Annotated in this window: 110 protein-coding genes (2 of these 110 cut by a window edge); 34 read left to right on the top strand and 76 right to left on the bottom strand. The window is 68.5% G+C overall.

Features of this window, described 5'->3' with window-relative positions; all coding sequences use genetic code 11:
- From trpB to KXD97_RS21640, 4 genes are all read right to left on the bottom strand, one after another.
- Positions 1-173: the beginning of a tryptophan synthase subunit beta gene (gene trpB / locus KXD97_RS21655; protein ID WP_260752282.1), read on the bottom strand. 1,090 nt of this gene lie to the left of the window's left edge; the window shows 173 of its 1,263 coding nt (coding positions 1-173); its start codon is at positions 171-173; its stop codon lies off the left edge, out of view.
- Entirely contained in the window at positions 174-992 is an 819-nt protein-coding gene (trpC, locus tag KXD97_RS21650; RefSeq protein ID WP_260752281.1) for an indole-3-glycerol phosphate synthase TrpC, read from the bottom strand.
- Between the two features lie 72 nt (positions 993-1,064).
- Positions 1,065-1,643 carry a TIGR02234 family membrane protein gene (locus tag KXD97_RS21645; protein WP_260752279.1) on the bottom strand — a complete coding sequence of 193 codons (579 nt, stop codon included), beginning with the start codon at positions 1,641-1,643 and terminating at the stop codon, positions 1,065-1,067.
- A complete protein-coding gene (locus tag KXD97_RS21640; RefSeq protein ID WP_260752277.1) occupies positions 1,640-3,166 on the bottom strand; it encodes an anthranilate synthase component I in 1,527 nt (508 codons plus the stop codon). The genes KXD97_RS21645 and KXD97_RS21640 overlap by 4 nt, the downstream gene beginning before the upstream one ends.
- A gap of 32 nt (positions 3,167-3,198) precedes the next feature.
- On the opposite strand from KXD97_RS21640, the gene KXD97_RS21635 reads away from it, so the two are divergent.
- Both KXD97_RS21635 and KXD97_RS21630 read left to right on the top strand, forming a co-directional pair.
- The gene (locus KXD97_RS21635; protein WP_260752276.1) at positions 3,199-3,666 is read left to right on the top strand and encodes a peroxiredoxin; all 468 of its coding nucleotides are present in this window, start codon (positions 3,199-3,201) and stop codon (positions 3,664-3,666) included.
- Complete coding sequence (locus KXD97_RS21630) at positions 3,663-4,457, top strand: ABC transporter ATP-binding protein (RefSeq protein WP_260752273.1); 795 nt, start codon at positions 3,663-3,665, stop codon at positions 4,455-4,457. Before KXD97_RS21635 ends, KXD97_RS21630 begins: the two co-directional genes overlap by 4 nt.
- Here KXD97_RS21630 and hisI read toward each other — a convergent pair.
- Genes hisI through hisD form a run of 8 tightly spaced genes read right to left on the bottom strand, consistent with a single transcriptional unit; the run spans position 4,454 to position 10,916 of the window.
- The gene (gene hisI / locus KXD97_RS21625; protein ID WP_260752272.1) at positions 4,454-4,804 is read right to left on the bottom strand and encodes a phosphoribosyl-AMP cyclohydrolase; all 351 of its coding nucleotides are present in this window, start codon (positions 4,802-4,804) and stop codon (positions 4,454-4,456) included. The genes KXD97_RS21630 and hisI overlap by 4 nt on opposite strands.
- Positions 4,805-4,832: 28 nt before the next feature.
- Positions 4,833-5,627 (bottom strand): imidazole glycerol phosphate synthase subunit HisF, encoded by a 795-nt coding sequence (gene hisF / locus KXD97_RS21620; RefSeq protein ID WP_260752271.1) that lies wholly within the window; start codon positions 5,625-5,627, stop codon positions 4,833-4,835.
- Positions 5,624-6,442 carry an inositol monophosphatase family protein gene (locus tag KXD97_RS21615; RefSeq protein ID WP_260752270.1) on the bottom strand — a complete coding sequence of 273 codons (819 nt, stop codon included), beginning with the start codon at positions 6,440-6,442 and terminating at the stop codon, positions 5,624-5,626. Before KXD97_RS21615 ends, hisF begins: the two co-directional genes overlap by 4 nt.
- Positions 6,439-7,167, bottom strand: coding sequence for a bifunctional 1-(5-phosphoribosyl)-5-((5-phosphoribosylamino)methylideneamino)imidazole-4-carboxamide isomerase/phosphoribosylanthranilate isomerase PriA (gene priA, locus KXD97_RS21610; RefSeq protein ID WP_260758098.1), 729 nt, complete (start codon positions 7,165-7,167; stop codon positions 6,439-6,441). The genes KXD97_RS21615 and priA overlap by 4 nt, the downstream gene beginning before the upstream one ends.
- A gap of 38 nt (positions 7,168-7,205) precedes the next feature.
- Complete coding sequence (gene hisH / locus KXD97_RS21605; protein WP_260752269.1) at positions 7,206-7,826, bottom strand: imidazole glycerol phosphate synthase subunit HisH; 621 nt, start codon at positions 7,824-7,826, stop codon at positions 7,206-7,208.
- Entirely contained in the window at positions 7,823-8,449 is a 627-nt protein-coding gene (hisB, locus tag KXD97_RS21600) for an imidazoleglycerol-phosphate dehydratase HisB (protein ID WP_260752268.1), read from the bottom strand. Before hisB ends, hisH begins: the two co-directional genes overlap by 4 nt.
- Positions 8,446-9,561 (bottom strand): histidinol-phosphate transaminase, encoded by a 1,116-nt coding sequence (locus tag KXD97_RS21595; RefSeq protein WP_396884538.1) that lies wholly within the window; start codon positions 9,559-9,561, stop codon positions 8,446-8,448. Before KXD97_RS21595 ends, hisB begins: the two co-directional genes overlap by 4 nt.
- Positions 9,558-10,916, bottom strand: coding sequence for a histidinol dehydrogenase (gene hisD / locus KXD97_RS21590; protein WP_260752267.1), 1,359 nt, complete (start codon positions 10,914-10,916; stop codon positions 9,558-9,560). Before hisD ends, KXD97_RS21595 begins: the two co-directional genes overlap by 4 nt.
- A 36-nt stretch (positions 10,917-10,952) precedes the next feature.
- Between hisD and KXD97_RS21585 the strand changes: the two genes are divergently transcribed.
- On the top strand, positions 10,953-11,375 hold the full coding sequence (locus tag KXD97_RS21585) for a nitroreductase family deazaflavin-dependent oxidoreductase (RefSeq protein WP_260752266.1): 423 nt from the start codon (positions 10,953-10,955) through the stop codon (positions 11,373-11,375).
- A 23-nt stretch (positions 11,376-11,398) separates the two neighbouring features.
- Positions 11,399-12,037 (top strand): LysE family transporter, encoded by a 639-nt coding sequence (locus tag KXD97_RS21580; protein ID WP_260752265.1) that lies wholly within the window; start codon positions 11,399-11,401, stop codon positions 12,035-12,037.
- Positions 12,038-12,040: 3 nt separating this feature from the next.
- On the opposite strand, the gene KXD97_RS21575 is transcribed toward KXD97_RS21580, so the two are convergent.
- The 4 genes from KXD97_RS21575 to nadA are packed head-to-tail and all read right to left on the bottom strand — an operon-like array spanning position 12,041 to position 15,968.
- Complete coding sequence (locus tag KXD97_RS21575; protein ID WP_260752264.1) at positions 12,041-12,499, bottom strand: hypothetical protein; 459 nt, start codon at positions 12,497-12,499, stop codon at positions 12,041-12,043.
- A gap of 3 nt (positions 12,500-12,502) precedes the next feature.
- Positions 12,503-13,360 (bottom strand): carboxylating nicotinate-nucleotide diphosphorylase, encoded by an 858-nt coding sequence (nadC, locus tag KXD97_RS21570; RefSeq protein WP_260752263.1) that lies wholly within the window; start codon positions 13,358-13,360, stop codon positions 12,503-12,505.
- Positions 13,357-14,928, bottom strand: coding sequence for an L-aspartate oxidase (locus tag KXD97_RS21565; RefSeq protein WP_260752262.1), 1,572 nt, complete (start codon positions 14,926-14,928; stop codon positions 13,357-13,359). Before KXD97_RS21565 ends, nadC begins: the two co-directional genes overlap by 4 nt.
- Positions 14,925-15,968, bottom strand: coding sequence for a quinolinate synthase NadA (gene nadA / locus KXD97_RS21560; protein ID WP_260752261.1), 1,044 nt, complete (start codon positions 15,966-15,968; stop codon positions 14,925-14,927). The genes KXD97_RS21565 and nadA overlap by 4 nt, the downstream gene beginning before the upstream one ends.
- A 47-nt stretch (positions 15,969-16,015) precedes the next feature.
- On the opposite strand from nadA, the gene KXD97_RS21555 reads away from it, so the two are divergent.
- Both KXD97_RS21555 and KXD97_RS21550 read left to right on the top strand, forming a co-directional pair.
- A complete protein-coding gene (locus KXD97_RS21555) occupies positions 16,016-16,720 on the top strand; it encodes an NUDIX hydrolase (protein WP_260752260.1) in 705 nt (234 codons plus the stop codon).
- 42 nt (positions 16,721-16,762) lie between these two features.
- Positions 16,763-18,115, top strand: coding sequence for a lipase family protein (locus KXD97_RS21550; protein ID WP_260752259.1), 1,353 nt, complete (start codon positions 16,763-16,765; stop codon positions 18,113-18,115).
- Here the strand turns inward: KXD97_RS21550 and KXD97_RS21545 are convergent.
- The 3 genes from KXD97_RS21545 to bioB are packed head-to-tail and all read right to left on the bottom strand — an operon-like array spanning position 18,051 to position 19,965.
- Positions 18,051-18,662, bottom strand: a complete 612-nt coding sequence (locus KXD97_RS21545; protein WP_260758096.1) for a DUF2567 domain-containing protein — start codon at positions 18,660-18,662, stop codon at positions 18,051-18,053. The two genes, KXD97_RS21550 and KXD97_RS21545, sit on opposite strands and share 65 nt — an antisense overlap.
- Positions 18,663-18,703: 41 nt before the next feature.
- Entirely contained in the window at positions 18,704-18,940 is a 237-nt protein-coding gene (locus KXD97_RS21540; protein WP_260758095.1) for a hypothetical protein, read from the bottom strand.
- Positions 18,941-18,969: 29 nt separating this feature from the next.
- The gene (gene bioB / locus KXD97_RS21535) at positions 18,970-19,965 is read right to left on the bottom strand and encodes a biotin synthase BioB (RefSeq protein ID WP_260752257.1); all 996 of its coding nucleotides are present in this window, start codon (positions 19,963-19,965) and stop codon (positions 18,970-18,972) included.
- Positions 19,966-20,065: 100 nt separating this feature from the next.
- Between bioB and KXD97_RS21530 the strand changes: the two genes are divergently transcribed.
- Positions 20,066-20,671 carry a TetR/AcrR family transcriptional regulator C-terminal domain-containing protein gene (locus KXD97_RS21530; protein WP_260752256.1) on the top strand — a complete coding sequence of 202 codons (606 nt, stop codon included), beginning with the start codon at positions 20,066-20,068 and terminating at the stop codon, positions 20,669-20,671.
- 70 nt (positions 20,672-20,741) lie between these two features.
- On the opposite strand, the gene KXD97_RS21525 is transcribed toward KXD97_RS21530, so the two are convergent.
- From KXD97_RS21525 to KXD97_RS21510, 4 genes are read right to left on the bottom strand one after another with little or no spacing between them, the layout of a single operon-like run.
- Positions 20,742-21,263, bottom strand: coding sequence for a 2'-5' RNA ligase family protein (locus tag KXD97_RS21525; protein ID WP_260752255.1), 522 nt, complete (start codon positions 21,261-21,263; stop codon positions 20,742-20,744).
- Entirely contained in the window at positions 21,263-21,943 is a 681-nt protein-coding gene (gene bioD / locus KXD97_RS21520; protein ID WP_260752254.1) for a dethiobiotin synthase, read from the bottom strand. The genes KXD97_RS21525 and bioD overlap by 1 nt, the downstream gene beginning before the upstream one ends.
- A complete protein-coding gene (locus tag KXD97_RS21515) occupies positions 21,940-23,082 on the bottom strand; it encodes an 8-amino-7-oxononanoate synthase (RefSeq protein ID WP_260752253.1) in 1,143 nt (380 codons plus the stop codon). Before KXD97_RS21515 ends, bioD begins: the two co-directional genes overlap by 4 nt.
- A gap of 58 nt (positions 23,083-23,140) precedes the next feature.
- Positions 23,141-24,442 (bottom strand): adenosylmethionine--8-amino-7-oxononanoate transaminase, encoded by a 1,302-nt coding sequence (locus tag KXD97_RS21510; RefSeq protein WP_260752252.1) that lies wholly within the window; start codon positions 24,440-24,442, stop codon positions 23,141-23,143.
- 23 nt (positions 24,443-24,465) lie between these two features.
- Between KXD97_RS21510 and KXD97_RS21505 the strand changes: the two genes are divergently transcribed.
- Genes KXD97_RS21505 through treZ form a run of 4 tightly spaced genes read left to right on the top strand, consistent with a single transcriptional unit; the run spans position 24,466 to position 32,830 of the window.
- Positions 24,466-26,661: an acyltransferase family protein gene (locus KXD97_RS21505; protein WP_260752251.1), complete on the top strand. Its 2,196-nt coding sequence runs from the start codon at positions 24,466-24,468 to the stop codon at positions 26,659-26,661.
- Positions 26,646-28,808, top strand: coding sequence for a glycogen debranching protein GlgX (gene glgX / locus KXD97_RS21500; RefSeq protein WP_260752250.1), 2,163 nt, complete (start codon positions 26,646-26,648; stop codon positions 28,806-28,808). Before KXD97_RS21505 ends, glgX begins: the two co-directional genes overlap by 16 nt.
- A gap of 1 nt (position 28,809) precedes the next feature.
- The gene (treY, locus tag KXD97_RS21495; RefSeq protein ID WP_260752249.1) at positions 28,810-31,101 is read left to right on the top strand and encodes a malto-oligosyltrehalose synthase; all 2,292 of its coding nucleotides are present in this window, start codon (positions 28,810-28,812) and stop codon (positions 31,099-31,101) included.
- Positions 31,094-32,830, top strand: coding sequence for a malto-oligosyltrehalose trehalohydrolase (treZ, locus tag KXD97_RS21490; RefSeq protein ID WP_260752248.1), 1,737 nt, complete (start codon positions 31,094-31,096; stop codon positions 32,828-32,830). Before treY ends, treZ begins: the two co-directional genes overlap by 8 nt.
- Here treZ and ilvA read toward each other — a convergent pair.
- Complete coding sequence (gene ilvA, locus KXD97_RS21485) at positions 32,818-34,107, bottom strand: threonine ammonia-lyase IlvA (protein ID WP_260752247.1); 1,290 nt, start codon at positions 34,105-34,107, stop codon at positions 32,818-32,820. The genes treZ and ilvA overlap by 13 nt on opposite strands.
- Positions 34,108-34,243: 136 nt before the next feature.
- On the opposite strand from ilvA, the gene KXD97_RS21480 reads away from it, so the two are divergent.
- Positions 34,244-34,474: a hypothetical protein gene (locus KXD97_RS21480; protein ID WP_260752245.1), complete on the top strand. Its 231-nt coding sequence runs from the start codon at positions 34,244-34,246 to the stop codon at positions 34,472-34,474.
- 109 nt (positions 34,475-34,583) lie between these two features.
- Positions 34,584-35,477, top strand: coding sequence for a manganese catalase family protein (locus KXD97_RS21475; protein WP_260752244.1), 894 nt, complete (start codon positions 34,584-34,586; stop codon positions 35,475-35,477).
- Between the two features lie 53 nt (positions 35,478-35,530).
- Here KXD97_RS21475 and KXD97_RS21470 read toward each other — a convergent pair whose 3' ends face one another.
- From KXD97_RS21470 to lspA, 6 genes are all read right to left on the bottom strand, one after another.
- A complete protein-coding gene (locus KXD97_RS21470) occupies positions 35,531-36,118 on the bottom strand; it encodes a hemerythrin domain-containing protein (RefSeq protein ID WP_260752243.1) in 588 nt (195 codons plus the stop codon).
- A gap of 77 nt (positions 36,119-36,195) precedes the next feature.
- On the bottom strand, positions 36,196-39,732 hold the full coding sequence (gene dnaE, locus KXD97_RS21465; RefSeq protein ID WP_260752242.1) for a DNA polymerase III subunit alpha: 3,537 nt from the start codon (positions 39,730-39,732) through the stop codon (positions 36,196-36,198).
- 71 nt (positions 39,733-39,803) lie between these two features.
- Positions 39,804-40,478: a TetR/AcrR family transcriptional regulator gene (locus tag KXD97_RS21460; RefSeq protein ID WP_260752241.1), complete on the bottom strand. Its 675-nt coding sequence runs from the start codon at positions 40,476-40,478 to the stop codon at positions 39,804-39,806.
- A 53-nt stretch (positions 40,479-40,531) separates the two neighbouring features.
- Positions 40,532-41,422 carry an EamA family transporter RarD gene (rarD, locus tag KXD97_RS21455; protein ID WP_260752240.1) on the bottom strand — a complete coding sequence of 297 codons (891 nt, stop codon included), beginning with the start codon at positions 41,420-41,422 and terminating at the stop codon, positions 40,532-40,534.
- Positions 41,419-42,348 (bottom strand): RluA family pseudouridine synthase, encoded by a 930-nt coding sequence (locus tag KXD97_RS21450; protein ID WP_260752239.1) that lies wholly within the window; start codon positions 42,346-42,348, stop codon positions 41,419-41,421. The genes rarD and KXD97_RS21450 overlap by 4 nt, the downstream gene beginning before the upstream one ends.
- Entirely contained in the window at positions 42,345-42,953 is a 609-nt protein-coding gene (lspA, locus tag KXD97_RS21445; RefSeq protein WP_260752238.1) for a signal peptidase II, read from the bottom strand. Before lspA ends, KXD97_RS21450 begins: the two co-directional genes overlap by 4 nt.
- Positions 42,954-42,995: 42 nt before the next feature.
- Here lspA and KXD97_RS21440 point away from each other — a divergent pair, with 42 nt between their 5' ends.
- Positions 42,996-43,895 carry an asparaginase gene (locus KXD97_RS21440; RefSeq protein ID WP_260752237.1) on the top strand — a complete coding sequence of 300 codons (900 nt, stop codon included), beginning with the start codon at positions 42,996-42,998 and terminating at the stop codon, positions 43,893-43,895.
- Positions 43,896-43,898: 3 nt separating this feature from the next.
- Here the strand turns inward: KXD97_RS21440 and KXD97_RS21435 are convergent, their stop codons facing one another.
- A complete protein-coding gene (locus KXD97_RS21435) occupies positions 43,899-45,263 on the bottom strand; it encodes a DNA polymerase IV (protein WP_260752236.1) in 1,365 nt (454 codons plus the stop codon).
- A 38-nt stretch (positions 45,264-45,301) separates the two neighbouring features.
- On the opposite strand from KXD97_RS21435, the gene KXD97_RS21430 reads away from it, so the two are divergent.
- A complete protein-coding gene (locus KXD97_RS21430; protein WP_260752235.1) occupies positions 45,302-45,535 on the top strand; it encodes an RNA-binding S4 domain-containing protein in 234 nt (77 codons plus the stop codon).
- Positions 45,536-45,564: 29 nt separating this feature from the next.
- Here KXD97_RS21430 and ileS read toward each other — a convergent pair whose 3' ends face one another.
- Both ileS and KXD97_RS21420 read right to left on the bottom strand, forming a co-directional pair.
- A complete protein-coding gene (gene ileS / locus KXD97_RS21425; RefSeq protein ID WP_260752234.1) occupies positions 45,565-48,708 on the bottom strand; it encodes an isoleucine--tRNA ligase in 3,144 nt (1,047 codons plus the stop codon).
- Between the two features lie 241 nt (positions 48,709-48,949).
- Positions 48,950-49,555, bottom strand: coding sequence for a hypothetical protein (locus tag KXD97_RS21420; RefSeq protein ID WP_260752233.1), 606 nt, complete (start codon positions 49,553-49,555; stop codon positions 48,950-48,952).
- 136 nt (positions 49,556-49,691) lie between these two features.
- Here KXD97_RS21420 and KXD97_RS21415 point away from each other — a divergent pair, with 136 nt between their 5' ends.
- Complete coding sequence (locus tag KXD97_RS21415; protein WP_260752231.1) at positions 49,692-50,066, top strand: XRE family transcriptional regulator; 375 nt, start codon at positions 49,692-49,694, stop codon at positions 50,064-50,066.
- A 53-nt stretch (positions 50,067-50,119) separates the two neighbouring features.
- Complete coding sequence (locus KXD97_RS21410) at positions 50,120-50,854, top strand: hypothetical protein (RefSeq protein ID WP_260752230.1); 735 nt, start codon at positions 50,120-50,122, stop codon at positions 50,852-50,854.
- Between the two features lie 9 nt (positions 50,855-50,863).
- On the opposite strand, the gene KXD97_RS21405 is transcribed toward KXD97_RS21410, so the two are convergent.
- The 4 genes from KXD97_RS21405 to mutA are packed head-to-tail and all read right to left on the bottom strand — an operon-like array spanning position 50,864 to position 57,381.
- Positions 50,864-52,156 carry a serine hydrolase domain-containing protein gene (locus KXD97_RS21405; protein ID WP_260752229.1) on the bottom strand — a complete coding sequence of 431 codons (1,293 nt, stop codon included), beginning with the start codon at positions 52,154-52,156 and terminating at the stop codon, positions 50,864-50,866.
- A gap of 52 nt (positions 52,157-52,208) precedes the next feature.
- Entirely contained in the window at positions 52,209-53,213 is a 1,005-nt protein-coding gene (meaB, locus tag KXD97_RS21400; protein WP_260752228.1) for a methylmalonyl Co-A mutase-associated GTPase MeaB, read from the bottom strand.
- Entirely contained in the window at positions 53,214-55,499 is a 2,286-nt protein-coding gene (gene scpA / locus KXD97_RS21395; RefSeq protein ID WP_260752227.1) for a methylmalonyl-CoA mutase, read from the bottom strand.
- A gap of 1 nt (position 55,500) precedes the next feature.
- The gene (gene mutA, locus KXD97_RS21390; RefSeq protein WP_260752226.1) at positions 55,501-57,381 is read right to left on the bottom strand and encodes a methylmalonyl-CoA mutase small subunit; all 1,881 of its coding nucleotides are present in this window, start codon (positions 57,379-57,381) and stop codon (positions 55,501-55,503) included.
- Positions 57,382-57,480: 99 nt separating this feature from the next.
- On the opposite strand from mutA, the gene KXD97_RS21385 reads away from it, so the two are divergent.
- Positions 57,481-58,194 carry a TVP38/TMEM64 family protein gene (locus tag KXD97_RS21385; RefSeq protein WP_260752225.1) on the top strand — a complete coding sequence of 238 codons (714 nt, stop codon included), beginning with the start codon at positions 57,481-57,483 and terminating at the stop codon, positions 58,192-58,194.
- On the opposite strand, the gene KXD97_RS21380 is transcribed toward KXD97_RS21385, so the two are convergent.
- Genes KXD97_RS21380 through KXD97_RS21370 form a run of 3 tightly spaced genes read right to left on the bottom strand, consistent with a single transcriptional unit; the run spans position 58,181 to position 60,164 of the window.
- Positions 58,181-58,543: a DoxX family protein gene (locus KXD97_RS21380; protein WP_260752224.1), complete on the bottom strand. Its 363-nt coding sequence runs from the start codon at positions 58,541-58,543 to the stop codon at positions 58,181-58,183. The genes KXD97_RS21385 and KXD97_RS21380 overlap by 14 nt on opposite strands.
- On the bottom strand, positions 58,540-59,715 hold the full coding sequence (locus tag KXD97_RS21375) for an SPFH domain-containing protein (RefSeq protein WP_260752223.1): 1,176 nt from the start codon (positions 59,713-59,715) through the stop codon (positions 58,540-58,542). Before KXD97_RS21375 ends, KXD97_RS21380 begins: the two co-directional genes overlap by 4 nt.
- A 14-nt stretch (positions 59,716-59,729) precedes the next feature.
- On the bottom strand, positions 59,730-60,164 hold the full coding sequence (locus tag KXD97_RS21370; protein ID WP_260752222.1) for an NfeD family protein: 435 nt from the start codon (positions 60,162-60,164) through the stop codon (positions 59,730-59,732).
- Between the two features lie 60 nt (positions 60,165-60,224).
- Between KXD97_RS21370 and KXD97_RS21365 the strand changes: the two genes are divergently transcribed.
- The 3 genes from KXD97_RS21365 (at position 60,225) to cynS (ending at position 62,720) form a co-directional block, all read left to right on the top strand.
- Entirely contained in the window at positions 60,225-61,088 is an 864-nt protein-coding gene (locus tag KXD97_RS21365) for a hypothetical protein (protein ID WP_260752221.1), read from the top strand.
- A 313-nt stretch (positions 61,089-61,401) separates the two neighbouring features.
- A complete protein-coding gene (locus KXD97_RS21360; RefSeq protein ID WP_260752220.1) occupies positions 61,402-62,256 on the top strand; it encodes a formate/nitrite transporter family protein in 855 nt (284 codons plus the stop codon).
- A complete protein-coding gene (gene cynS, locus KXD97_RS21355) occupies positions 62,253-62,720 on the top strand; it encodes a cyanase (RefSeq protein ID WP_260752219.1) in 468 nt (155 codons plus the stop codon). Before KXD97_RS21360 ends, cynS begins: the two co-directional genes overlap by 4 nt.
- A 21-nt stretch (positions 62,721-62,741) precedes the next feature.
- On the opposite strand, the gene KXD97_RS21350 is transcribed toward cynS, so the two are convergent.
- From KXD97_RS21350 to KXD97_RS21310, 9 genes are all read right to left on the bottom strand, one after another.
- On the bottom strand, positions 62,742-63,761 hold the full coding sequence (locus tag KXD97_RS21350) for a ferrochelatase (protein ID WP_260752218.1): 1,020 nt from the start codon (positions 63,759-63,761) through the stop codon (positions 62,742-62,744).
- Positions 63,762-63,767: 6 nt separating this feature from the next.
- Positions 63,768-64,577, bottom strand: coding sequence for an NADH-dependent enoyl-ACP reductase InhA (gene inhA, locus KXD97_RS21345; protein WP_260752216.1), 810 nt, complete (start codon positions 64,575-64,577; stop codon positions 63,768-63,770).
- 69 nt (positions 64,578-64,646) lie between these two features.
- On the bottom strand, positions 64,647-65,414 hold the full coding sequence (gene fabG1, locus KXD97_RS21340; RefSeq protein ID WP_260752215.1) for a 3-oxoacyl-ACP reductase FabG1: 768 nt from the start codon (positions 65,412-65,414) through the stop codon (positions 64,647-64,649).
- A 47-nt stretch (positions 65,415-65,461) separates the two neighbouring features.
- Positions 65,462-66,469: a VWA domain-containing protein gene (locus KXD97_RS21335; protein WP_260752213.1), complete on the bottom strand. Its 1,008-nt coding sequence runs from the start codon at positions 66,467-66,469 to the stop codon at positions 65,462-65,464.
- A gap of 56 nt (positions 66,470-66,525) precedes the next feature.
- Positions 66,526-67,434 carry a DUF58 domain-containing protein gene (locus KXD97_RS21330; RefSeq protein WP_260758094.1) on the bottom strand — a complete coding sequence of 303 codons (909 nt, stop codon included), beginning with the start codon at positions 67,432-67,434 and terminating at the stop codon, positions 66,526-66,528.
- 40 nt (positions 67,435-67,474) lie between these two features.
- Positions 67,475-68,620, bottom strand: a complete 1,146-nt coding sequence (locus KXD97_RS21325; protein WP_260752212.1) for a MoxR family ATPase — start codon at positions 68,618-68,620, stop codon at positions 67,475-67,477.
- A gap of 154 nt (positions 68,621-68,774) precedes the next feature.
- A complete protein-coding gene (ripB, locus tag KXD97_RS21320) occupies positions 68,775-69,455 on the bottom strand; it encodes an NlpC/P60 family peptidoglycan endopeptidase RipB (RefSeq protein WP_260758093.1) in 681 nt (226 codons plus the stop codon).
- A complete protein-coding gene (gene ripA / locus KXD97_RS21315; protein WP_260752209.1) occupies positions 69,455-70,891 on the bottom strand; it encodes an NlpC/P60 family peptidoglycan endopeptidase RipA in 1,437 nt (478 codons plus the stop codon). Before ripA ends, ripB begins: the two co-directional genes overlap by 1 nt.
- A gap of 219 nt (positions 70,892-71,110) precedes the next feature.
- Entirely contained in the window at positions 71,111-71,698 is a 588-nt protein-coding gene (locus tag KXD97_RS21310) for a DUF6676 family protein (protein ID WP_260752207.1), read from the bottom strand.
- A gap of 205 nt (positions 71,699-71,903) precedes the next feature.
- Between KXD97_RS21310 and acnA the strand changes: the two genes are divergently transcribed.
- Both acnA and KXD97_RS21300 read left to right on the top strand, forming a co-directional pair.
- Complete coding sequence (acnA, locus tag KXD97_RS21305) at positions 71,904-74,714, top strand: aconitate hydratase AcnA (RefSeq protein ID WP_260752206.1); 2,811 nt, start codon at positions 71,904-71,906, stop codon at positions 74,712-74,714.
- Positions 74,715-74,723: 9 nt separating this feature from the next.
- Positions 74,724-75,287 (top strand): TetR/AcrR family transcriptional regulator, encoded by a 564-nt coding sequence (locus KXD97_RS21300; RefSeq protein WP_260752205.1) that lies wholly within the window; start codon positions 74,724-74,726, stop codon positions 75,285-75,287.
- Here KXD97_RS21300 and KXD97_RS21295 read toward each other — a convergent pair whose 3' ends face one another.
- From KXD97_RS21295 to KXD97_RS21235, 13 genes are all read right to left on the bottom strand, one after another.
- On the bottom strand, positions 75,288-75,482 hold the full coding sequence (locus tag KXD97_RS21295) for a helix-turn-helix domain-containing protein (RefSeq protein WP_260752201.1): 195 nt from the start codon (positions 75,480-75,482) through the stop codon (positions 75,288-75,290).
- A gap of 86 nt (positions 75,483-75,568) precedes the next feature.
- Positions 75,569-77,197, bottom strand: coding sequence for an ABC-F family ATP-binding cassette domain-containing protein (locus KXD97_RS21290; RefSeq protein ID WP_260752200.1), 1,629 nt, complete (start codon positions 77,195-77,197; stop codon positions 75,569-75,571).
- A 107-nt stretch (positions 77,198-77,304) separates the two neighbouring features.
- The gene (locus tag KXD97_RS21285) at positions 77,305-78,135 is read right to left on the bottom strand and encodes an enoyl-CoA hydratase (RefSeq protein WP_260752199.1); all 831 of its coding nucleotides are present in this window, start codon (positions 78,133-78,135) and stop codon (positions 77,305-77,307) included.
- A 16-nt stretch (positions 78,136-78,151) separates the two neighbouring features.
- Complete coding sequence (gene trxA / locus KXD97_RS21280; RefSeq protein WP_260752198.1) at positions 78,152-78,514, bottom strand: thioredoxin; 363 nt, start codon at positions 78,512-78,514, stop codon at positions 78,152-78,154.
- A 55-nt stretch (positions 78,515-78,569) separates the two neighbouring features.
- A complete protein-coding gene (locus KXD97_RS21275; RefSeq protein WP_260752197.1) occupies positions 78,570-80,024 on the bottom strand; it encodes a glycoside hydrolase family 16 protein in 1,455 nt (484 codons plus the stop codon).
- A 599-nt stretch (positions 80,025-80,623) separates the two neighbouring features.
- Positions 80,624-81,181: a hypothetical protein gene (locus tag KXD97_RS21270; RefSeq protein ID WP_260752196.1), complete on the bottom strand. Its 558-nt coding sequence runs from the start codon at positions 81,179-81,181 to the stop codon at positions 80,624-80,626.
- 35 nt (positions 81,182-81,216) lie between these two features.
- Positions 81,217-81,561 (bottom strand): metal-sulfur cluster assembly factor, encoded by a 345-nt coding sequence (locus KXD97_RS21265; RefSeq protein ID WP_260752195.1) that lies wholly within the window; start codon positions 81,559-81,561, stop codon positions 81,217-81,219.
- On the bottom strand, positions 81,558-82,022 hold the full coding sequence (gene sufU, locus KXD97_RS21260; protein WP_260752190.1) for a Fe-S cluster assembly sulfur transfer protein SufU: 465 nt from the start codon (positions 82,020-82,022) through the stop codon (positions 81,558-81,560). Before sufU ends, KXD97_RS21265 begins: the two co-directional genes overlap by 4 nt.
- Positions 82,023-82,033: 11 nt before the next feature.
- Entirely contained in the window at positions 82,034-83,314 is a 1,281-nt protein-coding gene (locus KXD97_RS21255; RefSeq protein ID WP_260752189.1) for a cysteine desulfurase, read from the bottom strand.
- Between the two features lies 1 nt (position 83,315).
- The gene (gene sufC / locus KXD97_RS21250) at positions 83,316-84,086 is read right to left on the bottom strand and encodes a Fe-S cluster assembly ATPase SufC (RefSeq protein WP_260752186.1); all 771 of its coding nucleotides are present in this window, start codon (positions 84,084-84,086) and stop codon (positions 83,316-83,318) included.
- A gap of 2 nt (positions 84,087-84,088) precedes the next feature.
- Positions 84,089-85,273: a Fe-S cluster assembly protein SufD gene (sufD, locus tag KXD97_RS21245; protein WP_260752185.1), complete on the bottom strand. Its 1,185-nt coding sequence runs from the start codon at positions 85,271-85,273 to the stop codon at positions 84,089-84,091.
- A 2-nt stretch (positions 85,274-85,275) separates the two neighbouring features.
- The gene (gene sufB, locus KXD97_RS21240) at positions 85,276-86,724 is read right to left on the bottom strand and encodes a Fe-S cluster assembly protein SufB (protein WP_260752184.1); all 1,449 of its coding nucleotides are present in this window, start codon (positions 86,722-86,724) and stop codon (positions 85,276-85,278) included.
- A gap of 91 nt (positions 86,725-86,815) precedes the next feature.
- Complete coding sequence (locus KXD97_RS21235) at positions 86,816-87,598, bottom strand: metalloregulator ArsR/SmtB family transcription factor (RefSeq protein WP_260752182.1); 783 nt, start codon at positions 87,596-87,598, stop codon at positions 86,816-86,818.
- Between the two features lie 47 nt (positions 87,599-87,645).
- On the opposite strand from KXD97_RS21235, the gene mptB reads away from it, so the two are divergent.
- The 4 genes from mptB (at position 87,646) to KXD97_RS21215 (ending at position 92,069) form a co-directional block, all read left to right on the top strand.
- The gene (gene mptB, locus KXD97_RS21230; protein ID WP_260752180.1) at positions 87,646-89,334 is read left to right on the top strand and encodes a polyprenol phosphomannose-dependent alpha 1,6 mannosyltransferase MptB; all 1,689 of its coding nucleotides are present in this window, start codon (positions 87,646-87,648) and stop codon (positions 89,332-89,334) included.
- Entirely contained in the window at positions 89,331-90,263 is a 933-nt protein-coding gene (locus tag KXD97_RS21225; RefSeq protein WP_260752179.1) for an ABC transporter ATP-binding protein, read from the top strand. The genes mptB and KXD97_RS21225 overlap by 4 nt, the downstream gene beginning before the upstream one ends.
- Positions 90,260-91,039, top strand: coding sequence for an ABC transporter permease (locus KXD97_RS21220; RefSeq protein WP_260752178.1), 780 nt, complete (start codon positions 90,260-90,262; stop codon positions 91,037-91,039). The genes KXD97_RS21225 and KXD97_RS21220 overlap by 4 nt, the downstream gene beginning before the upstream one ends.
- A 100-nt stretch (positions 91,040-91,139) precedes the next feature.
- Positions 91,140-92,069: a heme A synthase gene (locus tag KXD97_RS21215; RefSeq protein WP_260758092.1), complete on the top strand. Its 930-nt coding sequence runs from the start codon at positions 91,140-91,142 to the stop codon at positions 92,067-92,069.
- Here the strand turns inward: KXD97_RS21215 and KXD97_RS21210 are convergent.
- Positions 92,019-92,957, bottom strand: coding sequence for a RimK family alpha-L-glutamate ligase (locus KXD97_RS21210; protein ID WP_260752176.1), 939 nt, complete (start codon positions 92,955-92,957; stop codon positions 92,019-92,021). The genes KXD97_RS21215 and KXD97_RS21210 overlap by 51 nt on opposite strands.
- A gap of 21 nt (positions 92,958-92,978) precedes the next feature.
- Here KXD97_RS21210 and KXD97_RS21205 point away from each other — a divergent pair, with 21 nt between their 5' ends.
- The gene (locus KXD97_RS21205; protein ID WP_260752175.1) at positions 92,979-93,953 is read left to right on the top strand and encodes a quinone oxidoreductase; all 975 of its coding nucleotides are present in this window, start codon (positions 92,979-92,981) and stop codon (positions 93,951-93,953) included.
- On the opposite strand, the gene KXD97_RS21200 is transcribed toward KXD97_RS21205, so the two are convergent.
- Positions 93,950-94,909, bottom strand: a complete 960-nt coding sequence (locus KXD97_RS21200) for a DUF1214 domain-containing protein (protein ID WP_260752174.1) — start codon at positions 94,907-94,909, stop codon at positions 93,950-93,952. The two genes, KXD97_RS21205 and KXD97_RS21200, sit on opposite strands and share 4 nt — an antisense overlap.
- A 2-nt stretch (positions 94,910-94,911) precedes the next feature.
- Positions 94,912-95,805, bottom strand: a complete 894-nt coding sequence (locus tag KXD97_RS21195) for a heme o synthase (protein WP_260758091.1) — start codon at positions 95,803-95,805, stop codon at positions 94,912-94,914.
- Positions 95,806-96,050: 245 nt separating this feature from the next.
- Between KXD97_RS21195 and tkt the strand changes: the two genes are divergently transcribed.
- From tkt to pgl, 5 genes are all read left to right on the top strand, one after another.
- Positions 96,051-98,141: a transketolase gene (gene tkt, locus KXD97_RS21190; RefSeq protein ID WP_260752172.1), complete on the top strand. Its 2,091-nt coding sequence runs from the start codon at positions 96,051-96,053 to the stop codon at positions 98,139-98,141.
- A gap of 66 nt (positions 98,142-98,207) precedes the next feature.
- Complete coding sequence (tal, locus tag KXD97_RS21185) at positions 98,208-99,326, top strand: transaldolase (RefSeq protein ID WP_260752171.1); 1,119 nt, start codon at positions 98,208-98,210, stop codon at positions 99,324-99,326.
- Between the two features lie 7 nt (positions 99,327-99,333).
- Positions 99,334-100,875, top strand: a complete 1,542-nt coding sequence (gene zwf / locus KXD97_RS21180) for a glucose-6-phosphate dehydrogenase (protein WP_260752170.1) — start codon at positions 99,334-99,336, stop codon at positions 100,873-100,875.
- Between the two features lie 2 nt (positions 100,876-100,877).
- A complete protein-coding gene (opcA, locus tag KXD97_RS21175; protein ID WP_260752169.1) occupies positions 100,878-101,783 on the top strand; it encodes a glucose-6-phosphate dehydrogenase assembly protein OpcA in 906 nt (301 codons plus the stop codon).
- Positions 101,780-102,514: a 6-phosphogluconolactonase gene (pgl, locus tag KXD97_RS21170; protein ID WP_260752168.1), complete on the top strand. Its 735-nt coding sequence runs from the start codon at positions 101,780-101,782 to the stop codon at positions 102,512-102,514. The genes opcA and pgl overlap by 4 nt, the downstream gene beginning before the upstream one ends.
- Here pgl and KXD97_RS21165 read toward each other — a convergent pair.
- Positions 102,482-102,886, bottom strand: a complete 405-nt coding sequence (locus KXD97_RS21165; RefSeq protein WP_260752167.1) for a DUF6632 domain-containing protein — start codon at positions 102,884-102,886, stop codon at positions 102,482-102,484. The two genes, pgl and KXD97_RS21165, sit on opposite strands and share 33 nt — an antisense overlap.
- 190 nt (positions 102,887-103,076) lie before the next feature.
- Here KXD97_RS21165 and KXD97_RS21160 point away from each other — a divergent pair, with 190 nt between their 5' ends.
- Positions 103,077-103,448 (top strand): ATPase, encoded by a 372-nt coding sequence (locus KXD97_RS21160; protein WP_260752166.1) that lies wholly within the window; start codon positions 103,077-103,079, stop codon positions 103,446-103,448.
- A 4-nt stretch (positions 103,449-103,452) separates the two neighbouring features.
- Here KXD97_RS21160 and ppc read toward each other — a convergent pair whose 3' ends face one another.
- The 10 genes from ppc to uvrC form a co-directional block, all read right to left on the bottom strand.
- On the bottom strand, positions 103,453-106,266 hold the full coding sequence (ppc, locus tag KXD97_RS21155) for a phosphoenolpyruvate carboxylase (protein ID WP_260752165.1): 2,814 nt from the start codon (positions 106,264-106,266) through the stop codon (positions 103,453-103,455).
- 50 nt (positions 106,267-106,316) lie between these two features.
- Positions 106,317-106,550, bottom strand: a complete 234-nt coding sequence (secG, locus tag KXD97_RS21150; protein WP_003932081.1) for a preprotein translocase subunit SecG — start codon at positions 106,548-106,550, stop codon at positions 106,317-106,319.
- A 30-nt stretch (positions 106,551-106,580) separates the two neighbouring features.
- Entirely contained in the window at positions 106,581-107,366 is a 786-nt protein-coding gene (gene tpiA / locus KXD97_RS21145; protein ID WP_260752164.1) for a triose-phosphate isomerase, read from the bottom strand.
- Positions 107,367-107,375: 9 nt separating this feature from the next.
- Positions 107,376-108,605 (bottom strand): phosphoglycerate kinase, encoded by a 1,230-nt coding sequence (locus KXD97_RS21140; RefSeq protein ID WP_260752163.1) that lies wholly within the window; start codon positions 108,603-108,605, stop codon positions 107,376-107,378.
- Positions 108,606-108,607: 2 nt separating this feature from the next.
- Positions 108,608-109,630, bottom strand: coding sequence for a type I glyceraldehyde-3-phosphate dehydrogenase (gap, locus tag KXD97_RS21135; protein ID WP_260752162.1), 1,023 nt, complete (start codon positions 109,628-109,630; stop codon positions 108,608-108,610).
- A gap of 107 nt (positions 109,631-109,737) precedes the next feature.
- Entirely contained in the window at positions 109,738-110,454 is a 717-nt protein-coding gene (locus tag KXD97_RS21130) for an ABC transporter substrate-binding protein (RefSeq protein ID WP_260752161.1), read from the bottom strand.
- A gap of 3 nt (positions 110,455-110,457) precedes the next feature.
- On the bottom strand, positions 110,458-111,435 hold the full coding sequence (gene whiA / locus KXD97_RS21125; protein WP_260758090.1) for a DNA-binding protein WhiA: 978 nt from the start codon (positions 111,433-111,435) through the stop codon (positions 110,458-110,460).
- Positions 111,432-112,466 carry a uridine diphosphate-N-acetylglucosamine-binding protein YvcK gene (gene yvcK, locus KXD97_RS21120; protein WP_260752160.1) on the bottom strand — a complete coding sequence of 345 codons (1,035 nt, stop codon included), beginning with the start codon at positions 112,464-112,466 and terminating at the stop codon, positions 111,432-111,434. The genes whiA and yvcK overlap by 4 nt, the downstream gene beginning before the upstream one ends.
- Positions 112,467-112,498: 32 nt before the next feature.
- Positions 112,499-113,458: an RNase adapter RapZ gene (rapZ, locus tag KXD97_RS21115; protein ID WP_260752159.1), complete on the bottom strand. Its 960-nt coding sequence runs from the start codon at positions 113,456-113,458 to the stop codon at positions 112,499-112,501.
- A protein-coding gene (gene uvrC / locus KXD97_RS21110) for an excinuclease ABC subunit UvrC (RefSeq protein WP_260752158.1) crosses the window boundary here: on the bottom strand, positions 113,455-115,343 show its 3' portion. It continues 187 nt past the right edge of the window; the window shows 1,889 of its 2,076 coding nt (coding positions 188-2,076); its start codon lies beyond the right edge, outside the window; the stop codon is at positions 113,455-113,457. Before uvrC ends, rapZ begins: the two co-directional genes overlap by 4 nt.

Genomic DNA, 115,343 nt, shown 5'->3' with positions numbered 1-115,343 from the left:
CCGCGGGCCTTCTCGTAGGCGGCGGTCACCTCCTCGATGACGGCCATCAGTGCCTCAGGAACGTACCTGCCGCCATAGACACCGAAGTGCCCTCGTTCGTCGGGGTCGTGGGACGTGGGCTCGGCGACCGCGGCGCTGGCGCGCGGCAGTTCCGGCCCGGCGAAATCAACCACTTAACGCGCTGGCTTCGGGCACGACGGATGGGTACCGGCAGTCACCAGGTCGGCAACAGCACTGCGCGGATCCCCGCTGGTGACCAGGCCCTCCCCGACCAGCACCGCGTCGGCGCCGGCACCGGCGTAGGCGAGCAGGTCGGCGGTGCCCCGCACTCCCGACTCGGCGACGCGGATCACCTTGCTCGGCAATCCAGGGGCGATCCGGGCAAAGCAGTCCCGGTCGACCTCCAGGGTCTTGAGGTTGCGGGCGTTCACCCCGATCACCGAGGCCCCGGCCTGCAGCGCGCGGTCGGCCTCCTCCTCGGTGTGCACCTCCACCAGGGCGGTCATGCCCAGGGACTCGGTGCGCTCCAGGAGCGACTCCAGCACAGGTTGCTCCAGCGCCGCGACGATCAACAGCAACATGTCCGCACCGTGGGCCCGGGCCTCGTGGATCTGGTAGGGACGGACGATAAAGTCCTTGCGCAGTACGGGAATCGACACCGCGGCCCGCACCGCGTCGAGGTCGTCGAGCGACCCGTTGAAGCGCCGCTGCTCGGTCAGCACGCTGATGACCCGCGCACCGCCGTCCTCGTAGGCGCGGGCGAGTTCGGCGGGATCGCCGATCTGGGCCAGCTCGCCGCGCGACGGGCTGGCACGTTTGACCTCTGCGATCACCGCGATACCGGGGGAACGCAGCGCCGCCATCACGTCAAGCGGAGCCGGAGCGCGCTGGGCTCGCTCCTTCACCTCGTCCAAGCTGACGACGGCTTCGCGAGCGGCAACGTCAGCGCGCACCCCCTCGATGATGGAGTCGAGCACGGTCGCCGAACCCATAGGCGTCGTTTCCCTTCCCCTGACGGCCGTTCGATTCGTTATGAAGGGTAGTCGCAACCGAGCCATGCTTCGTCACCGCCCCTGGTTGTCCGGATTGGTCGGGTCGCGGCCCTCGTCGAGCGCGTCCCACATCATCCGCTCCGACATGTCCGCGTCACCATCCTCGGGCTGGGCCGGGCGGCGTGAGTAGCGCACCGCCTCGGCGCGCCGGTGGGTCGCCGAGCGCATCAGCAGCACCGCGCCGGACAGCGACAGCACCGCGGCGACCAGCGTGATCACGGCGCCGGTGTAGTGCCGCTCGGTATCGAGCAGGTCGGCCACCGGCACCTCGGCCAGCCGCGCCGCCCGCGCCGCGTCGTCGGCCATGACCCACAGGCTGATCGCCAGGTATCCCATTCCCGCGCTCGCTGCCGCCACCAGCACGGCCAGCACCCTCAGCGCCCAGCCGCGTACGGCGAGCGCCGCGACGGCAGCGGCGAGCACCAGCAGGGCCAGCGGGATCAGCGCCGTCGACCACGTCGACCCGGCCAGGTCGGTGGCCTTCGGCTGCCCCAAGCCGTCGAAGGAGGTGATCTGCACCCATGTCAGCCGGGACGCCCCCCACAGGCCCGCCGCGGCGAGCACCAGGAGCAACTGCGCGATGCGCGTCACGGCTCGCTCAACGTCTCGGCCGCCGCGATCGCCGCCAGCACCGCACGGGCCTTGTTGGAGGCCTCGTTGTACTCGTAGGGCCCGTTGGAGTCGGCGACGACGCCACCACCGGCCTGCACGTAGGCGGTGCCGCCGCGCATCAGCGCGGTGCGGATCGCGATCGCGAAGTCGGCGTTGCCGGCGAAGTCGAGGTAGCCGAGCACCCCGCCGTACAGGCCGCGCCGGGTCTTCTCGACCTCCTCGATGAGCTCCATCGCCCGTACCTTGGGTGCGCCGGACAGCGTCCCGGCCGGGAAGCAGGCGGTCACCGCGTCCAGCGCGGTCTTGCCGTCGGCCAGTAACCCGGTGACCGTCGAGACCAGGTGCATGACGTGGCTGTAGCGCTCGATGTGGCTGTAATCCTCCACCTTGACCGTGCCCGGCAGGCAGACCCGCCCCAGATCGTTGCGGCCGAGATCGACGAGCATCAGGTGCTCGGAGCGCTCCTTGTCGTCGGAGAGCAGCTCCTTCTCCAGCAGGAGGTCTTCCTCCTCGGTGTCGCCGCGCCAGCGTGTGCCGGCGATCGGGTGAGTGGTGGCGCGGCCGTCCTTGACGGTGACCAGCGCTTCCGGACTCGACCCCACGATCGAAAAGTCCAGTCCCCCAAGCTCATCGGGAACGTTGAGCAGATACATGTACGGGCTGGGATTGGTGACCCGCAGCATCCGGTACACGTCGAGGGGGTCGGCGGAGGTGTCCATCTCGAACCGCTGCGACGGCACCACCTGGAACGCCTCGCCGGCCTCGATGTCGCCGACGAGCTTGTCGACGATCGCGGTGTATTCCTCGACGGTGCGCTGGGCCCGGTGCACGGGCGCCGGCCGGCCGAAGGTCGCGACGGTCGACGACAGGGGTTCGGCCAGTGCCGCGGTCATCACGTCCAGCCGGGTCACGGCGTCGTCATAGGCCCAGTCGACGCGTTCGTCGGTGCCGTTCCAGTTCACCGCATTGGCCACCAGCGTGATCGTGCCCTCATGATGATCCACCGCGGCGATGTCGGTAGCCAGCAGCAGCATCATGTCGGGCAGCCCGAGGTCGTCGACGGTCAACTCCGGCAGCCGCTCCAGACGGCGCACCATGTCATAAGCGAAGAACCCGACCAGGCCCGACGACAGCGGCGGCAGACCCGGCAGCGGCGCGGTCTCCAGCAGTGTCAGCGTCGCGCGCAGCGCCTGCAGCGGGTCACCGCCCGACGGCGCGTCCTGCGGGACGGCGCCCAGCCACACGGCCTCGCCGTCGCGGACCGTCAGCGCCGACGGCGCACCGGCGCCGATGAACGACCACCGCGACCACGACCGCCCGTTCTCGGCGGACTCGAGGAGGAACGTGCCGGGCCGGTTGGCGGCGAGTTTGCGGTACGCCGAAAGCGGCGTCTCGCTGTCGGCGAGCACCTTGCGGGTCACCGGGACCACCCGGTGCTCGGCGGCCAGCGCCCGGAAGTCCTCACGCGTGGTCGTCGCGCTCAGGGTGGCGGTCGTCTGCACGCAGAGATTGTCCCAGAAGTACGGTTGAGAACATGAATCCCCTCAAACCGGGCGATCGGGTCGACGACTTCGAGCTGCCCGACCAGACCGGCGCGCCGAGAACGCTGAGCGGGCTGCTCGCCGACGGTCCGGTGGTGCTGTTCTTCTACCCGGCCGCGATGACACCGGGATGCACCAAGGAGGCGTGCCACTTTCGGGATCTGGCAGCCGAGTTCGCCGCCGTCGGCGCCAGCCGGGTGGGCATCAGCGCCGACCCGGTCGCCAAGCAGGCCGCGTTCGCCGAGCAGCAGAAGTTCGACTACCCGCTGCTGTCGGACGACGACGGCGCCGTCGCCACACGGTTCGGCGTCAAGCGCGGGCTGCTCGGCAAGTTCATGCCGGTCAAGCGCACCACGTTCGTGATCGACACCGACCGTACCGTGCTGGAAGTCATCGCCAGCGAGTTCAGCATGGACACCCACGCCGACAAGGCCCTCGAGGCGCTGCGCAACCGGTCATGACACCGGTGCTGGAGCTCGTCGATGTGACCTTCCGGCGCAACGGCAAGCAGATCCTCGACGGCATCTCGCTGACCGTGAACACCGGTGAGCACTGGGCGCTGCTGGGACCCAACGGCGCCGGCAAGAGCACGCTGCTGGGTTTCTCTGCGGCCGTGACGTTTCCGACGTCGGGGACGGTGCGCATTCTCGGTGACCAGATGGGCCGGGTGGATCTGGCCCAGCTGCGTCACCACATCGGACATGTGAACCCGCGCCATCAGCTGCAGTACTCGCTGACCGTCCGCGAGGTGGTGATGACCGGCATCACCGCCACGATCGACACCCCGATGCGGTGGAGTCCGACGGTGAAGGAGAACGCCCGCGCGGAGGCGATGATCTCGTCGGTCGGGTTGTCCCACAAAGCCGATGACGTGTGGCCCACCCTGTCCCAGGGGGAACGGGGCCGCACGCTGATCGCCCGGGCGCTGATCGCCGAACCGCGGTTGCTGCTGCTCGACGAACCCTCCACCGGGCTCGACGTCGCCGCGCGCGAACAGCTGCTGGAAACCCTCGACGCGCTCGACCAGACCCACCCCGAGGTCGCGTCGATCCTCGTCACACACCATCTCGAGGAGCTCCCCACCACGACCACGCATGCGCTGTTGATCGCGGAGGGACGCGCGGTGGCCCGTGGGCCCGCCCGCCAGACCATCACCACCGACACCGTGTCGGAGGCGTTCGCCCATCCTGTGTCGGTCGGCTACGACGAGGGCCGCTGGACCGCCAGAGCGAAAGCGACCCGGATCCTCTAGGCCTCAGGTGCCAGCAGCAGGTCTGCGTCGAAGCAGGTGTGATCACCGGTGTGGCACGCCGAGCCGACCTGATCGACTTCGAGCAGCACGGTGTCGCCGTCGCAGTCCAGTCGCACCGAATGCACGTGCTGGGTGTGCCCGGAGGTCAGGCCCTTCACCCACTGCTCACCACGCGAACGCGAGAAGTACGTCGCCTCACGGGTTTCCAACGTCCGGGCCAACGCGTCGTCGTTCATCCAGGCGACCATCAGCACCTGCCCGGTCGCGCGTTCCTGCACCACCGCGGTGAACAGCCCGTCGGCGTTTCGCTTGAGCCGCGACGCGATGGAGGGGTCCAGAGCGCTCATCGCGGCCCTCGGCTCTTCGCGCAAGCGCTCATCGCACGGTGATCCCTTCGGCTTTCATCGCCGCCTTCACCTCACCGATGGTCAGATCCCGGAAGTGGAACACGCTCGCGGCCAGCACCGCGTCGGCGCCGGCGAACACCGCAGGAGCGAAATGCTCCACGGCACCGGCCCCGCCGCTGGCGATGACCGGCACCGTGACGGCCCCGCGTACCGCGCGCAGCATCTTCAGATCGAACCCGGCCTTGGTGCCGTCGGCGTCCATCGAATTGAGCAGGATCTCTCCCACGCCGAGTTCGGCCCCGAGCGCGGCCCATTCAACGGCGTCGAGGCCGGTGCCGCGCCTGCCGCCGTGTGTGGTGACCTCCCAGCCCGACGGTGTGGGCACACTCCCTTCCTGCCCCTCCGGCACGGTGCGCGCGTCGACCGACAGCACGATGCACTGCGATCCGAACTGCCGCGACAGCTCCGAGAGCAGCTCGGGACGGGCGATCGCCGCGGTGTTCACCGACACCTTGTCGGCGCCGGCGCGCAACAGCACGTCGACATCGGCGACCGAACGCACGCCGCCGCCGACGGTGAGCGGGATGAACACCTGCTCGGCGGTGCGCCGCACCACATCGAGCATCGTCGAACGTCCCGACGACGACGCGGTGACATCGAGGAACGTCAACTCATCGGCGCCTTCGGCGTCGTAGGCGGCGGCGAGTTCGACCGGGTCGCCGGCGTCACGCAGGTTGGCGAAGTTGACGCCCTTGACCACCCGGCCGTCGTCGACGTCCAGGCACGGGATCACCCGGGTCGCGACGTCGCTTGCCGGCTTCACAGGTAGTCCTGCGGGTCGCCGGCGGCGCGGACGAGCGCCAGGATCTCTTCGTGCACACCCGGCGCGGCGGCCAGCGCCGACGGCGAGGACGCCGTCCATTCCTCCCCCGTCAGATCGGTCACGATGCCGCCCGCGGCGCGCACCAGCGCGACGCCGGCCGCGTGGTCCCAGATGTGGTGACCGAAACTGACCGCACCACCGAGGATTCCAGTGGCGACATAAGCGAAGTCGACGCCGGTGGCGCCGTGCATCCGCATCCGGGAACACTCCCGGCTCAAATTCTCCAGCACCTTGATCCGGTAGCGGCCCGGGTAGCGTCCGCGCGAGTCGATATTGAAAGTTCCTGTGCCCACCATCGATTCGGCCAGCGCAACCGGTACGAGCCGGTCCAGCGCATCGCCGTTGCAGTGCACGGGCTGACCGGCGATGGCGGTGTAGCGCTGACCCATGAACGGCAGCCACGTCAGGCCGAGCACAGGCTCGCCCTTTGACAGCAGGCTCAACAGGATGGCAGCCATCGGGGATCCAGCCGCGTAGTTGAAGGTGCCGTCGACCGGGTCGAGCACCCACACGGATTCGGCCTCCACCGACTCGCCGCCGAATTCCTCGCCGTGCACCCCGATCCCGGTGAGCCGGGTGAGCTCGGCGACCACTCGGCGCTCGATCGCCAGGTCGATCTCGGTGGCGAAGTCGTTGCCCTTCTTGGCCACCGCCGAATCGGCGCGGTGCCCGGCAACGAACTGGGCCGAGGCGGCGTCGAGCACGCCAGCGGCGGTGTCCAGTAGGTCAGCGAGCTGCTGTGGCCCGGGGCTCACGCGCGGACCGTGTCGAGAGCCTGTGGCAGCGTGAATCGCCCGGCGTAGAGCGCCTTTCCGACGATCGCGCCTTCGACGCCCCGGTCTGCCAACGTCGCGATGGCGCGCAGGTCGTCCAGGCTGGACACCCCGCCGGACGCGATCACCGGCGCGTCGGTGCGTTCGCAGACCTGGGCCAGCAGCTCCAGGTTGGGCCCGTTGAGGGTGCCGTCCTTGGTTACGTCGGTGACGACGAAGCGGGAGCACCCCTGGAGGTCAAGACGTTCCAGCACCGTCCACAAGTCACCGCCGTCGGTCTCCCAACCGCGGCCGCGCAGCCGGTACTGACCGTTGTCGATCTTGACGTCGAGGCCGACCGCGACCTTCTCGCCGTGCTCGGCGACCACCTTCGCGCACCACTGCGGGTTCTCCAGCGCGGCGGTGCCCAGGTTGACCCGGGCACAGCCGGTGGCCAACGCGGCGGCGAGGGAGTCGTCGTCGCGGATCCCGCCGGACAATTCCACGGCGACATCGAGCTGACCGACCACCTCGGCGAGCAGTTCGCGGTTGGAGCCGCGGCCGAACGCCGCATCGAGATCGACCAGATGGATCCACTCAGCGCCGTCGCGCTGCCACGTCAGCGCCGCATCGAGCGCCGAGCCGTACTCGGTCTCGCTGCCGGCCTGCCCCTGCACCAACCGGACAGCGCGGCCCTCGACCACGTCGACGGCGGGCAGCAGGATCAGTCGAGCGGAGGAATTCGCCCCGGCGCTTTTCACGACGGTCAACTTAGCGCCCCGACCCAGTTCGACAGTAATTCGGCGCCGGCGTCCCCGCTCTTCTCCGGGTGGAACTGCGTAGCAGAGAGCGGACCGTCCTCGACCGCGGCCAGGAACGGCACATGGTGGGTGGCCCAGGTCACCAGCGCGCTGGGATCGCCCTCCCACTGCTGGGCGGCATAGGAGTGCACGAAGTAGAAGCGCGTGTCGGCGTCCATGCCCTTGAACAGCACGCTGCCCGCGGGGGCGTCGACGACGTTCCAGCCCATGTGCGGGATCACCGGCGCGTCCAGCCGGATCACCGAGCCGGGCCACTGCCCGCACCCGCGCGACTCCACTCCGAACTCCACACCGCGGGCGAACAGGATCTGCATGCCCACGCACACCCCGAGCACCGGACGACCGGCCGACACCCGGTCGGCGATGATCTTCTCGCCGCCGATCCCGCGCAGCCCCGTCATGCATGCCCCGAACGCGCCGACGCCGGGCACCACCAGGCCGTCGGCGTTGGCGGCCGCGTCGGGATCAGCGGTGACCTCAACCTGCGCGCCGACCCGTTCCAACGCGCGCTGCGCGGAGCGCAAATTGCCCGAACCGTAGTCCAGGACGACGAGGTTCTTTGTCACAGGCTGCCTTTGGTTGACGGCACGCCGGTGACACGCGGGTCGTACTCGACAGCCTGACGAAGTGCGCGGGCAACGGCCTTGTACTCGGCCTCGGTGATGTGGTGCGGGTCGCGGCCGTAGAGGGTGCGCACGTGCAGCGCGATGCGGGCGTTGTAGGCCAGCGATTCGAAGACGTGCCGGTTCACCACCGTGTGGTACGGCGCGGCCGAACCGGCGATGGTGAACTGCACCATGTAGTCGGGCTCACCGGTGTGCACGAAGTACGGGCGGCCCGACACGTCGACCGCCGCGTGGGCCAGGCATTCATCCATCGGAATGAACGCATCACCGAAGCGGCGGATGCCCCTCTTGTCGCCCAGCGCCTGCGCGAGCGCCTGACCGAGCACGATCGCGGTGTCCTCGATGGTGTGGTGGCCCTCGATCTCGATGTCGCCGACCGCCTTGATCGTCAGGTCGAAGCTGGCGTGGCTGCCCAGTGAGGTGAGCATATGGTCGAAGAACGGGACGCCGGTGTCGACGCTGACCTGCCCGGTGCCGTCGAGGTCGAGCTCGACGACGATGTCGGACTCTTTGGTCTTGCGCTCGACTCTTGCGCGTCGGGCGGGACGAATCGGTTCGCTCACGGTGCTCCTATTCGGGCGCTGACGGCCAGCAGCGCATCGTTTTCTTCGGCCAGGCCGATGGTGGTGCGCAGGTATCCGGGGATGCCGACGTCGCGGATCAGTACGCCGTCATCCAGATACCGCTGCCAGGTGGCATGGGTGTCGGCGAACTCACCGAAGAGCACGAAGTTCGCGTCGCTGGGAATCACCCGGAAACCCATGCCCGTCAACGCCTCGGACACCCGTTCGCGTTCCGCGATCAGCGCCGCGACACTGCCCAGGGTGTCGTCGGCGTGGCGCAGCGCTGCGCGCGCGGCGGCCTGGGTGATCGACGACAGATGATACGGCAGGCGCACCAGCAGCATCGCGTCGATCACGGCCGGGGCGGCCACCAGGTAGCCGAGCCGGCCGCCGGCGAACGCGAACGCCTTGCTCATGGTGCGGCTGACGACAAGCTTGGTCGGATAGGACTCGATCAGCCGGATCGCGCTGGGCTGCGAGGAGAATTCGCCGTAGGCCTCGTCGACGATCATGATGCCGCCGGTCATCTCGTCGAGTAACAGCACCAGGTCCTCGAGCGAAACACTCTGTCCAGACGGGTTGTTGGGGCTGGTGACGAACACGACGTCGGGGTGGTGCTCCTTGATCGCGGTCGCGGCGGTCGCGGCGTCGAGGCCGAAGTCATCGCCGCGGTGGGCCACCAGCCACCGGGTTTGGGTGCCGTCGGAGATGATCGGGTGCATCGAGTACGACGGCACGAAACCGATCGCGCTGCGGCCCGGCCCACCGAAGGCCTGCAGCAGCTGCTGCAGGATCTCGTTGGAACCATTTGCGGCCCAAACGTTCTCGACGCCGACCGGGTTGCCGGTCTTGGCGGTCAGGTAGGCGGCGAGGTCGGTGCGCAGGGCGAGGGCGTCGCGGTCGGGATAGCGGTGCAGTTCGGCTGCCACCGCCCGCACCGACTCGGCCACGTCGTCGACCAGGGCCTGCGTCGGCGGGTGCGGGTTCTCGTTGGTGTTCAGCCGCACCGGAACCGCCAGTTGCGGAGCGCCGTAGGGCGACTTCCCGCGCAGGTCGTCGCGCAGCGGCAGATCGTCGAGGGAGATCGCTGCGCCGGGGACCGGATTCGTCACCGTTCGAACCTCCGCCGCACGGCTTCGCCGTGGCTCGGCAGGTTCTCAGCCTGCGCCAGCGTGATCACGTGACCGGACACGTCTTTGAGCGCCGCCTCGGTGTAGTCCACGACGTGGATGCCGCGCAGGAACGTCTGCACCGACAGTCCGCTGGAATGCCGCGCGCAGCCGGCGGTGGGCAGCACATGGTTCGACCCGGCGCAGTAGTCACCCAGACTTACCGGTGCGTACGGCCCGACGAAGATCGCGCCGGCAGAACGGATTCTGCTTGCGACGCCGGCGGCCTCGACGGTCTGGATCTCGAGGTGCTCGGCGGCGTAGGCGTTCACGGCGCGCACCCCGGCGTCGAGGTCGTCGACCAACACGATCGCCGACTGCTGCCCGCTCAGCGCCGCGGTGACCCGTCGGCGGTGCACGGTGGTCTCCAGCTGCACCGCCAACTCACGGTCGGTGGCATCGGCCAGCCCAGTGCTGTCGGTGACCAGCACGCTGGCGGCCATCTCGTCGTGTTCGGCCTGGCTGATCAGGTCCGCCGCAACGTGCACCGGATCGGCGGTGTGATCGGCCAGGATCGCGATCTCGGTGGGGCCGGCTTCGGCGTCGATACCGACCTGTGAACGGCAGATGCGCTTGGCGGCGGTGACGTAGATGTTGCCGGGCCCGGTGATCATGTCCACCGGCGCCAGTTCGGTCTGCCCGTCGGTGTCCGTGCCGCCGTAGGCCAGCAGCGCGACGGCCTGGGCGCCGCCGACGGCCCACACCTCCTCGACGCCGAGCAGCGCGGCCGCTGCCAGGATCGTCGGGTGCGGCAGCCCCGTGAACGGCTCGGTGTTCCCCGCCTGGGGTGGGCTCGCGATCACCAGGGAGTCCACCCCCGCGGTCTGCGCCGGGACGACGTTCATCACTACGCTGGACGGATAGACGGCGTTGCCGCCGGGCACGTAGAGCCCGACCCGTTCGACCGGTACCCAGCGCTCGGTCACGGTGGCGCCCGGGGCGAGTGTGGTCGTGGTGTCGGTGCGGCGCTGATCGGCGTGCACGGCGCGGGCCCGCTCGATCGCGACCTCCAGCGCGGCACGGACATCGGAATCGAGCACGGCGAGCGCCGTGGCGAGTTTGTCCTGCGGCACCCGCACCCGATCGGGACGGACGCCGTCGAAGGAGGCGCCGTATTCGAGTGCGGCGTCGGTTCCGCGCGCGGCGACCGCGTCGACGATGGGCCTGACCTTGGGGACGACGGTGTCGACGTCGACACCGCCGCGCGGCAGTGCCGAGCGCAGGCGGGCCGCCGACAATGTCGTGCCGCGCAGATCGATGCGCCGCAGGAGCCCTGGCGATACATTCACGCTGACCATTGTCCCAGAGCTGCACAAATCGGTATCGGAGGCGTCATGTCCGAGCGGACACCCAGGAACACCCACCCGAACAACGCGCCCGGCGTGCCGATGATCTTCCCGCCGTGGTTCGAGAAACTGCAGATCAAGTACATCAACCCGTTGTTGCGGCCGCTGTCGAAGAGGATGCCGGGACTCGGTGTGATCAAGCACCGAGGCCGCACCTCGGGTACGGACTACGAGACGATCGTCACGCCGTACCGCAAGGGCTCGGTGCTCGCGATCGGGCTGGCGCACGGCAAGACGAACTGGGTCAAAAACGTGCTGGCTGCCGGCGAGGCCGACATCCAGATCGGCCGCAGCACACTGCACCTGGTCCGGCCGCGGGTGTTGCCGGCCGGCACCGAGGATCCGTCGCTGCCGCGGGTGGCGCAGATGCTGGCGAAACGGTCGGGGGTTTTCGTCGCCGATATCGCTTGACCGGACCTGCCACACTCGATCCCATGACGTGGCAGATGTGGCTGGCGTTCGTCGGCGCGGCGGTCGCGATCGCAGTGTCGCCGGGTGCCGGGGCTGTTCAGTCGATGGCCACCGGCATGGCGCACGGCGTCAAGCGGGGCTATTGGAGCATCGCCGGCCTCGAGGTGGGCCTGATGCTGCAGCTGACCCTGGTCGCGATCGGCCTCGGCGCGGCGGTGGCCAACTCGGTCCTCGCCTTCACCGTCATCAAGTGGATCGGGGTCGCATACCTGATCTATCTGGCGGTGCGGCAGTGGCGCAGTGCGGCCGTCGACCTGAGCGCGCAGGTGGACCGAGCGGTCCCGGGCGGACGCAGGTCGCTGCTGGTGCGGGGCTTTTTGGTCAACGCGACCAACCCGAAGGGTCTGCTGTTCTTTCTCGCCGTCATGCCGCAGTTTGTGGTGCCGACCGCGCCGCTGCTGCCGCAGTACATCGCGATCGGCGTGACGATGGTCGCCGTCGACATGGTGGTGATGGGCCTCTACAGCGGACTGGCCGTGCGCCTGCTGGCCTGGCTGCGCACCCCGCGTCAGCAGACCCTGCTCAACCGGTTGTTCTCCGGGCTGTTCGCCGGCGCCGCCGTGGTGCTGTCGCTGCTGCGGCGCGGGCCGGCGCCGGCCTGACCGCTATCGGCAGCGGCCGCTGATCGCGGTGCTGGCCGCCTCGGCGTCCTGCAGCCGCGCCGCCTGCGCCGGATCGTCGTTCGGCACACCTGCGGTGGCCGCGGCGCCGATGTCCATCAACTGGTCGGCGAACCGGCGCACCTCCCCAGCCAGGTCACCGGGGGTCGCCGGGTCCAGCCGCGCCAGCAGGTACTGCCCGCCGTCGAACAGCGACACCCGGGCGTTGGCCGCGGCCGCCAGCGCACCGGCGATGTCGTCCGGCGCTTCGACGTTGGTGTTGGTCGCGACGCCGGTACGCACGGTGTGGAACGCCGCGCAGATCCCCGCCGTGGCCTCGGCGCGCTGCTGGTCGGTGTAGTCGGGACCGGAGTCGACGGTGCGCAGCAGTGCCCACACCGCGACCCCCAGAGCCAGCACCGCAGTGGTGAGTGCGAACATCGCGACGGCCGGCGACACCTTCATGGTCTACAGATCCAACCCGAGATCGAGCACCCGCACCGAGTGGGTCAGCGCGCCGACCGCCAGATAATCCACGCCGGTGCCGGCGTAGTCGGCGGCGTTCTCCAAGGCCAGACCGCCCGAGGACTCCAGCTTGGTGCGCGGTGAGCGTGCGTCACGGCGCTGCACCGCGATCTGTGTCTGCCACACCGGGAAATTGTCGAGCAGCACCAGTTCCACATCCTCGGCGAGCACCTCGTCGAGCTGCTCCAGCGAGTCCACCTCCACCTCACACGGCAGATCCGGTGCCGCCGAACGTACTTGGCGCAGCGCAGCGACGACCGAACCGGCGGCGGCGACGTGATTGTCCTTGATCAACGCGGCGTCCCCCAGGCCCAGCCGGTGATTGGTGCCGCCGCCCACCCGTACCGCATACTTCTGCAGCGCCCGCAGGCCGGGCAGCGTCTTGCGGGTGTCGCGGATCTGCGCTCTGGTGCCGGACACCGCCTCGACCCAGGCCGCCGTGGCGGTCGCGACGCCGGACAGATGGCACACCAGGTTCAGCATCGTGCGCTCCGCTGTGAGCAGGCCCTGCGTGGGCCCCTCCACGGCGAGCGCGACCTCGCCGGAGTCCAGCCGGGTGCCGTCGGTGACCCGGTGTTTTACCTGGTACCCGCCGGCGCCGAGCACTTCGTCGAGCACCAGCAGCGCCAGGTCGAGGCCGGCAACCACACCAGGTTCGCGGGGCACCATCGACGCGGTGGTGCGCGCCTCGCCGGGCACGGTGGCCAGTGTCGTCACGTCGGGTCCGTAGCGCAGGTCCTCGTCGAGCGCGCGCACGATCACGGCGCGAGCCTCGGTGAGCTCGGTGTCGGTGAGCGTCATCGGCATCCCACCGCCACCGCGGCCCGGGCCGCCCCGCCTACCGAGGCGACCGCCTCCGGATCCGGGTCGGGGAAGTCCGAACGGTGGTGGCAGCCAAGGGTTTCGGCGCGCGCCAGGGCCGAGGCCGCCACCGCGCCGGCGACCGCGGTCAACGCCGCGTCCTCGAAGTCCGCCCGCGACCGAAGCGCGCGCGGCGTCGCCGTATCGAGCCGGCGGATCAGCTCCCTCAGCCCGTCACCGTGGCGCACCACCGACGCGTGCCGGGTCATCACCCGCTGCAGCTCGGCGCGCGCCAGGACGGGCCGGATGGCCGGGGCGGGATCCATCACCCGGCTGGGCCCGACCGCCTCGGCGTGGGTGGCCGCCGCCTGACCGGCGCGCCCGCCGACGACCAACCCCTCCAGCAGGCTGTTGGAGGCGAGCCGATTGGCGCCGTGCATGCCGGTGCGAGCGACCTCGCCGGCGGCGAAGAGCCCTGGGAGTTGCGTGCGCCCCTGCACGTCGGTGACCACGCCGCCGCAGCTGTAATGGGCACCGGGCACCACCGGGATCGGCTGCCGGACCGGATCGACTCCCGCCTGCAGGCACGCCCGGTAGACGGTCGGGAACCGCGTCGTGACATCGGCCACCTCCCGCGCGTCGAGATAGACACACGGATTTCCAGTCTCGGACAACCGCGCCTCGATTGCCGCCGTCACCACGTCACGCGGCGCCAGGTCCCCCATCGGGTGCACCCCTGCTGTCACTGAACGCCCCCGGGCGTCAATCAGTTTCGCCCCTTCGCCGCGCAGGGCCTCGGTGATCAGCGGACGCCGACCACCGCCCGGGCCGGTGTAGAGCATGGTCGGATGGAACTGGATGAACTCGAGGTCGGCGACCGGCACGCCGGCCCACAGGGCGAGCGCGACGCCGTCACCGGTCGAGCCGTCGGGGTTCGTGGTGGCCGAGTACAGGTGCCCCAGACCGCCCGTCGCAAGAATCACCGACGGCGCGTACACGACGCCGAACCCGTCGGGGCTGAGCACCGACACCCCGGCCACCGCGTTGTCGTCGACCACCAGGTCCAACGCGACGTGGTTGCGACGGATGTCCAGTGTCGAGGCCGCGTAGTCGAGCGCACGCTGCACCTCGGCACCCGTGGCGTCGCCTCCCGAGTGGATGATGCGCCGCCGGGTGTGGCCGCCCTCGCGGGTCAGCGCCCACCGCCCGGGGGTCGTCTCGTCGAAACGGGCGCCGGCATCCACCAGGTCGGAGACCGCGCGAGAGCCGTCGGCGACGATCGAGCGGACCGTTTCGGGATCACACAGCCCGGCGCCGGCGGCCAGCGTGTCGGCCACGTGGGCGTCGACCGAGTCGCCGTCTGCCCGCAGGGCGTCGGGGAGGACGACCGCGATCCCGCCCTGGGCGTAGAAGGTGGCTGTCTCACCGGCCTTGCTCAGGAGCACAACCTTGCGGCCGCGGCGGTGCGCCGCCAGTGCGGCGGCGAGCCCGGCAACCCCGGTGCCGACGATGACGACGTCGGCGCGCTGGCGCCACACGCCTGCCCCGCCGCACCCCGGCGCGGTCATTCCCCGCCGCCGGGCTGCCCGATCTCGATCATCCGTTGCACACTGGCGCGCGCCAGCCGGGCGGTGTCGAGATCGACATGGACCTCGTCGGCCCCCTCGACCAGGCAGCGCAGCATCGCAGCGGGGGTGATCATCTTCATGTACCGGCACGACGCACGGTCGTTGACGGCCTTGAAGTCGACGTCGGGTGCGGCGCGCCGCAACTGGTGCAGCATGCCGACCTCGGTGGCCACCAGCACCTGGCGGGCCCCGGTCTCGCGGGCGGCGTCGAGCATGCCACCGGTGGACAGGATCTTGACCCGATCCTCGGGGAAGGCGCCCTCGCCGGCGAGGTAGAGAGCCGAAGTGGCGCAACCACATTCAGGATGGACGAACAGCTCGGCATCGGGATGGCTGCGCGCCTGGTCGGCGAGTTCGTCACCGTTGATACCGGCGTGCACATGGCATTCGCCGGCCCACACGTGCAGGTTCTTGCGGCCGGTCATCCGCCGGACGTGCGCGCCGAGGAACTGGTCGGGGCAGAACAGCACCTCGCGCTCCTCGGGAATCGAGGCCACGACCTCTACGGCGTTCGAAGACGTGCAGCAGATGTCGGTCTCGGCCTTCACCGCGGCGGTGGTGTTGACGTAGGACACCACCACCGCACCGGGGTGCTCGGCCTTCCACGCCCGCAGTTCCTCGGCGGTGATCGAGTCGGCCAGCGAGCACCCGGCCCGCTGATCCGGGATCAAGACCGTCTTCTCCGGCGAGAGGATCTTGGCCGTCTCGGCCATGAAATGGACGCCGGCGAACACGATGGTGTCCTCGGGGGCCTCCGCGGCGATCCGCGACAGCGCGAGCGAATCGCCCACGTGGTCGGCGACGTCCTGGATTGCGGGCAGCTGGTAGTTGTGCGCCAGCAGCGTCGCGCCCCGCAGATCGAGGAGACGGCGCACTTCGGCGGCCCACGCCTCGTCCCCGTCGACGCCCGAGAAACCGTCCGGGCCGTCCACGATGCGGTCCGTCAGTTCCGCGTCAAGCCTTCCAGCGAGCACCGTCATCGCTGACTCCTTCACGTCATCGAGGTTTTCGACTTACAATCGAAAACATGGCTCATACTAGCACCGAGCACGAGGTACTCGCCGCGGTGTTCCAGGTGCGGCAAGGTCAATCACCGGCCACCAGCGGTAAACCCGCACTTCACGTGCTGCTGTGGGAACGTGGCCTGGGTCCGGAGAAGGGCCGCTGGGCGTTACCCGGTGGCCGCCTCGGCCCGGACGAGGACCTGACGAGTTCGGTTCGGCGTCAGCTCGCCGAGAAGGTGGATCTGCGTGAGCTGGCCCACCTGGAGCAGCTGGCCGTCTTCTCCGAACCGCAGCGCGTCCCCGGGCCGCGCACCATCGCCTCGACGTTCCTCGGCCTCGTACCCTCCCCCGCCACACCTGAGCTACCGCCGGACACCCGCTGGCACCCGGTCAGCGATCTGCCCGCAACGGCGTTCGACCACGGTCCGATGGTGGCCCACGCACACAACCGGCTGATCGCCAAGCTGTCCTACACGAACATCGGATTCGCCTTGGCGCCAGCGGAGTTCGCGTTGTCGACGCTCCGTGACATCTACAGCGCGGCACTCGGGCACCCGGTCGACGCGACAAACTTGCAACGCGTGCTGGAGCGCCGCCAGGTGATCACCCGCACCGGCACCACGGCCCGCTCCGGGCGCAGCGGCGGTCGCCCGGCCTCCCTCTACCGGTTCACCGACTCGCGATACCGCGTCACCGACGAGTTCGCCGCGTTGCGTCCGCCCGGGTGAGTCGACTGGCTTCTTAAGGCCTTCTTAAGTAAGAATGCCTAAATGGACGTGGGCAATGTGGCACGGTCGACCGACGCTGAATGGATCGGCCAACCGATTCATGAACCACTCCAGCCCAGGTCCCGGCCGACGATCCCGGCCGAGGATCCTTTCTACGAACCCCCGCAGGGCTTCGAACACGCCCGGCCCGGCACAGTGCTGCGTTCCCGCGACGTCGAGCTCGCGTTTCTCGGGGTGATACCTCAGAAATTCCACGCCACCCAGCTGCTCTACCGCACCACCGACCTCAACGGCGAGCCGCAGGCCACGGTGACGACCGTGGTGGCCCCGGCCGAGCGGACCTCCGAACGCCCCATGCCTATCGTGTCCTACCAGTGCGCCATCGACGCCGTGGCGGGACGATGTTTCCCGTCCTACGCGCTGCGGCGCGGCGCCAAGGCCATCGGCTCCGTCGCGCAGTTCGAGTTCCTGCTCGTCGCCGCCGCACTCGCCGAGGGGTGGGCGGTGTCGGTTCCCGACCACGAGGGCACCGCCGGCATGTGGGGCGCCCCGTTCGAGCCCGGCTACCACGTGCTCGACGGGGTCCGCGCGGCCGTCAACCACGCGCCGTTGGGGCTGTCCCAGGACGCCCCTGTGGGCCTGTGGGGCTACTCCGGTGGCGGACTGGCGTCGGCGTGGGCCGCCGAGGTCCAGGACAGCTACGCCCCCGACCTCAACGTGGTCGGCGCCGTCCTGGGCTCACCGGTCGGAGACCTCGGACACGCGTTCCGCCGCCTCAACGGCAGCATCTACTCGGGGCTGCCGGCCATGGTGGTGGCCGCGCTCACCCACATCTATCCCGACCTGAACCGCATTATCCAGCAGCACGCCACCGAGGACGGCAAGGCGATGCTCGCCCGCATCGAGAAGATGACCACCGCCCACGCCATGCTCAGCCTCGCCGGCAAGGACATGGCCCACATGATCGACCGTCCGCTCGAGGAGATCCTCCTCTCGCCCGAAGTCCAGCACGTGTTCGACAGCATCAAACTCGGCACCGCGGCGCCGAAGGTCCCGGTGCTGATCGTTCAGGCCGTCCACGACCGGATCATCTCGGTCGACGACATCGACGAGCTGACCGAGACCTACACCAGGGGCGGCGCGAGCGTCACCTACCATCGCGACGCACTCAGCGAACACCTGCTGCTGCACCCGATGTCGGCGCCGATGACTCTGCGCTGGTTGCGTGATCGCTTCGCCGGGCGGCCGTTGCGCACGCACATCTCGCGCACCAAGTGGCCGACGCTGCTGAACCCGTCGACCTACCGCGGCATGCTGACCCTCGGCAAGATCACGGCGCAGGTGATGTTGGGACGACGGGTGGAACGTCAGCCCCTGTCCCGGTTCGACCAGTAGTTCCGACGGGATATTCGACCGGCGGCCACGCTCCGAGATCGTCGCGCGGGGTGGCCACCGCGGCCAGCAGGTACACGATCGCGGCGACCGCCGCGGGATAGAGCAGCGTCACCGCGATCTGCAGCGGTGAGTGGCCGAAGAACACCGCCGGAGCTTCGGTGATGTAGTGCACCCGCTGCTGCTCGGAGACCGGCGCGGCGGCGAGGTCGATGCCGCCGTAGCGCAGATGCGCGAGCAGCGCGCCGACGCCGGTGGTGGTCGCCGCCGCGGCGACAGCACCGACCGCCAGGGCCGCGACCATGGCCGGTCCGCGATGCGCCCGCCACTGCCACACCAGCACCGCCGCCACGACGGCGAGCACCGAGAGCATGCCGACCACGAGGGCGGCCGAGGTGAACCAGTGGTCGGACTCGGCACCGAGCGCGGCCTTGATCCGGTCGCCGCTGCGGGTCAACGCGATCACCCCGTGGATCGGCGGTGCCAGCCAGGCCCACAGCGCGCCGACGACGATCCCGGACGCGGCGAGCCCCGCCACGACGGTCAGCATCGCCCGGGTACGGGAGACCGCCGGCGCGGCGGCCTGACCGGTCACCGGTACCGGTCCAGGTCGGTGGAGTCCACCAGCCCGTGCCGCGAGCATTTGGCCCACCAGCCGTCGGGGCGAACCTGAACGATCATCCGGCGGCCGCACGCGGCGCAGAACCGCGGCGGCTCCAGGCCCAGCTGGGCCGCGGTGGGGACCGCGCTGCCCGCCTGGGCGCCGGTGTAGACGTTGAACACGCCCGCGCCGACCGGCGCGGGGAGCTCTGTGCTGTCGGTGACCATCACCTGATCGGTTCTACCGTGCCGTCGGACTACAGCGTCGCGTTGAGCGCCTTGATCGGCATCTGCAGGTCGTCGAGCAGCTGGAGATCGGCCTCGGCGGGCCGGCCGAGCGTGGTCAGGTAATTGCCGACGATGACGGCGTTGATGCCGCCCAGGATGCCCTGCTTGGCGCCGAGGTCGCCCAGGGTGATCTCGCGACCACCGGCGAACCGCAGCATGGTGCGCGGCAGCGCCAGCCGGAACGCCGCGACGGCCTTGAGCGCCTCGGTGGCAGGCAGCACCTCGAGGTCACCGAACGGGGTGCCCGGCCGCGGGTTGAGGAAGTTCAGCGGGACCTCGTGCGGGTCGAGCTCGGCCAGGTTGGCGGCGAACTCGGCGCGCTGTTCGAGGGTCTCCCCCATGCCGAGGATGCCGCCGCAGCACACCTCCATGCCGGCTTCACGCACCATTTGCAGTGTGTCCCAACGCTCTTCCCAGGAGTGGGTGGTCACCACGTTGGTGAAGAACGACCGCGCGGTCTCGAGGTTGTGGTTGTAGCGGTGCACGCCCATTGCCGAGAGCCGCTCGACCTGGTCCTGAGTGAGCATGCCCAGCGAGCACGCGATCTGGATGTCGACCTCGTTGCGGATCGCCTCGATGCCGGCGGCGACCTGAGCGAGCAGCCGCTCATCGGGACCGCGGACGGCGGCGACAATGCAGAACTCGGTGGCCCCGGTCTTGGCGGTCTGCTTGGCGGCTTCGACCAGGCTCGGGATGTCGAGCCAGGCGCTGCGCACCGGCGAGGCGAAAAGGCCCGACTGCGAACAGAAGTGGCAGTCCTCGGGGCAGCCGCCGGTCTTGAGGCTGATGATGCCCTCGACCTCGACGTCGGGGCCGCACCACGCCATCCGCACCTCGTGGGCCAAAGCCAGTAAGTCGTCGAGTCGGTCATCCGGCAGCTGGAGCACCTGCAGCGTCTGGTCCTGATCGAGGCCTTCGCCGCGCTCCAGGACCTGCTCACGTGCCACTGCCAGAATGTCGGTCACCGAAAGCCCTCCGTCTGAATGGTGAACACGTCGGCCGGGCCGACAGTTGAACACGTCGGCCGGGCCGACAGTTGAACACCGTTCAGGTTAGGGTATCGCCGTGCAGCTCCACAAACGGGACGTGGTCGACGCGGCGACGTCACTGCTGGACGACTACGGGATCGCCGACCTGTCGATGCGGCGGCTGGCCCGTGAGCTCAATGTCTCCCCCGGCGCGCTCTACTGGCACTTCGCCGACAAGCAGCAGCTTCTCGGCGCGGTGGCCGACCGGATCCTGCAGCCTGTCGGCGAGGTCGGCGGTGACTGGCGCACCCGCGTCAGCACCGCCTGCGCAGCGCTGCGCGACGCCCTGCTCTCTCACACCGACGGGGCGGAGCTGGTGTCGGCCAGCTTCGCGGCCGGCCGGTCCGATGCCATGACGCACCTGCTGGGCCGTCTGGCCGAGGCGACGGCCGAGGCGGGCGTGGGCGCCGACCACGCCGAGCTGGCCGCCCGCACGGTCCTCTACTACGTGCTCGGCTTCACCGTCGACGAGCAGTCGCGCCTGCAGTGGGATGCCGCCGGGGCCGATGTGGTCGAGACCGTGTGGACCGAGGATCCCAGCGCCCGATTCAGGTTCGGCCTGCACCTGCTCCTCGACGGCATCGAGATGAATACCGCCGCGGGAACGGGTCTGACGCGGTACGACGCGGACCCGCCTTCCTGACTCACCGACACGTGTCGCTCTGCGTCATCGCAACCCGATCTCGACGCCGCTGCTGCCGCCCGGCCCTCGCTCAGATGCGATGCTCCACGCGGTCGTCACCGTTCCAGTGCCGCAGCCCGACCGCGGTCGCCTCGATGTCCCGGAAGAGACGGCGCAGCGCGAAGACTGTGGGTAGCCTCTCGACGGGTACCCGACGCGCCAGCGTGACGTGGGGTGTCCACCGGCCCGGATCGGAATGCGGCAGTGCACCTTCGGAGATGTGCGGCAGGCATACCCGGTAAACCTCGGCGTGCAGGCCGAGTAGTTCCCGGCTCGGCACCAGCAGGCGCACCAGCGTGACGGAGCGTCCGCCGCCGAAGACCATCGGCGCACCGATCACACAGCTCAGCGGGAACTGCTGGAGCAGCGGGCGCAGCGCATCGTCGGCGCCGGCGTCGATCTTGGTGGCGACGGTCAGTGTCACATGTGGCCGGTTCGTCGGCGAGCGGTGCCCGGACAAGCTGCGAACCCCGTTGCGGCCCAGTTCATCCCAGACTTCGCGCACCGCGACCTCGGTCCCGGCGTCGAACAGCAGCTCGACGGAGTGCACCATCAGGCCACCAGGCTCTGGACCCAGCTCCGGTCGAATGCGTCCGCGCTCAGACGCTCGAAATCCGCGGGTCCGAGCGACCCGGCACCGGCGGGCAAGGCCGCGCGGACAGGGCCCAGACGGGCCAGCGCGTCGCGGTTGTCGATCTCGGCGACACCGGGTTGGGCCGGCCACGCGCCGATCACCAGGCCGGCGCTCGGAATCTGCCGGTGCGCCAAGGCTTCCAGTGTCAGGACGGTGTGGTTCAGCGTGCCCAGACCCGGCGCCACGACGGTCAGCACCGGTGCGCCGAGGTCGGCGGCGACGTCGCGCAGCGTCGTGCCGTCGGCACCGATCTCCACCAGCAGTCCGCCCGCGCCCTCGACCAGGGTGAGCCGGCCCGGACCGTCCGCGGCGGCGACGAGGTCCAGGATCTGAGAGCGGGTGGGCAGTTCGGCGCCGACCCGCTGCGCGGCGGCCAGCGGCGCGAGAGGTTCGGGGAACTTCGCCAGTGGATACAGTTCACCGATCCCGGCGAGTCGAGCCACCTCGGCGAGGTCGTCGTCGCCGTCCTGGGTGCCGGTCTGCACCGGTTTACACACCGCGACCTCGACACCGGCCAGGCGCGCATGACACGCCAACGCAGCGGTGGCGACCGTCTTGCCGATGCCGGTCCCGGTTCCGGTGACGACCAGGACGCTCACCGGGCGCCCAGCACATGGGTGAGGACGTCGCGAGCCAGGGTCATCTCGTCGTCGGTCAGCGATGCGCGCGCGGTCAACCGCAGCCGGGAGGTACCCGCGGGCACCGTCGGGGGGCGGAAGCAACCGACACGTACCCCGTGTTCGAGACAGGCCGCGGCCGCGCCGAAGGCGACCTCTGGCTCGCCGAGGATCACCGACACCACGGCCGAGGTGGGCACCTCCGGCACGCCACAGAGTGTGGCGAGCGTCGCGGCGTGGTCGAGGACGCGTTGGGCCCGCCAGGGTTCCTCGATCAGCACCTGCAGCGCGGCGTGGGCGGCGCCGACCGCGGCGGGTGCCAGACCGGTGTCGAAGATGAAGGGACGGGCCGCGTCGACGAGATGTGCGCGCACCGCGGCGGGCCCCAGCACCACCCCGCCCTGACTGCCCAGCGCCTTCGACAGCGTGGTGGTCATCACGATATCGGGCGCACCTGCCAATCCGACCTCGTCGATCAGTCCGCGACCGCCCGCCCCGCGCACACCGAGCCCGTGCGCCTCGTCCACGATGAGCAGCGCGCCGTACCGGCGGCAGGCGGCGTGCAGGGCGCGCAGCGGCGCGAGGTCGCCGTCGGCGGAGAACACCGAGTCGGTGACCACGACGGCGCGCTCCTCGGAGCGGTCGGCCAGCGCCTGCTCGACGGCGGCGGCGTCGTTGTGCGGTGTGACCACGACGCGGGCCCGTGAGAGCCGGCAGGCGTCCACCAGTGAGGCGTGCGTCAACGCGTCGGACACGAGCAGCGAGCCGGGACCCGACAGGGCGACGACGGCACCCAGGTTGGCGGTGTACCCGGCCGAGAACACCAGCGCGGACTCGGCGCCGACGAACCTCGCGAGCGCGTCCTCGAACTCCTCGTGTAGCTCGGTGTTGCCGGTCACCAGGCGGGAGCCGGTCGAACCGGCGCCCCAGGTGCGCAACGCCGCGACACCGCCGTCGATGACGCGGGGGTGCTGGGAGAGACCGAGGTAGTCGTTGGAGGCCAGGTCCAGTTCGGCGCCCACCGGCGCGCGGGTGCGAAGGGAGCGCCGCAGTCCGGCGGCACGCCGCTGCGCCTCGACCTCGTCGAGCCAGGCCAACGGCGAAAGGTCTACGCGCGTCACGGTGCTCCTCGGCGGGCCGGCAGTTGAACACGCCGGCGGGCCGGCAGTTGAACACCGTTCAGGTTAGTGCACGCGCGACCTCGACCATCGCCGAGGTGATCTGCGCGATCTCCGCGGGGGTGCAGATGTAGGGCGGCATCACGTAGATCAGGTTGCGGAACGGCCGGAGCCAGACTCCGTGCTCGATCGCCACCGGGGTGGCTACCGCCAGGTCCACCGGCCGGTCGAGCTCGATCACGCCGATCGCGCCGAGTACGCGGACGCCGGCGACGTTGGCAAGCGCCGCCGCCGGCGCCAGACCTTCGCGCAGTCCTTCCTCTATACCGCGCACCTGCGCCTGCCAGTCCGTGGACAGCAACAACTCCACCGACGCCACGCTCACCGCGCAGGCCAGCGCGTTCGCCATGAACGTCGGGCCGTGCATCAGCGCCCCCGGCGGGTTGGTGCTGATGGTCTCGGCGACGTCGCGGGTGCACAGGGTGGCGGCCAGCGTCAGGTATCCGCCGGTCAGAGCCTTGCCCACGCACATGATGTCCGGGCACACCCCCGCGTGATCGGCGGCGAACATCGCGCCGGTCCTGCCGAAGCCGGTGGCGATCTCGTCGAAGATCAGCAGTACGCCGTGCTCATCGCACAGGCGGCGCAGCTCCGCCAGGTAGCGGGGGTCGTGGAACCGCATCCCACCGGCGCCCTGCACGACGGGTTCGACGATGACCGCCGCGAGCTCGTGCGCGTGGGCGGCGAGCTGCGCGGCGAACGCGTCGACGTAGTCGGGGTCGTAGCCGGCGGGCACCGGCGGAGCGAACACCTGGTCGGCGAGCAGCGAGTTCTGCCCCGTCCACAGCTCGTGCATGCCGCCCTGCGGGTCACACACACTCATCGGAGTGAAGGTGTCACCGTGATAGCCGCCGCGCCAGGTCATCAACCGGCTCTTGCCGACGTGGCCGGTACTGCGCCAGTACTGCAGCGCCATCTTGACCGCCACCTCGACCGACACCGACCCGGAGTCGCTGAAGAAGACGGTCTCCAGGGCCGCCGGGGTGATGTCGACCAGCAGTTGGGCCAGCCGCGCAGCGGGTTCGTGGGTCAATCCCCCGAACATCACGTGATTCATCGTCGCGAGTTGCCGGGTGATCGCCGCATCCAGCACGGGGTGGCCGTGCCCGTGCACCGCCGTCCACCACGAGGCCATCGCGTCGAGAACCCGGACCTCACGGCCCTGATGGACCAGCGTCAACCACGCTCCGCGGGCGCCTACCGCGACCACCGGTGCGAGCGCGTCGGCGCCGATGGGGCTGTACGGATGCCAGATGTGAGCGGCGTCAATGGCGCTGATCTCGATAGGCGTCAACGCAGGCACCTTCGGTAGATTAGCCGTCGACCATGATGACCCTCGCCCCCGCCCGGCCGGCGCCCCCCACCGCCCCGGGCCCGAATCAGGCTGCGCGCACGGCGCGCGGCTCCGGCATGGGCACCCGCAACTCAGGCTTCTACCGGCACGACCTGGACGGTCTGCGCGGGGTCGCCATCGCCCTGGTGGCGGTGTTCCACGTGTGGTTCGGACGGGTCTCAGGCGGCGTCGACGTGTTCCTCGTCTTGTCCGGCTTCTTCTTCGGTGGCCGGCTGCTACGCGGAGCGCTGACGCCGGGGGTGTCGCTGCGTCCGGTGCCCGAGGTCACCCGGCTGGTCCGGCGGTTGCTGCCCGCCCTGGTCGTGGTGCTGGCGGTGTCGGCGGTGCTGACCATCCTGATCCAGCCCTCCACCCGGTGGGAGACCTTCGCCGACCAGAGCCTGGCCAGCCTCGGCTACTACCAGAACTGGGAGCTGGCCCGCACGGCCTCGGACTACCTGCGCGCCGGCGAGACGGTCAGCCCGCTGCAGCACATCTGGTCGATGTCTGTGCAGGGCCAGTTCTACATCGCGTTCCTTGCGCTGATCATGGTGTCGGCGTGGGTGTTTCGGCGGCTGTTCGGCCGGCACGCGCGGGCCGCGTTCGTCGTGCTGCTCATCGCGCTGACCGTCGCGTCGTTCGTCTACGCGATCCACGCGCACACCGCCGACCAGGCCACGGCCTATTACGACAGCTTCGCGCGCGCCTGGGAACTGCTACTCGGGGCGCTGATCGGTGCGGTGGTGCCCTACGTGCGCTGCCCGATGTGGCTGCGCACGCTGCTGGCGGTCGTCGCCCTCGGCGCGATCCTGTCCTGCGGCGCGCTGATCGACGGGGTACGCGAATTCCCTGGGCCGTGGGCGCTGGTGCCGGTCGGGGCGACCGTGCTGTTCATCCTCACCGCCGCCAACCGGTACGCCGATCCGCACACCAAGGGCCGTATCCCGGCGCCGAACCGACTACTGGCCTCGAAACCGTTCGTGGCACTGGGCGCGATGGCCTACTCGCTGTACCTGTGGCACTGGCCGCTGCTGATCTTCTACCTGGCCCAGACGGGCGGTACGCGGGTCACCTTCCTTGAGGGTGCAGGCATCCTGGCGGTCTCGGGTGTGCTCGCGTGGCTGACCACCCGCTTCGTCGAGGAGCCCCTGCGCGCCCGCGGTACGGCGGCGGCCACCGCGCCGATCACCAAGGTTCCGCTCACGGCGCGGCTGCGCCGCCCGACGATCGTGCTGGGCTCCACCGTCGCACTGCTCGGCGTGGCTCTGACGGCGACGTCGTTCACCTGGCGTGAGCACGTCACGGTGTTACGCGCCCACGGCGAGGAACTGGCCGCGCTGCCGCTGCGGGACTACCCGGGAGCACTGGCGCTGGTCAACAACGCCCGCGTGCCGACCCTGCCGATGCGTCCGACGGCACTGGAGGCCAAAAACGACATCCCGCAATCCACCCTGGACGGGTGCATCAGCGACTTCGACAACGTCGGCGTCATCAACTGCACCTACGGTGACCCGTCGGCCTCCCGGACCATCGCGTTGGCCGGCGGCTCGCACGCCGAGCACTGGATCACCGCGCTGGACCTGCTGGGGCGTACCCACCACTTCAAGGTCGTCACCTACTTGAAGATGGGCTGCCCGCTGACGACAGAGGAAATGCCCCTGGTGATGGGCAACAACGATCCCTATCCCAAGTGCCGCCAGTGGAACGACCGGGTGCTGCCGAAGATCATCGCCAACAAGCCGGATTTCGTGTTCACCACGTCCACCCGGCCGTGGAACATCAAACCGGGCGACGTGATGCCATCGAGCTATCTCGGTATCTGGAAAGCGTTCTCGCAACACAAGATTCCGGTTCTGGCCATGCGTGACACCCCGTGGATGGTGCGGGACGGTGAACCGTTCTTCCCGTCGGACTGCCTCGCCGACGGCGGCGACGCCGTGTCGTGCGGCATCGAGCGCTCCGAAGTACTGTCGGATCGCAACCCGACGCTGGACTATGTCAAACGCTTTCCGCTGCTCAAGCCGCTCGACATGAGCGATGCGGTGTGTCGCGCCGACTACTGCCGGGCTGTGGAGGGCAACGTCTTGCTGTATCACGACGCGCACCACATCTCGTCGACGTACATGCGCACGATGACCGCCGAACTCGGCCGCCAGATCGCCGCCGCCACCGGATGGTGGTCCGACTGATGGCCTCGGCCGAGGGTTCGTCTGTCTACGCGGTCTGGCCCGGAAGCCCGTACCCGCTCGGCGCCACCTACGACGGTGCCGGAACCAACTTCTCGCTGTTCTCGGAAGTCGCCGAACGGGTCGAACTGTGCCTGATCGGCAAGGACGGCAGCGAAGAGCGGGTGAACCTCGACGAGGTCGACGGGTACGTCTGGCACTGCTACCTGCCCACCATCACCCCGGGCCAGCGGTACGGGTTCCGGGTATACGGCCCGTGGGATCCCGGCGCCGGACACCGGTGCGATCCGAGCAAGCTGCTGCTTGACCCGTACGGCAAGTCGTTCCACGGCGACTTCCGGTTCTCGCAGGCGCTGTACTCGTTCGATCTGGAGGCCGACGACCCAGCCAGCGGCGGAGTCCCCCCGCGCATCGACTCACTCGGTCACACCATGACCAGCGTGGTGATCAACCCGTTCTTCCAGTGGGGTTCGGACCGGCCGCCGCGCACCCCCTACCACGAGACCGTGATCTACGAAGCGCACGTCAAGGGGATGACGCAAACACATCCCGGGGTTCCCGACGAACTGCGCGGCACCTACGCCGGCCTCGCCCACCCGGCGATCATCGACCACCTGAAGTCACTGAACGTCACCGCGATCGAACTGATGCCGGTGCACCAGTTCATGCATGACCACCGACTGCTCGATCTCGGACTGCGAAACTACTGGGGTTACAACACCTTCGGGTTCTTCGCCCCGCACAACCAGTACGCCGCCACCCGCAGCGCCGGCGGTGCGGTAGCCGAGTTCAAGACCATGGTGCGCGCGTTCCACGAAGCCGGGATCGAGGTGATCCTCGACGTGGTCTACAACCACACCGCCGAAGGCAATCATCTCGGGCCGACGGTCAACTTCCGCGGAATCGACAATGCCGCGTACTACCGTCTGCTCGACGGCGACCTGCGCTACTACAAGGACTTCACCGGCACCGGTAACAGCCTCAACGCCCGGCACCCGCACACCCTGCAGTTGATCATGGATTCCCTGCGGTACTGGGTGCTGGACATGCACGTCGACGGGTTCCGCTTCGACCTGGCCTCCACGCTCGCCCGCGAATTCTACGACGTCGACCGCCTCTCGGCGTTCTTCGACATCATCCAGCAGGACCCGGTGATCAGTCAGGTCAAGTTGATCGCCGAGCCGTGGGACGTCGGCGAAGGCGGCTATCAGGTCGGTAATTTCCCAGGTTTGTGGACCGAATGGAACGGGAAGTATCGCGACACTGTGCGTGATTACTGGCGGGGAGAGCCCGCAACCCTAGGAGAGTTCGCGTCCCGGCTGACCGGGTCGTCAGACCTGTACGAGGCCACCGGCCGACGGCCAAGTGCCAGCATCAATTTCGTCACCTGCCACGACGGGTTCACCCTCAACGACCTCGTGTCCTACAACGAGAAGCACAACGAGGCCAACGGTGAGGACAACCGCGACGGGGAGAGCCACAACCGCTCGTGGAACTGCGGAGTCGAAGGCCCGACCGACGACCCGGAGATCCTCGCGCTGCGCGGTAAGCAGATGCGCAACATCCTGGCCACGCTGATGTTGTCGCAGGGCACCCCGATGCTCGCGCACGGCGACGAGATGGGCCGCACCCAGCAGGGCAACAACAATGTGTACTGCCAGGACTCCGAGCTGTCCTGGATGGACTGGTCGCTGTGTGAGAAGAACGCCGACCTGCTGGAATTCACCCGCAAGGTGATCAAGTTCCGCACCGACCACCCGGTGTTCCGCCGCCGCCGGTTCTTCGAGGGCAAACCGCTGCGCACCGGGGAACAGATCCGCGACATTGCGTGGCTGAACCCGTCGGGCTCCGAGATGACCCAGCAAGACTGGGGCTCGGGCTTCCAGTGCGTGTCGGTGTTCCTCAACGGCGACGCGATCCCGGCGCCCGACGAGCGTGGCGAGCGGGTCGCCGACGATTCATTCCTGCTGTGCTTCAACGCCCACGACCAGGCGCTGGAGTTCGTGGTACCCGGCGGCGACTACGCCAACGAGTGGGCCGGCGCGATCGACACCGCCGACCCGCAGGGCGTGAGCACGCTGGAAGTGGTTGCCGGGCAGACGGTCTCGGTGGAACCGCGCTCGCTTCTCGTCCTGCGTAAGACGGCCTGACATGGCCGTGCTCTCGACCTACCGGCTGCAGATGCGCGGACCGGCCAGCGGCGAGGCGTTCACCTTCGCCGACGCCGAGAACCTCATCGACTACCTTGCCGACCTCGGGGTCTCCCACCTGTACCTGTCACCGATCCTGACGGCCGGAGAAGGCTCCACCCACGGATACGACGTGACCGACCCGACGACGATCTCCGCCGAACTCGGTGGCGCCGAAGGGTTCGAACGCCTGGTGCAGCGGGCGCGTGCGGCAGGGCTCGGGGTCGTGGTTGACATCGTGCCCAACCACGTCGGCGTGGAGGTACCCGAGCAGAACGCGTGGTGGTGGGATCTGCTGACCCACGGCCGCGAATCGCAGTACAGCTCCTACTTCGACATCGACTGGACCTTGGACCCCGACGGCCGAATCGTGTTGCCGGTGCTCGGATCCGACGACGACGTCGCGGATCTGACCGTCGACGGCGGCGTGCTGCGCCTCGGTGACCGGACCTGGCCGATCGCACCGGGCACCGGCAACGGCACGGGTGCGCAGGTACACGACCGGCAGCACTACAAGCTGACCGGCTGGCGCAACAACGTGTGCGGCTACCGTCGGTTCTTCTCGATCACCTCGCTGGCCGGACTGCGCCAGGAGGACCGTGCGGTCTTCGACGCCACGCACGCCGAGGTCAAGCGGTGGTTCGATGAAGGCGTGGTCGACGGAATCCGTATCGATCATCCGGATGGATTGTCCGATCCCGCAGGTTATCTCGACTGGCTACGGGAGCTGGCCGGACCGCAGGCATGGATCGTGATCGAGAAGATCCTCGCGGTCGACGAGGCGCTGGACACTGGGCTGCCCGTCGCGGGGACCACCGGCTACGACGCATTGCGCGAGAGCGGCGGGGTGTTCATCGACCCGTCCGGGGCGCAGGCGCTGACCGAACTGGTCGAGTCTGCGGGGGTGGACCACGCCGCGGCTCACGCACACGCGCGTGCACTGAAGGTGCAGGCCGTCACGGTCACGCTCGCCAGTGAGCTCGCCCGGCTGCGCCGGACCGTCGCCGCCGCCGTGGGCCGCGACCACGACCGCCTGCCCGAGTCGATCGCCGCGCTGCTCAGCCACGTCGGCGTCTACCGGTCCGACTACCGGGCGCTGTCGGGCGTGCTGCCGCTGGCCATCGCCGAAACCGCCTCCGCCCAACCAGATCTGGCCGAGCCGCTGGCGCTGCTCGCCACCGCACTGCCCCATCGCGAGGTCGAGGTGCGGCTGCAGCAGCTCTGCGGCGCCGCCACCGCGAAGTCGATGGAGGACTGCTTGTTCTACCGCGACGCCCGGCTGGTGTCGCTCAACGAGGTCGGCGGCGAGCCGGACCGTTTCGGGGTCAGTGTCGCCGAGTTCCACCAGCGCGCCTCGGTGCGCGCCGCGCTGTGGCCGCAGGCCATGACGACGCTGACCACCCACGACACCAAACGCGGCGAAGACGTCCGCGCCCGCATCGGGGTGCTGTCCCAGGTGCCGTCGCTGTGGTCCGAACTCGTGCAGGGCTGGCAGCGCAGTGCTCCCCCGCCGGACCCGGTGACCGGCCTTTTCCTGTGGCAGAACGTCTTCGGAGTCTGGCCCGCCGACGGCAACGTCACGGACTCGTTGCGGCAACGCCTGCACGGTTACACGGAGAAGGCGATCCGCGAGGCAGCGCTGCACACGTCGTGGAACGATCCCGACGAATCGTTCGAACGTGCCGTACACGACTGGTTGGACACCGTCATCGACGGTCCGATCGGGCTCGAGATGAGTGCACTGGTGGCCCGCCTCGACATCCACGGCCGCAACGACGCCCTGGGCCAGAAGCTGATCGCGCTGACCGCCCCCGGCATCCCGGACGTCTATCAGGGCACCGAGCTGTGGGAGGACAGCCTCGTCGACCCGGACAACCGGCGTCCGGTGGACTATGACGCCCGGCGTCAGGCGCTGGCCGCCGGAGACCATCCGAAGATCCGGGTGGTGCGCGCGGCCCTGCGCCTGCGCCGCGAACGCCCCGAAACGTTCCTGTCCGGCCGGTACCGCCCGTTGCTCGCCGACGGCGGCGCCGCAGAGCACGTCGTCTCCTTCCAGCGCGGCGACGACGTCGTGGTTGCGGCCGGCCGCTGGACGGCACGCCTGGAGGAGACCGGTTGGGGCGACACCGCCCTGACACTTCCCGACGGGACCTGGACCGACCGCCTGACCGGCGCAACGCACCGGGGCTCAGTGCCCGCCGCGACGTTGTTCACCGCCCTTCCCGTGGCTCTGCTGGTGCGTGACGATGCCTGACCACGAATTCCGCGTGTGGGCGCCGCGTCCCGAACGGGTGCAGCTCGACGTCGACGGCACGCTGCACCCGATGCGCCGCGGCGAGGACGGTTGGTGGCGCGCCGTCGTCGACGCCGCCCAGGATGCGCGGTACGGCTTCGTGCTCGACGACGACCCCAAGGTGCTGCCCGATCCTCGCTCCCCCCGGCAACCCGACGGGGTGCACGAACGCTCACAGCTGTGGCGGTCCGCTCCCGACGCGCCCAGCGATGCCGGATGGCAGGGCCGCGCGATCGAAGGCGCGGTGATCTACGAGTTGCACGTCGGCACCTTCACCCCCGAAGGCACCTTCGACTCGGCGATCAGCAGACTGGACCACCTGGTCGATCTCGGTGTCGACTTCGTCGAGCTCATGCCGGTCAACGCTTTCGGCGGCACCCACGGCTGGGGCTACGACGGCGTGCTGTGGTACGCGGTGCACGAGCCCTACGGCGGTCCTGACGGCCTGATCCGCTTCATCGACGCCTGCCATGCCCGCGGGCTGGGGGTGCTGATCGACGCGGTGTTCAACCATCTCGGCCCCTCCGGCAACTACCTGCCGAAATTCGGGCCATACCTGTCGAGCGGCTCCAACCCGTGGGGCGAGTCGATCAACATCGCCGACGCCGGGGCCGACGAGGTGAGGCGCTACATTCTGGACTGCGCGCTGCGCTGGATGCGCGAATTCCACGCCGACGGACTGCGGCTGGACGCCGTGCACGCGCTCGTCGACACCACCGCGATCCACATCCTCGAGGAGCTGTCAGCCGAAACCGACGCTCTGGCAGCTGAACTCGGCCGGCCGCTGTCGCTGGTGGCCGAGAGCGACATGAACGACCCGCGGTTGATCACCCCGCGTGACCGGGGCGGCCTGGGCATGACCGCGCAGTGGGACGACGACATCCACCACGCGATCCACACCGCGGTGTCCGGCGAGCGTCAGGGCTACTACGGTGACTTCGGCAGCCTGAAGACACTGGCCCAGACGCTGCGGCACGGGTATTTCCACGCCGGCACCTTCTCGTCGTTCCGCCGTCGCCGGCACGGCCGGCCGCTCGACACCTCCGAGATCCCGGCCACCCGCCTGCTGGCCTACACACTCACCCACGACCAGGTGGGCAACCGGGCGATCGGCGACCGGCCGTCGCAGAACCTGACCACCGGACAGCTGGCCGTCAAGGCTGCCCTCGCGCTGGGATCCCCCTACACCGCAATGCTTTTCATGGGCGAGGAGTGGGGGTCTTCGTCACCGTTCCAGTTCTTCAGCTCGCATCCCGAGCCCGAGCTGGCGCGGGCGACCGCCGAGGGCCGCAAGCGGGAGTTCGCCGAACACGGTTGGGACGCCGACGAAATCCCGGATCCTCAGGATCCGGCGACCTTCGAGCGGTCGAAGCTGAAGTGGGACGAGCGCGGCACCGGCGAGCACGCGCGCCTGCTGGAGTTCTACCGCGGACTGATCGCGCTGCGGCACCGTGAACCCGACATGGCCGACCCGTGGCTGGACCATCTGGATATCGACTATGACGAGGCCGCCCGCTGGTTCGTGATGCATCGCGGAGCGCTCGCGGTGGTGTGCAACCTCGGAGCGGACCCCGTCGAGGTCCCGGTGGCGGGCGAGGTCGTGCTGGCCTGGGAGGAACCCGCGGTCGAGGACGGCCGCACCCGTATCGGGGGGCACTCGGTCGCAGTGCTCCGGCGTCAGGTCAGGTAACGGTAGGTCGGCGACCCCGGTTCCAGGAGTTCGACGTGGCATTCCGAGGCGTTCATCCGCGCCAGCAGACCCTCCAGGTCTGATGCCGAGGCCATCTCGATGCCGACCAGCGCCTCACCGGTCTCGCGGTTGTTGCGCTTGACGTACTCGAACAGGGTGATGTCGTCGTTCGGTCCGAGCACCTCGTCGAGGAACCTGCGCAGCGCGCCCGGTTCCTGCGGGAAGTCGACCAGGAAGTAGTGCTTCAGACCGAGATGAACCAGCGAGCGTTCCAGCACCTCGCCGTAGCGGGACACGTCGTTGTTGCCGCCGGAGATCAGGCACACCACCGTGGACCCCGGCTGAATGTCGGCATCCATCAGCGCGGCCACCGACAGCGCGCCGGCGGGTTCGGCGATGATCCCCTCGTTCTGGTACAGATCGAGCATGGCGGTGCACACCGCACCCTCGTCGACCGTGGTGATCGAGACCATGTCGCCGGCGGCTGACAGCGCCTGGAAGGGTCGGGCGCCGATCCGCGCGACGGCCGCGCCGTCGACGAACTGGTCGACCTCCGGCAGCGTGACCGGTTCACCCTTGGCCAGCGCAGCGACCAGCGACGCCGCTCCGGCGGGTTCGACACCGAGAACCGACGTCGTCGCGGTGCACTCGGCCAGATAGGTGGTGATGCCGCCGATGCAGCCACCGCCGCCGACCGGCACGACCACCAGATCCGGTTCGGCGCCGAGCTGATCGAGGATCTCCACCGCGATCGTGCCCTGACCGGCCATCGTGCGTAGATCGTCGTACGGCGGCACCAGCGTGGCGCCGGTACGCGCGACGTCGTCGAGGGCCGCCTGGGCGGCGAGATCGTAGGTCTTGCCGCCGACGATCAACTCGATGAACTCGCCGCCGTGGTAGAGGATCCGGTTGCGTTTCTGCTTCGGGGTCTTGGCGGGGACGTACACGCGGCCGCGCACCCCCATCGACCGGCAGGCCAGCGCGAAGCCCTGCGCGTGGTTGCCGGCCGAGGAACACACCACACCGGCGGCCTTCTCTTCGGCGCTCAGCTGCATGAGCAGGTTGTAGGCACCGCGCAGCTTGTAGGAGCGGACCGCCTGCAGGTCCTCGCGCTTGAGGTACACCTGCGCCCCGGTCAGCGCCGACAGTCGGTCACTGAGCTGCAGCGGCGTCTGGGACACGACGCCCGAAATTCGCTTGGCGGCCTCGTCGATGTCCACGGCGCGCAACGGCGCGGCGGGATCGATACGGGGACTGCTGCTCAGCTCTGCGGACACCGGATAATGGTGCCACCGCACCCCGTCCCGGGGAAAATGCGCCGCGTCGATCCGCTAGCCGAGCTAACAAAATAAGCCGCTCCTCAACCAGCGTTTCGGGTGGCCGAAACTTCTGATACGAGCTATCGTCAATCGTATGACGACCGCCGAACACTTCCGAGCCGTCGTGGCCCGTCCGGCCGCGTCGTTCTCGATCGCCGGCGTCGCGTGGCCCGCGTACAAGGTGCTCGCCCTGCTGCTCGGACTGCTGACGTTCGTCGTCGTCGGCGGGGTCACGTTGTCCGCCGGTCCCGCAGTGCTCAGCGGCGCCGGCGTCGCCACCGTGCTGTGGCTGACTCTGGGCCTGGCCTGCTCGCTGCGACACTAGGCACGGTCCCGAGCGGATCGCCTCGCTGCGGCCGGGTGTGATCTGTTTAACACCCGCCCTCTCGGGTACTCGGCGCCGATCTGTCAATCGATCAGCGCGGGAGTCTTTTATGTTCATTCACAACAAGGACCTTCAGTTCGAGGTACGCGTCGAGAAGCCGGATCCCCGCTTCGCCACACTGTTGCAGGAGCAATTCGGCGGCGCGAACGGCGAACTGAAAGCCGCGATGCAGTACTTCACGCAGGCCTTCGTCCTCCGGCAGAAGAACCCGAAGATGTACGACCTGTTCATGGACATCGCCACCGAAGAGTTCAGCCATCTGGAGATGGTCGGATCGATGATCACCATGCTCCTCGACGGGCTCAACGACGACCTGAAGATGGCCAACGAGCGCTGCGACTGGATGCCGGCAATGGCCAGCCGTGACGGTCGCGACGACATCATCCACAGCGTCGCGGTCAACCCGCTGTACTTCACGCTCACCGGCGGCGGGCCCGACGTCAGGGACTCCGCCGGCGTCCCCTGGCAGGGCACATTCGTCAACGCCAATGGTGACCCGACCGTCGACCTGCGCAGCAACCTGGCTGCGGAGTCGCGGGCGAAGATCGTCTACGAATACCTCAAGCAGTTCACCGACGATCCGGGAGTGCAGGACACGTTGACCTTCCTCATGACCAGGGAGGTCACCCACTACCAGCAATTCACCGCCGCGCTCAACGAGTTGCCGGTCAACTTCCCACCGGGCCAACTGCCCGGCGACGACCGCTTCCAGAACGTCGCCTTCAACATGTCCAACGGCCAGGGATCGGTGCGCGGGCCGTGGAACGAAGGTCAGGGGCCGTGGCCACAAGGCATGGAATGGAAGTACGTCGAGAACCCGGCCGAGCAGTGGCTCGGCGGGGAGACACGCAAGAACAAGGGCGCGCAACGGAGTCCGCAGGGCCAGCCCGCCGTGCGCAGCGAGAAGCCCTTCACCCATGAACAACACAGTCCGGCAACCTGATTCATGAGCAAGGTCGGCGCCGTGCAATAGCGGCGCCGGCCTTCGCTGCGAGGTCAGTGCGTCTGTGGGTCGGGTGGGTTCTCGGTGTCACGGCCACTGACCGCGTCGCGCACGTGGTCCACGACCGCGGCGCCGAGACCCATCGTCTTCTGCGCGGTGGAGCTGCCCGGGGTGTCAGGGTGTGGCCGTGTCGGCGCGATCTTCTTCGCTGCCTCCAGCTTCTCGCCCAGCGTCTCGAGGTCCTCGCGGCTGACCGCCGCCCGGAACCTCGGCCACACCACGTCCTGCTCGTACCTGATGTGCTCACGGCCGGCCTTGACGAACTCCTGCAGGGCTTCGTGGTAGTCATGCTCGCCGGGCGCGCCGTCTTCGAGTCGCTGCAGCAGGTTCTTTCCCGCCTGTTCCTGCTCGATCGCACGGTCGGCAAGTTCCTCGCCGTCGTTCCCGAGCACATCGCGGACGACCGGCCAGAAGAACTGCTGCTCGATCGCCTCGTGCTGCGACTCGGAGATGACAAGGTTCTTCACCATGGTTTTCAGCCCGCTCATCTGGGCCGCGGATCCCGAGGACGCGCCGTCGAGCACCTCCAGCATGCCCAGCACGCTCTTGTGATCCGCGCGGAGGAAGGTCAATGCGTCCATACTCGTAGCCTTTCCGGTCGGCAATCCGCCGCGAATACCCCGGGGCCACGAGTTGAAACGGCGCGCCGCCGGCGGGCTTACCCCCCGAGGCAGCCCGGGCCCAACAGTTCCTTGAGGTCGCCCATCAGAGCCGAGGACGGTGTGACCCGCAGCGACTGGTCCAGTTCCAGCGTGGTGATGCGCTCCCCGCTGATCAGCCGCAAGTGAACCTGCGCGGTGCCGGGATGCCGCGCCAGCACCTGCTTGAGCGCCGACACCTTGTCGACGGTGCACTGGCGCGTCGGCAGACTCACCGCGACCGGACGGTTGACCTGCGCGCTGGAGAAGTCCGGCACCACAAGCTCATTGGCGATCAGCGAGATGCGGTCGTCGCGGATCGCGACCTTGGCCCCGACGAGCACCACCACGTCGTCGGCGATCTCGGCGCCGAACATCGAGTAGGTCTGCGGGAAGAACAGCACCTCGATCCCGCCGGTGAGATCTTCCAACTGCGCCGACGCCCAGGGCAGGCCGTTCTTGTTGACCCGGCGGTTCACCGAGGCGAGGATGCCGCCGACCCGGACCTGGGTGTCGTTGGCGACGTCGCCGTCGAGGATGGCCGGGATCTGGGTGTCGACCTGCGCGGCCAGCAGATGTGCGATCCCGTTGAGCGGGTGGCCGGACACGTACAGGCCGAGCATCTCCCGCTCGAGGGCGAGCTTGTGCTTGTCCTCCCACTCCTCGTCGGGCACCTTGATGGTGAACACCGCGTCGGAGCCGGTGCCGCCGTCGCCGCCGCCGAACAGGTCGAACTGACCCATGGCCTCGGCTTTCTTGGTGCCGAGCACCGAGTCCACCGCGTCGGTGTGCACCAGGAACAGACCTTTGCGCGGATGGCCCAGCGAATCGAACGCGCCGGCCTTGATCAGCGATTCCGTCACCTTCTTGTTGCAGGCGGCGATGTCGATCTTGTTCAGGTAGTCCGAGAAGTCGGTGTACTTACCCTTCTCGTCGCGCGTGTGGACAAGGGACGCAACGACGTTCGCGCCGACGTTGCGAACCGCGCCGAGGCCGAAACGGATGTCGTCGCCGACGGAGGCGAAGTTCTGCACCGACTCGTTGACGTCCGGCGGCAGCACGGTGATGCCCAGCCGGCGGCAGTCCGCGAGGTAGACCGCGGCCTTGTCCTTATCGTCGCCGACGGAGGTGAGCAGGCCCGCCATGTACTCGGCCGGGTAGTTGGCCTTCAGATAGGCCGTCCAGTAGGACACCAGGCCGTACCCCGCGGCGTGCGACTTGTTGAACGCGTAGCCGGCGAACGGAAGGATGGTGTCCCACAGCGCCTTGACTGCGCCCTCGCTGAAACCGTTGGCGGTCATGCCCTCACGGAATCCCTTGTACTCGGCTTCGAGCACTTCGAGTTTCTTCTTACCCATCGCTTTTCGCAGCGCGTCGGCCTTACCCATGGTGTAGGAGGCGACCTTCTGGGCGATGAACATGATCTGCTCTTGGTAGACGATCAGGCCGTAGGTCTCGGCCAGGATCTCTTTGAGCGGTTCCTCGAGTTCGGGATGGATCGGCTTGATGGGCTGGCGGCCGTTCTTGCGGTCGGCGTAATCGTTGTGGGCGTTCATGCCCATCGGGCCGGGGCGGTACAGCGCCAGCACCGCGACGATGTCGTTGAACTCGGTGGGCTGCATGCGGCGCAGCAGGTCGCGCATCGGTCCGCCGTCGAGCTGGAAGACCCCGAGCGTGTCGCCGCGGCCGAGCAGTTCGTAGGCCTTCGGGTCGTCGAGGGCCAGCGACTCCAGGTCGACATCGGTACCGCGGTTGGCCTTGATGTTCTCGATGCAGTCACCGATGATCGTCAGGTTTCGCAGCCCGAGGAAGTCCATCTTGAGCAGGCCGATGGCCTCGCAGGACGGGTAGTCCCAGCCGGTGATGACCGCGCCGTCCTGCGGGCGGCGCCACAGCGGGATCGCGTCGATGAGCGGTTCGGAGCTCATGATCACCGCGCAGGCGTGCACGCCCGCGTTGCGGACCAGCCCCTCCAGCCCGCGCGCGGTCTCGTAGATGGTCCGCACGTCCGGGTCGGTGTCGATCAGGCTGCGGACCTCGGCGGCTTCCTTGTACCGCTCGTGGGTCGGGTCGGTGATACCCGACAGCGGGATGTCCTTGGCCATGATCGGCGGTGGCAGCGCCTTGGTGATCCGGTCGGCGATCGCGAAGCCCGGCTGGCCGTAGTTGACGCGCGCTGAATCCTTCAGTGCAGCTTTGGTTTTGATGGTGCCGAAGGTGATGACCTGGGCGACGCGGTCACTGCCCCACTTGTTCGCCGCGTAGCGCAGCATCTCACCGCGCCGCCGGTCGTCGAAGTCGATGTCGATGTCGGGGGCAGACGGGCGTTCCGGGTTCAGGAAGCGCTCGAACAGCAGCCCGTGCGGGATCGGGTCGATGTTGGTGATGCCCAGCGCGTAGGCCACCAGGGACCCGGCCGCCGAACCGCGGCCCGGTCCGACCCGGATGTCGACCGAGCGCGCATAGTTGATCAGGTCGGCGACGATCAGGAAGTACGACGGGAAGCCCTTGTCGCAGATGACCTTGATCTCGTACTCGGCGCGGTCGATGTACTCCTGGCCCACCGCCTCCGGGAAGCGCCGTTCCAGGCCGGCCATCACCTCGTGGTGCAGCCAGGACGCCTGATCGTGCCCCTCGGGCACCGGGAAGATCGGCATCCGGTCGCGCGGCGTCCACACGTCGGCGTAGGACTGCACCCTCTCGGCGATCAGCAGTGTCGAGTCGCACGCGCCGGGCACCTGGTCGTCCCACAGCGCCCGCATCTCCGCCGCGGACTTGAGGAAGTAGCCGTCGCCGTCGAACTTGAACCGCGTCGGGTCCGACAGCGTCTTGCCGGTCTGCACGCACAGCAGGGCTTCGTGGTTGCGCGACGCTTCGCGGGTGACGTAGTGGCAGTCGTTGGTGGCCAGCGGCGGGATGCCGAGCTTCTGCCCGATCTCCAGCAGGCCGTCGCGAACCCGCCGTTCAATCTCCAGACCGTGATCCATCAGCTCGAGGAAGAAGTTCTCCGGGCCGAAGATCTCCCGCCACTTGGCGGCCGCCTCCAGCGCCTCCTGCCGGTGCCCCAGCCGCAGCCGGGTCTGGACCTCGCCGGACGGGCAGCCGGTGGTGGCGATGATGCCCTCGGCGTGCTCGGCGATGATCTCGGCGTCCATGCGCGACCACTTGCCCAGCTGCCCCTCGAACGAGGCCAACGACGACAGTTTGAACAGGTTGCGCAGCCCGGTGGCGTTCTCGGCGACCATCGTCATGTGCGTGTACGAGCCGCTGCCCGACACGTCGTCGCTCTTCTGGCTGGGGTCACCCCACAGCACCCGCTTGGTGTCGAACCTCGACGCCGGGGCGATGTAGGCCTCCACACCGATGATCGGCTTGATGCCGGCGTCGGTGGCGGCGTTGTAGAACTCGCTGGCGCCGAACATGTTTCCGTGGTCGGTCATGCCGATCGCCGGCATTTCCAGCCGCTGGGCCTCGGCGAGCATCGGCTTGACCTTCGCGGCGCCGTCGAGCATCGAGTACTCGGTGTGGTTGTGCAGATGCACGAATGAGCCGCTCATAGGCAAGCCAGTCTAGGACCGCCCGCCGACAGCGCCCGGCGTGTCGGGCTGCGTGTCTCGCGTTCTTCCGATCACGCGTCGACGGCTGCCGCCCTCTGCGGATTCAGCAATCCGCAGCCAAGCACGAGAAACAATTGCCTGGCAATCTGATCGGCGTCCTGTGCGCCGTAGGCGTCTGCGACGAACCCCGCATGGAAGGCCAGCCCCCAGAACAGCGCGCCGAGCATGTCGGCGACCGCATGCGCGTCGGTGTCGGGGGGCAGCTCGCCGCGGCGCACCGCGTCGACGACCACAGCGTCGTAGAACGCGTGCGAGGCCGTGACGACAGCGGTCGCGGCGTCGTGGCGGTGCGTGCCGCGGTGATGGTCGATCCTGGCGGTGATCACCATCTTGACCAGTGCCGGCTGGGCGGCGCCCAGTCGCTGCATTCCCGCGGTGAACGCCGCCAGCTGCGGGAGGAGCGAGACCTCCCGCATCGCGTCGGCGGCGCAGCGCTCCAGCTGCTCGCGTGCGTCGGCCAGCAGCACCTCGTAGAGCTCTTCGCGGGTGGAGAAGTAGTAGTGCAGCGTCGGCCTGCTGACCCCGGCCCGTGCCGCGATCTGCTGGAACGTCGCAGCGTGGTAGCCCCGGTCGGCGATCAGGTCGCGGGCTGCGCGCACGATCGAGCGGCGGGTCTGCTCGGAATCGGCACCCACTGGGCGGCCGCGCTTGCGAACCGCAGGCGCCGCCGGGGTGTCGTCCTCCACGGGCAAACGCTATGACATAGCTGAGAGACGGTCAACGGCAAAATGTGCAAAGTTCACACCGGGGCGGGCTGAGACGACCGCCGCTCGGCGCGGGTACGGCGAACCGCGTCGGCGGTGAACACCACCAGCGCCAACCAGATCAGGGCGAAACCCACCCACCGCATCGGCGGCATCGGCTCGCCCCCGACCAGCACTCCCCATGACAGCTGCATCGCCGGCGTCACATAGAACAGCAGCCCCAGCGTCACCATCGCCAGACGCTGTGCCGCCGCCGCGAACAGCAGCAACGGCAGCGCGGTCAGCACTCCGGACAGGATCAACAGTGCGACGTGGCCGGCGCCGTGGCCGGTGAGCGTGCCGTTCTCGCCGCTCTGCAACACCACCAGGTACGCAACGGCGAACGGTGTCGCGATCGCGGCCTCCAGGCCGACGCTCACCCGCGGATCGGTGCGCACCGACTTCTTGACCGCGCCGTACAGCGCGAACGACAGCGCCAGACCGAGGCCCACCAGCGGCGGTTGCCCCACCTGCACCGTCAGGATCACCACCGCGACCACCGCGACCGCCAGCGCGGCGACCTGCCAGCGGTTGAGCTTCTCGCGAAAGATCACCATCCCGAGCGCGATGGCCACCAGCGGGTTGATGAAATAGCCGAGGGCCGCGTCCACGACATGCCCGTTGTTCACCGCGTACACGTAGATCAGCCAGTTCGCCGAGATCAGCCCGGCCGCCGCGATCAGCAGAAGCCAGGTGCGGCGGTCGATCTGTTTCAGGTCGCCGAGCCGTCGCACCACCGCGACGACGACGACCATCAGCGCGAAGCTCCAGATGATGCGGTGCGCGAGGATCTCCACTGCTCCGGCCGGTTTGAGCAGCGGGAAGAACGCCGGGAACAGACCCCACATCATGTAGGCCCCCGCGCCGAAGAGCAGACCCGACCTCACCGGTGTTGACCGCGTAGCACGTCGAGCGCGTGCTGCAGGTCGGCCGGATAGGGACTGGCGATCTCGACCCGTCTGCCGTCGGCCGGATGCGCGAACGCCAGCGACCGGGCGTGTAGCCACTGACGTTCCAGCCCAAGCCTTTTCGCCAGCGTCGGGTCGGCGCCGTAGGTCACGTCGCCGCAGCAGGGGTGATGCAGCGCGGCGAAGTGCACCCGGATCTGATGGGTGCGCCCGGTCTCCAGCTCGATGTCGAGCAGACTGGCCGCCTGGTGGGCTTCCAGTGTGTCGTAATGGGTGACGCTGTGCCGGCCGTCCTCGACGACCGCGAACTTCCAGTCGTGGCCCCGGTGCCGGCCGATCGGCGCGTCGATGGTGCCGCTGGACGGATCCGGGTGGCCCTGCACCAGCGCGTGGTAACGCTTCTCGACGGTGCGCTGCTTGAATGCGCGCTTGAGCACGGTGTACGCCCGCTCGGACAGCGCCACCACCATGACGCCGGAGGTGCCGACATCCAGACGGTGCACGATGCCCTGCCGCTCGTGAATGCCCGAGGTGCTGATCCGGAAGCCGGCGGCGGCGAGCCCGCCGAGCACGGTGGGGCCGTGCCAGCCGACGGTGGCATGCGCGGCGACCCCCGGCGGTTTGTCGACCGCGACGATGTCGTCGTCGGCGTACAGGATCTCCATGCCTTCGATATCGACCGGGGTGTTCTCCACCGGCGCGGGCGCCTCGGGCAGGGTGACCTCGAGCCAGGCACCCGCGGTCAGCTTGTCGGACTTGGCGGCCCGCGCTCCGTCGAGTTCGACGCCGCCCTCCTCGGCGATCGCGGCGGCCGCCGTCCGGGACAACCCGAGCAGGCGCGCCAGCCCGGCGTCCACCCGCATGCCCGCCAGCCCCTCGGGAACCGGCATCGATCGCGTCGTCATCCGTTCTCGTCGCCGCCCTCCGGCGGGCGCGGCCCCACGGTGCCGTCGCCGCCGTCCGGCCGGCGCCGTCCGATGGTGTCGAAATCGAAGCCGAACAGCGACAACACCACCAGCAGGATCGCGCCGCCGACCACCGACGGGTCGGCGACGTTGAACACCGGCCACCACCCGATGGACAGGAAGTCCACGACGTGGCCGCGCAGCGGTCCGGGCGAGCGGAAGAAGCGGTCGACCAGGTTGCCCATCGCGCCGCCGAGGATCAGACCCAGCCCGAGCGCCCACCACGGCGACACCAGCCGCCGGCCCATCCAGATGATGCCGATGACGACCCCGGTGGCCACCAGGGTCAGCACCCAGGTGTAGCCGGTCGCCATCGAGAAGGCCGCCCCCGAGTTGCGCACCAGCGTCCACGTCACCGTGTCGCCGATGATCGACACCGGCTGACCCGGCGTCAACAGCTTGACCGCGAGCACCTTGGTGACGATGTCCAGGACGAGCACCACCCCGGCGACGGTGAAGAGCAGGCGCAGCCGGCGCGGCGCAGGCGTCGCCGCCGACTCCTCGCCGGTCGTGGGTTCGACCGGGCCCGACGATTCGTCTGTCACGCGTCCATCATCGCAAAGCGGTGATGGGCGAGAATCCCACCCATGGGTCGCCTGGTTGTCATCGCCACCGGAGGCACGATCTCGACGAGCGCCGACGCCGAGGGGGTGAAGCGCCCGACCCGGTCCGGCGCAGACTTGACCGCCGGCTTGGACGTCGAGGTCGTCGATGCGCTGACGGTGGACAGCTCGCAACTCACCCCGCCCGACTGGGACAGGATCGGCGCCGCGGTCGACGAGGCGGCCCGCGCCGGCGCGACCGGCATCGTCATCACCCACGGCACCGACACGATGGAAGAGACCGCGCTCTGGCTCGAGCTCACCTACGACGGCGCCGCACCCGTGGTGCTGACCGGCGCGCAGCGCAGCGCCGACGCGGCGGACGCCGACGGTCCGGCCAACCTGCGTGACGCGTTGACCGTCGCGGCCCGACCCGAGTCCCGCGGACGCGGTGTGGTCGTGAGCTTCGCCGGTGAGGTGTTCGGCGCCCTCGGCCTGAGCAAGGTCGCGACCACGGACCTGCAGAGCTTCACCGGGCATCGCGTCGACGGCGGAAAGACCCGCCCTTATCTCGGCGCCTTGCGCGCCGCGGACGCTCCGCGCGTCGACATCGTCGCCGCGTACCCGGGCGCGGACGCCGTCGCACTCGATGCGTGCGTGGCCGCCGGCGCCCGGGGCGTCGTGCTGCAGGGGCTCGGCGCGGGCAACGCCGGCGCGGCCCTGATCGAGGGCGTCCGCCGGCACTGCCGCAGCGGGCTCGCCGTCGCGGTGTCCACCCGTGTCCCGGGCGGCGCGGTTAGCCCCGGTTACGGGCCCGGGCGCGCTCTGGTGGACGCGGGCGCGTTCGTGGCGCCCCGGCTGCGGCCGCCGCAGGCCCGGGTGCTGCTGATGGCGTCGCTGGCCGCGGCGGCCGACCCCGCACCGGTCTTCGCCCGCTGGGGTTGAGCGCTACGGGCTGTCCCGGCGGGCGAGCTGTTCGACGTACTCCGGCCAGTCCAGGCTGTCCACCGGGTTCGCGCGCGTGATGTCGGGGTCGTCGGCGCGAAACGTGCGCGCCGGTCCCGGTCCGCTGCTTCGGGTCTCGAACCGCACCGTCATCACCCCGTGACCGGCGCCCTGCAGCCACCCGTGCCCGAGGTCGCGGTGCGCGACGTCGTCGCCGACACGCCACGCCGGCGCGGCCGGGGCAAGATCCGCGGCCGGTTGCGGTGCGCCGTCCCCGGCGACCTCTTCGGTGGCCATCAGCTCCAGGTCGGGGAACAACGACTCCTGCTGCACCTCCGAGAGACCCGAAAAGCCGACGCCGATAAGACGAATGGGCCCGATCTCCACCGGGTCGAGCAACAGCCGCCGCGCTGTTGCGATCAGGGTGCCCGCGTGGGTGGTGGCGTAGGGCAACGTAGCCGACCTTGTCAGGATGCTCATGTCGGATTTCTTGAGCTTGACGGTGACGGTGCGCGCCCCACGTCCGTCCTTGAGCAGCCGCCGGTGCGCGTGCTCGCCGATCGGCCCCGCGGCGTCGGCGAGCTGCGACATCGTGGTGAGGTCCTCGGGGAAGGTCGACTCCGCACTGATCTGTTTGGCCGGGGCGTTCTCGGCGACCGGCCGGTCGTCGACACCGCGCGCCAGCCGGTGCAGCGCGGGTCCCACGGTGGGGCCGAGGATGTTGCCCACCTCGGCGTCGGTGAGGGCGGCGAACTCGCCGACGGTCTCGATACCCAGCCGGTGCAGCTTCTCCTCGGCCACCGGCCCGATGCCCCAGAGCCGACGCACCGGCAGCCTGTCGAGCAGCGCCCGCTCCTCGTCGCGGGGCACCACCGTGATGCCGTTCGGTTTGGCCAGTCCCGACGCGATCTTGGCCAGCTGCTTGCCCGACCCGGCGCCCACAGAGGCGACCAGCCCGGTGGCCTCGGCCACCTCGGCTCGCAGTTCCTCGCAGAACGCGGCGACCTCGGCCGGCGCGGCGCCCACCAGCTCGGCCGGCTCGCCGAACGCCTCGTCGAACGACAGCTGTTCGAGCACAGGCACTTTGGCCCGCACGGTCTCGAACACCCGGCGGCTGGCCAGTCCGTAGACCACTCCGCGGGGTGGCAGCACGACGGCGGCGGCGCCGACCAGCCGGCGGGCCTGGTGCATCGGCATGGCCGAGCGGGCACCGAAAACCCGAGACTCGTAGCTGGCACCCGCGACCACCCCGCGCCCGCCCAGCCCGCCGACGAGCACAGGTCTGCCCCGTAGCGTGGGCCGGGTCAGCTGTTCCACGGAAGCGAAGAAGGCATCCATGTCCAGGTGCAGGACCCATCGGGCGGCCACATCCGCCGATGCTAGGCGGTGCCGGATACCGTGGCGGTATGGCACACCCGAGTAGTGAGCCGGCCGACGTCGCGATCCGGGACGCATCGATCCGGCTCGGTCAGTTCCTGAAGCTGTCAGGGCTGATCGATTCGGGCGCCGACGCCAAGTCGGTGATCGCCGACGGCCTGGTCACCGTCAACGGCGACACCGAGCAGCGCCGCGGCAGGCAGCTGCATCCGGGTGACGTGGTGGCGTTCTCCGGTCGCAGCGCCCGCGTCAGCGCGGGGTGACCCTCGCCGGCCCACCGCCGCGCGGGCCGTCACGCTCTGCTGATCGCCACCCGCACGCCGTCGCCGATCTCGGTCGCGTCGGCGGGATCGCCGAACTCGAAACTGGTCGCCAGGATCTCACCCGCGATGAGATCGCGGTGGGTCCGGGCCCACTGCTCGTTCTCGGCCGGCACCGAGATCACCACCGAAATGCGGTCGGAGACGTCAAGTCCGGTGGACTTGCGCAGCTCCTGCAGCTCGCGGATCCGGTCCTTGGCCCAGCCCTCGGCTTCCAGCTCCGGGGTGATGGTGCCGTCGAGCACCACCAGCCCGGCTCCGTCGGCCAGCGCGGCGGTGAACTCGGGATCCGCGGCGACCAGCCTCGAGCTGTACTCCTCGGGCTGCAACACAGCCGGGCCCGCGGTGAGCGTGCCATCGTCGTTGACGACCGCCTCCCCCGCCTTGACCGCCTTGATCGCCGCTTGCACGTCCTTGCCCAGGCGCGGTCCGGCGACCCGGGCGTTGACGGTCAGCTCGAAGCGGCCGTGGCCGGCGATGTCATCGGTGAGTTCGACGGACTTCACGTTGAGCTCATCGGCGATGAGATCCCGGTAGGGTTCCAACCTCTTCGGATCCTGCACGGCCACAGTCAGTTTCAGCAGCGGCAGACGCACGCGGAGTTTCTTCGCCTTACGCAGCGACGACCCCGCGGAGGCGACCTCGCGCACCAGGTCCATGTCGGCGACCAGTTGCGGATCGGCGGGCACCGCGCCGGCTTCCGGCCAGTCGGTCAGGTGCACCGACCGTTCCCCGGTCAGGCCGCGCCAGATCACCTCGGTGATCAGCGGAAGCAGCGGCGCGGCCAACCGGCTCGTCACCTCGAGCACGGTGTGCAGCGTGTCGATGGCGTCGCGGTCCTCTTCCCAGAACCGCGAACGCGACCGTCGCACATACCAGTTCGTCAGCGCCTCGGTGAACTGCCGCAGCTGGTCACACGCCTGCGAGATGTCGCACACGTCAAGGGAGGCGGTCAGATCGTCGCGCAGCACCGCGAGCTTGGCCAGGATGTAGCGGTCCAGCACGTGCGTCGAGTCCGTGCGCCAGGTGCCCTTCTCCGGCGCGTAGAGCGCCAGGAACGAATATGCGTTCCACAGCGGGAGCAGTACCTGGCGGACACCGTCGCGGATGCCCTGTTCGGTGACGATAAGGTTGCCGCCCCGCAGGATCGGCGAGGCCATCAGGAACCAGCGCATGGCGTCGGAACCGTCGCGGTCGAACACCTCGGACACGTCCGGGTAGTTGCGCAGCGACTTGCTCATCTTCTGGCCGTCGTTGCCGAGCACGATGCCGTGCGACACGCTCGTGCGGAACGCCGGGCGGTCGAACAGCGCGGTGGCCAGGACGTGCAGCGTGTAGAACCAGCCGCGGGTCTGGCCGATGTACTCGACGATGAAGTCGCCGGGGAAATGCCCGACAACCCGCTTGTCAGGGTCGGCGGAATCGACTCCGTCGAACCAGTCCTGGTTCTCGAACGGGTAGTGCACCTGCCCGAAAGGCATCGACCCGGAGTCGAACCACACATCGAGCACATCCTCGATGCGCCTCATCGTCGACTTCCCGGTCGGATCGTCGGGGTTGGGCCGGGTCAGCTCGTCGATGAAGGGCCGGTGCAGGTTGTCCGGCCGGACCCCGAAATCACGCTCGAGCTCGTCGAGGCTGCCGTAGACATCGATTCGCGGATAGGCCGGATCGTCGGACTTCCACACCGGAATCGGCGTGCCCCAGTAGCGGTTCCGTGAGATCGACCAGTCGCGCGCGCCGGCCAGCCACTTGCCGAACTGCCCGTCCTTGACGTGTTCGGGATACCAGGTGATCTGCTGATTGAGCTCGACCATGCGCTCCCGGAACTGCGTCACCTTGATGAACCACGACGACACCGCGCGGTAGATCAGCGGGTTCCGGCAGCGCCAGCAGTGCGGGTAGGAGTGTTCGTAGGTGTCGTGGCGCAGCAGCACCGCACCGTTGACCGCCGCCGCCCCGGTGCCGTTCTTCAGGTCGCGGATGATCTGCGGGTTCGCGTCGAACACGTGTTGACCGGCGTAGTCGGGCACACTCGCGTCGAAGCGCCCCTTGGCGTCCACCGGCGTGACGGCCTCGATGCCGCCGGCCTGCGCTGTCGCCATGTCGTCTTCGCCGTATGCCGGCGACATGTGCACCAGACCGGTGCCGTCTTCGGTACTGACGAACTCTGCAGGCAGTACTCGAAAAGCGTTCGGCGAGTCCATGAAATACGGGAAGGGCGGCGCGTAGTGCACGTCGAGAAGCTCGCGGCCGTGGTACGTGGCGACGACGGTCGGCTCCTCGCCGAGTTCGCGTGCGTAGGCGCCGAGCCGTGCCTCGGCGAGTACGAATCGCTTGCCGTCGGACTCGACGACGACATAGGTGACGTCGGGATTGACCGCGACCGCCTGGTTGGACGGCAGCGTCCACGGCGTCGTCGTCCAGATCAGAAGGTAGGCGCCCGCGAGATCGCCCGACGTGATCCGGAACCCCACCGTGAGGGCCGGGTCCTGCCGATTCTGGTAGACGTCGTCGTCCATGCGCAGTTCGTGGCTGGACAGCGGCGTCTCGTCGTTCCAGCAGTACGGGAGCACCCGGTTGCCCTCGTAGGCCAGACCCTTGTCCCACAACTGCTTGAAGGCCCAGATCACCGATTCCATGAAACCGATGTCGAGGGTCTTGTAGTCGTTGTCGAAATCGACCCAGCGGGCCTGCCGGGTGACATAGGCCCGCCACTCGTCGGTGTACTTCAGCACCGACTCACGGCAGGCCTCGTTGAACTTCTCGATGCCCATCTCTTCGATCTGGGCCTTGTCGGTGATGCCGAGCTGGCGCTGTACCTCCAGCTCGGCGGGCAGACCGTGGGTATCCCACCCGAACCGGCGCTCCACCTTGTATCCGCGCATCGTCTGGTAGCGCGGCACGATGTCCTTGACGTAGCCGGTCAGCAGATGCCCGTAGTGCGGCAGCCCGTTGGCGAAGGGCGGGCCGTCGTAGAAGACGTACTCTGGGGCGCCGTCGCGGCGCGCGATGCTGGCCCGGAACGTGTCGTCGCTGTCCCAGTAGCTCAGCACCTCGGCTTCCAGCTCCGGAAACTTCGGGGCGCCGGCGGCGGGCTTCGGATATGCGGTCACGGACGTCGTGCTCCTCGTGCCATGTCGACTTCAGGCACGGGGACGAACGTCGCGCCGGTGCGCGAGCGCCGCGGTACCACCCCGCTTGCGCACCACCAAGGTGCGCCACTCAAGTCAGGGCGATGACGGGCCCCACCCGTTCGGTTCTACTGGGCGTGAGCACTGCGGCTCCCGCTGTTCTTCCGAAGGCTCCCCGGTGATGACCGGATCGACGCCGATCGTCCCAGTTTAGCGGGCGCGTCTACAGCGGCGCCGCTGCGTCCGAGGTGATCTCGATGACGGCCAGCGGGAACTGCTCGGCCATCTCTTGGACGGAGTACTCGTCGAGGCGGGACTCGTCGTACCACCAGTCGATGTGCAGCAATCCGGAGACCCGCTGGACCCGGAGTTCCAGCGCGCGGGCGCTCGGCCCGTCGTCCGCACCGTCGGCGACGTTGAGCAGCACCTCGGACTGCGCCACCGGATGACCAGGCGCCGCCGCCAGCGCGCTGTGGGCGCCCTGCAGCATCTCGGTCGGAGCCATCGGCATCTGCGTCGCGCACAACATGGAGACCCGGTGGTTGAGCCGGCGATGACCGCCGGTGACGTCGACGGCGACGGACCCGTCACCGCGGGTGCGGCCCAAGGTGCGCGCGAGGGCGGCCAGCAAGATCTCCTCGACCTGCACGCCCAGCCATTCCGCCGCACCGTCGAGTTCCTCGGTCAGTTCGCTCGACGGCGTGGTGGCGAATTTGCGTGACCGAGCGGGCAGCACGTCGATCGCGGGGCGATCGAACACCTCCAGCGCTACCGGCGCGGAGTGGACGGGCCCTTGTTTGACCTCGTCCGAGATGTATGGAGCGACCATGTGGCTAACCGTACAGCGAATGTCCCAAATTTGGGAGACCGCTCCCAAAACTGTGACGGCCATGTCAATAAAGGGCGTGTTATCTATTTGCCGGGAGGGGCTGCCCAAACGAGGGATCGCACATTATGGTGGACAAATGCCCCGCACTGATGAGAACGGCAGACAGCTGAAAGCCCTGCTCGACTATCTCCTCGACGGAGAGATCGACGCCAAGGACATCATTGACGCGCTCGGCATCTCCAGCAGCACCTATTACCGGCGGATCAAAGAGGCCGACTACCCCTCGGCCGAGGAACTGCGACTGGTCGCCGACCGCTTCGCGCTTAGCTACCCCGACCTGCAGATTCAGTTCGGCCTGATGAGCCGGCAGGAGGTGTGGCAGTACATCGAGGCGACCGGCCCGGTCGGCCCAGCGGTGAGCACCCTGCCGGGGACCACCACCAAGGCGGAAACAACCCGCCGCACGCGACTCTCGGAACTGACACCGCGGATGGACGCTCCTCCCCTTTAGGCCTTTCAGCGCATACAATTTGCTGACAACGGCCCGCTCGAAAGCGATTCCCTATGGCTCTGGCATCACTCATCGCGATCACATTGATGTGCATCGCGTGGAGCTTGTGGATTCGCCGCGTCACCTGGTCGTGCCGCTGGGAGGTCGCCGCGACGCTCAACATTGCGCTGCAGGGCATGGCGGTGTTGTTGATGTCGCCCCTGGCCTCGGAGACCCTCGGCCCGCTGTTGTACTCCCTGACCGGGAAGTGGAACCTGGAGGACTATCTCGGCCACGATTGCTACATCGTCGCCGCGTCGGCAGTCGTCTACAACACTCTGGGCAGGCTGGAACAGGACCACGCCCTGCAGCAACGGTTCCGTCAGCACATCGAGCGTCCGGCGACGGTGTGCATCCCGCTTCTGCTGGCCGCGTTCTGGCTCGGTAACGGAGCCTCGGTCTACCGCCGGGACTTCTTCGACGTGCCCACCGACTTCTGGCTCAACGTGTACTGGCTGCTGCTCTGCGGCATGCTGATCTACCTGCTCGGCTACGGCATCCGAGCGCTCATGGTCCTGCGCACCGACCCGCGGTCCCGGCAGGTCGCCAACGTCTACCTGTTCGCGTCGGCGATGGGGATCGGCGCCTGCGTGGTGCGCATCACCACCGCGTTCGTCCCCCAGCTGCAGACCGTCCAGGGCACCACGCTGGTCTGGGTGTTCGCCTGCGCCTGCGGCGCTGGTTTCGCGTTGACGTCCGCCTACTCGTGGCGAATCAAGACCCGCTGGTTCACCACGGCGAACCGCTGAGCCCGGCGGTCATACCGCGGTGGAGGTGACCTCCGTGAACGGCGCGCCGTACTCGCGCACCGGGCGGTAGCCGTTCTTGCGGGCCAGCGCGGCCCCGCGACGGATCAGGGCCGCGGTGGTGACGAAGCCGGCCTGATCGCTGACGACCAGCGGAGTGAGCAGCCGGTTGTGTACGTAGCCGAAGGACAGCCCGGTCTGCGGATCGGCCCATCCCAGCGAGCCGCCGAGCCCGACATGACCGAACCCGGGCAGGATCCCGGGGAAGGGCAGACCGTGATAACCCAGGTGGAACGACAGCGGCATGATCATGCTGTGGTCAGGCCGCAGGCTCGTCCTGCCGATGAGCTTGGCCGCGGTCTCGCTGGACAGGTACTGGGTGCCGTCGATCCGTCCGCCGTTGGCGATCGCGCCGTACATGCGGGCCAGCGCCCGCGCGGTCGCGACACCGTTGGCGGCGGGAATCTCGCTGTCCAGCAGCGGGGTGTCTCCCTGCACCAGCGCTTTGACCCCGGGCAGGTACATCGCGCCGAACGCGGCCGAGAACGGCAACGCCGCGACGCGCGGAGCCACCAGGTTGAACACCGGATTCTGCAACCGCGTCTGCGGACCGATGATCTGGGCGGGTTGCGTGGGGGCCTGCACCGGCGGCCGGCCCAGATGGAGTCCGTCGGTGTTCAGCGGGGCGGCCACTTCGGTGCGGATCAGCTCCCGCATCCCTTTGCCGGTAACCGCACGGGCAAGTCCGGAAAGGAGCCAGCCGAACGTGAACGCGTGGTAGGCAGGCTTGCCGTGGAGCCAGCTTCGCGGCGCCGCGGCGAGCCTGTCCTCCATCCCGAGATGATCGAGCAGGTCGGCTTTGGCGACACCGTTGAGCTGAGACAGCCCCGCCCGGTGACGCAGGGCGTCGCGCACCGTGATCGTCGCCTTACCGTTTGCGCCGAACTCCCGCCAATACTCGGCGACGGGCGCGTCGTAGTCGATCAGGCCCCGGTCGTGCAGCCGATGGATGACAGTGGCCGCGACCCCTTTGGTCGCCGAGAACACCATCGGTGCGGTGTCGGCGGTCCAGCGCCGGGTGCCTTTGCGGTCGGCCCACCCGGTCCACACGTCCACCACCGGCTCGCCGTCGAGGTACACCGACAGCGCTCCGCCGCCGAGGCGGCGCCACGGAAAAAGCTGCGCGAACGCGCGCACAGCGCAGGAGAAATTGGGGTCGGCAGCGCCCTGTAGGCCGCGGGGCAGAGCCGCACCATGGCCGTGAGAGAGCGCCGCACCGCGCTCCGGGTTGTCTACGCCCGTCACGAGGGTAAATTTACCCCGGCACGCGGCAAACTAACGGGAGTTTACCTATTCGTTAGCCGGAGCTTTTCGGTGCCGGTTCGACCGCGTCGAGGATCTGCTGCGCGGCCAGCGCCGGGGTGAGCTCGCCGTCGCGAACCCGACGCTCGACCTCACCGCGGATCGCGCGCACCCCGGGACTCGACAGCACTCGGTCGAGCACGGTGTCACGGACCATCGACCATGTCCACTCCACCTGCTGGGTGCGCCGCCTGGCCTCGAACTGTCCGGCCCCGGTGAGCACGTCACGGTGTCTGAGAATCGTCTGCCAGAGCTCCGCGAGCCCGGCGCCGGTCAACGCGCTCATCGTCAGAACCGGTGGACGCCAGAGCGTTTCACGGGGATAGATCAGCCTGATGGCCCCGGCGAGTTCGCGCGCGGCGGCCTTGGCCTCGACGGCGTGCTCACCGTCGGCCTTGTTGACCACCACGATGTCGGCGAGCTCGAGCACCCCTTTCTTGATGCCCTGCAACTGGTCGCCGGTGCGCGCCAGCGTGAGGAAGACGAACGTGTCGACCATGTTGGCGACGGTCACCTCGGACTGCCCGACTCCAACCGTCTCGACCAGGATCACGTCGTAGCCGGCGGCTTCGAGCAGCACGATCGTCTCGCGCGTGGCCTTGGCAACCCCACCGAGGGTTCCCGACGTCGGTGAGGGCCGGATGTAGGCGTCCGGGTGCACCGCCAGCTTCGCCATCCGGGTCTTGTCACCGAGGATCGATCCCCCGGTCCGCGTCGAGGACGGGTCGACCGCAAGCACCGCCACCCGGTGCCCCTGCTCGATGAGGTGCATGCCGAGCGCTTCGATCGTCGTCGACTTGCCGACCCCGGGCACGCCTGTGATCCCCACGTGCAGCGCGCTGCCGGCTTCGGGCATGAGCTCCAGCAGCAGCTCCTGTGCCTTCTGCCGGTGGTCGGGGCGGGTCGACTCGACCAGCGTGATCGCCCTCGCCAGGGCCGAGCGGTCGCCGCTGCGCAGAGCGGTTGCGAGGTCGGCGAGCTCGTGGACCGGCTGATTCATCTAGCTCAAGCTGTACCCGAGTCGTTCGGCCAGCTTGTTCAGCAGCCCGATTGCGGCATCGGCGATGACGGTGCCGGGCGGGAAGATCGCGGTCGCGCCGGCGGCGTACAGCTCGTCGAAGTCACCCGGGGGGATGACCCCGCCGACGACGATCATGATGTCGGGCCGGCCCACCTCGGCCAGCGCGTCGCGCAGCGCAGGTACCAACGTGAGGTGACCGGCCGCCAGCGAGGACACCCCGACGACGTGGACATCATTGTCAGCCGCCTGTCGGGCGACCTCTTCAGGGGTGGAGAACAGCGAGCCGACGTCGACGTCGAAGCCGATGTCGGCGAACGCGGTCGCGATGACCTTCTGGCCGCGGTCGTGGCCGTCCTGACCCATCTTGGCGACCAGGATGCGGGGCCGGCGGCCGTCGGCCTCGGCGAACTTCTCGACGAGCTCGGTCGCGCTGCTCACGTTGCTCGCCATACCCACCTCGTCTCGATAAACCCCTGCGATGGTGCGGATCTCGGCTTGGTGCCGGCCGTACACCTTCTCCAGCGCATCCGAGATCTCGCCGACGGTGGCCTTGGCGCGCGCGGCGTTGATCGCCAGCGCCAGCAGGTTGTTGCCCAGGCCATCCACTCCGGCGGTACCGGTCGCCGCGGCGGCCCGGGTCAGCTCGGCCAGCGCGGATTGTGTCCCGCGCTCATCCCTTTCCGCGCGGAGTTTTTCCAGTTTCGCGATCTGCTCGGCCCGCACCCGGCTGTTCTCGACCTTGAGAACCTCGATCTCGTGGTCCTCGTCGACCTGGTAGCGGTTCACGCCGATCACGGTCTGCTGTCCGGAGTCGATGCGCGCCTGGGTGCGCGCGGCCGCCTCCTCGATGCGCAGCTTCGGGATGCCCTCGTTGATGGCCTGCGCCATACCGCCGTGCTCGGCGATCTCGCGGATGTGGCCGCGCGCCTTCTCCGCCAGCTGATAGGTCAGCCACTCGACGTAGTACGAACCGGCCCACGGGTCGATCGGGCGTGTGGTGCCCGACTCCTGCTGCAGCAGCAGCTGGGTGTTGCGGGCGATGCGGGCCGAGAAGTCGGTGGGCAGCGCGAGCGCCTCGTCGAGGGCGTTGGTGTGCAGGGATTGCGTGTGCCCCTGGGTGGCGGCCATCGCCTCCACGCAGGTGCGCGCCACGTTGTTGAACGCGTCCTGGGCGGTCAGCGACCAGCCGGAGGTCTGCGAATGGGTGCGCAGCGACAACGATTTGGAGCTCTTGGGGTCGAACTGCGACACCATCTCGCTCCACAGCAGCCGGCCGGCGCGCAGCTTGGCCACCTCCATGAAGAAGTTCATGCCGATGCCCCAGAAGAACGACAGCCGCGGCGCGAACTTGTCGATGTCCAGCCCGGCGTCCAGGCCGGCCTTGATGTACTCCACACCGTCGGCCAGCGTGTAACCGAGCTCCAGATCGGCCGTCGCGCCCGCCTCCTGGATGTGGTAGCCGGAGATCGAAATGCTGTTGAACTTCGGCATTTTCGCGCTGGTGTAACCGAAGATGTCGGAGATGATCCGCATCGACGGCTTCGGCGGATAGATGTAGGTGTTGCGGACCATGAACTCTTTGAGGATGTCGTTCTGGATGGTCCCGGCGAGCTTCTCCGGCGGCACACCCTGCTCCTCGGCGGCCACCACGTACAGCGCGAGGATGGGCAGCACGGCTCCGTTCATGGTCATCGACACCGACACCGAGGACAGGTCGATACCGTCGAAGAGCTGGCGCATGTCGAGGATCGAGTCGATCGCCACGCCCGCCATGCCGACGTCGCCGGCGACGCGCGGGTGATCGGAGTCGTAACCGCGGTGGGTGGCGAGGTCGAACGCCACCGACAAACCCTTCTGTCCCGCGGCCAGGTTGCGCCGGTAGAACGCGTTGGACTCCGCGGCCGTCGAGAACCCGGCGTACTGGCGGATGGTCCAGGGCTGGTTGACGTACATCGTCGGATACGGGCCGCGCACGAACGGCGGTTCGCCGGGCAGGCTGTGCAGCGGGTAACCCGCCTCGACGATCGAGTCACGGTCGGCGCCGATGTAGACGGGCTTGACGTCGATGCCCTCCGGGGTGGACCAGTCCAACTGGTCGGCGGTGTACCCGTGTGCGGCCGCGGCCGCGGACACCTGGCCGTCGACGTCCGACGGGGTCGGCGAGCTCACCGTGGTGTCCCCCTGCAGCGGGACGTCGGCGAAGCTCTGGATGCTGTTCGCCCCGGCAGCGCCGGCCTGCTCGCCGGCGACATCGTGCACGGTCATGTCATGCCCCCAATCGGGTCAGCAGGTCCGACAGAGCGCTCACCGCGTCGATCTTCGCGGTGAGGTAGCCGTCGGGCTTCGAATCGGCTTCGGCGACCGCCTTTTCCGGTCCCGCCAGCAGGACGTGTGCCACCCCGGCGGCGCGCGCAGCGTCGACGACGGCCGACACCTCACCGGCGTAGCGGGCGTCGGTGCCGCAGATCACCGCGATCTGGGTGACACCGGCCTCCGTGACCGCGGCTCCGACGGCAGCGGCGTCCAGGGGGCCGGGGTTGACGGCCTCGATCCCGCCGGAGGCCAGCAGGTTCGCGGTGAAGGTGGTGCGGATGTTGTGCTCGGCCAACGGCCCCAGGGGCAGCAGCATCGCCTTCGGCCGGGCACCGGTCTTCTCCAGATGGGCGTCCGAACGGTGCCGCAGCGCCTCGAAGGCCGCCGCATAGCGCTGCACGTTCGGGAGTGGATCCCCTTGGGGCAGCGGCACTTCGTCCAGATTGGGGAATTCGTTGACACCGGTGACGGCGGTGCGCCGGTGCGCGATGTCGTCGGCGCGCCGCTCGGCGACCTCGGCGATGCGGGCGCTGATGTGCTCGCGCGCCGCCTCGAATCCGCCGCGGGCCTCGATCTCCTGGAAGTTCTGCCAAGCCTGCTCGGCGAGGCTGCGCGTGAGGTCCTCGATGAACCAGGAGCCGCCCGCCGGGTCGAGCACCTGCCCCAGGTGGGATTCCTCGAGGAGCAGCAGCTGGGTGTTGCGGGCGATACGGCGCGCGAAACTGCGTGCCGTACCGGGGAATCCACCATCGATCGCGACGTCGAAGGGGTGCACCACGAGCGTGTCGGCGCCCCCGACTCCCGCGGCGAACGCGGCCACGGTGGTGCGCAGCATGTTCACCCACGGGTCCCGCGCGGTCATCATCGGCAGCGACGTGGTGGCGTGCAGGGTGGCCGCCCCGGCTTCGGGTTCGCCGACCACCTCTGCGACGCGGGCCCAGACTTGGCGCGCAGCACGTAGTTTCGCGATGGTCATGAACTGGTCGTCGTCGGCGGCGACACGGAAGCTGATCTGTCCGAGCGCCTGCGCCGTCGACAGCCCGGCGTCGGTCAACAGCCGCAGGTAGGCGACGCCCGCGGCGACGGAGGCACCGAGTTCCCAGGAGGCGTTGGCGCCGGCGTTGTGCAAAGCCGGACCGTCGACGGTGACCGCCCGCACGTGCGTGTCGTACTCCAGCGCCTTCCGGGCGATCGCCACGACGTCGGCGGCCTCGGGCGCCGGGCGGCCGGCCAGCGGCGCCGTCAGCGGGTCCGCGCCGAGATCGATCGACAGCCGCGAACGCTGGTCCCCGTCGAGGCCGGTGAGCAGCGCCAGCAGCGCATCGGCGGCGGCGCGGAAGGCCGACCCGTCGCCGGCGACCTCCACCAGAACCGGCACCAGGTCCAGGTAGACCCCGTCGAGCAACCGCTCCAGGTCCCCAGGCGCCACCGCGCCGGCGGTGTCACCGACCCGCAGCACCAGCGCGCTGACACCTTCGGTCAGCGCCAGCAGGATGGCGCCGTTGGCCTCGGCGACGCTTCCGGCTTCGGCCGGGAACGCCTCGGCGACCTTCCACCCGGACTTGGTGTCCCGCAGGGCGTCGCCGCCGCGCACGAACGGCCACCGGCCCGGCAGGGCGGGCTCGGCACGTTCGTCGGCAGCGGTGTAGAGCGGCTTGATCGGGAATCCGTCGTAGGTGGCCGAATCGAGCAGACGCTCGGGCTCGGCCGGCAGGTCGGCGGGATCCCGCTTCAAAGACTTCGCCAGAACGCCCGCCACAGCGGAGCGCCACCGGTCCAGATCGGCGTCGATTACTCCACCGGCAGCGCCGGCGCTGGGTTTCTGCACAGCCATCAGGCTAAATGATGGCCATCACACCAGCGTGCGCCGGTGGCGCACGGCACCGGAGCGGTCGCCGATCGCATCAGCTACGCCCCCGTACTCTTGGTAAGCGTGAAATCCGTAGTCAGCACGCTTCGTACCGTCGGTGCCACGGTCGTCGCCACGCTGAAGACGGCACCGCGGGGACAGCTCGCCGCGGTCCTGGGCGGGATTGTGATTCTCGTCGCAGTTGCGCTGTTCGTGCCGCTACCGACCGCGCTGCAGCTGCGGGACTGGGCCACCTCGGTCGGAGCGTGGTTCCCGCTGGCGTTCTTCGCCGCGCACGTCGTGGTCACGGTGTTCCCGTTTCCGCGTACCGCGTTCACACTCGCCGCCGGACTGTTGTTCGGCCCGGTGCTGGGCATCCCGATCGCAGTGGCCGCGAGCACGCTCAGCGCGGTCATCGCGCTGCTGCTGGTCCGCACCGTGGGCTGGCAGGTCAGCCGATGGGTGTCACATCCCCGCGTCGACGCCGTCGACCGGCGGCTGCGGGAGCGGGGCTGGCCCGTCGTACTCGCCACCAGGATGATTCCGGCCGTGCCGTTCTCGGTGCTCAACTACGCCGCGGGGGCGTCATCGGTGCGGGTGGTGCCTTACACGCTGGCCACCTTGGCCGGCGTGCTGCCGGGCACATCGGCCATCGTGATCTTCGGCGACGCGCTGACCGGACGGGTCAGCCCGCTGCTGCTGGTGGTGTCGGTCTGCACCGCGGCGCTCGGCGTGGCCGGTCTGATCTACGAGATCAGGACCCACCGGCGCAGCCAGACACCGATCACGGCGTCCTGACGTCCGGCCCTTTCACCGTCATCGCTCCGAACATCGCGAGCAGCGACGACGCCGCGACCAGACCCGGGCTCCAGTCCCTGGCCCGGACGTGGGAGCCGACCGCGAGCGTGAAGTAGACCGTGAGCATGAACGTGGTCAGCCGGGCCAGCGCCGGCCAGCGGAACACCGACAGCAACCCCACCGCACTGGCGGCCTTCACCACCGGAATCAACGGGCGCAGTTCCTCGGGCAGGCCGACGTCGTCGAACGCCTTCTTGACCGGCGCGATCGGGCCGACACACGCCGCCGCGTCGGCGGCCTGCACCGCGGCGAGCACGACGTAGGTGCGCGGCGAGGTCAGCGCGCTCACTGCTCCGGCGCCCCGTGCCGCGGCGCAGCCAACTGGCCGGGCGCCTCCGGAGCCGACAGAAGTCCGGGCCCCTGGACCGGGGTGCGCGCCTCGGCCTCGGCCTTGGCCACGGCCTGCGCGATCGCGGGATCGGTCTCGGTGTTGAACCAGTCGGCGACTTCCTCGTCGTCGGACTTCGGCGCCGTGTCGTCGGCCGGCGACGGCGTGTAGCGGAACACCCCGTCGGACCCCGGCGCGCCCAGCAGCTTGGTGAATCCCTGTAGGGCCGAACCGAAGTCGCTCGGCACCAGCCACACCTTGTTGGCCTCGCCCTTGGCCATCTCCGGCAGAGTCTGCAGGTACTGGTAAGCGAGCAACTCCGGTGTCGGCCTGCCGGCCTTGATCGCCGCGAACGTCTTCTCGATGGCCTTGGCCTGCCCCTGCGCCTGCAGGTACGAGGCGGCCCGCTCGCCCTGGGCGCGCAGCATCCGGGACTGTCGATCGGCCTCAGCGGCCAGGATCGCGGCCTGCTTGGCGCCCTCGGCGGCGAGGATCTGCGCCTGCTTCTGGCCTTCGGCCTGCTTGATCGCCGCTTCCCGGCTGCCCTCGGCGGTCAGGATCATCGCGCGTTTCTCGCGGTCTGCGCGCATCTGCTTCTCCATCGAGTCCTGGATCGACGGCGGCGGATCGATGCTGCGCAGCTCGACGCGGGCCACCCGCAGTCCCCACCGGTTGGTGGCCTCGTCGAGCACACCGCGCAGCTGCCCGTTGATCGAGTCGCGCGACGTCAGGGTCTGCTCCAGCGTCATGCCGCCCACGACGTTGCGCAGCGTGGTGGTGGTGAGCTGCTCGACTCCGACGATGTAGTTGCTGATCTGGTAGACCGCGGCCTGCGGATTGGTCACCTGGAAGTACACGACGGTGTCGATGTTCACCGTGAGGTTGTCCTCGGTGATCACCGGCTGCGGCGGGAACGACACCACCCGCTCGCGCAGGTCGACCCGGGCGCGGATCTTGTCGATGAACGGCACCAACAGCGTCAGCTGCCCGGACACCGTCTTGCTGTAACGCCCGAGGCGCTCGATCACGGCCGCCTCGGCCTGCGGGATCAACGCGACCGATTTCGCGACGACCACCGCCGCGAAGACGACGAGCACGGCCAGCAGAATCAGTCCTGCGATAGCGCCATCCACGTGGAACTCCTTCCCTAGACGATCTTGGAGACGACTGCGGTGGCGCCGTCGATGTGCACGACGGTCACGTGATCGCCGGGTTCGTAGACGTCGTCCTGGTTGTACGGCCGGGCCGTCCACACCTCGCCCTCGAGCTTCACCTGACCCTCGTGCTGGGCGACGCGGTCGAGCACCAGCGCGCTCTTGCCCTCCAGCGCCCTCACCGGCTCGGGCAGACCCTTGCCGGACGCCAGACGGCGACGCAGCGCCGGGCGCACCCCGACCAGCAACAGCACCGACACGATCAGGAACACCAGGCCGTCGGCCCAGACCGGCCAGTCGAGCAGGAAGCTGGACCCGGCCGCGGCCAGAGCGCCACCGCTGAGCATGAGCAGGAACATGTCGCCGGTGAGCGCCTCGGCGCCGGCGAGCGCCAGTGCTGCGATCAGCCAGATCAGCGGGACAGGCATGACGCCAGCCTAACGCGGCAACCTACCGGATCAGCGGCTAACAACTACACTGCAGCCATCATGTGGTGCCCCAGTGTTTCACTCTCGGTATGGGCCAACGCCTGGTTGGCAGGCGCGGCGGCGCCCGACGATGTCCTTGACGCGTTATCCCAGTGGACGCCAAAGCATTCGGTCACGGCCTACGATTCGGTGGCCGCCGAACGCACGGGGCTGTCGTGGCCCGATCTCGATGACGCCGCCTCGATGTCGTTGCTGCAGACGATCCGCACCGCCGCCGGCCGCAGCGATGCGCAACCGACGATCGCGTTGACGCTGCCCGTTCCCGGCGACGTGCGCGGCCTGCCGCCGGGGACGCAGTTCGGTCGCGACGCCATCGCCGCCGGCGAGGCGGTGACGGTCAACGGGATCGACGGAGCGATCGGGCTGGTGCCCGACTTCGAATACCAGGACAGCTTTCCCGATGATCCCGACGACGATTTCGAGTTCGATGCGGAACTGAGCGGGCTGTCGTGGACGGTGTACTCGTTCTCGTCGGCGCCGCCCGCGGGTCATTTCGATCTCGGCGAGGCCGAGTATCAGTTGCGTGACGCGGTGCGCTCAGCCGCCGACGCGCTGGGCGCGCTGCGCGCCGGCGCCCCGGGCGGCGAGGTCGCCGATCCGCGCCGGCTTGTCGAGCAGGTCCTCGACGCCACGCGCATGCACCGCATCCCCGACCACGCCCCCACCCGGGCGGTGCGGGTGCTGGAGAACGCCGCGCACATCGACGCCATCATCACCGTCAGTTCCGGACTGATCCCGATCGGACTGCAGAGTTCGTCCGAGGTTCAGCTGGCCAGCGACGCGCTGCGGCCGCTGGCCACCGTGGTGCGCTCGGCCCGGTTGGCCGCGGTGGACGCGGTGCTGCACTCCGCCTGGCGGCCCTGACACACCGCCCCTCAGGCGCACATCTGGGCCGGCGCGCCCACCCTGTTGGCCAATCCTGCTGTGCTGCAGCGAGAACGGAAGACACCTTCGACGCGCACCTGCGCCGACGGACCGGACCTCACGGCAGTCCGCACCCCACGGTGATGTCTTTGTGACGCGATCCTGTCAATGAGTTCACACCGGGGTCACAGCGGCCGGTGATGCTGGTTCGCGGCAGAAACGCCTCTGGTGTCACCGATGACGCGGGCACCGGCAGTCCGGGCCACGGCCCTCGCGGGCCGGCCGCCGCACAGAATTCAAGGAGAGCGACGTCATGTCCTACGTGGACCCGCCGCAGTTCGTCATCAAGATGATCGACGCCGGCGAGAACAAGGCCTTCATGTCGACCCGGGACACGGTGATCCGCGCGTACATGGCCGGCGCGATTCTCGCTCTGGCCGCCGCGTTCGCCGTCACCATCACCGTGCAGACGGGCAACGCGCTGCTCGGCGCGGTGCTGTTCCCGGTCGGCTTCTGCCTGCTGTACCTGATGGGGTTCGACCTCCTCACCGGGGTCTTCACGCTGGTGCCGCTCGCGTTGCTCGACAAGCGGCGGGGCGTCACGGTCGGCTCGATGCTGCGCAACTGGGGTCTGGTCTTCCTCGGCAACTTCCTGGGGGCCCTGACCGTCGCGGTGATGATCGCCGTCACACTGACCTATGGATTCACCGTGGATCCCAACGAGGTCGGCCAGCGACTCGGTGAGATCGGGTCCAGCCGCACGGTCGGCTACGCCGACCACGGTGCCGCAGGCATGCTGACGCTGTTCATACGCGGGGTGCTGTGCAACTGGATGGTGTCGACCGGAGTCGTCGCGGCGATGATGTCGACGTCGGTGTCCGGCAAGGTCATCACGATGTGGATGCCGATCATGCTGTTCTTCTACATGGGTTTCGAGCACTCGGTGGTGAACATGTTCCTTTTCCCGTCGGGACTGATGCTCGGCGGCGACTTCTCCGTCGCCGACTACCTGATCTGGAACGAGATCCCCACCGTCGTCGGCAATCTCGTGGGAGGCCTCGCGTTCGTCGGGCTCACGCTGTATGCCACCCACGCCCGCACCGGCGGGGAATGGAACCGGCCCGCCGGCGCAGCGGACTTCGACATCCCGGTCAAGGCCAACGCATGACCCGCGATGACGTCACCGCCGCGATCGTGGCGGCCCGGGTGGCCAAGGGCCTGACCTGGCAGCAGCTCGCCGACGCGATCGACAGACCGGTGGTGTGGACCATCGCGGCGCTGCTGGGGCAGCACCCGGTGCCGGAGCGGTCCGGAAAGCTCCTCGCCGACATCCTCGGGCTGGACGAGTCGGCAGTCCCGGTGCTGGCTGCGGTGCCGATGCGGGGCGGGCTGCCGACCGCGGTACCGACCGACCCGACCATCTACCGGTTCTACGAGGCGCTGCAGGTCTATGGCGGCGCGATCAAGGAGCTCATCGGTGAGCAGTTCGGCGACGGAATCATGAGCGCGATCAACTTCAGCGTCGAGGTCGAGCGCAAGACCCATCCCGACGGTGACCGGGTGGTGGTCACGTTCGACGGCAAGTTCCTGCCGTACGCGTGGACAGCCGCCGACGGCTCCGAGCGGCGATGAAAGACTGCCCTGCGGGGCGGCTCAGGCCGAACAGTCAGGCGTACACAGCGCGCCGTTGACGCTGCTGCCGTAACCCGGCACCAGTCCCCCACCGACTCTCTGCGCCGGAAGGCCAAGGCGTACTTCGTCGATCAGGTCGACCACGAGTTGCGCGAAGCGGGGCTGGGCGTTGGGTGTCGACGCCCGCGCGAACGCGACGCCGGCCTCGGCGGCCTGTTCGGCGAGCTCGTTGTCCAGGTCCCAGACCACCTCGATGTGGTCGGCGACGAAACCGACCGGGCAGACGATCACCGCCGCGACACCGTCGGCCGCCAGCGCCTTCAGGTGATCGCCGACGTCGGGCTCCAGCCACGGCACCTGGGGCGGACCCGACCGCGACTGCCATACCTGGTCGTACTCCGGGAATCCGGCGGCGGCCGCCACCAACGCTGCGGTGTGGCCCACCTGACGCTCGTAAAGGTCGGGCCCGCAACGCGATGCCGCCCGCAGCGGGATCGAGTGCGCGGTGAACACCAGACGAGCCTGGTCGCGCACCTGGGCGGGCAGGGTCGCCGCGGCGGCCCTGATGGAGTCGGCGAACATCTCGATCAACAGCGGATGGTCGAAGTACTGACGCAGCTTGACGAGCTCAGGCGCCTCGGGCCCGGCAGCGGCACGGCCGCGGGCGATGTCCTCCTGGTACTGGGTACACCCCGAATAGCCGCCCCACGCCGACGTCGAGAACACCGCAGCACGACGAATACCGTTGTCCCGCATCGCAGCAACAGCGTCTTCGACGTACGGTTCCCAGTTGCGGTTACCGAAGTAGACCGGCAGTGCCACGCCGCGCCGCGCGAGTTCGGCCTCGATCGCCGTGATCAGGTCCCGGTTGATGCCGTTGATCGGCGAGACCCCACCGAAGTGCAGATAGTGCTCGGCGACCGATTCCAGCCGCTCCCGCGGGATGCCGCGCCCGCGGGTCACGTTCTCCAGGAACGGCATCACCTGCTCGGGGCCCTCGGGTCCCCCGAACGACAACAGCAGCAGGGCGTCAAACGTCACGGGATGTCACAGCAACTGGGTGCTGGCGCCGCCGTCGGCGAAGATGACCGTCCCGGTGGTGGCCGGGAGCCAGTCGGACAGCAATGCGCACACCGTCTTGGCCACCGGTGTCGGGTCCTTCATGTTCCAGCCCAGCGGCGCGCGCTGATCCCAGCCCTCCTCGAGCAGCTGCATCTGAGCGCCGGCTTCCTCGCCGAGCGCACCTCCGACGATGGCGCTCATCGCCAGCGTCCGGATCGGTCCTGCAGCAACGAGATTGGACCGCACACCGACCTTGCCGGCTTCCCGGGCGACGAACCGGTTGACCGACTCCAGAGCGCTCTTGGCGACGGTCATCCAGTTGTAAGCAGGCATCGCGCGCGTCGGGTCGAAGTCCATGCCCACGATGCCGCCGCCGGAGTTCATGATCGGCAGCACCGCCTTGGCCAGCGACGCGTACGAGTAGGCCGAGATGTGGATGCCCTTGGCGACATCCTCGTAGGGGGCGTCGAAGAACGGGTTGATGCCCATGCCGGTCTGCGGCATGAAGCCGATGGAGTGCACCACCCCGTCGAGCTTGTTGCCGTCGCCGATCTCGGCGGTGACCCGGTCGGCGAGCGTGTCCAGGTGCTCGGAGTTCTGCACGTCGAGTTCGATCAGCGGCGCAGGCTTGGGCAGGCGGTCGGCGATGCGACGGATCAGTTTCATCCGGTCGAAGCCGGTCAGCACCAGTTCGGCGCCGGCCTCCTGGGCGACCTTGGCGATGTAGAACGCGATCGAGGAGTCGGTGATGATCCCCGTGACGAGGATGCGCTTGCCTTCGAGAAACCCTGTCATCGTGAAAAGTCCTTATCTCTTCTCATGCGCTGTGCCGTCGGGGCTGGTGACCCTGTTGTCACGGTCGCGCTAATGGCCCATTCCCATGCCGCCGTCGACGGGGATCACCGCGCCGGCGATGTAACTCGCGTCCTCAGACGCCAGGAAGCTGACCACGCCGGCGACCTCGGCGGCGGTGCCGACGCGCTTGGCCGGGATGAAATCCAGCGCGCCCTTCTGGATGCGTTCGTCGAGCGCGCGGGTCATCTCGGTGTCGATGTAACCGGGTGCCACCACGTTCGCGGTGACGTTGGCCTTCGACAGCTCGCGTGAGATCGAACGCGCCATGCCGATCAGGCCGGCCTTGGACGCCGCGTAGTTCGCCTGGTTGCCGATGCCCCACATGCCCGACACCGACCCGACGTAGATGATCCGGCCAAACCGCTTGCGCTGCATGGTCCGCGATGCCCGCTGGGTGACCCGGAACGCACCGGTGAGGTTGGCGTCGATGACGTCGGTGAACCTGTCCTCGGTCATCCGCATCAGGAACGCGTCCTTGGAGATGCCGGCGTTGGACACCAGCACCTCGACCGGACCCTGGTGTTCCTCGACCGCGGTGAACGCGCGGTCGACGGCGTCGTTGTCGGTGACGTCGCACTCGACACCGAACAGGCCCTCCGGCGCGCCGGAGCCGCGGTGGGTGACGGCGACCTTGTGGCCGTCGGCGGCCAGCCGCTGGGCGATCGCCAGGCCGATGCCGCGGTTACCGCCGGTCACCAGCACAGAACGCGACACGAACGTGGGACGGCCGCCCGTGGAGTGCGCTTCGGTGTCGGCGGGGTTCTCAGCGACAGTCATGTTCGTCAACTTAGCCGTTGCCCACCATTCTTAAGAAATCGCCTTACTCAGTTCGGCAGCCGCCGATTGATCAGCAGCGCTCCCAGCGCGGCCAGCGCCAGCAGCAGTGAGCCGACCCGCAACCAGCCCACGCTGGCGTCGCCCTTGATGGTCTCGTAACCGATTTGCTCCTGCAGGTTGGTGAAGACCTGTTTGAGCTGCTCCAGGCTGGACGCGGTGAACGCGTCCCCTCCGGAGAGGTCGGCGATCTTCTTGAGCATCTCGTCGTCGACGGGCACCGGCTGGCGTTGGTCGTTGATCTCGACGTACCCGTAGGGTGTGCCGAACGACACCGTGGAGATCGGCACGCCCTGGTCCTTGGCGGTGCGCGCCGCGGTGTAGGCGCCCTTGGGGTTGTCCGGGTTGGACGGCACGGTCTCCTTGCCGTCGGACATCAACACGATGCGCGCCGGCGGCGGTTCGTCACCGCCACCGATGACCGCGCCGACGGTGGCCACGGCCTGCAGTGCGGTGAAGATGCCCTCGCCGGTGGCGGTGCGGTCGGCCAGCTGCAGCTTGTCGATCGCGGTCTTGGTCGCCTCCCGGTTGGTGGTCGGCGACACCAGCACCGTCGCGGTACCCGCGTAGGCGATCAACCCGAGGTTGATGCCGGGGGTCAGCTGGTCGGCGAACTGTTTGGCGGCCTCCTGCGCGGCGACGAGCCGGTTGGGGGCGACGTCGGTGGCACGCATCGACTGGGACACGTCGACGACGAGCATCACCACGGCCCGGTTGCGCGGGATGCGCACGTCGTGCGTCGGGCCCGTCATGGCGATGGTGAACGACACCAGCGACAGGAAGATCAGCACCGCGGGAAGGTGGCGCAGGCGGCTGGGCCGCTTCGGGGCCACGCTCTCCAGCAGCTCCATGTTCGCAAAGCGCAGCATCCGCTTCTGGCGGGACAGCTGCACGATTACGTAAAGAGCGATCAGCCCGAGGACGACAATGAAGAAGAGAAAAAACCAGGGGTGTTCGAAACCCGACAGCGACATCGGTCCGAGCAACGGCAAAGTCATACGGCACTTGTCATTTCGTGTTTATCAGTCATCGTCATCAGCAATGGTGGGCCTCATCACCGCGCGGCGAGGGCGCCGCGGCGCCGACTCGCCACGAAGCGGACCACGTCGGCGATCCAGTCCCGGTCGGTGCGCAGGGTCAGCAGCGGCGCGTCGCAACGGCGCAGGGTGCGCGCGACATCGGCCCGGTGCGCGGCAGCGGCCTTGGCGAAGTCGGTGCGCAACTGCTCGTCGATGGTGAACTCGCGGGTCCGGCCGGTCTCGGTGTCCTGCAGCACGACATCACCGACGTCGGGCAGTTCGATGTCGCGCGGGTCGAGGATCTCGATACCGAGCACCTCGTGCCGGCCGGCGACGGCGCGCAGCGGACGCATCCAGTTGATCGGGCCGAGGAAGTCGCTGATGATCACCGCCATGCCGCGGCGCCGTTCCGGTCTGCGCAGCGCGTCGATAGCCGCGGCCAGGTCCCCGCGCACGCCCACCGGCGCGCGCGGCGTGGTGGCGATCGCCCGCAACAACTCCTGCTCGTGCATCCGACCCGACAGTGCGGGCACGCGGCGCATCGTCTCGCCGTTGGAGATGATCGCGCCGATCCGGTTGCCGCCACCGCTGTTGAGGAACGCGATCGACGCCGCCGCGGCGACGGCCAGGTCACGCTTCTCGCAGTTGGCCGTGCCGAAGTCCAGGCTGGCCGAGACATCGACCACCAGCCAGGTCTCCAGTTCCCGGTCGGCGATCATCTGCCGCACGTGCGGATGGGTGGTCCGTGCGGTCACCGACCAATCCATCCGTCGGACGTCGTCGCCGGGCTGGTAGACCCGCGACTCCCCCGGTTCGGATCCCGGGCCCGGGAGCAGCCCGAGGTGGTCACCGTGCAGCACGCCGTCGAGCTTGCGGCGCACCGTCAGCTCGAGCTTGCGCAGCGCCGCCGTCAGCGCAGGGTCCCGGATCTCCCCGCGCTGCATCGACGGCAGGTCGACAGACCGGCTTGAGCGTGTCACCAGGTCAGCGACCGCTCGCCGCGCCGGCCGCGGCCGGCACTACGGGCGGCACCGAATGACCTTGCTGCGGAATGGCATTGACCTGTGGCAACGCGACCGTCTGCATGATGCGGTTGACCACCGTCTCGGCGGAGATCTCGTCGGCCAGCGCGTCGTAGGTGAGCACCAGGCGGTGCCGCAGCACGTCCGGGATGATCTCCACGACGTCCTGCGGGATCACGTAGTCGCGGCCGCGCACCAGGGCCAGCGCCCGGGACGCCGCGATGATGCCCAGCGAAGCACGCGGGGAGGCGCCGTAGGCGATCCACGCCTTGGCGTCGGGCATGCCGAACTTCTCGGGCTCGCGGGTCGCGGTGACGATGCGGACCACGTAGTCGACGAGCGCGTGGTGGACGAAGTTGTTGGCAGCGACCTCTTGGAGGCGCAGCAGATCGCCGGTGTTGAGGATCGCCTTGGGCTCCGGCGGCTTGACACCCATCCGGTAGATGATCTCGCGCTCTTCCTCGGGCGACGGATAGTCGACGTTCAACTTGAACAGGAAGCGGTCGCGCTGCGCTTCCGGAAGCTGGTAGACGCCCTCTTGCTCGATCGGGTTCTGGGTGGCCATCACCAGGAACGGGCTGGGCAGCGGGAAGGTCTTGCCGCCGATGGAGATCTTGCGCTCGGCCATCACCTCCAGCAGTGCCGACTGCACCTTGGCCGGCGCACGGTTGATCTCGTCGGCGAGCAGGAAGTTGACCACCACGGGGCCGAGTTCGATGTCGAACTCCTCTTTGCCCTGCCGGTAGATGCGGGTACCGACGATGTCGGTGGGCACCAGGTCGGGGGTGAACTGGATACGGGCGAACGTTCCGCCGACGACCTTGGCGAAGGTCTCGACGGCCAGCGTCTTGGCCACCCCGGGCACACCTTCGAGCAGGACGTGCCCCTTGGCGAGCAGGCCGACCAGCATCCGCTCGACGAGCTGATCCTGTCCGACAATGATGCGCTTGACCTCGAAGATCGCCCTTTCCAGCGTGTGCACCTCGTTCTGCAGGCCACCGTTGGACTGCGCCGCGCCCGCGGCGTGCGCACCGGAGGAGTAGCCCTGAGTCGGGGCCGGTCCGGGAAATCCTCCAGCGCCCTGCGGCGGTCCACTCGGTGAGGTCATCAAACATTCCTTCCACATGCGCCGTACATGCTGGTTCATCGCGGCTTCATCGCGGCACCGGCCGGTCATGGCCGTGCGCTCGCCGTCAACTATTCCAGGCGTGCGCAGATCCGTCGACGTCGCCCGGGTTGCTCAGCTTTAACTCAGGCCACACTCAGGATTCGATGATGCGCTGCACCGTCGGCTGCAGGCCCGCCATCCGGACCGAGCTGACGACCACCTTGTCGGCGGTGCCTCCGGACTCCAGCATCTTGCCGTTGCCGAGATAGATGGCGACGTGCTGGCTGCCGCCGGGACCCCAGAACAAGAGGTCTCCACGCTTGGCTTGCTGGATCGGGACGCGGCGACCGGTGTTGAACTGATCGCCCGAATACTTCGGGATCAGCACGCCGACGCCGGCGAAGGAGTATTGGGTGAAGCCGGAGCAGTCGAACCCGACGGTGTTGGCGCCGCGCTCCACGCCGGTGCTGGGGCCCGTCGGCTTGCCGCCGCCCCACGAGTAGGGGGTGCCGAGCTGGGAGGCGCCGCGCTTGATGACGTACTCGACGGCGGCGGCACCTCGCACGCTGCCGGGTGCGACGCTGGGCGCGTCGGGGGGCACCAGACCGAGGCTCTGCAGGAACTTGCGACCCATGCCCATGGTGGCCTGGGTGGCCTGCGCGGTGACGGCCAGCGACGCATTCGCAATCGCCAGAGCATCACCTGGCGCCCCGGCGCTGGGCCGCATCGGAAGAAGCGGATCCCACAGACTGGGTTGGGCGTTGGCCGGGGCCACGGCCCCGGCCAGCAGCGCGGCGGCAGCGGCCAACGCGATGACGAAGCGACGCAGGGCGATCACCACTCGATCATTCGGGTCACGTACGGGGTCATACCGCTGGTGCGCACCGGCGAGATCTTGACGACGGAGCCGGTGTACGGCGCTTCCAGCATCTGCCCGTCACCGAGGTACATGGCGACGTGCTGGCTGGCGTTGGGGCCGTAGAAGATCATGTCGCCGCGGCGCATCTGCGACGACGGCACCTTGCGGCCGGCGTTGTACTGCGAACCCGAGTAGTGGTCGAGCTTGATGCCGACTCCGGCGAACATGTAGAGCATCAGCCCGGAGCAGTCGAAGCCGACAGTGTTTGCGCCACGGTCGATTCCGCGGCTCGGGCCTGAGGCGTTGCCGCCGCCCCACGAGTACGGCACACCCAACTGGGACATGCCGCGCTTGATCACGTACTCGGTGGCCTGCCTGCCGTACAGCGTCGGGATGGCCCCGTTGGTGATACCCGTCGGCGTCGGCAGCAGGCCGATGCTCTGCAGGAACTTGCGGCCGAGCTCCTGGGTGACCTTCAACGAGGTGGTGATGATCTTCAGGACCGCGTTGATGATCTGGATCGGATCGCCGCTGACGAATGCGCTCGGGATCTGGGGCAGGGTCATGTCCCAGGCGGTCTCGCGGTTGCCGGTGGCGGGGTCGACGTCCCAGTCCGGGTGCGCGCCGGCCGGGGCGGGTTTGGCCGCACCCACCGGCGCGGCGGACGGGGTGCCGCCCGACGGGGCGGAGGGCGCCGTCCCGGACGGCGCCGCCAGCGTCCTGGCCTCCTGCAGTTTGGCCTGGGCCTGCGCGCGTTCGGCGGTGAGCCGGTCGAGTTCGGCCTGCTGGGCCTTGAAAGTCTGTTGAGCGTTGGTCAGCGCGGCCACGGCGTCCTGCTGGCTGGTCTCGGCCGCCTTGACGGCGTCGTCGGCCTGCTGCTTGGCCAGCCGTGCCGCGGACTCTCGGTTGACCTGTTCGGTGCGCGCCCGCTGCAGGTCGGCCATGACCTTCTGCGAGCTCATCGACAGGGCCTGCCCGGTGGCGGCGGTGTGCAGGATGTCCGACGGGTCGGATGCGCTCAGGTACGAGCTCGAAGGCCCGCTGACGTACATCGACGCGGCGAAGGTGTCGAACCGGTCTTGCGCGGCGGCGATCGCGGCGTTGGCGTCCTTGACGCGTTGCGCACTGGCGTCGATCTCCAGCCGCGCGGACTCGGCCTTCTCCCGGGCGGTCTGCACGTCCAGGATCGCCTTGTTGACGCTCTCCTGTTGCATCTGGATCTGCGCGCCGAGGTCCTGGAGTTTCTGGTTGACGTTCGCGACGTCGGTCACCAGCCGGGCCAGGCCGCTCTGCTGGGCGGGCTGCGCGAGCGCCAACTGCGGCGCGAGGTTGGGCAGCGTGATCACCATTCCCATGGCGAGCGACGCCGCGCACAGCCGCGAGGCGGAGGCGCTGCCGGGGGTGCGTCTCATTCGGCTCAAGTCTCCTCAGGCTCCACGCTTACGTGTCGGCACAGGTCCGGGCGCCTAGAGAACAGAAGTCACATGAGGAACAACCGCAACATCAGGCACCGATTGCACCGTACGTCACATCTGACGCTAAGGAAACTTTAGCCACAAATTACAACAATGTAATTGCAATCGGCGTTATCAAACGGTAATCATTGAATTTGCTGACGACGCAGCGCAGCGTCATTCAGAGCTGGCGGCAGGCATATCTGAATCAGAGGCACGTTTGCCCCATTTCTGCAGGAATCGGATGCCCACCACGGCCAAAGTGACCGCTAAAACAAGGACAATCGTGAATGGCGTCCACGGAAAGTGAGACGCCGTCAACTCCCCCACGAAATTCTTCGATGAAAGCACCGGATTACCCGTCTTGGCCAGATCCTCGCCGGCCTCGAGGGTCACCCGGTCGAACTCAGGACTGTAGGTGCCGGCGAACGACGGGCTCAGCACCAGCACGGTGGCGCCGGGGTTGTCCGCGCCGACCTCGGTCGCGATGTCGCGCAGCGGGGTGTGGATCGGCGGATTTGCCCCGATCACCACGATCTTCAGATCGATGCCCTGATTCCCGGCGTCGGCGACCACCTCTTGCAGTTGCGACACCTGCGCCGGATCCAGCCCCCGGGCGCTGACGCCCGCTTCGGCGACGTCGGCACCCACCACGTCCATGCACACGTCGGGCGCGCCGGGTGAGGCCGGGTCGATGCCCACGGTCTGACACAACTCCGGCGGGATGTAGGTCGGCAGGAACGGCACGAAGAGCGGTCCGGTCACAGGCAGCAACCGTAGCCGACCGCCGAGGCGCCGCGCACACGACACGGGCGCGACATTCTGGGTACCCGGCACGGGTGGCAGCACGCTGGACCGAGGACGAGACTGGGTGCCGGCCTGGGGTTACTTATAGGACAAGCGTACTGTTAAGGTTACAAACGCCGCCGACACAGCCCGTCGCGGCGATGGTCGAAATCCGGGAGTTGATGTGAGCAGCAAGAATTCATCCCTGAACTCGTTCGGGGCGAAGGACACGCTGAAGGTCGGAGACAACAGCTACGAGATCTACCGCCTGGACGCGGTCCCCGGTACCGAGAAACTTCCCTACAGCCTCAAGGTGCTCGCGGAGAACCTGCTGCGCACCGAGGACGGCTCCAACATCACCAAGGATCACATCGAGGCGATCGCGAACTGGGATCCGCAGGCCGATCCGAGCATCGAGATCCAGTTCACCCCCGCCCGCGTGATCATGCAGGACTTCACCGGCGTCCCGTGCATCGTCGACCTGGCCACCATGCGCGAGGCGGTCGGCGAGCTCGGCGGCGACCCGCAGAAGGTCAACCCGCTGGCGCCCGCCGACCTGGTGATCGACCACTCGGTGATCGCCGACCTGTTCGGCCGCCCGGACGCGTTCGAGCGCAACGTCGAGATCGAGTACGAGCGCAATGGTGAGCGCTACCAGTTCCTGCGCTGGGGCCAGGGCGCGTTCGACGACTTCAAGGTGGTGCCGCCCGGCACCGGGATCGTGCACCAGGTCAACATCGAGTACCTGGCCAGCGTCGTGATGAACCGCGACGGCGTCGCCTACCCGGACACCTGCGTCGGCACCGACAGCCACACCACGATGGAGAACGGCCTCGGCGTGCTCGGCTGGGGCGTCGGCGGTATCGAAGCCGAGGCCGCGATGCTCGGCCAGCCGGTCTCGATGCTCATCCCCCGTGTCGTCGGCTTCAAGCTGACCGGCGAGCGCCGGCCCGGTGTCACCGCGACCGACGTCGTGCTGACCGTCACCGAGATGCTGCGCAAGCACGGTGTGGTCGGCAAGTTCGTCGAGTTCTACGGCGAGGGCGTCGCCGAGGTGCCGCTGGCCAACCGCGCCACCCTGGGCAACATGAGCCCGGAATTCGGCTCCACCGCAGCGATTTTCCCGATCGACGAGGTGACGATCGACTACCTGAGGATGACCGGCCGCAGCGACGAGCAGCTGGCTTTGGTGGAGGCGTACGCCAAGGAACAGGGACTGTGGCACGACCCGACGCGGGAGCCGAAGTTCTCTGAGTACATCGAGCTCGACCTCGGCGACGTGGTCGCATCGATCGCGGGGCCGAAGCGTCCGCAGGACCGCATCCCGCTGTCTGACGCGAAGGCCGCGTTCCGCAAGGACATTCACAACTACGTCGAGGAGCACATGCCCGTCGAATACACCAAGGTCGATGTGGCCGTCGACGAGTCGTTCCCGGCCAGCGACCCGGTCGCGCTGTCGTTCGCCGACGAGGACAGCGTCATCCCGTCCGCGGCGGTCGGCTCGAACGGCAGGCCGAGCAAACCGGTGGAGATCAAGAACTCCGAGCGCGGCGACTGCATCATCGATCACGGCGCGGTGGTGATCGCGGCGATCACGTCGTGCACCAACACCTCCAACCCCGAGGTGATGCTGGGTGCCGCCCTGCTGGCCCGCAACGCGGTCGAGAAAGGGCTGACGTCCAAGCCGTGGGTGAAGACCACGATGGCGCCGGGTTCGCAGGTCGTGACCGACTACTACGAAAAGGCCGGCCTGTGGCCGTATCTGGAGAAGCTCGGCTTCTACCTCGTCGGCTACGGCTGCACGACCTGCATCGGCAACTCCGGCCCGCTGCCCGAGGACATCAGCAAGGCGATCAACGACGCCGACCTCTCGGTGACGGCGGTGCTGTCGGGTAACCGCAACTTCGAGGGCCGCATCAACCCGGACGTCAAGATGAACTACCTGGCGTCCCCGCCGCTGGTGATCGCCTATGCGCTGGCCGGGACCATGGACTTCGACTTCGAAACCGAGCCGCTCGGCAAGGACGAGGCCGGCAACGACGTGTTCCTCAAGGACATCTGGCCGTCGCAGAAGGACATCGACGACACCATCGCCTCGGCCATCAACACCGAGATGTTCCGGAAGAACTACGCCGATGTGTTCAAGGGCGACGAGCGGTGGCGCAACCTGCCGACGCCGAGCGGCAACACCTTCGAGTGGGACGAGGACTCGACATATGTCCGCAAGCCACCGTACTTCGACGGTATGCCCGCCGAGCCGGAACCGGTGACCGACATCAAGGGCGCCAGAGTGCTTGCCCTGTTGGGTGATTCGGTGACCACCGACCACATCTCCCCCGCTGGCAGCATCAAGCCGGGCACTCCGGCGGCCCAGTACCTCGACGAGCACGGTGTGGACAAGAAGGACTACAACTCCTACGGCTCGCGACGCGGCAACCACGAGGTGATGATCCGCGGCACCTTCGCCAACATCCGGCTGCGCAACCAGTTGCTCGACGACGTCTCAGGCGGCTACACCCGCGACTTCACCCAGGAGGGCGCCCCGCAGGCGTTCATCTACGACGCGGCGCAGAACTACGCGAAGCAGAACATCCCGTTGGTGGTGTTGGGCGGCAAGGAGTACGGCTCGGGATCGTCGCGCGACTGGGCGGCGAAGGGCACCAGCCTCCTGGGCGTGCGGGCAGTCATCACCGAGTCGTTCGAGCGGATCCACCGGTCCAACCTGATCGGCATGGGCGTCATCCCGCTGCAGTTCCCGGAAGGGGAATCGGCCGCGTCGCTGAAGCTGGACGGCACCGAGACCTTCGACATCACCGGCATCGAAGCCCTCAACGAGGGCAAGACGCCGAAGACGGTGCACGTGAAGGCCAGCAAGGACGGCGGCGAGACGGTGGAATTCGACGCGGTGGTGCGGATCGACACCCCCGGTGAGGCGGACTACTACCGCAACGGCGGCATCCTGCAGTACGTGCTGCGGAACATGCTGAAGGCCTGAGCATCTGACATGCCTCGGGTGACCGACGATCATCTGGCGGCACGCCGCCGCCAGATCCTCGACGGTGCCCGGCGGTGCTTCGCCGAGTACGGCTACGACCGGGCCACGGTCCGCCGACTGGAGCAGACGATCGGGCTCTCGCGCGGTGCGATATTCCATCACTTCCGCGACAAGGACACGCTGTTCTTCGAACTGGCGCGTGAGGACGCAGAGCGGATGGCCGATGTCGCGGCGCGCGAGGGCTTGATCCAGGTGATGCGCGACATGCTGGCCGCGCCCGACCAATTCGATTGGCTGGCCACCCGGCTCGAGATCGCGCGCAAGTTGCGCAACGACCCGGCGTTCAGCAGGGGCTGGTCGGAACGGTCGGCCGAGCTGTCGGCGGCCACCGCCGAGCGGCTCCGCCGACAGAAGCAGGCCGGGCGGCTGCGTGACGATGTGCCGGGAGAGGTGCTGCGCACCTACCTGGAGCTGGTGCTCGACGGGCTGGTCGCGCGGTTGGCCTCCGGCGACGATCCCGAAAGGCTCGGCGCCGTATTGGATCTGGTGGAGGACTCGGTCCGCCAGCAGTGACTAGCTGGCCTTGCGACCGCGGTGGTTGGGGCCGCCCCGGCTACGCATCGTCGTACCCGATTCCCGCAGCATGCTGTGTATCGAGCCGTAGGAGTGGCCGGTCTCGGCCACCAACGACCGGATACTGGCGCCGCGCTCGTAGGCGCTGCGCAGTTCGGTCATCAGCTGATCTCTCGACTTCCCGTTCTTGTTCACCTTCGACGCCTTCCCCGCTGCTGTGCACGGATGTAGCGTTCGCATACCCAGCCGGGTGACGCCTGACACAGGGCGGCGGCGGATTCTCAGGCCAGTTCGATCAGGTCGCGGTATTCGTCGGACCAGAAGTCCTCGGTGCCGTCGGGCAGCAACAGCACCCGCTGCGGGTTGAGCGCCTCGGCGGCGCCGGGATCGTGGGTCACCAGCACCACCGAACCCTGGTAGCTGCGCAGCGCGTCGAGCACCTGTTCCCGCGAAGCCGGGTCGAGGTTGTTCGTCGGCTCGTCGAGCAGCAGCACGTTCGCGGTGGACGCGACGAGTCCGGCGAGCGCGAGGCGGGTCTTCTCACCGCCCGACAGCGTGCCGGCAGGCTGGTCGAGCTGCGGACCGGTGAACATGAACGCGCCCAGAAGGCCCCGGAGATCCTGCTCCCCGGTGTCGGGGGCGGCGGACCGGATGTTCTCCCACACCGTGGCGAGATTGTCGAGGGTGTCGTGCTCCTGCGCGAAGTACCCGATCTTGAGTCCGTGCCCGGGTTCGAGCCCGCCCGCGTCGGGGGTCTCCACTCCGGCCAGCAGGCGCAGCAGCGTGGTCTTGCCCGCACCGTTGAGCCCGAGCACCACGACGCGCGAACCGCGGTCGATGGCCAGGTCGAGGCCGGTGAAGATCTCCAGTGAGCCGTACGTCTTGGTCAGGCCCTTGGCGACCAGCGGGGTCTTGCCGCACGGCGCGGGGGTCGGGAACTTGATCCGGGCCACCTTGTCGGCCACCCGCTCGGCGTCCAGCTCGGCGATCATCCGCTCGGCACGACGCAGCATGTTCTGGGCTGCAACGGCTTTGGTGGCCTTGGCGCCCATCTTCGCGGCCTGCGCCCGCAGCGCGCCCGCCTTCTTCTCGGCGTTGGCGCGCTCGCGGCGGCGCCGCTGCTCGTCGGTGGCGCGGGCGTCGAGGTACTTCTGCCAGCCCATGTTGTACACGTCGGCCTCGCCGCGGACGGCGTCCAGGAACCAGACCCGGTTGACGACGTCGGCCAGCAGATCGACGTCGTGGCTGATGACGACCAGTCCGCCGGTGTGGTTCTGCAGGAACGTGCGCAGCCAGCCGATCGAGTCGGCATCGAGGTGGTTGGTGGGCTCGTCGAGCAGCAGTGTGGTCGCCGACCCGCTGCCGCTCTCGGACGCGGCGAACAGGATCCGGGCCAACTCCACGCGGCGGCGCTGACCACCGGACAGGGTGCGCAGCGGCTGGGTGAGGACCCGGTCAGGCAGCCCGAGGCTCGCGCAGATCCGCCCGGCCTCGCTCTCGGCGGCGTAGCCCCCGAGCGCGGCGAACCGCTCCTCCAGCTGCCCGTACCGGCGGACGGCCTTGTCGCGAGCGGCGTCGTCGGCGACCTCGGCCATCAACGCCTGCTGCTTCTCCAGATCCGAGAGCAGGGTGTCCAGGCCACGCGCCGAGAGCACCCGGTCCCGCGCCAGCATGTCGAGATCACCCTCTTTGGGATCCTGTGGCAGGTAACCGATTTCACCCGTGCGGGTGACCGAGCCGGCGTACGGTTCGCCCTCGCCGGCCAGGATGCGCATCGTCGTGGTCTTGCCGGCGCCGTTACGGCCGACCAGTCCGATCCGGTCGCCGGGCTGCACACGCAGCGCCGACCCGCCGATGGCGAGCAGCGTGCGCGCTCCTGCGCGGACCTCGAGGTCCGTGGCGGTGATCACGCTGATGCTCCTGAGGGAAACGAGGGCATGGTGATACCCCATGCCGCGGGTGGCTTCTGAAAGGCTAGTTGCTGGTGCCGGGCTGAGGCCAATCGATGGCCAATCGCTCACTTGTCGTCGGTGAAGCGCGGCGGCCGCTTCTCCTTGCGGGCTGCCACCGCCTCCTCGAAGTTGGTGGTCAGCAGCCGGACGTAGAGCTGCCCCAGGCCTTCGGTCTGCATGTGTGACTCCAGCGATCCGGCGTCCAGCCCGCTCCACAGCGTGCGCTTGGTCAGCTCGGTACCGGGACGCGAGTACGCCGCGATGCGTGCGGCGAGGTCGTAGCAGGTCGGCAGCAGTTCCTGCGCCGGAACCCGGCGCGAGACCAGTCCTATGCGCTCGGCCTCCTCGGCGTCGACGTCACGACCGGTCAGCATGATCTCGAACGCTCGAGAGGATCCGATCGCCCGCGGCAGCAGGTAGCTCAAGCCCAACTCGCTGGCCGTCAGGCCGTTGTTGATGCCGGCGGCCCGGAAGTACGCATCGGTGGACGCCACCCGGATGTCGGCGGCCAGCGCCAGGCACAGGCCGCCTCCGATCGCGGCGCCGTTGACGGCCGCGATGACCGGCTGGTGCAGCCGTCGCAGCGCCAGGATCACCTCGTCGAGCACCTCCATCGACCGCAAGCCGAAGGCGGGCCGGGTCAGACCCTCCACATGCGGCACGGAGCCGGCTGACTTGTGATCGGCACCGGAGGAGAACCCGGCGCCTGCGCCGGTGAGGACCACGACGCGGACGTCGTTGTCGTAGGTGATCTCGTCCAGCGCCGCCTTGAGCGGCACCATCACGTCGAACGCCATCGAGTTCATCCGCTCGGGGCGGTTCAGCGTCACCAGTGCGACCCCGGGCCGCGGGTGTTCCACCAGGACAAAGCCGTCACCATCGGTCACGGCATGCACCCTAACGCGGGGCGGATCAGCTCTGACCGTTGTCCTGGGCGGCGATCGCGGCGTCGACGTCGAAGTCCTTGATCTGCTGGACGAGGTCCTCCAGGGCGGCGGGCGGCAGCGCGCCTGCCTGGTTGAACACCAACTTGCCCTTCTTGAACGCCATCAGCGTCGGGATCGAGCGGATGTCGGCCGCGGCGGCGAGCTGCTGCTCGGCCTCGGTGTCGACCTTGGCGTAGACGACGTCGGGGTGCTTCTCCGACGACGCAGCGAACGTGGGCGCGAATGCCTTACACGGCCCGCACCAAGAGGCCCAGAAGTCCACCAGGACGATCTCGTTGTCGTTGATGGTGTCGTTGAACTCTTGTGCGGTGATGTCCTTGGTAGCCACGTGTACCTCAACGTTCCTGTCGGCTGGTGTGTTCCTTCGACGGTGCGGCGTGCTGCTAAAGAGCGTATGCCTTCACCCAGTCCACCTTCATCTGTGCGTGAAACGGTGCGTTCGGGTCCGGATCCCCGGTCCACGGGTTCCCGACCGCGACGTTGAGGATCAGGTAGTGCTCCCATGCGCCGGAGAACGGGGTCCAGTCCCCGCCGAGCGCCTCGTACTGAATCTTGGTGATCCGGCCCACCTCGACACCGTCGACGTGCCAGACGATGCGGTCGGGATGCCAGTCCATGCCGTAGTCGTGGAAGCCCTGTGACACGTCGACCCCGAGTTCGGCGTCGACGCCGTGCAACTTCACGTCGAGGCTGTTGTCGGTCTTCGCCGGGCCGTGGATGTTGCCGGTCCACGTGGTGCGCGAATCCGGGGTACCCATGCCGGGGATCTCGACGATGTCGATCTCGCCCTGGCGCGGCCAGTCGTATTCGTGGCCCGGTTCCAGCCCGACCGACCAGAACGCCGGCAGCACGCCCAAGGTGCCCGGCATCTGGATGCGTGCGACGACCCGGGTCCCGACGCCGATGGACTGCTTCCCCATGGTCACCACACGTGCAGACGTGTAGTTGTTCGGCGCGCCCAGCCGGTCCGGGGCGGCTTCGCGACGGGCCTCGATGACGAGGTTGCCCGCAGCGTCGATGTAGACGTTGTCGCCGTCGGTGTAGTACTGGTTCTCCCCCGCCGACTGTCCCCACCGCCCGGTCTGCAGCCCCCAGTAGCGCAGCGCCTCGTCCATGCTGGAGAAATTGGTCTCCCACAGCAGTTTCGGGTTCGCCGGATTGCCAGGCTGCGGGATCACGACGTTGCGGTAGATCACCGACCGCCGAACCAGCCATCGGGCTGCGGTTGCCTTCGACACCGGGATGTCGAGCCAGTCGGTGCCCATCTTCTTGCTGCGGATGCCGATGGAATACATCCAGTCGACGATCATCGATCCCCACGTCACCTTGGTGCTGGTGGCGGCCGCGACGAGCACCGGATCGACCTCGACGGCCGCTGCTGCGGTACGCAGGGTGACTGCCTCGGTGACCGGTTGGACGGTCTTCGCGCTCTCGGCCTGTGGGGCTCCAGCGTCGCGGTTCCGTTCGACAAGCGCGGGATCCGGCTTCGGCGCACGGTCCGCATCGGGCTCTGCGCCGACAACGACCGCGCCGTCCGCTGCGTGTGCCGGGTCATCGACAGGGTTCTCGTCGAGGGTTCCCCCGTCTCCGGGAGTCTGGTGGTCATCACCGGCGTCGCTGCCGATGTGGTCACCGCCGGTGCCGTCGTCGGTACCGGTGTCCTCGTTGTCGAAGACGTCATCGGTGCCGTTGGCCGCTTCGCCGTCCACGTCGTCGGCCGCCGCGTCATCGTCCTGATCGACGGCCTCGTCCTCGGTGTCGTGGTCGACGCCCCTGTCGTCGGCGTCGTGGTCGGCAGCGCCGTCCGTCGTCGCGGTGTCCTTGTCGGCGGTAGCCACGCCTGCCTTCGGACCGTCGGTAGTCTCCGTCGACACCGAGCTGCCCGCTGAGCTTTCTGCGTCGGCGCTCGCCGATGCGCCTGCCGCGCCGGTCATCATGGCGGCGCCAAGCCCGGCAACCATCACGCCCCCGGCCAGCCAATGTTTGCGACCGCATCTGCGCACACCATTACCACGACGCTGACTCATCACCGGACATCCATTCTCGTCACAGGAAACAGGAAATGAAGAAATTACGAATTCCCGATCGATTTGCGTCCGAAAGGAGCGAATGCAATCGATTAGCGGAGTGTGACTGCCATTCACGAACGTAGAGCCTTGAGCTGAAAAGACACCCTCGTCTATGGCTCCCCTCCCGATCACAGCGGTGTGCGGAGCAAACGTTAGCGAAACCTCAACGGACGCGCTCGTTTTCGAACGAAAAGGCTTTTCGGCCGGAAAGTGCAATCGCGTCAAAAAGTCACTTCAGCCGAATGGTGCAGTCATTAGCTGCAATTTCAGCGCAACCGCTCAAGTTTGCCAGAGTTTTCGGGCGCTCCGTGCGGTGAACACGAAAGACGCAGGAAAAGGGAGGGTTTCGCGCGTGCAGACACGCCGCGTCAAGAACTCCGGCAATTGCCGTCTCGTGAGGAGCAAGTCGCCCGATCGGCGTTGCACAGCAGGACAAACCGACGGCGGGGCCACCAGAGCGTCTCGACCGCCAACGCCACCAGATACAGCACGGAGGCCACGGCACTGCCCCACGATCCGTAGGGCGCGTCCCACAATGCGGTGCCCACGGCGACCACGAGGACGAGGCGAATCACCCATCGCAGCGGCCGGGCGGCGCGGGCGGCCGCGTGCAGGCCATCGCGGTATTCGGCGGCGGCATCGGCCAGGCGCCCGTCCACCATCCGCGCGCCACGGCGGACAGCGCCGACCACCATCACCCGCTCTTGCGCGCTGATGCGCGCTGACCGGGGCCAGTACCGGGCCATCCGGCGGGCCGTCCAGGTGCCGTACACCGTACCGACGACCGTGAAGACGATGAGCCCGACGACGACCGAACCCGAGTCGAGCCCGGCAAGGACGCCGACGCCGACTCCGAGGACTCCGCCGGCGATCAGTGCACGGCGGACGAAGCCACCTCGCCACACGAACGCCGGAAAGACGATCACGCCCCGATTGTGCGCGACTGCGCCGGCAGGCGGACCTAGACGGTGAAGCCGAGCGCCCTCAGCTGCTCGCGACCGTCCTCGGTGATCTTGTCCGGACCCCACGGCGGGTTCCACACCCAGTTGATCCGGATCTCGTCGACCAGGCCGGCGCCCACCAGCGCGGTGCGGGACTGGTCTTCGATCACGTCGGTCAACGGGCATGCCGCCGAGGTCAGCGTCATGTCGATCAGCGCGACGGGGCCGGAATCGCCGGCCTCCAGGTTGATCCCGTAGACCAGGCCCAGATCGACGACGTTGATCCCGAGTTCGGGGTCGACGACGTCGCGCATGGCCTCTTCGACTTCGGCGAGCAACTCGTCGCCCGCTGCGGTTTCACTCATGGAATCTCCTCAGAATTCTCGGGGCCGTGGGCCTGCGCCAGCGCGGCCTTGAAAGCCGTCCAGCCCAGCAGCGCGCATTTCACCCGCGCCGGGTACTTGGCCACCCCGGCGAAGGCGACACCGTCGCCGAGCACGTCCTCATCGCCCTCTATCTTGCCCCGCGACGACACCATCTCCGAGAACGCGGCCACCGTCTTGAGCGCATCCCCGACCGTCTGCCCGATCACCTGATCGGTGAGCACCGACGTCGACGCCTGACTGATCGAACAGCCCTGGCCGTCGTAGGAGATGTCGTTGACGGTCTCGCCGTCCTCGGAGAGCGCCACCCGCAACGTCACCTCGTCCCCACACGTGGGGTTCACGTGATGCACCTCGGCGTCGAACGGCTCACGCAGACCGCGATGGTGCGGGTGCTTGTAGTGATCCAGGATCACTTCCTGGTAGATCTGCTCGAGGCGCACGTCTCAGATCCTCAACGCAATCCCCGGGCCGCGTCGCTCCGGCCGTCCGGATCGAAGAACTCCACCGCCCGGCGGACGCCCGCGACGAGCCGATCCACCTCGTCCTCGGTGTTGTACACCGCGAAGGACGCGCGCGCGGTGGCGGCGATGCCGAACCGGCGGTGCAGCGGCCACGCGCAGTGGTGGCCGACGCGGACCGCCACACCGTGGTCGTCGAGCACCTGCCCGACGTCGTGGGCGTGCACACCGTCCACCACGAACGACACCGGTGACCCGCGACCGTCCATCGTGGCCGGCCCGATGATCCGGACACCGTCGATTGCCGACAGTCCGGCCAGGGTCCGAGCCACCAGATCCCGCTCGTGCTCTTCCACGACGGGCATGCCGAGGGCATCCAGGTACCGTGCAGCCGCGGCCAGTCCGACCACCTGCGAGGTCATCGGCGTTCCGGCCTCGAACCGCTGCGGTGCGGGCGCGTAGGTGCTCGCCTCCATGGTGACCGTCTCGATCATCGAGCCGCCGGTCAGAAACGGCGGCATCGCATCGAGCAGGTCGCGCCGGCCATAGAGCACGCCGATACCGGTGGGACCCAGCATCTTGTGCCCCGAGAACGCCGCGAAGTCCACGCCGAGGGCATGGAAGTCGACGGGTTGGTGCGGCACCGACTGGCAGGCGTCCAGCAGTACCAGCGCACCGACCGCCTTGGCGCGCGCGACAAGTTCCGCCACCGGGGCAACGGCCCCGGTGACGTTCGAGTGATGGCTGAACGCAACAATCTTCACCCGATCGTCGAGTGCCAGAGAGTCGAGATCGATGCGGCCGTCGTCGGTGACGCCGTACCAGCGCAGGGTCGCGCCGGTGCGCCGGGCCAGTTCCTGCCACGGCACCAGGTTGGCGTGGTGCTCGAGCTCGGTGGTGACGATGACGTCGCCGGGTCCGACGGCACGCTCGAACCGCCTGTCCCCCAGCGCATACGCCACCAGGTTGATCGCCTCGGTCGCGTTCTTGGTGAACACCAGCTCGTCGGAGTCCGCGCCGACGAATGCGGCGATGTCCTCGCGGCCCTGCTCGTAGGCGTCGGTGGACTCCTCCATCAGCTGGTGCGCGCCGCGGTGCACCGCGCCGTTGGAGGTGAGCAGGAACGCACGCTCGGCGTCGAGCACGGCGAGCGGCTTCTGCGACGTCGCCCCGGAATCGAGGTACGCCAGCTGGTTTCCGCCGCGCATGACCCGGCTCAGGATCGGGAAATCGGCACGGATCGCGGCGATGTCCAGGGTCTTGGCGGCCGTCATGTCAGGCCCCTGCGGCAGCAGCCTGGGTGAAGCGCTCGTAACCGTTCTCTTCGAGCTCGTCGGCCAATTCCGGCCCACCCGACTCGATGATGCGGCCGCCGACGAACACGTGCACGAATTGCGGCTGGATGTAGCGCAGGATCCGGGTGTAGTGCGTGATCAGCAGCACGCCGCCGTTCTCGGCCTCCTTGTAGCGGTTCACGCCCTCGCTGACCACGCGCAGCGCGTCGACGTCCAGACCTGAGTCGGTCTCGTCGAGGATCGCGATCTTGGGCTTGAGCAGGCCGAGCTGCAGGATCTCGTGGCGCTTCTTCTCACCGCCCGAAAAGCCTTCGTTGACACTGCGTTCCCCGAAGGAGGGGTCGATGTCGAGGTCGCCCATCGCGCCCTTGACCTCTTTGACCCAGTGCCGCAGCTTCGGTGCCTCGCCGCGCACCGCGGTGGCTGCCGTGCGCAGGAAGTTCGACATCGACACGCCGGGTACCTCGACCGGGTACTGCATCGCCAGGAAGAGGCCCGCTCGAGCACGCTCGTCGATGCTCATCTCCAACACGTCCTCGCCGTCGAGGGTGATGGACCCGGAAGTGACGGTGTACTTGGGGTGGCCGGCGATCGCGTAGGACAGCGTGGACTTGCCCGAGCCGTTCGGGCCCATCACGGCATGCGTCTCGCCTGACTTCACGGTCAGGTTGACCCCTTTGAGGATCGGCACTTCTTCGCCTTCCGGCGTGAAGACCGATGCGTGCAGGTCCTTGATTTCCAGTGTGGTCATGGCTACGAGGTTCTCGATTCCGTGATTGCTAGTTCTCGTTCGATTGCTTCGGTCAGGCGCTCACGCACGGCGGGGACGGCGATCTTCGCGATGATCTCGTTGAAGAAGCCGCGCACCACCAGGCGGCGGGCCTGGTCCTCGGGAATGCCGCGCGCCCGCAGGTAGAACAGTTGCTCGTCGTCGAAACGCCCGGTGGCACTGGCGTGCCCGGCGCCGACGATCTCGCCGGTCTCGATCTCCAGGTTCGGTACCGAGTCCGCGCGGGCACCATCGGTGAGCACCAGGTTGCGGTTCACCTCGAAGGTGTCGGTGCCGGTGGCCTCGGCCCTGATGAGCACGTCACCCACCCAGACGGTGTGCGCGTCCGGCTTCTTCGAGTCCGGATCACCTTGCAGCGCGCCCTTGTACAGCACGTCGGACTTGCAGTTGGGCTGCGAGTGGTCGACGAGCAGCCGGGCCTCGAAGTGCTGTCCGTCGTCGGCGAAATACGTGCCGAGCATCTTGGCATCCCCACCGGGGGCGTCATACCGCACGTTCGCTGTGGTCCGGACGACGTCGCCGCCGAGGGTCACGTTGACGTGTCCCAGCACCGCGTCCTTGCCCAGCCGGGCGTGGTGCGCGCTGACATGCACGGTGTCGTCAGCCCAGTCGGCGATCCAGATGATGCCCAGGCCGGCGGAGTCTCCGACGATGATCTCGACGTTGTCGGCGTAGGTACCGCTTCCCCTCAGGTCGACGACGACGATCGCGCGGGAGAGCTCTTCGACACGGATCTGCAGGTGCCCGTAGGCGACCTTGCCCTCACCGGGTCCGGTGATGCCGATCTCGATCGGTTCGGCGATCTCGGTGTCGCGTGCGACGGTCACGATGGTCGCCGTATCGAACGACGAGAATGCCTGGGCGGCAACACGATCAGACGGCACGCCGGCCTGTCCGAGACGCTCGTCGCCGCGCGCGACGGTCTGCACCGTCACGCCGGGACGTTCGGAGACCGCGATCCCGGCCGACCCGGTCGGGGTCGCGGAGCCGTCGTGCAGGCCGCGCAGCCGCTTCAGAGGTGTGAACCGCCAGATCTCGTCGCGCCCGCCGGGCACCTCGAACGCGTTGACGTCGAACGACGAGAACAGCTCGCCCTTGTTGACGGCAGCGAGGGCCGAACCCTCGACTGCCTGAGTCAGATTGCCCATATCTAGCCGACCGCGCCTTCCATCTGCAGCTCGATCAGCCGGTTGAGCTCGAGTGCGTACTCCATCGGGAGTTCCTTGGCGATCGGCTCGACGAAGCCGCGCACCACCATCGCCATGGCCTCGTCCTCGGTCAGACCGCGGCTCATCAGATAGAACATCTGGTCCTCGCTGACCTTGGACACCGTGGCCTCGTGTCCCATCGTCACGTCGTCCTCGCGGATGTCGACGTACGGATAGGTGTCGGAGCGGCTGACGGTGTCAACCAGCAGCGCATCGCATTTCACCGAGGAGCGTGATCCGTGCGCCCCCTTGTTGACCTGCACCAGGCCGCGGTAGGAGGCGCGGCCGCCACCGCGGGCCACCGACTTGGACACGATGTTGCTCGACGTGTTGGGCGCCAGATGCAGCATCTTGGCGCCGGTGTCCTGGTGCTGCCCCTCACCGGCGAACGCGACCGAGAGCACCTCGCCCTTGGCGTGCTCACCGGTCATCCACACCGCCGGGTATTTCATGGTGACCTTGGAGCCGATATTCCCGTCAACCCACTCCATGGTGGCGCCGGCCTCGGCGCGGGCGCGCTTGGTGACCAGGTTGTAGACGTTGTTCGACCAGTTCTGAATGGTCGTGTAGCGGCAGCGCCCGCCGGGCTTGACGATGATCTCGACGACGGCGCTGTGCAGCGAGTCGCTCTTGTAGATCGGCGCCGTACAACCCTCGACGTAGTGCACGTAGGCGTTCTCGTCGACGATGATCAACGTCCGCTCGAACTGACCCATGTTCTCGGTGTTGATGCGGAAGTAGGCCTGCAACGGGATGTCGACGTGCACCCCGGGCGGGACGTAGATGAACGACCCGCCCGACCACACGGCGGTGTTCAGCGCGGAGAACTTGTTGTCCCCGGCCGGGATCACCGTGCCGAAGTACTCCCTGAACAGCTCCGGGTGCTCTTTGAGAGCGGTATCGGTGTCCAGGAAGATCACGCCCTGGGCCTCGAGGTCCTCGCGGATCGAGTGGTAGACGACCTCAGACTCGTACTGGGCGGCGACACCGGAGACCAGGCGCTGCTTTTCGGCTTCCGGGATGCCCAGCTTGTCGTAGGTGTTCTTGATGTCGGCCGGCAGGTCGTCCCACGTGGCGGCCTGCTTCTCGCTGGAGCGCACGAAGTACTTGATGTTGTCGAAGTCGATGCCCTCGAGGTTGGAGCCCCAGCTCGGCATCGGCTTCTTGCCGAAGGTGCGCAGGGCCTTCAAGCGGATGTCGAGCATCCACTCGGGCTCGCTCTTCTTCGCCGAGATGTCGCGGACCACCGCTTCGGACAGCCCGCGCTGTGCGCTGGCGCCCGCGACGTCAGAGTCAGCCCAGCCGTAGCCGTACTTACCCAGCGAGGCGATGGCCTCCTCCTGGGTCAAGGCCTCCGGCTTAGAGACTGACGCCTCCGGTGTGAGTGTCATTGCGACACACTCCTTTTGCTCGTGTGATGGCTTCGGCGCGGGCTGTGTGCCGAAGATTTCCTGTTGTCCGTTGTCTTAGGCGTTCGTTGTCTCAGCGTTCGGCCGGCACCAGCGGCACGTGGGTGGTACAGGCACAGTCGCCGTTGACAATGGTCGCAAGCCGCTGCACGTGGGTGCCCAGCACCTCGGCCATCGCCTGTTGTTCGGCCTCGCACAGCTCGGGGAACTGCTCGGCGACGTGCGACACCGGGCAGTGATGCTGACAGATCTGCACTCCGCGCACCGGGCCGCCGACCTTGGCGGTGGTGGTCGCATATCCGGCCCCGCTGAGGGCTTCGGCGATCCTGTCCGCCACGGCCTCCACCTCCCCGTCGGACGCCGCATCGCCCACCGGGTCCACGTCGGCGAGGATCGCGTCGATGCGGCGGCGGGCGAAGGTCCGTACCGCGTCGTCACCGCCGATCTCACGGAGCTGCCTCATGGCCGCCGAAGCGAGATCGTCGTAGGTGTGCTCCAACTTCGCCTTACCGGCCGCGGTGAGCTGATAGCGCTTGGCGGGCCGGCCGCGGCCCGCATGCTGCCAGGCCGCCGCAGCCTGGGCCTGCGCTTCCCCCGCCTCTATGAGTGCGTCGAGATGTCTGCGCACACCGGCCGCCGACAGGCCCAGCCGCTCACCGATGCGGCCGGCGGTGATCGGACCGGACTCGAGCAGCAGCCTGATGATGGCGCCCCGGGTGTGACCGTCGGCAGCAAAAGAAGGCGCCGATGCCGGCGCCTCCGAGCTGTGCGGACGGATTTTCACAACACCAGTGTGACGCAATTCAGTGGGCGGGTCTAGCAAGGGCACCCTTAGCAGCCGGGTCGGAGTTCTCACACACGTCGTCGCGCTTTGGGGGAATAACCGCCCGCTACGCTGCCATCGTGGCAGCCCGCGAGCACTCCCTCAGCTCGTCGATCGCCCGCTGGCACGGTGACGAGCGGACGGTCGGCAGCCCGCTGACCGCCGCCGAGGTGGCCGCGATGCATCGCACCCGCATCTTCGGCGCCACCGGCACGGTGCTGATGGCCATCGGCGCGCTGGGCGCCGGCGCCCGGCCGGTCGTGCAGGACCCCACCTTCGGGGTCCGGCTGCTCAACTTGCCGTCGCGTATCCAGACGGTGTCGTTGACGATGACGACCACGGGCGCGGTGATGATGGCGCTGGCGTGGCTGATGCTGGGCCGGTTCGCGCTGGGCCCCCGCAAGATGACGCGCAGCCAGCTCGACCGGACACTGCTGCTGTGGGTACTGCCGCTGCTGATCGCGCCGCCGATGTACAGCAAGGACGTCTACTCCTATCTCGCCCAGAGTGAGATCTCGCTGCAGGGCAACGACCCGTACAAGGTCGGTCCCGCTCCCGGACTGGGCCTCGGTCACGTCTTCACCCTGTCGGTGCCGAGCATGTGGCGGGAGACCCCGGCGCCGTACGGGCCGCTGTTCCTGTGGATCGGCCGTGGCATCTCGCGCCTGACCGGGGAGAACATCGTCGAGGCGGTGCTCTTCCACCGGCTGGTCGTGCTACTCGGTGTGGGCATGATCGTGTGGGCCACCCCGCGCCTGGCCCGGCGCTGCGGCGTCGCCGAGGTCAGCGCGCTCTGGCTGGGTCCGGCCAACCCGCTGCTGATCATGCATCTGGTGGCGGGCATCCACAACGAGGCGCTGATGCTGGGCCTGATGCTGGCGGGCACCGAGTTCGCGCTACGCGGCGTGGACGCGGCCACCCCGTTGCTGCCCCGCCCGCTGACGTGGCCGCGCGGAAAGGAGCAGTGGGCCCGCTGGTATCCGCTGGCGATGCTCGTCACCGGCGCCGTGCTGATCACGCTGTCGTCGCAGGTGAAGCTGCCGTCGCTGCTTGCGCTCGGCTTCGTGGCGATGGCACTGGCCCACCGCTGGGGCGGCACCGTCAAGGCCTTCCTGATCGCGAGCGCCTCGCTCGGGACGGTCAGCCTGGCGGTGATGGCGCTCATCGGCTGGGCCAGCGGGCTGGGCTTCGGCTGGCTGTTCACGCTCGGCACCGCCAACGTGGTGCGCAGTTGGATGTCTCCACCGACCCTGCTGGCGCTGGGCACAGGCCAGGTCGGCATCCTGCTCGGGCTCGGCGACCACACCACCGCGGTGCTGGCACTGACGCGCGCGATCGGCGTGACACTGATCGCGGTCATCGTGTTGTGGCTGCTGTTGGCGGTGTTGCGCGGTCGGCTGCACCCGGTCGGCGGGCTCGGCGTCGCACTAGGGGCCACGCTGCTGCTGTTCCCGGTGGTGCAGCCCTGGTACGTGCTGTGGGCGATCATCCCGCTGGCCGCCTGGGCCACCCGCCCACGGTTCCGCGCTGCGGCCATCGCCGTCACGCTGGTGGTCGGGATTTTCGGGCCCACCGCCAACGGCGACCGGTTCGCGCTGTTTCAGATTGCGCTGGCGACCGTGGCAAGCACGGTGATCCTGCTGATCCTGGTGGCGCTGACCTATCGGAGGTTGCCCTGGCGCGTCCGCTCCGACGGCGCGGACGGCGAGGCATCACCGCCACCGCCGCCACCGCGCGCCAAACCCGACGCCTACGCTGAGACCCCGTGACCTCCGTACCTTCCCCCCCGGTGCAGTTGCGCGGGGTCAGCAAGCGATATGGAGCAACGACGGCCGTCGCCTCGCTCGACCTCGACGTGCGGGCCGCCGAGGTCTTCGCCCTGCTCGGGCCCAACGGCGCCGGCAAGACCACGACGGTGGAGATGTGCGAGGGTTTCATCAGGCCCGACGCCGGCTCGATCAGGATCCTGGGCCTGGACCCGGTCGCCGACAACGCCGAGGTGCGCGCCCGTACCGGCGTGATGCTGCAGGGCGGCGGCGCCTATCCGGCGGCCCGCGCGGGCGAGATGCTCGACCTCGTCGCGTCCTACGCCGCCGACCCGCTCGACCCGCAGTGGCTACTGGACACGCTGGGACTCACCGATTCGGCCCGCACGACCTACCGGCGGCTCTCCGGGGGACAACAGCAGCGGCTCGCGCTCGCCTGCGCGGTCGTCGGCCGTCCCGAACTGGTCTTCCTCGACGAGCCCACCGCCGGCATGGACGCCCACGCCCGGCTGGTGGTGTGGGAGCTGATCGACGCGCTGCGCCGCGACGGCGTCACGGTGGTGTTGACCACCCACCAGCTTGCCGAGGCCGAGGAACTGGCCGACCGGATCCTGATCATCGACCATGGCGCGGCGGTCGCCACCGGTACTCCCGCCGAGCTCATGCGCAGCGGAGCCGAGAACCAGCTGCGCTTCCGCGCGCCCCGCATGCTCGACCTCTCGCTGTTGATCGCCGCGCTGCCCGAGAAATACCGAGCCTCCGAGACCGCGCCGGGCGAGTACCTCGTCGAGGGACACATCGACCCGCAGGTGCTGGCCACCGTGACCGCGTGGTGCGCGCGGCTGGACGTGCTGGCCACCGACATGCGGGTCGAACAACGCAGCCTGGAAGACGTCTTCCTCGATCTGACGGGGCGGGAGTTGCGCAAATGACGACGGGAAACCGTTTCGCCCCGGGCACGTTCACCCCCGATCCGCGTCCAGCACCGATCCCGAAGATGCTGGCCGCGCAGTTCGGGCTGGAGTTGCGCCTGCTGCTGCGCAACGGCGAACAGCTGTTGCTGACCATGTTCATCCCGATCACGCTGCTGGTCGGGATGACGCTGCTGCCGCTGGGTGACTTCGGGGCGAACCGGGCCGACACGTTCGTCCCGGCCATCATGGCGCTCGCGGTGATCTCCACGGCGTTCACCGGGCAGGCGATCGCGGTCGCGTTCGACCGGCGCTACGGCGCGCTCAAGCGGCTCGGCGCGACCGCGCTGCCGGTGTGGGGCATCATCGCCGGCAAGTCGCTGGCGGTGGTCGCGGTGGTGTTCCTGCAGGCGATCCTGTTCGGCGCCATCGGCTTCGCCCTGGGATGGCGTCCGCCGCTGGCCGGTCTGGCGCTCGGCGCGATGATCATCGCGCTGGGGACCGCGGTGTTCGCTGCGCTGGGCCTGCTGCTCGGCGGCACCCTGCGCGCCGAGATCGTGCTCGCCGTGGCGAACCTGCTGTGGTTCGTCTTCGCCGGACTGGGCGCGCTCACCCTGGAAGGCGGGATGGTGCCGTCGGCGGTGCAGTGGGTGGCACGCCTGACGCCGTCCGGCGCGCTGACCGAGGCGCTGTCCCAGGCGATGACGTCATCGATGGACTGGTTCGGCTTGGCCGTACTCGCGGTGTGGGGTGCCGTCGGGGCGCTCTGCGCGTTGCGCTGGTTCCGCTTCACCTGAGCCGTTCAGCCACGCGCGTCACACGACCCGCCCCTACTACGAGGTGTAGTTAACGACGCTCTACCATCGGAGCGTGCCCGTCGGACGACTCTTCCTGCGGCTGGTCGACCTGCTGCCCGAACCCAGCCTTCGGGTTCAGCGCCTTATCGCCGCCGCCGTGATCCTGACCCAGGGCGGCATCGCCGTGACCGGGGCCATCGTGCGGGTCACCGCGTCGGGCCTCGGGTGTCCGACCTGGCCGCAGTGCTTCCCGGGCAGCTTCACCCCGGTCCCGCACGCCGAGGTCGCCGGTATCCACCAGGCGGTCGAATTCGGCAACCGGCTGTTGACGTTTTTGGTGGTGTTCACCGCCGCGGCGGCCGTGCTGGCCGTCATGCGCGCCCGGCGCCGCCGCGAAGTATTGATCTACGCCTGGCTGATGCCCGCCTCGACGGTGGCGCAGGCGATCATCGGGGGCATCACCGTGCTCACCGGCCTGCTGTGGTGGACGGTCGCGATCCACCTCCTGGTGTCGATGGCGATGGTCTGGCTGGCGGTGCTTCTGTACGTCAAGATCGGGGAACCGGACGACGGCGTGGTGGTCACACGGGCGCCGAAGCCGTTGCGGCAGCTGACCGCGCTGTCCGGCCTGACGCTGGCCGCGGTGCTGGTCACCGGAACGATGGTCACCGGCGCCGGCCCGCACGCCGGGGACAAAAGCCTGGAGCGGCCGGTGCCGCGGCTGCAGGTGGAGATCACCACGCTGGTGCACATGCACTCCTCGCTCTTGGTCGCCTATCTGTCGCTGCTGGTGGGCCTGGGTTTCGGTCTGCTCGCCGTGCGCGCGTCGCGGGAGGTCATGAAACGTCTCGGTGTCGTGGTGGTCCTGGTGGCCGCGCAGGGGACGCTGGGGGCGATCCAGTTCTTCACCGGGGTGCCCGAGGCTCTGGTCGCCCTGCACGTCGCGGGTGCTGCGGCGTGCACCGCCGCCACTGCGGCGCTATGGGCGTCGATGCGAGAGCGGACCGAGCCCGAGGCGCTCCAGCGCTGACTCCACGGCCAGCGCGAACCGGCGTTCCTGGCGCTTGCGGTCCGCCCCGTGCAGCTGGCGCCAGCCCAGGGACGGTTCCACCAACTCGAGCTCGAGCAACCGCGGATCGTCGCCACCGCCGATGAGGTCGACCCGCGCATACAGCAGATCCGACGCCGTCAATCCGACCCGAGCCGCGGCCGCGGCCAACGCGGCGCGGCCGAGGTCCCACAGCTCGAAATCCGGATCGGCGGGGCACAGCGTCTCCTCGGCGTAGGTGCCTGACTCGTCGAAGACCGGCGACTGCCCCGGCGCGGGCAGCATCGGCGCCTTGGTGAACGCATGGGACTGCTCGCCGCCCAGGAACACCAGGGCGGTCTCGCCGGCGCTGATCCGCCGGTCATACGGCTGCACCAGCGCGGTACGCCCGGCCGCGTGCAGGGACACGGCGTGGGCGCGGGCCCGGGCGGCGTCGGTGAAGCGCAGCGCACCCACCGATCCCGCGCCCACCGACGGCTTGACCACCACCTCACCGGCTGGGATGGTCACCGGCTCCCCCGGTGCGAAGAACGCGCTGGGCACCGTCGGCACCCCGGCCGCGGCCAGGTCGGCCAGATAGCGCTTGTCGGCGTTCCAGGCCACCACTTCCGGCGGGTTCAGCAGATGCGCGACCCGCCGAGTCCAGGCGAGGAAATCGTCGAGCCGGTCGGTGTAGTCCCAGGTGGCCCGCAGGATCACCAGGTCGGCGTTCGCGGTGGCCGGATCGTCCCAGGATGCCCACCGGGCGTGCAGCCCCCGGGCCCTCAACGCGGCGACGAGGCCGGCGTCGTCGCCGTCACCCTCGGGCAGCGCCGCGCAGCCGGCGAACACGATGCGCGGGTGGAAGACGTCGGGGCGGACGAGTTTCATGACGAGTGGATGATAGACAGCATGCACGCCATCGAAGTCGCCGAGATCGGCGGAGCCGAAGTCCTGTCCTTCGTCGAGCGGCCGCAGCCCACCCCTGGGCCGGGGCAGGTGCTGATCAGGGCCGAGGCGATCGGCGTCAACTTCATCGACACCTACTTCCGGTCGGGTCTCTACCCCCGGGAGGTGCCGTTCGTCGTCGGCAACGAGGTGTGCGGCATCATCGAGGCCGTCGGTGAGGGCGTGGCCGCCCTGAACGTCGGCGACCGTGTGGTGACCGACAAATCGCTCGGCGCGTACGCCGAGTACACGCTGGCGCCGGCCGATTTCGTGGCCTACGTGCCCGATGGCGTGGCACCGGAAGTGGCCGCCTCTGCCCTGCTCAAAGGCATGACCGCGCACTACCTGATCAAGTCGACCTACGAGGTGGCGCAAGGCGACGCGCTGCTGATGCACGCCGGCGCGGGCGGGGTCGGGCTGATCCTGACGCAGTGGGCGACCAGCCTGGCGGCGTCGGTGATCACGACGGTGTCGACCCCGAAGAAGGCCGAGCTGTCCCGGCGCGCCGGAGCGGTCGAGGTCCTCGATTACCCCGACGATCCGCAGGCGTTCGGCGCGCGGATCCGCGAACTCACCGACGGCGACGGGGTGGCCGCGGTGTACGACGGGGTCGGCGCGTCGACGTTCGAGGCCAGCCTGGCCAGCCTGGCGGTGCGCGGCACACTGGCCCTGTTCGGTGCGGCCAGTGGGCCCGTTCCCCCGGTCGACCCGCAACGGCTCAATGCGGCCGGATCGGTGTTCCTGACCCGGCCGAACCTCGCGCATTACACCCGGACACCAGACGAATTCTCCTGGCGCGCAGGCGAACTGCTCACCGCCATCGCCGACGGCACTTTGGAGGTCACCGTCAGCCACCGGTATGAGCTGCGGGAGGCCGAGCAGGCCCACCGCGACCTGCAGGGCCGCAAAACAGTCGGTTCGGTAGTTCTGATTCCCTAGACGGGCTCGGCGGCCGGGAAGATCCACGACCCGTCGAGGATCTCCGGTCGCGGCCGGTACAACCGCACCAGGTAGTTCCAGCCCGCCGTGACGGGCAGGTAATTGATCGCGCCTTCGGCGCCGGATTCACCCGATCCCCCGAATTGGATCGTCACGGCACCGTCGGCGTCTGTGACGGCGGTGACGTTGTTCACCGAGTACGCGCCGGCCGGGTTCGGGGTGAAGTAGCCCTCGGCGTTGTAGACCGTGATCGACCAGAACCCGTCCACCGGGACGTCGTCGACGGTGAGCCGGTGCACAGTCTTGCCGTCGTTGGCGTCCGGGTTGACCGTCAGGTACAGCGCGTCACGCTCCGGGTTGCCGCCCCACGCGGCGGCGGCGCCGATCAAGCGGCGCACCGGGTCCACCTCATCTTGGGCGCCGAACATGCCCCGCGTGTCCGGCAGCGTGGCGAACAGGGCGACCAATGCCTCACGTACCGCCTTCTGGCTCACCGGGTCCCAGTTCGGCACTTCGAAGCTGCCGGTCCTCGCCTGATCGACGATGATGCCGTCCTGCAGCGCGTGCACGGCGGCGAGATCGGCCGGATCGCCGGGGTCGACGAGCGTGCGCAACGCGAGCATCACGTACCGGGTCCCGATGCCGGCCCGGTCGAAGCGGTGACTGCCCGAGGTGTAGATCACCGTGGGAACGTAGTGGTCCTGGTTGATCACCTGCAGGGACCGGAACCGGGCACCGGCGTCGGGCAGCGTGACGGTGACGGCTCCGGCGTCCAGATCAAACACGCCGACTGAATACAGCGTGTCCCGGTTCTGGCGCACGACGAGCTGGTTGTCCAGCGGCCCGAAGTCCCGGAAGTGCGTGAAGCGTCCCAGTGCGCCGTCGCCGATGACGTTGCCGAAGTACAGGACGGTCTCGGCGCGGATGAAATTGTCCGGCGAGACGTGCACGGTCACGGTCAGAGGCTGAACAGGGTCGGCAGTGCGAGCGCCGAGTCGACGGCCAGAGCGCAGAACACGACCGCCAGATAGTTGTTCGACTGCAGGAACAGCCTCAGCGGTTTCACCGGTTCACCGCGGCGCACGCCCGCATAGAGCTGGTGTGCCATTGCCAGGAACCAGGTGCCGGCGACGATCGCCACGGCCGCGTACAGCCAGCCGGTGGCCAGCGCCAGTCCGAGCGTGGCCGCGACGGTCAGCCAGGTGTAGATCAGGATGTGCTTGGTGACCTTCTGCTCGGTCGCCACCACCGGCAGCATCGGCACACCGGCCGCCTCGTAGTCCTCCTTGTAGCGCATCGCCAGCGCCCAGGTGTGCGGCGGTGTCCAGAAGAAGATGATCAGGAACATGACCAGCGCGGGCCACTGGATCGTCCCGGTGACCGCGGACCAGCCGATCATCACGGGCATGCAGCCCGCGGCTCCGCCCCACACCACGTTCTGCGATGTGCGGCGCTTGAGCAGCAGTGTGTAGACGAGCACGTAGAACGCGATGGTGGCGCCGGCCAGATGCGCCGAGAGCATGTTGGTGGTCCACCACAGCCAGAAGAACGAGGTGACCGACAACGCCAGTCCGAAGATCAGCGCGTGGCTGCGCGGCACGGTCGCCCGCGCCAGCGCCCGGCGCTCGGTGCGCTTCATCTTCTTGTCGATGTCGGCGTCGGCGACGCAGTTCAGCGTGTTGGCACCCGCCGCGGCCAGCAGACCGCCGACGAGCGTGTTGAAGATCAACAGCGGGTCCACGGTGCCGCGGTGTGCCAGCAGCATCGCCGGGATGGTGGTGACCAGCAGCAGCTCGATCACCCGCGGCTTGGTCAGCCCGATGTAGCCGAGCACGCGGTCACGGAATCGGATCGGTCCCCCGGCGACGTCACCGACGAGGTGGCCTTCGCGAATCCTCACGCAACCAACTCCTCAGGGACAACATCGGGCCGATGCCACAGCGACCATCTACTACAGAGGATGGTAGACCGCCCGGGCCGGAGCCCGAAATTGCAGGGTCCATTTTCACAGGCACCGGGGATGAGATCGATCGTCCGTTCCGCACTAGGGTGGTTGATGCGGTCGACACCCCCGCCAAGCCAAGGAGAGCACGCGTCGTGACCACGATCGAAGAGATCACTTCCCTGACCCGGCCCAACCATCCGGACGACTGGACGGATCTGGATTCGCGGGCGGTGGACACCGTCCGCGTGCTGGCCGCCGATGCGGTGCAGAAGGTCGGCAACGGCCACCCGGGCACCGCGATGAGCCTGGCCCCGTTGGCCTACACGCTGTTCCAGCGGCAGATGCGCCATGACCCGAGCGACGTGCACTGGATCGGCCGCGACCGGTTCATCCTGTCCTGCGGGCACTCCAGCCTGACGCTCTACATCCAGCTCTACCTGGGCGGGTTCGGTCTGGAGCTCTCCGACATCGAGGCGCTGCGGACGTTCAAGTCCAAGACGCCCGGCCACCCGGAGTTCCGCCACACCCCCGGGGTGGAGATCACCACCGGCCCGCTCGGGCAGGGGCTGGCCTCGGCGGTCGGCATGGCGATGGCCGCCCGCTACGAGCGCGGCCTGTTCGACCCCGACGCCGCGCCCGGCACCAGTCCCTTCGACCACTACATCTACGTGATCGCCTCCGACGGCGACATCGAAGAGGGCGTCACCAGTGAGGCGTCCTCGCTGGCCGGCACCCAGCAGCTGGGCAACCTGATCGTGTTCTACGACAAGAACCACATCTCGATCGAGCACGACACCAACATCGCGCTGTCCGAGGACGTCGCGGCCCGGTACCGGGCCTACGGGTGGCACGTCCAGGAGATCGAGGGCGGCGAGAATGTCGTCGGTATCGAGCAGGCGATCGCCGAGGCCAAGAAGGTCACCGACAAGCCGTCGTTCATCTCGATCCGGACCATCATCGGTTATCCGGCGCCGAACAAGATGAACACCGGCGGGGTCCACGGGTCAGCACTCGGAGACGACGAGGTGGCCGAGGTCAAGAAGATCCTGGGTTTCGATCCGGACAAGACGTTCGAGGTCGGCGAGGACGTCATCACCCACACCCGTGAACTGGTGGGCCGCGGCAAACAGGCGCACGAGGCGTGGCAGCGCGAGTTCGACGCGTGGGCGCAGCGCGAGCCGCAGCGCAAGGCGCTGCTCGACCGGCTGACCGCACAGGAACTGCCCGAGGGCTGGGACGCCGATCTGACCTATTGGGAGCCGGGTTCCAAGCCGGTGGCCACCCGGGCGGCGTTCGGGCAGGTGCTCAACGACGTCGCCCCGAAGCTGCCCGAACTGTGGGGCGGCTCGGCGGATCTGGCGGGCAGCAACAACACCACCATCAAGGGCGCCAAGTCCTTCGGCCCGCCGTCGATCTCCACCGCCGACTTCACCGCCGACTGGTACGGCCGGGTGCTGCACTTCGGTGTGCGTGAGCACGCCATGGGCGCGATCCTGTCCGGCATCGTGCTGCACGGGCCCACCCGCGCCTTCGGCGGCACGTTCCTGCAGTTCTCCGATTACATGCGTCCGGCGGTGCGGCTGGCCTCGCTGATGGACATCGACACCATCTATATCTGGACCCATGACTCCGTCGGTCTCGGTGAGGACGGACCCACTCACCAGCCCATCGAGCATCTCGCGGCGCTGCGCGCGATCCCGAACCTGTCGGTGGTGCGGCCCGGCGATCCGAACGAGACGGCCTACGCCTGGCGCAGCATCGTCGCCCGCGGCAACGGCAGCGGCCCGGTCGGTTTCATCCTGACCCGGCAGGGCATCCCGGTGCTGGAGGGCACCGACGCCGACGGGGTGGCACGCGGCGGCTATGTGCTCGGTGGCGGGGACGCCACGAGCGCCGACGTCATCCTGATCGCCACGGGGTCGGAGCTGCAGATCGCCGTCGAGGCCCAGAAGCTGCTCAAGGACAAGGGCACCACCGCCGCCGTGGTCTCGATGCCGTGTGTCGAGTGGTTCGAGAGCCAGCCCAAGGAGTACCGCGACCGCGTGCTTCCGCCGAACGTCTCGGCACGGGTGGCCATCGAGGCGGCGGTGGCGCAGAGTTGGTACAAGCTCGTCGGCGACACCGGCGAGATCATCTCCATCGAGCACTACGGCGAATCCGCCGACGACAAGACGTTGTTCCGCGAGTTCGGTTTCACTCCCGAAGCGGTGGTGGCAGCAGCGGAACGCACCATAGCCAATTGACCGCAACCGCGGTCAAGCCGAACCGACCGCACCGTCGGAACTGAGCAGACACGATGAGGACCTGACATGACCCAGAACCCGAACTTGGCAGCACTGGCCGCAGCAGGTGTGTCGGTGTGGCTCGACGACCTGTCCCGTGACCGGCTGCAGACCGGCAACCTGCAAGAGCTCATCGACACCAGGTCGGTGGTCGGTGTGACCACCAACCCGTCGATCTTCCAGGCCGCGCTGTCGAAGGGCCACGCCTACGACGCGCAGCTGGCCGAGCTCGCCGAACGCGGCGCCGACGTCGACGCCACCATCCGCACGGTCACCACAGATGACGTGCGCAACGCCTGCGACGTGCTGGCCAAGGTCTACGAGGCCTCCGACGGCGTGGACGGCCGGGTCTCCATCGAGGTGGACCCGCGCCTGGCCCATGACACCGACAAGACGATCCTGCAGGCCATCGAACTGTGGAAGATCGTCGACCGGCCGAACCTGCTGATCAAGATCCCCGCCACGATGGCCGGCCTGCCCGCGATCACCGCGGTCATCGCCGAGGGCATCTCGGTCAACGTGACCCTGATCTTCTCGGTGGAACGGCACCGCCTGGTGATGGACGCCTACCTGGCCGGCCTGGAGAAGGCCAAGGAAGCCGGCCACGATCTGTCCCGGATCCATTCGGTCGCCTCGTTCTTCGTGTCCCGGGTGGACACCGAGATCGACAAGCGACTCGAGAAGATCGGCACCGACGAGGCGCTGGCGCTGCGAGGCAAGGCGGGAGTGGCCAACGCCCGGCTGGCCTACGCCGCCTACGAAGAGGTGTTTCTGGGCGGCGACCGCTTCTCGGCGCTGGGGTCGGCCGGAGCCCGGGTTCAGCGCCCGCTGTGGGCATCGACTGGCGTGAAGAACCCCGACTACTCCGACACCCTCTACGTCACCGAGCTCGTCGCCCCGAACACCGTGAACACGATGCCGGAGAAGACGATCGAGGCGTTCGCCGACCACGGCGTGGTCACCGGGGACACCGTCACCGGCCGTGCCGCGGAGTCCCAACAGATCTTCGACCAGCTGGCCGCGGTCGGCATCGACATTCCCGACGTGTTCCGGGTGCTCGAAGAGGAAGGCGTCGAGAAGTTCGAGAAGTCGTGGCAGGAGCTGCTCGAAGCCACCCAAGGTCAGCTCGACAGCGCCAAGGGCTGACCTCCCGATGGCCGAGGCGTGGCGTAACCCGTTGCGGGACAAGCGCGACAAGCGCATGCCCCGAATCCCGGGACCGTGCAGCGTAGTCATCTTCGGGGTGACCGGAGACCTTGCCCGCAAGAAGCTCATGCCGGCGATCTACGACCTCGCCAACCGCGGTCTGCTCCCGCCGTCCTTCGCGCTGGTGGGTTTCGCCCGCAGGGACTGGCAGGACGAGGATTTCGGCCAGGTGGTCTACGAGGCGGTCAAACAGCACGCGCGCACACCGTTCCGGCAGGAGGTCTGGGACCGCCTCGCCGAGGGTTTCCGGTTCGTGCAGGGCACATTCGACGACGACGAGTCGTACGAGCGGCTCAAGGAGACGCTCCAAAAGCTCGATGCCGAACGGGGCACCGGCGGCAACCACGCGTTTTATCTCTCCATACCGCCCAAGGCCTTCCCGGTGGTGTGTGAGCAGCTGCAGAAATCCGGGTTGGCCAGCCAGACGGACGGCAGCTGGAGCCGAGTGGTCATCGAGAAACCATTCGGGCACGACCTCGAGAGCGCCCGTGAGCTCAACGCGGTGGTCAACAGCGTGTTCCCCGAGGAGTCGGTGTTCCGCATCGACCACTACCTCGGCAAGGAGACCGTCCAGAACATCCTGGCGTTGCGGTTCGCCAACGAACTCTACGAGCCCGTGTGGAATTCGCACTACGTCGACCATATCCAGATCACGATGGCCGAGGACATCGGACTGGGCGGCCGCGCAGGGTATTACGACGGGATCGGCGCCGCACGCGATGTCATCCAGAATCACTTGATCCAGCTGCTGGCGCTCACCGCGATGGAGGAGCCGGTCAACTTCAGCCCGCATGAGCTGCAGGCCGAGAAGATCAAGGTGCTCTCGGCGACCCGGCCACTGCAGCCGTTGGGCCAGACCACCGCGCGCGGACAGTACACGGCGGGCTGGCAGGGCAGCGAGAAAGTCCCTGGACTCCTCGAGGAGGAGGGCTTCGCCCACGATTCCACCACCGAGACGTTCGCCGCCATCACACTCGAGGTCGACACCCGGCGCTGGGCCGGCGTGCCGTTCTTCCTGCGCACCGGAAAACGCCTAGCGCGCAGGGTGACCGAGGTCGCGCTGGTGTTCAAGCGGGCCCCGCACCTTCCATTCGACAGCACGATGACCGAAGAGCTGGGCAAGAACGCGCTCGTGCTGCGCATCCAGCCCGACGAGGGCATCACCTTGCGCTTCGGGTCCAAGGTGCCGGGCAGCGCCATGGAGGTGCGGGACGTCAACATGGACTTCTCGTACGGTTCGGCGTTCGCCGAGGACTCCCCCGAAGCCTATGAACGGCTGATCCTCGACGTGTTACTGGGCGAGCCGTCCCTGTTCCCGGTCAACGCCGAGGTCGAATTGTCCTGGCAGATACTCGATCCGGTACTGGAGAACTGGGCTCGAAACGATGAGACATCGGCGAGGCTCGAGCCCTACGAGGCCGGCACCTGGGGCCCGCCGTCGGCGAATGAGGTCGCGCACCGGCTTGGACGGGAATGGAGGCGGCCCTGATCATGATCGTCGAATTGGCCGATACCACCACCAACGAGATCAACAAGAAGATCACCGGGATACGCGAGGAAGGGGGCGCGCTGACCCTCGGCCGGGTGCTGACGCTGGTGATCGTCCCCGACTGCGAGGAATCCCTGGAAGACTCGATCGAAGCGGCCAACTTCGCCAGCCGCGAACACCCGTGCCGCGTCATCGTGACGCTGCCCGGGGACGGCTCAGAAACCCGCCTCGACGCCGAGTTGCGTGTGGGGCGAGACGCCGGAGCCGGCGAGGTCGTGGTGCTGCGCCTGCACGGTGAACTGGCCGAACATGCCGACAGCGTGGTGCTGCCGTTCCTGCTGCCCGATACGCCGGTGGTGGCGTGGTGGCCGGCCACCGCACCGGACGTGCCGTCGCAGGATCCGGTGGGCCGATTGGCGATTCGCCGGATCACAGACGCCACCCGCTCCCCCGAGCCGTTGGGAGCGATCAAGAGCCGGCTGCCCGGGTATGCGCCCGGCGACACCGATATCGCGTGGAGCCGCATCACCTACTGGCGGGCGCTGCTGGCGTCGGCGATCGACGAACCACCGCATGAGCCGATCGAGTCGGCAGTGGTGTCAGGACTTCAATCCGAACCGGCACTCGACATCCTGGCCGGGTGGCTGGCCAGCCGAATCGACGGCGAGGTCACCCGTGCGGTCGGCACCCTGAAGGTCGAACTCCACCGCGCCACGGAGACCGTCACGCTCAGCCGCCCGCAGGAGGGAGTCACGGCGACGTTGAGCCGCACTTCCCGGCCGGTGGCGCTGCTTCCGCTGGGCCGCAGAGACGTGCCGGAGTGTCTGGCCGAAGAACTCCGCAGGCTCGACGCCGACGAGATCTACCGGGAAGCGCTGGCAGGATTGGACAAGGTGATCTACCGATGACGCGGACGATCGAAAGATACTCCGACACAGCGGCTCTGGTGGAAGCTGCCGGTGACCGGCTGGTGGACGCCGTTGCCTCGGCAATCCAGGAACGGGGGTCGGCGCACATCGTCCTGACCGGCGGCGGGACGGGCATCGGCCTACTCAGACGAGTCGGTGAACGCAGCGATGAGATCGACTGGCCGAAAGTTCACATCTACTGGGGCGACGAGAGGTTCGTGCCCCGCGACGACGACGAACGCAACGAGAAGCAGGCCCGGGCGGCGTTGCTCGACCACGTCGACATCCCGGCGGCCAACGTGCACGCGATGGCCGCCAGCGATGGCGAGTTCGGTGACGCGCTGGACGCGGCCGCCGAGGCCTACTCGCAGGTGTTGATCGAGGCCGGTGGTGCCGAGCCCACACCCCCCTTCGACGTGCATCTACTGGGGATGGGCCACGAAGGACACATCAACTCGCTGTTCCCCCACACCGCGGCGGTCAAGGAGACCGAACGGATGGTGGTCGGGGTCCCCGACTCCCCCAAGCCGCCCCCGAAGCGAATCACGTTGACACTCCCGGCGATCACCCGGTCGCGGCAGGTATGGCTGGTGGTGTCCGGCTCCGGTAAGGCCGACGCAGTGGCCGCCGCGATCGGCGGCGCCAAGCCCGTCGACATCCCCGCCGCGGGCGCCGTGGGCCGGGAGGCGACGGTGTGGTTACTCGACGAGGACGCGGCGTCGAAGCTCTGACCCGCGTACGAGAACGGCCAGCACGGCGGCAGCCAGCAGCAGCGCCGGGACGTCACCCCACAGGTGCCCCCTCGAGTGGCTGTCCCGCACGGCCTGCACCGCCATGATCGCGGCGTGCACCACACTCGACCAGACGGCGAACCAGATCAGAGGTGTGTGGGCTTCCGGGCGGCGCGCGGCCAGGCACAGAAACACCCCAAGCACGGCGTACAACCCGACGATCATCATGAAATAGTCCGATTCGTACGGCGCACCGTGGTGCCATGCCCATCCCGACGGCCACACCGCGGCCAGCGGATACAGAAGCAGCATCAACGCGCCGAACACCACGAGCGCGATGCGCAGCAGCCGGTAGTAGGCGGTTGATGTCATCGTGCTCCTGGCGGGACTTGAACCCGCGGCCTGCGTCATGAGGACGCCACTCTCACCGACTGAGTTACAGGAGCGCGCCAACCCGAGTCAGCACGCCGATACTCGGTTCCGGCACCACGCGAGTGGGTGCACAGCACCGGTCTTACCACAAGCGCGGATCCCGGTCCACGGCGTCGGCCATACTGTCGTGATGGCAGACAGAGGTGGCAGACCGGTACGCACCGGACCGGAACGGATCCGCAAACTCGCACAGGCAGCACTGAACGCGGACGTCACCGTCGAGCAGGTTGACACCATCCTCGAGAGCCTTGGCGAAACACTCGAGGATCTGAACAATTCGACCGAGAACCTCGACGCCACCATGGAACGGTTCAACGCCACGATCACCCGTATCGACGAGTTGGCACCACGCCTGATCGCGATGGTCGACCGCATGGAGGGCATCGTCGCCCGCGTCGAGCGGATCGTCGGCATCGGCGAATCCGTGATCACTCCGCTGGCCGTCACCGAACAGATGGTGCGCGGCGCGGTGGACAAGGTGCGCCGCAGCGCCGGGCTTTGATCAGTTAGCCACTGTTGCGCAGCGCGGTGGCCAGCCCGCTCATGGTGAGCAGGATGCCGCGCTGGACGAGTTCGTCCTCGTCGCCGGACCGATAGCGCCGCAGCAACTCCACCTGCAGATGGTTCAACGGCTCGAGGTATGGGAAGCGGTTGAACACCGAGCGTGCCAGCGCCGGGTTGTCGGCGAGCAGGTCGTCATGACCGGTGATGAGCTTGTGCATGCGGATCGTGCGGGCGTGCTCGTCGGCGATCTTGTCGAACACCCGGCGCCGCAATGCCTCGTCCTCGACCAGCTCGGAGTAGTGGGCGGCCAGCCCGAGGTCTGATTTCGCCAGCACCTGCGCCATGTTCGACAGCACGGTCGCGAAGAACGGCCACCGCCGGTACAGGTCCTGCAACACCGCGAGCCGCTCCTGGCTGCCCGGCCCGTCGCCCACATAGTCCTCGAACGCGGTGCCGGTGCCGTACCAGCCCGGCAGCATGACACGCGACTGGCTCCATGCCAGCACCCACGGGATCGCCCGCAGATCCGAGATCGACGTCGTCGGCTTGCGCGACGTGGGGCGACTGCCGATGTTGAGCGCGCCGATCTCGCTGACGGGTGTCGAGGCCTTGAAGTACTCAACGAAACCCGGTGTGTCGTGCACCAGTTCGGCGTACGCGCGCTGAGCGCGCGCCGCGAGATCGTCCAACACCTCGTAGGCGGGACCCGCGGCGTCACCGAGGCCCTCGACGTCGAGCAGGGTGGCTTCGAGTGTGGCGGCCAGTAGCGTCTCCAGGTTTCGGTGTGCGATTCGCGGTTCGGCGTACTTCGCCGCGATCACCTCGCCCTGCTCGGTGAGCCGCAGCGAACCCTGCACCGCACCGGGGGGCTGGGCCAGGATTGCGTCATAGCTGGGTCCGCCACCGCGGCCGACCGTGCCGCCGCGGCCGTGGAAGAGGCGCAACCGGATTCCGGTCTTGCGCGACGATTCGACCAAATCGAGCTCGGCGCGGTACAGCGCCCAGTTCGCCGCCAGGTAGCCGCCGTCCTTGTTGGAGTCCGAGTAGCCGAGCATCACCTCCTGGCTGTCACCGCGCGCGGCGACCACTGCGCGGTACAGCGGAAGGTCAAGTGCCGCTTCGAGAATCGACGCACCCCGCTGGAGGTCATCGATGGTCTCGAACAGCGGCACGATGCCGACCGGGGCGTACGGATGCTCCGACGAGGCATCCAGCAGTCCGGCTTCCTTGAGCAGCAGCGCCGCCTCGAGCATGTCCGACACCGACTCGCACATCGAGATGATGTAGTTGGGCACGGCCTGCGGTCCGAACAGCCGGACGGCTCTGGCCGCGGCGGCCACGATGTCGAGCTCCTTGCGGGCCAGCTCGGACAATTCGGCGTCCGGACCGGTCAACGGTCGGCGGGTCGCCAGTTCGGCGGCCAGGATCTCGACCCGTTGCTGTTCGTCGAGGGCCGTATAGTCGGCGTGCACACCGGCCCACGCCAGCAGCTCGGCGACGACCTCTTCGTGCACGTCGGAGTTCTGCCGCAGATCCAGCCCCGACAGGTGAAAGCCGAACACCCGCACGGCTTCCCGCAGCCGGGCCAGCCTGTCGTCGGCCAGCAGCGCACTGCCGTTGACGCGCAGTGATTGGTCGATCGCATCGAGGTCATCGAGCAGTTCGCCCGGTGCGGAGTAGGGATCCATGCCGAGGTCGAGCTCGTGCTCGGGCTGGCGGTCGAGGATCTGCCGGGCAGTCGCGGTCAGGCGGGCGTGCACGACGCGCAGGGCGCGCCGGTAGGGCTCGTCGGCGCGGGCCGGCTCGTGGCAGGCGTCGGCCAGAGCGGCCAGATGATCGCTGATGTGGACCAGCCGCACCGACATCGACAGTTCCTGTTCGAGCGCGGTGAGCTCCGAGAAGTAGTGCGCGAACGCGGTATGAGCGGCACTGCCGGTGGCCAGCCGGACCACCTCTGCGGTGACGTTCGGGTTGCCGTCGCGGTCCCCGCCGATCCACGAGCCGGGCCGCAGTATCGGCTCCTCCAGGATCCCCGCGTCCGGAAAGCGGGCCTGCAGGGCCGACCGCACCTCAGCGTTCACCTGCGGGATGACCTCCAGGAGCGCGGCCGAGTAGTACCGCAGCCCCGTCTCGATCTCGTCCTGGACCTTCAAGCGGGACAACCGGATCAACGCGGTCTGCCACAACGTCAGGATGTGGCGGCGCAGCTCGCGGTCGACGTCCTTGCCGTCGGGTGTGGTACCGAATCCGTGCAGGCGCAACCGCATCAACTCGGTGATGCGGTGCTGGGTGTCGAACACCGTGCGACGCCTGGTCTCGGTGGGATGAGCGGTGATCACCGGCGACACCAGGGCGCCGACGAGGGCGTCGGCGACGGCCGAGGCGTCCAGATCGGCGTCGTCGAGTTTGCGGTAGGTCGCGGCCAGGCTGCTGTTCTGTGGTGGCTCACCCGCCGCTTCGTGCACGGCCCGGCGACGTTCACGGTGGATGTCCTCGGCGACGTTGGCCAGCAACGCAAAATGAGTGAACGCGCGGATCACCGGGATGGCGAGGTGGACGTCGACGCCGTCGAACATCCGGGCCATGTCGACGCGGTCGATCTCGGAGCGGCGCACCCGGAACGCTTCGACGCGGGCCCGCTCGACGAGATCGAACACGTCGTCGCCGTTCTGCTCACGGACGGTGTCGCCCAGGATCGTGCCCAGCAGCCGGATGTCCTCGCGCATCGGTTCGGTGGCTTCCCGGCCCACCTGGGTGCGCTGCACTGCTCCGATGGGTTCCAGCGCGATGTCGGGTACTTCCGGAGCTTGAGCCATCGGTCGATTATCTCCGCTGCCTGTCACGGCTGCAGAGCGAGCCCCCCGCGTCAGCTGTACTTGATCTGGAGCGCCATCCCGACGATGGACACGATCCAAATACCGGTGACGAACAGCGTCAGGCGGTCGAGGTTCTTCTCCACGACGGTGGAGCCGGACAGGCTGGACTGCACACCGCCACCGAACAGGCTGGACAGACCGCCACCCTTGGCGCGATGCAGCAGTACCAGGAGGACGACCAACACACTGGTCACGACCAGGATGATCTGCAGGGCCAATTGCATAGGGGCCAGACTACCGAAACACGCGCGCGGTCAGGGAAGCGGGCCGCCCGCGGCGATCGCCGACAGTGTGGCGAACTGCTCGCCGTCCAGTGAGGCGCCGCCCACGAGCGCTCCGTCGACGTCGCCCTGACCGACGATCTCGCCGACGTTCTTGGCGTTCACCGAACCGCCGTAGAGCACCCGCACCCCGGCCGCGATCTCAGCGGAGGTCAGATTGCCCAGTTCGTCGCGGATGGCCTTACACACCTCCTGGGCGTCCGCCGCGCTGGCCACCCGTCCGGTCCCGATCGCCCAGACGGGCTCGTAGGCGATGACAGCCTGCCCGATCTGTTCGGCAGACAGCCCGGCCAGCGAGCCGCGTAGCTGGTTGACGTTGTACGAGACGTGGTTGCCCGCCTCGCGAACGTCGAGGTGCTCGCCGATGCAGATGATCGGGATGAGCCCGTGCCTGAACGCCGCCGCCGCCTTGGCGGCCACCAGCGCGTCGTCCTCGTGGTGGTAGGTACGCCGCTCGGAGTGCCCGACCACGACGAATGTGCAGCCCAGCTTCGCCAGGAACGCCCCGCTGATCTCGCCGGTGTAGGCGCCGGAATCATGCTGGGACACATCCTGGGCGCCGTAGGTGAGCCGCAGCTTGTCACCGTCGACCAGCGTCTGCACACTGCGCAGATCGGTGAACGGCGGGAGCACCGTGACATCGACCTTGTCGAAGTACTTGTCCGGCAACGAGAATGCGATCTTCTGCACCAACGCGATCGCCTCGAAGTGGTTCAGGTTCATCTTCCAGTTGCCGGCGATCAGCGGCTTACGGGACACGTCGGTCTCCTAGTTCTCGGGACTTTCGAGGACGGCGATGCCTGGCAACTCTTTGCCCTCAAGGTATTCCAGCGACGCGCCGCCACCGGTGGAAATGTGCGAGAAACCGTCCTCGGGCAAACCGAGCTGGCGCACCGCGGCCGCGGAGTCGCCGCCGCCGACCACGCTGAACGCGCCCTTACCGGTGGCGCCGATGATGGCCTCGGCCACCCCCTTGGTGCCCGCGGCGAAGGCCGGGAACTCGAACACGCCCATCGGGCCGTTCCAAAAGATCGTCTTCGCGTTGGACAGCAACGCGGAGAACCGCCGCACCGACTCCGGGCCGATGTCCAGACCCATCCTGTCGTCCGGGATCTTGTCGGCGGCCACCGTCTGCGGCTCCGAGTCCGCGGCGAACTTCTCGGCGACGACGATGTCGACGGGTAGGTGCAGCACGTCGCCGTAGTCGTCGAGCAGTTTGCGGCAGGTGCCGATCATGCTCTCTTCGAGAAGCGAGCTGCCCACCGAAAGGCCCTGTGCGGCAAGGAAGGTGAAGCACATTCCGCCGCCGATGATCAGGCTGTCGGCCTTGGTCGCGAGGTTCTCGATCACCGCGAGCTTGTCCGACACCTTCGAACCCCCGAGCACCACCGCGTACGGCTTCTCGCCGGCTTCGGTCAGCCGCTGGAGCACCTTGATCTCGGTGCAGACCAGCGTGCCGGCGTAGTGCGGCAACAGCATCGCGACCTCGTAGACCGAGGCCTGCTTGCGGTGCACCACCCCGAACCCGTCTGATACGTAAGCTGCCCCGGACTCTGGGCCGCCGACGAGCTCGACGAGCGCCTTGGCCAGCTCAAGCCGCTCCGCCTCGTCCTTGCTGGTCTCGCGCGGGTCGAAACGGATGTTCTCCAGCAACAGGATGTCGCCGTCGGTCAGCCCTTCCGAACGCGCCAGCGCGTCGCTGCCGACCACGTCGCCGGCCAGCTGGACATGCCTGCCGAGCTTGTCGCTGAGCGCCTTGGCGACCGGCGCGAGGGAGAACTTGGGGTCCGGCTTGCCCTCGGGCCTGCCGAGGTGGGCGGCGACGACGACCTTGGCGCCGGCGTCACTGAGCGCCTTCAGCGTCGGCACCGAGGCGATGATGCGCCCTGGGTCGGTGATTTTGTCGCCGTCCAGCGGGACGTTCAGGTCGGAGCGCACCAACACGCCCCGCCCCGAAACACCCTCGGACAGAAGATCGTCGAGTGACTTGATGCCCATGGCTAGAGGGACTTGCCGACCAGGCCGACCAGATCGACCAGGCGGTTGGAGTAGCCCCACTCGTTGTCGTACCAGGAGACGACCTTGGCCAGGTTGTCGACGACCTTGGTCAGGCCCGCGTCGTACAGCGAGCTGTGCGGGTCGGTGACGATGTCGGTGGAGACGATCGGCGCGTCGTAGTACTTGAGAATCCCCTTCAGCTGCCCTTCCGCCGCGGCCTTCATGGCGGCGTTGATCTCGTCGACGGTGGCCTTCTTGCTCAGTTCGGCGGTGAGGTCGGTGACCGAACCCGTGGGGATCGGCACCCGCAGCGCGTAGCCGTCGAGCTTGCCCTTCAGCTCGGGCAGCACCAGACCGATGGCCTTGGCCGCGCCGGTGGAGGTGGGCACGATGTTGATGGCGGCGGCGCGGGCGCGGCGCAGGTCCTTGTGGGGGCCGTCCTGCAGGTTCTGGTCCTGGGTGTAGGCGTGGACCGTCGTCATCAGGCCCTTGACGATGCCGAACTCGTCGTTGAGGACCTTGGCCAGCGGGCCGAGGCAGTTCGTGGTGCACGAGGCGTTGGAGATGATGTTCTGGCTGCCGTCGTACTTGTCGTCGTTGACGCCGAGCACGATGGTGATGTCCTCGTCGCTGGCCGGCGCGGAGATGATGACCTTCTTGGCGCCCGCGTCCAGGTGGCCCTGCGCCTTGGCGCGGGCGGTGAAGATACCGGTGGACTCGACGACCACGTCGACGCCGAGGTCACCCCAGGGCAGCGCGGCGGGGCCTTCCTTGACCTCGAGGGCCTTGATCTTGTGGTCGCCGACGACAATGGTGTCCTCGCCCTCGAGGCTGACGTCGTAGGGCAGACGGCCCAGGATCGAGTCGAACTTCAGCAGGTGCGCCAGCGTCGCGTTGTCGGTGAGGTCGTTCACCGCGACGATCTCGATGTCGGTGTTCTTGCCCTCGGTCTTCTGCGCATCCAGCGCCCGGAAGAAGTTGCGCCCGATACGGCCGAAGCCGTTCACGCCTACGCGGATCGTCACGTGTGTCTCCTCTGTCCTCTGTGTTTCGGTGAACTGCGGCGTCGACTACTCGAGCAGTCAGCCTAGTGGTTGGCCCCACCACTGCGTGCGGTCGCCCCGGGTCGCGGTCACAGCATCCCCAGGCTCTGGTCGACGTACGGGTTGCCGAGCCACTGCCTGCGGATGCGCTGCAGGGTGCCGTCCTCTTCGAGCTCGGCCTGGGCGACCTGAAGCCGGGCGAGAAGCCGCTGCTCGGCGGGGTTGACCGCGATCGCGATGTCCTCCACCGAGAGGCCGCGCTGCACCATCTCGACCCCGGGTACCTCCTTGACCAGTTCGGCGAGAGCCGGCGCGAGTTTCATCACCGCATCGCAACCGCCGGCCACCAGGTCGGCGATCGCCGCCGTTACCGCGCCGTAGTCGTAGACGCGCACCCGGTCGGCCTTGCCGTCCCCCACCAGCCGCTGCGCGATCGCCTCGCTGGTGTTGCCGCGCTGCACGCCGATGGTCAATCCGGTGAGGTCGTCGACGGAGTGCACGTGCGGCAGCCGAGCGGTGTCGACGGCCAGCCCCTGCCCGGAGATCAGGTAGGGCGGCAGGAACGCCACCTTGCTCTCGCGCTCGGGGGTGACGGTGGTGCCTGCGATGACGCAGTCGTACTCACCGGCGGCAAGCCGGTCGAAGATCCCGTCGAGGTCAGCACCGTCGTAGGCGACGAACTCGACGTCCTCGGCGATCGCCGCCGCCAGCGCGGTCATCATCTCGACGTCGAGGCCGGACCGGCCCGGCATGGAGTTGAACGGTGGTTCCGGATAGGCCACCCCCACCCGCACGGCGGCCCCCACGGGTCAGGCGTCCTCGAGCAGATCCGGCGTGACGGCCGACTCGGTGTCCGGGATCCCGTCCTGTTTGGCCTTGCGGTCGGCCATCGAGAGCAGCCGCCGGATACGGCCTGCCACAGCGTCTTTGGTCATCGGCGGGTCGGCCAGCCGGCCCAGCTCCTCCAGGGAGGCCTGCCGATGGGCGACGCGCAGGCTACCCGCGGCGGCGAGGTGGTCGGGCACGGAGTCCCCGAGGATCTCCAGCGCGCGTTCCACCCGTGCGGCGGCCGCGACGGCGGCGCGGGCCGAGCGTCGCAGGTTGGCGTCGTCGAAGTTGGCAAGCCGGTTCGCGGTGGCCCGCACCTCGCGGCGCATCCGCCGCTCCTCCCAGGTCAGCCGGGTGTCCTGGGCGCCCATTCGGGTCAGCAGCGCACCGATGGCCTCGCCGTCGCGAACCACGACCCGGTCACTGCCGCGCACCTCGCGGGCTTTGGCGCTGACACCGAGGCGCCGCGCGGCTCCCACCAGCGCCAGTGCCGCCTCCGGTCCGGGGCAGCTGACCTCCAGCGCCGACGAGCGGCCCGGCTCGGTGAGCGAGCCGTGCGCGAGAAACGCTCCGCGCCAAGCAGCTTCGGCATCGGCGACGCTGCCGCCGACCACCTGGGCCGGCAGGCCGCGGACCGGGCGGCCGCGCAGGTCGAGCAGGCCGGTCTGCCTCGCCAGCGCCTCCCCGTCCTTGGCCACCCGCACCACGTAGCGGGTGCTCTTGCGGATGCCGCTCGCGGACAGCACGTGCACCACGGCGTTGTAGCCGTACAGGTCGTAGATGTCCTTGCGCAGCCGCCGGGCGATGATGCCGAGATCGACCTCGGCTTCGACGACGACGCGGCCGGACACGATGTGCAGACCGCCGGCGAATCGCAGCAGCGAGGCCACCTCGGCGCGGCGGGCACTCACAGAGTTGACCACCAACCGGCTCAGTTCGTCTTTGACCTCGGCTGTCATCGCCACGGGTCGTCACCTCTCGGTCCGTTCGCTGTCGGCGTGGGCATGGTCGGGTGCTGGAACCCCTGGTGCGTGCCATCGGACGCCGTGCCGCGCGTGCGAACCCCCTCCAGCGCCGCGGCCAGCCTCGCCGGGTCATGTAAAGGTGTACCAGGTCGGGAAACGTCAGCAAACTCAACGTTCGCGTCGAGGATGGTGGCGGTGCGGCGCAGCTGGTCGCGCTCGCGGTCACTCGGGACGCGCGCCGAGTCGACGACGATGTCGTGCACCGTGAAACCCGGCGCGTGCTGGGCCAACACGTGGATGTGACGCTCGACCGAGAAACCGGCGGTCTCCCCCGGTTCGGCGACCAGGTTCAGCACCAGCGCGCGGCGAGCCGTGGTCGCCTTCAGCGCCGCGGCCAGCTGAGGCACCAGCACGTGCGGGATCACGCTGGTGAACCACGACCCCGGGCCGAGCACCACCAGGTCGGCGTTCATGATCGCGTCGACGGCCTGATGGGTGGCGGGCGGATCGTTGGGCAGCAGCCGCACCCGGCGCACCTTGCCCACCGTGGTGGCGATCGCGACCTGGCCGCGGATCGAGCGGCTGACGCGCGGGTCGGAGTCCAGGCCGACCACATCGGCCTCGATGCCCAGACCGACCGGACACATCGGCAGCACCCGGCCCTTGACGCCGAGGATGCGGCCCAGCTCATCGAGAGCAGCGACGGGATCGGCGAGCACCTCGTTGAGGCCGGCGAGCATCAGGTTCCCGATGGGATGCCCGGCCAGCGCCCCGCTGCCACCGAACCGGTGCTGGATGATGGTGGCCCACAGCCGGCCGTGCGGGCTGTCGGATGCCAACGCCGCCAGCGCCATTCGCAGGTCACCAGGGGGCACGACATCCAGCTCGCTACGCAGCCGGCCGGACGAGCCTCCGTCGTCGGCGACGGTGACGACCGCCGTCACGTGGGGGGTGAGCCTGCGCGCCGCCGACAGCGTGGCGTAGAGGCCGTGGCCTCCGCCGAGCGCGACGATGCGCGGGCTCATCTGTCCTCCTCGCGTGCGGGGGGGGGTGAAGCTCATTCGCGCCCCAGATCACGATGCAGCACCCGCACCGTCAGGTCGGCGTCATGGAGCCGTTCTGCCAACGCCTCGGCCATCGCGACGCTGCGGTGCTTGCCCCCGGTGCACCCGATCGCGACGGTCATGTAGCGCTTTCCCTCCCGGCGGTAGCCGTCGATCACAACGTCCAACAGCTGATGGTAGGAGTCGAGGAACTCCACGGCGCCGTTCTGGCCGAGCACATAATCACGGACCTCCTGGTGCTGGCCGGTGTGCGGCCGGAGTCGGTCCACCCAGTGCGGGTTGGGCAGGAACCGGACGTCCATCACGGTGTCGGCGTCCATCGGCAGCCCGTATTTGTACCCGAAGGACTCGACCGTCACGTTGGTGTGGGCGACGGTCTCACCGGCGAAGGCCCGTTCGATGCTGTCGCGCAGTGCGTGCACCGACAGCGACGAGGTGTCGATCACCAGGTCTGCGGAGGCCCGTACCGGGGCCAGCATCGCCCGCTCGGCGGCGATGCCCTCGGCCAGCGTCTGGTTGCCCTGCAGTGGGTGACTGCGCCGGTTCTGCTCGTAGCGACGGACCAGGATGTCATCGGACGCCTCCAGGAACAACACGCGCGGCACGATGCCGCGGGTACCCAGTTCGCTGCGCACCCAGTCCAGGTCGCCGGTGAAGCCGCGTGACCGCACGTCCATCACGACCGCGAGCTGGGTGATCCGCGAGCCGGCCGCCAGCCCGAGGTCGACCATCCTCGCGATCAACTCCGGCGGCAGGTTGTCGGCCACGTACCAACCGAGATCCTCCAGCACCTTGGCCGCCGTGCCGCGGCCGGCGCCGGACAGGCCCGTGACGAGGACGACGTCGATCCCCGTGTCGGCCCCGCCGTCGACGGGCGCTGTCTCGAGGCCCCTCTCGTCGCCGGCGCGGCCGGCTCCCCCACGCAGTTCCCCGTGCATGCCCTGCTCTGTCATCCCGATACCCTGCTCTGATCATTGCCGATGTCCGTGGTCGGCGCGTCGGAATCGACCGCAGCCGCCGTCGGCACATCGGCGCCGAGTGCCTCCAGGACCGCCCGTGCGGTCGCCGCGCCGATGCCCGGCACCGCCGTGATCTCCTCGATGCCGGCCTGCTTGAGCCGCGCCACCGACCCGAAGTGGGTGACCAAGGCCTTGCGGCGGTGCTCGCCGAGCCCCCGCACCGAATCGAGCGCCGACGCCGTCATCCGCTTGGACCGCTTGCTGCGGTGATAGGAGATCGCGAACCGGTGCGCCTCGTCGCGGACCCGCTGCAGCAGATACAGGCCGTCGCTGTTGCGCGGCATGATCACCGGGTCGGGCTCTGACGGCACCCAGACCTCTTCGAGCCGTTTGGCCAGGCCGATCACCGCGACGTCGGTGATCCCCAGTTCGTCGAGGACCGCCTGGGCGGCGTTGACCTGGGGGGCGCCGCCGTCGACGACGAACAGGTTGGGCGGATAAGCGAATCTCGCCGGACGCCCGCTCGCGCGAGGATCTTCTGCCCGGTGGCCTTCCGGTGCCGCTTCGGCGGCGACAGTGGCTGCGGTTGTCGTGTGGTCACCGGTTTTCACGGTGTCTTTCAGGTGACGGTGGAACCGCCGGCGGGTCACCTCGGCGATGGAGGCGACGTCGTCGGACCGGCCGTCGCCCGCAGCCTCGCGGATCGCGAAGTGGCGGTAGTCGGACTTGCGCGGCAGCCCGTCCTCGAACACCACCAGCGAGGCCACCACATCGGTGCCCTGCACATGGCTGATGTCGACGCACTCGATCCGCAGCGGCGCCTCCGCCAACCCCAGTGCGTCCTGAATGCTCTGTAACGCAGCGCTTCTGGCGGTGAAGTCGCCCGCCCGCTTGAGCTTGTGCTGGTTCAGCGCCCCTTCGGCGTTGCGCTTGACCGTCTCGGCGAGCGCCCGTTTGTCGCCGCGCCGCGGCACCCGGAGTGAGACCCGGGACCCCCGCAGCTGCGACAGCCAGGTCTCCAACTCGGCCGCGGTGTCGGGCAGCACCGGGACCAGCACCTCTTTGGGTATCGGGGTGGTCGCCTCGTCCCCGCCGCCGTCGCTGGCCCCGTCGAGCTCGGCCTGGTCGCCGTAGAACTGGGTGAGGAACTGCTCGACAAGGTACTCGTGCGTGGATTCGCCCGGCTCACCGGACTTTTCGATGATCCAGCCCCGCTGACCTCGGACCCGGCCACCGCGCACGTGGAACACCTGGACGGCGGCTTCGAGCTCATCGTCGGCGAACGCGACGACGTCGGCGTCGGTGCCGTCGCCGAACACCACGGTCTGCTTTTCCATGGCCCGACGCATCGCGCCGATGTTGTCCCGCAGCCGGGCGGCCCGCTCGAAGTCCAGCTCCTCGGCCGCGGCGTTCATCTGCTGTTGCATCTCGCGGATCAGCCGGTCGGTCTTGCCGGCCAGGAAGTCGCAGAAGTCCAGCACGATGCGCCGATGTTCCTCGGCGCTGACCCTGCCCACGCACGGCGCGGAGCACTTGTCGATGTACCCGAGCAGACAGGGCCGGTCAATCTGACTGTGCCGCTTGAACACTCCGTTCGAGCAGGTGCGGGCCGGGAACACCCGGGTCAGCAGGTCGAGGGTCTCGCGGATGGCCCACGCATGCGAGTAGGGCCCGAAGTAACGCACACCCTTGCGGCGCGGACCGCGGTACACCTGCAGCCGCGGATACTCCTCATTGAGGGTGACCGCCAGCACCGGGTAGGACTTGTCGTCGCGGTAGCGGATGTTGAACCGCGGGTCGAACTCCTTGATCCAGTTGTATTCGAGCTGGAGCGCCTCGACCTCGGTGCTGACGACCGTCCACTCCACGCTGGCCGCGG

The organism is Mycobacterium sp. SMC-8 (genome assembly GCF_025263565.1).
Taxonomy (GTDB): Bacteria; Actinomycetota; Actinomycetes; order Mycobacteriales; family Mycobacteriaceae; genus Mycobacterium.
Note: the sequence above shows the minus strand (reverse complement) of the source record. Positions and strands in the feature narration are given on the sequence as shown.

Bases quoted from the DNA above. Each gene is read 5' to 3' on its own strand.
- KXD97_RS21335 (WP_260752213.1), bottom strand. From the start codon at position 66,469: ATGACTTTGCCGTTGCTCGGACCGATGTCGCTGTCGGGTTTCGAACAC.
- ppc (WP_260752165.1), bottom strand. From the start codon at position 106,266: ATGGCTCAAGCTCCGGAAGTACCCGACATCGCGCTGGAACCCATCGGA.
- meaB (WP_260752228.1), bottom strand. From the start codon at position 53,213: ATGAATCAGCCGGTCCACGAGCTCGCCGACCTCGCAACCGCTCTGCGC.
- KXD97_RS21420 (WP_260752233.1), bottom strand. From the start codon at position 49,555: ATGGTCGCTCCATACATCTCGGACGAGGTCAAACAAGGGCCCGTCCAC.
- scpA (WP_260752227.1), bottom strand. From the start codon at position 55,499: ATGACCGTGCACGATGTCGCCGGCGAGCAGGCCGGCGCTGCCGGGGCG.
- KXD97_RS21585 (WP_260752266.1), top strand. From the start codon at position 10,953: ATGTCCGAGCGGACACCCAGGAACACCCACCCGAACAACGCGCCCGGC.
- rapZ (WP_260752159.1), bottom strand. From the start codon at position 113,458: ATGACAGAGCAGGGCATGCACGGGGAACTGCGTGGGGGAGCCGGCCGC.
- KXD97_RS21410 (WP_260752230.1), top strand. From the start codon at position 50,120: ATGGCTCTGGCATCACTCATCGCGATCACATTGATGTGCATCGCGTGG.
- KXD97_RS21575 (WP_260752264.1), bottom strand. From the start codon at position 12,499: ATGAAGGTGTCGCCGGCCGTCGCGATGTTCGCACTCACCACTGCGGTG.
- KXD97_RS21470 (WP_260752243.1), bottom strand. From the start codon at position 36,118: ATGGACGCATTGACCTTCCTCCGCGCGGATCACAAGAGCGTGCTGGGC.
- KXD97_RS21555 (WP_260752260.1), top strand. From the start codon at position 16,016: ATGGCTCATACTAGCACCGAGCACGAGGTACTCGCCGCGGTGTTCCAG.
- KXD97_RS21440 (WP_260752237.1), top strand. From the start codon at position 42,996: ATGGGTCGCCTGGTTGTCATCGCCACCGGAGGCACGATCTCGACGAGC.
- KXD97_RS21325 (WP_260752212.1), bottom strand. From the start codon at position 68,620: ATGACCTCACCGAGTGGACCGCCGCAGGGCGCTGGAGGATTTCCCGGA.
- hisI (WP_260752272.1), bottom strand. From the start codon at position 4,804: ATGAGCGCTCTGGACCCCTCCATCGCGTCGCGGCTCAAGCGAAACGCC.
- whiA (WP_260758090.1), bottom strand. From the start codon at position 111,435: ATGACAGCCGAGGTCAAAGACGAACTGAGCCGGTTGGTGGTCAACTCT.
- KXD97_RS21415 (WP_260752231.1), top strand. From the start codon at position 49,692: ATGCCCCGCACTGATGAGAACGGCAGACAGCTGAAAGCCCTGCTCGAC.
- secG (WP_003932081.1), bottom strand. From the start codon at position 106,550: ATGCAATTGGCCCTGCAGATCATCCTGGTCGTGACCAGTGTGTTGGTC.
- KXD97_RS21210 (WP_260752176.1), bottom strand. From the start codon at position 92,957: ATGAAACTCGTCCGCCCCGACGTCTTCCACCCGCGCATCGTGTTCGCC.
- dnaE (WP_260752242.1), bottom strand. From the start codon at position 39,732: ATGAGCGGCTCATTCGTGCATCTGCACAACCACACCGAGTACTCGATG.
- pgl (WP_260752168.1), top strand. From the start codon at position 101,780: ATGACGCGGACGATCGAAAGATACTCCGACACAGCGGCTCTGGTGGAA.
- KXD97_RS21475 (WP_260752244.1), top strand. From the start codon at position 34,584: ATGTTCATTCACAACAAGGACCTTCAGTTCGAGGTACGCGTCGAGAAG.
- treZ (WP_260752248.1), top strand. From the start codon at position 31,094: ATGCCTGACCACGAATTCCGCGTGTGGGCGCCGCGTCCCGAACGGGTG.
- KXD97_RS21580 (WP_260752265.1), top strand. From the start codon at position 11,399: ATGACGTGGCAGATGTGGCTGGCGTTCGTCGGCGCGGCGGTCGCGATC.
- hisD (WP_260752267.1), bottom strand. From the start codon at position 10,916: ATGGTCAGCGTGAATGTATCGCCAGGGCTCCTGCGGCGCATCGATCTG.
- KXD97_RS21550 (WP_260752259.1), top strand. From the start codon at position 16,763: ATGGACGTGGGCAATGTGGCACGGTCGACCGACGCTGAATGGATCGGC.
- KXD97_RS21505 (WP_260752251.1), top strand. From the start codon at position 24,466: ATGATGACCCTCGCCCCCGCCCGGCCGGCGCCCCCCACCGCCCCGGGC.
- KXD97_RS21165 (WP_260752167.1), bottom strand. From the start codon at position 102,886: ATGACATCAACCGCCTACTACCGGCTGCTGCGCATCGCGCTCGTGGTG.
- tal (WP_260752171.1), top strand. From the start codon at position 98,208: ATGACCCAGAACCCGAACTTGGCAGCACTGGCCGCAGCAGGTGTGTCG.
- KXD97_RS21525 (WP_260752255.1), bottom strand. From the start codon at position 21,263: ATGGTGCACTCCGTCGAGCTGCTGTTCGACGCCGGGACCGAGGTCGCG.
- treY (WP_260752249.1), top strand. From the start codon at position 28,810: ATGGCCGTGCTCTCGACCTACCGGCTGCAGATGCGCGGACCGGCCAGC.
- KXD97_RS21430 (WP_260752235.1), top strand. From the start codon at position 45,302: ATGGCACACCCGAGTAGTGAGCCGGCCGACGTCGCGATCCGGGACGCA.
- KXD97_RS21330 (WP_260758094.1), bottom strand. From the start codon at position 67,434: ATGCAGCGCGGGGAGATCCGGGACCCTGCGCTGACGGCGGCGCTGCGC.
- KXD97_RS21480 (WP_260752245.1), top strand. From the start codon at position 34,244: ATGACGACCGCCGAACACTTCCGAGCCGTCGTGGCCCGTCCGGCCGCG.
- sufD (WP_260752185.1), bottom strand. From the start codon at position 85,273: ATGGGCAATCTGACTCAGGCAGTCGAGGGTTCGGCCCTCGCTGCCGTC.
- KXD97_RS21540 (WP_260758095.1), bottom strand. From the start codon at position 18,940: ATGGTCACCGACAGCACAGAGCTCCCCGCGCCGGTCGGCGCGGGCGTG.
- inhA (WP_260752216.1), bottom strand. From the start codon at position 64,577: ATGACAGGGTTTCTCGAAGGCAAGCGCATCCTCGTCACGGGGATCATC.
- mutA (WP_260752226.1), bottom strand. From the start codon at position 57,381: ATGGCTGTGCAGAAACCCAGCGCCGGCGCTGCCGGTGGAGTAATCGAC.
- KXD97_RS21450 (WP_260752239.1), bottom strand. From the start codon at position 42,348: ATGACGACGCGATCGATGCCGGTTCCCGAGGGGCTGGCGGGCATGCGG.
- yvcK (WP_260752160.1), bottom strand. From the start codon at position 112,466: ATGAGCCCGCGCATCGTCGCGCTCGGCGGAGGCCACGGCCTCTACGCC.
- KXD97_RS21205 (WP_260752175.1), top strand. From the start codon at position 92,979: ATGCACGCCATCGAAGTCGCCGAGATCGGCGGAGCCGAAGTCCTGTCC.
- cynS (WP_260752219.1), top strand. From the start codon at position 62,253: ATGACCCGCGATGACGTCACCGCCGCGATCGTGGCGGCCCGGGTGGCC.
- glgX (WP_260752250.1), top strand. From the start codon at position 26,646: ATGGTGGTCCGACTGATGGCCTCGGCCGAGGGTTCGTCTGTCTACGCG.
- opcA (WP_260752169.1), top strand. From the start codon at position 100,878: ATGATCGTCGAATTGGCCGATACCACCACCAACGAGATCAACAAGAAG.
- KXD97_RS21565 (WP_260752262.1), bottom strand. From the start codon at position 14,928: ATGACCGCGCCGGGGTGCGGCGGGGCAGGCGTGTGGCGCCAGCGCGCC.
- KXD97_RS21265 (WP_260752195.1), bottom strand. From the start codon at position 81,561: ATGAGTGAAACCGCAGCGGGCGACGAGTTGCTCGCCGAAGTCGAAGAG.
- KXD97_RS21630 (WP_260752273.1), top strand. From the start codon at position 3,663: ATGACACCGGTGCTGGAGCTCGTCGATGTGACCTTCCGGCGCAACGGC.
- KXD97_RS21220 (WP_260752178.1), top strand. From the start codon at position 90,260: ATGACGACGGGAAACCGTTTCGCCCCGGGCACGTTCACCCCCGATCCG.
- KXD97_RS21300 (WP_260752205.1), top strand. From the start codon at position 74,724: ATGCCTCGGGTGACCGACGATCATCTGGCGGCACGCCGCCGCCAGATC.
- KXD97_RS21635 (WP_260752276.1), top strand. From the start codon at position 3,199: ATGAATCCCCTCAAACCGGGCGATCGGGTCGACGACTTCGAGCTGCCC.
- nadA (WP_260752261.1), bottom strand. From the start codon at position 15,968: ATGACGGTGCTCGCTGGAAGGCTTGACGCGGAACTGACGGACCGCATC.
- sufC (WP_260752186.1), bottom strand. From the start codon at position 84,086: ATGACCACACTGGAAATCAAGGACCTGCACGCATCGGTCTTCACGCCG.
- KXD97_RS21255 (WP_260752189.1), bottom strand. From the start codon at position 83,314: ATGACGGCCGCCAAGACCCTGGACATCGCCGCGATCCGTGCCGATTTC.
- fabG1 (WP_260752215.1), bottom strand. From the start codon at position 65,414: ATGACTGTCGCTGAGAACCCCGCCGACACCGAAGCGCACTCCACGGGC.
- sufB (WP_260752184.1), bottom strand. From the start codon at position 86,724: ATGACACTCACACCGGAGGCGTCAGTCTCTAAGCCGGAGGCCTTGACC.
- ripA (WP_260752209.1), bottom strand. From the start codon at position 70,891: ATGAGACGCACCCCCGGCAGCGCCTCCGCCTCGCGGCTGTGCGCGGCG.
- KXD97_RS21160 (WP_260752166.1), top strand. From the start codon at position 103,077: ATGGCAGACAGAGGTGGCAGACCGGTACGCACCGGACCGGAACGGATC.
- trpC (WP_260752281.1), bottom strand. From the start codon at position 992: ATGGGTTCGGCGACCGTGCTCGACTCCATCATCGAGGGGGTGCGCGCT.
- nadC (WP_260752263.1), bottom strand. From the start codon at position 13,360: ATGACGCTCACCGACACCGAGCTCACCGAGGCTCGCGCCGTGATCGTG.
- KXD97_RS21365 (WP_260752221.1), top strand. From the start codon at position 60,225: ATGTGGTGCCCCAGTGTTTCACTCTCGGTATGGGCCAACGCCTGGTTG.
- KXD97_RS21370 (WP_260752222.1), bottom strand. From the start codon at position 60,164: ATGCCTGTCCCGCTGATCTGGCTGATCGCAGCACTGGCGCTCGCCGGC.
- KXD97_RS21545 (WP_260758096.1), bottom strand. From the start codon at position 18,662: ATGCTGACCGTCGTGGCGGGGCTCGCCGCGTCCGGGATCGTCGTCGGC.
- KXD97_RS21360 (WP_260752220.1), top strand. From the start codon at position 61,402: ATGTCCTACGTGGACCCGCCGCAGTTCGTCATCAAGATGATCGACGCC.
- KXD97_RS21140 (WP_260752163.1), bottom strand. From the start codon at position 108,605: ATGGGCATCAAGTCACTCGACGATCTTCTGTCCGAGGGTGTTTCGGGG.
- zwf (WP_260752170.1), top strand. From the start codon at position 99,334: ATGGCCGAGGCGTGGCGTAACCCGTTGCGGGACAAGCGCGACAAGCGC.